The sequence below is a fragment of the Coprococcus sp. AF16-22 genome (assembly GCF_003461545.1).
GTDB classification, from domain to species: domain Bacteria; phylum Bacillota; class Clostridia; order Lachnospirales; family Lachnospiraceae; genus Coprococcus; species Coprococcus aceti.
Genome location: NZ_QTXH01000002.1, coordinates 115,344 through 230,686 on the forward strand (window position 1 = coordinate 115,344; position 115,343 = coordinate 230,686).

Genomic DNA, 115,343 nt, shown 5'->3' on the forward strand with positions numbered 1-115,343 from the left:
GGTTGCCAGGATAACGGCAAAGGATCTGAGCGATGCGCTTGAGATCAGGATGGCGCTTGAGGATCTTGCGGCAGGGCTTGCCTGCAAAAGGATAGACGACGAGGGAAAAGAGCGGTTGAAGCAGTCCTATGCCGACTTTAAGAAAGCGGTAAGCTCCAAGATAATCCCGGAGATAGTAGATGCGGATGTTGCATTTCACAATACTATAATGGACATGACGAACAATCCGAGACTGATCAGCATGTCCCAGAGTCTTCGTGAGCAGGTGTACAGATACCGCGTGGAGTATGTAAAGGATTTCAGCTATCACGACAAGCTTATAGCGGAGCATGAGGCTCTCATGAATGCGATAATAGCCAGGGATGAAGAGAAAGCCAAGGAGATAACCCGTATACATATATACGATCAGGAACAGATTGTGATCGCAAATGTTGTCATAGCACAGAAATAACAATATGCATAATAATAAATACCTGTATAAGAGGCGGAATGCGTGAAAACGTGTTCCGCCTTTTTACGTGTATGTCTGAATAAAAACTCATCCGTTGGACAAGATAGATTACAGAAGATAAACGGTATGTTGGAGGTGTTTACGGCGGACGATGGCTTCAATCAGTAAAAAAATAGACGAAAACATCACACAAATTGAGACAATGTTCGGTAACTGGAGCGATATCGTGGAGCGAAGGTTTGATCTGGACCGCTGTGCCTGGGGAGATGATCCGGCAATATACGTGGTGTATATAGATGGACTGTGTGATCATGAGTTGATTGAGAACACATTAATAAAACCAATAACCTGGGAATGGCGGAATAAAGACACGGCAGATCTGTGGGAGCATATAATCTCCTGCGAGGGTCAGACGGCGGATTATACCCAGGAAAGTGACATGGACAACGTTGTCAGGGCGGTTCTCAGGGGGGATACGGCCATATTTGTATCCGGGAGCGATCAGGCAATAGTAGTGTCATCGAAACATTTCCCTGTGAGAGGTATAGAGGAAAGCTCCACCGAGGGAGGAATGAGAGGGCCGAGGGACAGCTTCAATGAGAACTTTAGGACATCCACAGCTCTGATAAGGAGAAGGATCAAGGATGTACATCTGAAGCTGGAACAGGGGACAATGGGCGTCAGATCCAGAACAGAGTACGGGATATTCTATATGGAAGATATAGCGGAGCCTGAGCTGGTACAGCAGATAAGGGACACCATCGATAAGTATGAGATAGATGCGGTGTTTGACAGCGGTATGGCTGAACATCTGATGGAGAAGAAATGGCAGGAGATATTTCCGATATACCAGGCGACCACAAGACCTGACAAGGCGGCCGCGGCTCTGGTGGAGGGCAGGGTTGTCGTTGTGTTTGACAATTCACCTGAGGTCATAATTGCTCCAGCCACCATCAACACTCTGTTTCAGACGGCGGACGATTATTATAACAGATGGCCGGTGGCGACATTTGCCAGAATGATAAGGTATGTGGCAGCGTTCATTGCGGTGGGACTGCCGGGACTTTATATTGCGATCACCTGTTATCACAGGGAGCTGATACCCGACAAGCTTCTGTATGCGATAGCCGATGCGAGAAGCCAGCTATCGTTCCCCGTTGTAGTTGAAGTGCTGATAATGGAGCTTTTGTTTGAATTGCTCCGGGAGGCCGGGATACGACTGCCGAGCCAGCTTGGAAATACGATAGGAGTGGTTGGCGGTCTGATAGTTGGTCAGTCAGCCGTGGAGGCTGGGATAGTCAGCACCATGGTTGTGATAGTTGTGGCACTCACGGCTATAGCTTCATTTGCCATTCCGAATGAGGCGTTTGCGTCTGTTTTCAGATTGCTTAAGTTCGTAATTATAATCACCAGCGCACTTTATGGAATACTTGGATTTATCCTTGCGATGCTGGTTCTCGTGTTTCATCTTGCATCCCTGGACAGCTTTGGCGTGCCGTATATGTCCCCTGTCGTGACCTGTGCATACACTGGCGAGGGATATAAGGACTTTGTTGTCCGCGCGCCTATAAAGAAAATGATCAACAGACCTAAATGGAGCAATCCTGACGAGCGGCGCAGGTTGGTCAGAAAGAGAAAATAGATATGAATGATAAATATAATGTGACGTTTTCTGCCTTTTTTAAGATGGCTTTGCTTGTTTTGCCGGGGATGATAACTTTTGTGGTTACATTAATACCCTCATATTTTGGAAGAAATTGCCTGATTTTGTCACTTTTTTTGACGCTATGCATGGCTTTTGCTTACGTGATAGCACTATATATTGTATACATGAAGATTGATGAGAGAGGGAACAGCGAAAGTGGTAAAGTCAAAAATAGGACTATTGCATTGATTTATGGGGCGAGAACTGCCGTTAGGATGGGCTTGCTGCTGTTTGTCCTTGCCGAGTGTTCCAGGCAGTTGATGTTGAAAAGATACACGGTAATTGCTATTTCAATCCCTTTGTTGCTTGCATGTCTGTATATGGGTAGCCGTGGCACAAGGGGGATGGTCAGGTTTGCGGAGTCCGTGTTCTGGTTCGCTGTCGCGGCGGGGGCTGTGGTCATTCTGTCTTCTGTGAGTAACCTTGATCTGTCAGTGCTTAAGACTGTGACTGAGATAGGAGACGAGGGCGGGGCTAATCTCACCATAAGCCGTGTCATGGCTAGGGGAGGACTGCTTTTTCTTGGATTCTCGGCTATGGAGACGGTGATGCTGGTGTATATACACGTCATTCGGAGGCGAAGAGGAATGTTGAGTGCAGCCGTAGGCACAAGTACCATAATAGGCATTATGTGTTCGATAATTGTGATATGTACACTGGGCACGGGTGCGCTCATGGCTAAGGAGAAAAATATACTATATATAGTGGGAGCCATGGAACTGCCTGGCGGAGTGAAGCTCAGGCCGCTCATGCTGGTGTGTTACCTTGTCATCGTGTTCGGTGTGATGGCACTGGTTCCAAACGTCATAGGTGGATGGGGCGCTGTGGACAGACTGGGTGTTCGGCACAGATGGCTGTGGAAGACATTGTGGGCAGTCCTTGCATTTGCCGTATGCCTGTGGGCCGGGATGCTGCCCGGACAGCAGGACCGTATAAAGATCATCTCCGGATATCTTATTCTGGTGGATGTACCCCTGTCGATAATATTGCCGGCGGCATCACTTGCCGGGAAATGGCCTGTAAAAAAATCTGCCGGACTGGCGGCGGTGTTATTGACGGCGTGTATATTGAGTGGGTGTGAATACAAGCCGGTGGAGGATGTGGACTATGTGAATGCGGTCATCATAGAGCGCAGCACGGAGGAGCCTGCCGGCGGCGGGCTGAGATACAGTCTGGTCATAACAGGACTGGACGACGATGAGGATTCCCTGACCGAGGAGGGGGTGTACCAGGTGGACGCCGGTTCATTTGCCGATGCTTGCAGAAGTTATAATGAGAGTCATGCGAAGTCCCTCGATACGAGTCATGTGGAGTATATAGTAGCGGAGGATACCCAGGTAATGAACGAGGCTGCAGCCGAACTTGAGAAGGAATTTGCTACAAGCTATGTGACTGTGGTGATAGAACAGAATATACTGGAGAAATCCGGGGATAACAATACAAATGAATATCTTAAGACACACTATGAAGGCCAGTGTCTGGCGACATACGCGAGAGATGGGATAGGTGAATAGAGACTTAGATGATCAGGAGGTATTGTTTATGTGGAGAATGTTCAGGGCGGCCATACTGGGTGTCCTCATAGGAATTGTCGGCGGTGTGATATTTGGACAGGTTTCTTATGTGAAGAAATATAAGGATAAGGTGTCGAGGGAGATAATGGCGGATGCGGTCATGTACAACAATTCACTGGATGACAGTGGAAGGGTCATAAGGCTTAAGGTCGATTATGATGGCGATATGAAGTCTGAGGATGAGAGAGATGAGCTTGAGAGCTATGTGGGCAACACAGTCATGAAGCAGATCGGCATGTGGCTTGGGGACGACTACAATGAGAATCTGAGTTATATACAGATGCGCCACAATCTTGTCATGGCGATGGAGGATATAAATGACATTGCCCAGAGCGCGGCAAATGCGTGGGGCGTGGATGCCGATGCAAACTCCGGATTTTCTTATGAGTATTTTGGTGATTCCGGGGAGGACTGTCCGCCCGGAATGTATGAGACATTATGTATAGATCTGGGGGATAAGTGACGTTGAAAAGTTGATTCCCAGGTGTTATACTTTGACCTGTGGTGTGCCCCGGGTGCACCGCGGATTAAAGTATAAGGAGCACATGTCATGGCTAAGGAAAATTTGGTTGTAATATTTGGAGGAAGATCATCAGAGCATGAGGTTTCATGTATATCGGTACAGACAGTTGCCAAGGGGGTTGATCTTGAAAAGTATAATATGACATTGGTTGGCATTACCAAGGATGGAAGATGGTTAAAGGCAGATAATATAGAGAGTATAGCGGATGGAAGCTGGTATGACAGCAAAGTCACAGCAGTGATCTCACCGGACACCAGAAGAGAGCTTATAGTTTTCTCCGATGCAGGTGTGGAGCGCCAGAAGGTGGACGTCATATTCCCTGTACTTCACGGTATGTATGGCGAGGATGGAACTATACAGGGATTGTTCGAGATGGCAGATATTCCATATGTTGGATGTGGCGTTCTGGCATCGGCAGCATCCATGGATAAATTCTATACGAAGATAATCGTTGATCACATCGGTGTTTCACAGGCGAGATTTGTACCTGTGCTTGCAGAGGATTTCAGCGACATAGACAGTGCTATGGACAGAGTTGAGGCTGAGCTTGATTACCCTGTATTTGTAAAGCCTTCAAAGGCCGGATCATCAAAGGGTGTAAATAAGGCGACTGACAGAGCTAGCCTTCTGTATGCGCTGAATGAGGCCGTAAAGCACGACAACAAGATCCTCGTTGAGGAGACGATAGTTGGACGTGAGCTTGAGTGCGGAGTCCTCGGTTACAAGGACAATACCAAGGCTTCGGGAGTTGGCGAGATACTTGCCGCTGCTGAGTTCTACGATTTCGATGCAAAGTACAACAATGCTGAGTCGAGAACGGTTATCGGCGCCGACATCCCTAAGGAAGCAGAGAACGAGATAAGGGAAGACGCTGTGAAGATATTCAAAGCACTTGACGGCTTCGGACTCTCCAGAGTGGATTTCTTCCTTGAGAATGGAACAAACAGAGTTGTATTCAATGAGATCAACACACTTCCTGGATTTACAGGAATAAGCATGTATCCAATGCTGTGGAATGCTCAGGGATACGATATAAAGACTCTCGTCACAACGCTTATTGAGATGGCAAAAGAGAGATAAATTTATAAAATTACATAGATTGGAAGTTTATATGGTAAAGAATGTTACTGTGACAGTAGTTGGAGAGCAGAGGACGAGCAGGGAAGAGAACAATGTTGAACCCATAGAGCTTGTTACCAGGGGAAGCCTTCATGAGAAGGACGGGGTATTTTACCTGAAATACGATGAGTATTATGAGGATCTTGAGAAACCGGCGAGAAATCTGCTGAAGTTTGACAAATTAGGACTTGACCTGACAAAGAAGGGCGAAGTCAGTGCTGCCATGTCGTTCAGATCGGGAGAGACCAGAGAGGCATTTTATTCTACTCCGGTTGGTATGATGAATATAAGCATACTCACTGAAGGCTATCAGCTCGTGGAGACGGAAAAGGGGCTTGGTCTGGTCGTGGTGTATGTGATGGATTATGGCAATGAATGTGTATCGTTTAACGTACTCAGGATAACCGTGGAGTGAGGATAGCTATATGGATGACGAGAAGGCGTTTGATGATTTTTTGTCTATAGATACGACGCTGTGTATAGGTGCGGAGCAGCCCACCGAGGAGAATAATATATATCAGGCGACTTACTACAGGGATCTTGTGACCCTGTTCAATGCCGTGTCCATGGAGCCGGAGGATACACTTGTTGATTTTGGCTGCGGACTGGGGCGTGTGTTGTTCTATGGCAACTCAAGGCATTACTGCCGCGCCACGGGTATAGAGGCAGATGCTGACATATACGAGAAGCTTCTGGAAAATGCCGCGGGTTATCAGAGCAGATTTTATGATCAGGAAGACAGGATGAACTTCTATAACATTCCGGCGCAAGAGTATGAGGTTGCAGATGAAGATAATTATTTCTATTTCTTCAATCCATTTTCCCCGGAGGTGTTCAAGAAGGTCATAGACAATATAATAGATTCCGTGCGCAGGGCACCGAGAAATATATATCTAATGCTGTACTACCCGACATTTGAATATCAGAGAGTCATGAGGGACAGCAGGTATTTTGTGTTGAAGAATATCATCAAGTTGTCAGGATACGAAGAGGATCCCGATGAAAAAGTGTATGTGTATCACATGTCAAGATACTTTGTGTGATTTGCCACTTCGGCGCAACAGCAGATATAGGGCGATGAAGCCTGCGGCTGACGTGATACCAGTTGCAAGTATACAGCCTGTATGTGGCAGTGCAAATGGCAGCATCCCGGTGAAATAAGAAGATACGTTGATCGTTATGTGAAGAAGGATCGATGGCAGCAGGGAAGACGTCCATGTGGCGAGCAGCGCGAGAAGGATTCCCATGGGAAGGGCGTAGCAGAACTGGACTAAATTGCCGTGATAAAGGGCGAACAGCAGCGCTGACAGTAGGATGGCGATGGCATCTGAATGTCTGCATGTAAATGCACGTCTGGAAGAACTCAGAGAGATCCCTCTGAACACAAGCTCCTCACAGACCGGTGCAAGCAGCATGACTGTTGTAACTCTGAAGATACCGTTGTTTAGAGAGAATGATGAACGAACCATGTCTCTGTAACTGCCGAGAAGCTCTGGACGATGGAGCTCAATGGCGTTCAGTATTCCGGTCGAAAAGAACTGCAGACTGAGGCCTGTTATGACAATAAGTATAAAAATACAAAAACAGAACAGGAATGAGAGTGATCTCGTTCCTGTTCTGTTTTTATTGTTACGGTTATCTCCTGTGGTGAATATCCAAGGATATATATGGTGTATACATCCGCAGAGAATAATTATTATAACACATGATACCAGAGATGATGGAATAAGCCCATGGACAAAAGTTATGCATATCGGTGCGAGTAAAGCTATTCCAAGTTCGCGGAGGTTAATATGACATTTCTTCATATTGGGAATCTCCTTTCAAGCTGTTACATCTTCTGGATCTTTTTAGCTCTCTCTTTTTCTTCCTTGGCCTTAGCCTTGGCTGCGGCCTTCTGCTCCTTGCTGAGCTTTGACTCGGCTACATCCTTATCGTACATATCCTGATACTTTCTCTGCTTTGCACGAAGCTTCTCACCAAAGGTCTTCTTGCCCTTCTTCTCCTCGATCTTACCACGAACATTCTTGACGCTCATGATATAGATACCGCTGACCATAGCCTTTACCTCTCCGCGGACAGGCATCTGATCATATATACCGTCATCACAGATAAGATTCATGATCTGAGGTCCGATCTTGGCCTTTACTATAGGCATCTTGGCCTTCTGGTAACGCTTTGGTGTCTGTTCCATTACCATCTTAGGCAATCCGGCATCCTTCATAGGGAGCATCTTCTTGTCGATGACAAGCATCGTCACAGGCTGTGCCTGTTCCTTCATCATTTCCTTCTGTGCAGACTGCTTTTTCTGAAGCTTATTGCCCACTATGTATAATGCAATAAGACCTCCGATAAGTATAACTGCAACTATTATCAACCATACCCACCATGCCATGTTTAGTTCCTCCTGATTATATTTAGTTATTGGTGTTTTGTCTTGTCGTGATCAGATTATTATAGTCTGATCACTTTTTTGTTGCAAGGGGAAGATTCTTAACCCTTGCTTTCTGAATGAGTGCCGGAATGGTTTCAAGAACCTCCTTGCGCTCCTTTGGCTTCAAGCCATTTATGTCGATAGGGTCAAGAAATTCGATGACCACCTTGTGACTTCTGATAAAGTTGTGCTTGTTGGCCTCCATGATATTGTCTGTTCCGCATATGGATACAGGTACGATAGGACATCCGGCCTTCTGTGCGATCTTGTATGCTCCGTCCTTGAAAGGAAGAAGTTCTTCGCCGTCATTTCTGTGTCCTTCAGGAAATACCATCATGGAATGTCCGGATTTTACGATATCAGCCGACTGCATGATAGTCTCCAGTCCCTTCTTCAGGTCGGACCTGTCAAGGAATGTACATCCTATGTCCTTCATATACCATGGAAGGATAGGAACCTTCAGGATTCCGTCCTTGGACATAAATCCCAGAGGCCTGTCCAGTGCGTTGTGACAGCACAGTATATCGAAGAAGCTTCTGTGGTTGCCGACAAACAGAATAGGCTGATCTTTGGGCACCCGTTCCAGACCTATGACAGTGCACTTGGCACCGCATATGAACATGACTATTCCAAAGAAGCCTTTGACCAGCTTCTGGGCATGGCGGTACGCCTTTTCCTGATCCTTCTTAGCCAGAAGGTACAGATACAGGTGATACGGAGTACACAGGATGATGCCCAGAAAGGCAAATAAATATGCAAATATTGTTCTCAATATTATAATTCTCCTTATGCTATTTTAAATGTTCCAGCATTGATTTGACTCGTCGTATGATTACTTCTCCTCAGAATCCTTCTTCTCCGGTATTGGAGTATATCTTCCATAGAGCTTTGATGTCTCAAGAAGCCTGTCTGACAACTGCTTGCCCAGGTCTGAGGCTTTGAATCTCCATGCCCAGTTGCCCTCTCCAACGCCTGGCGTGTTCATACGTGCCCATGAGTCGAGCTTTAGCACGTCCTGCATAGGAACGATGGCCATGTTGGCAACAGAAGAGAAGCATGCTCTTATCATAACCCAGCAGATATCACTTGCATCAGTGCTGTAGTATCTTCTGAGCTTATCCTTTGAAGCCTCATAAGCCTGCGTATACCATCCAAGGGTGGTGTCGTTGTCGTGTGTTCCTGTATAGCATACACAATTAGGTGTATAGTTATGTGGAAGGAAGTCGTTCTCGTTTGGATTTTCAAATGCAAACTGAAGGATCTTCATTCCAGGAAGTCCGAATTTGTCTCTGAGTTCTATGACTGAATCATCTATCTCGCCGAGATCCTCGGCGATGATAGGAAGATGGTAGCCGAGATTAGCTTCGAGCTGTGTGAAGAAGTTCAGCCCTGGAGCTGGCTTCCACTCGCCGTTGATGGCGGTCTCCTCACCGTAAGGCACTGCCCAGTAACGGTCAAATCCTCTGAAGTGATCTATCCTGAGGAAATCTGTTACTGTGAGCTGATATTTGATTCTCTCTATCCACCATGCATAGCCTGTCTCGGTATGCTTTTTCCAGTTGTACAGAGGGTTGCCCCAGAGCTGACCGGTAGCTGAGAAATAATCTGGTGGAACACCTGCAACCTCGATAGGGTATCCCTTTGAATCCAGCAGAAACAGTTCCTGATTGGACCATACGTCTGCGCTGTCCCATGCGAGGAATATAGGTGTGTCACCTACTATACTGATTCCGAGATCATTTGCATATGTCTTGAGGGCCTGCCACTGCTCTGTAAAAAGGAACTGGAGGAAGTTGTAGTAGCCGATGCCGTCTGCAAGCTTCTTCTTCCATGCGGTCTTCTGCCTTGCGGTCGGCTTCTTCAGTGAATCATCCCACATGTACCAAGGCATTCCCTCGTGTGCGTCCTTGCCTGCCATGAACAGAGAGTAGTCAGCAAGCCATGATGTATTCTTGACAAATGCATCGAACTTTGCCATGAGATCCTCGTCTCCTGACAAATCATCTGCATAGTCAGCGTCGATAAATCTCTCGTACGCTTTCTTCAGAAGGCCAGTCTTGAATTCTATAAGTGTTCCATAGTCGATCTTCTCAGGATCCCAGTCAGGCATAGCTGAGAAGTCCTCGTCCAGAAGTAACTTCTTTTTTCTGAGGTAGTCGATATCGATGATAAGTGGTTGTCCTGCAAATGCTGAAAATGGTTGATAAGGTGAATCACCAAAGCCTGTGTGACCGAGTGGAAGCACCTGCCACAGATTTAATCCTGAAGCTGCAAGAAAGTCGATAAACTGATAGGCGCCCGGACCCAGATCTCCGATTCCATAAGGACTTGGGAATGATGTCGGGTGAGCCAGAATGCCGGCGTACTTCTTAGGCTTTTTTTCGTTGTTCTGCTCTAACATAATCTATCCTCTTTTCATAATGTATACACAGAGCCATGCCACCTCACAGTCTCTTCGAGCCTGTTCAAAGTGTACGACTCTGCCGTGTTCAGAGCCATGCCACCTCACAGTCTCTTACGAGCCTGTTCGGCTGGTGTGCCCTGCGGCATTCAGAGCCATGCCACCTCACAGTCTCTTCGAGCCTGTTCGGCTGGTGTGCCCTGCGGCATTCAGAGCCATGCCACCTCACAGTCTCTTACGAGCCTGTTCGGTGCGGCGTATCCGCCGTATAGCACAATATAAGAAATGCCTTGTTCATGCAAGCATGACAAGCCACTTCTTATATTGTGCTGCATGGCTCTGAACGGTAACATTATACAATACTATGTGTGATAGTTGCAAGGTAATAGTGCTTGACAGCGGGCTGTGTGCTAACTTATTATAAGTGGAAGTATTTGAACTTGCGTATACTTCCGTATTTCCGTGATATATGGCGGTTAAGTCGTATGTGTGGAGTGGATAAAAAGAGAAAGAAGAGTATAAAAATGGAAAGAATAATCACAAGCCTGCTTGAAACGGATATGTACAAGTTTAGTATGGGACAGGCGATTTACCATCAGTTCAGTGACTATAAGACAACATGGTCATTCAAGTGCAGGAATACTGACGTGTTCTTCACAAAGGAGATGGTTGATGAAATCAAGAGACAGATACAGCTCTACTGTGATCTGAGATTTACAGAGGAGGAGCTTGAGTATCTGCACAATATCAAGTGGATAAAGGGTTCTTATGTTGATTTTCTGAGACTCTGGAAGGCAAGATATGAGGACTTTGAGATATCAGATGACGCTGAGTGTGGACTGAAGATAGAGGCGAGAGGCACTTGGCTCAATACTTCCATGTATGAGATACCTACTCTGGCTATAGTGAATGAGGTCTACTTCAGAATGAACGATGACTATGATAAGCTGCTTGCATCATTCAGGGAGAAGCTTGATGAGAAGGTCCGAAAAGTCGAGACCGGAGAGTATAACCTTGGAGCTTTCAGTGAGTTTGGACTTAGAAGAAGACTTTCGGCTGAAGCTCAGGAGCTTGCAGTCAAGGAACTTAGCAAGCGCAAGTATCCGGGTTCAACATTTGTCGGAACAAGTAATGTATATCTGGCAAGGAAGTATAATCTGGTTCCGGTTGGAACTATGGCGCATGAGTGGATCATGTGTGTTGGACAGGGTAATCATAAGCACAATCCTGCATATTCCAACTGGTATGCATTGGATGCATGGGTTAAGGAGTATGGAGTGCTGAACGGAACAGCTCTCACTGATGCCATCACAACAGATTGCTTCCTGAAGGATTTCCAGCTCACATATGCGACACTTTTCAGTGGGGTGAGACACGACAGTGGCGATCCTTATGAGTGGGGCGACAAGATGGTTCATCATTATGAGAAGCTTGGACTTGATCCAAAGACCAAGACACTTCTGTTCAGCGACAGCCTTGATTTCGAGAAAGCAGACAAACTCAACAGCTATTTTAAGGACAAGATCAAGGTTGCATTTGGAATAGGAACATATATATCCAACGATACGTGCGATGAACCGCTCAACATAGTTATGAAGACTACAGCATGTAACGGCATGGATGTTGCCAAGATATCTGATGATAAGGGCAAGGGTATGTGCAAGAACCCTGATTATGTTCATTATCTCAACAGATGTATCAAGTGGCGTATGGAGAATGATAAGTAAATTTTCGTAAGGAGGTGGCGCACTGGGTGCGCCGTCACTAAGCTGGGCTTAGTGACATCTTGCGAAGCACGCAGACGCCGCGCGCAGCGCATTTCATGCGTCTGCTCATTAGCAAAAAATGGAGTTTTGTGAATTATGGGAAAAATTATTATAATGACAGATTCTGCCAGTGATATTTCGGAGAAGGAGGAGAAGGAGCTCGGCATCAAGATCCTTCCTTTCCCGGTCGTAATAGGTGGCAAGTCTTATCTGAGCAGAGTCGATTTTGACAATGAGGGCTTCTACAAGCTCATGGCAGAGAATGATGATCTTCCAAAGACATCACAGATCACAGCGTACCAGTTCGGCGAGGTGTATAAGGAGCTGGTGGAGCAGGGTTACACGGATATTATATATGTAAGCATCAACAAGGATGGTTCTGCCTCATATGCAAATGCGCAGATGGCCGCAGATCAGTTCGAGGAGGAATATCCTGAGTGCGCCGGAAAGTGCAATATATATATATTTGACGGAATAGGCTACAGTGGACAGTATGGCTATCCGGTGGTTGTGGCAGCTAGAATGGTTCAGGAGGGCAGGGATGCCAAGGATATCGTGTGGTATCTGAAGGAAGAGCTTCCAAAGAGAAGGATATACTTCGGAATATATGGCCTCAAGTATGCAGCCAAGTCAGGAAGAATTCCAAGTGCGGCAGCTCTGGTTGGTGACGCACTCGGCGTGAAGCCTATCATGAAGATCTGGGCAAATGAGATCGTGACAGCTATCAAGTGCCGCGGTGAGAAGAAACTCATGGCAAAGATGGTGGATGTCACAGTGGAAGAGATGGAGCCAGGTTCAGAGTACCAGGTAGTATACGGAAATGATGAGACCGTAAGAGACGAGCTGACAGCCCGTATGACGGAGAAGGTTGGCTATGGCCCTTCAGATTACTTCCAGATCGGGGCAGCAGTTGCATCAAATGCGGGCCCGAAGGTCGTTGGAACTATCTTCAATGTGAAGAAAGAGCTTATGTAAGGATTCGTGTAGGAATTATTTCTTATGGCACGATGGCGGATAAAAGTCTTCGTGCTGTTTATCGTGGAATTTAATAATATGTGCATAAAATTATCCCTTTTCAAGGAAATTTTGTTGAAAAGATACAAAATCTCAGATTTTGTGCCTTTTTCAAGATCTTTTCCTCAAAAAGGGATAATTTAGTGTCGTGAAATAAATATAATTGCCATTTAGAGAAAATATTTCCAAACCATTCAAGAAATCAAATCATCAAGCTCGTGATAGACTCTGGCAAGCGGCAATCCAACAACATTGTTGTAGTCGCCCTCAATTCCCTTGACGAACAGACCGCCCTTGCCCTGAATTCCATAGCTTCCGGCTTTGTCAAACGGCTCATTTGTGGCGAGGTACTGGATTATCTCGTCGTGGGATACAGGATAGAAGGTGACATCCGTCTTCTCATAGAATGAGCTGGATGACTTGGCTCTTCCGTTCACATATATCAGACACACGCCGGTGTACACCTGATGCGTCTGGTCGGACAGACTGTTCAAGGTGTTGTATGCATCGTCGTAGTCGTAAGGCTTACCAAGAATCCTTCCGTTCAGCGATACAACAGTGTCTGCGCCGAGGACAACGAAGCGTTCAGGAAGCTTTTTAACCCGTCTTACAACATCCTGGGCGATGATCCTGTTGCACACTTCATCTGCCTTCTTCTTAGCCAGAAGCATTACATATTCAGATGGAGCCATAGGTTCAAGATCTTCATCAGAAAGACTTGGACACACATCGAAGTCGTATCCCGCCTGGGCCAGAAGTTCCTTTCTTCTAGGCGATCCCGAGGCGAGAATTATCTTTATGTTAGTCATATGCTATATCTCTATACTTTCCTAAAATAATTTTGTACAAACAAGATCTGTTATTGTCGTACACACAGATCATTATTTACACATCTTAATAGCCTTCTCAAACAGTGGCAGAGAGCGCTCAACCATATCTGTTGTAGTACAGTAAGCCAGTCTCATATGTCCCGGACACATAAAGCTGTCGCCAGGAACAAGGATCAGATCAAGCTCATGGGCAGTCATGTTACAGAACTCATTTGCATCTGCGATAGGAGTCTTAGGGAACATATAGAAGGTTCCGCCTGGCTCAACACACTCATATCCCATAGCTGTGAGCTCCTTGTACAGGATGTTCTTGTTCTTCTCGTAGATAGACAGATCAGAGGTCTCGTCAAGAACCCTTGCAACTCCGAGCTGTATCAGAGATGAAGGACAGTTGTGTCCTGTGAAACGTGATACCTGTCCGCACATATTGATGATGAGTTCAGCGTCCTTGCACTTAGGATTTACAGCCACATATCCGATACGCTCTCCAGGCAGTGACAGTGACTTGCTGAATGAGTAGCAGCAGATGGTGTTGTCGTAGAACTTAGAGATGAACGGCGAATCAGTTCCCTCAAATACGATCTCTCTGTAAGGCTCGTCTGATATAAGGTAAATGTCATGTCCGTACTCCTCCTGTTTCTCTGTGAGGATCTGGGCAAGATGTGTTATAGTCTCGGTTGAGTAGACGATTCCGGATGGGTTGTTTGGCGAGTTGATGAGGATCGCCTGAACATTTGGGTTCATCATTTCGAGAAATGCGTCAAAGTTGATCTGGAATGAAGTTATGTCCGCGGGAACGACCTTGAGAACAGCACCGGTTCCGTCAACGTATGGTACATACTCAGGGAAGTAAGGGGCAAATGTGATAACCTCGTCGCCCGGCTCTGTGACACATCTGATGGCGTGGGCCAGGGCTCCGGCAGCACCTGATGTCATGAAAATGTCCTCAGGAACATACTCCATGCCGAAACGGCGGTTCAGTGATTCTGCGACAGCCTTTCTTACAGAGTAGATGGTAAGTGTAGGGCTGTAGCCGTGAAGTGCCAGTGAATCCTCATTCTGGATAAGGTCGATAAGTCCCTTGTTGAAGTCATCCGTGGTAGGCACAGATGGATTGCCTATAGTATAGTTGAACACATTCTCAGCACCGATCTCAGCGGCACGCTTTGAAGCATACTGTGCAAATTCCCTGATGATGGAAGTGTTGTTTAACATTGATGAATATTTCTTTGAAATCATGAAAGTCCTCCTGTTATGTAAAATGTTATGATAAATATACATATAAAATCAATGCAATATGACACATGTAATGTGGACACATATTATACGTTGATGTAATCTATGTGTACATCTATACATCACAATAAATATACAGTTTTGGACACAAAAAAACAAGAGGTAACAGAACGGGGAAGATCTGCTGCCTCTTGCAAAAAAATGAGGGGAGAGAGGATTCAAATAAATGAAAAACTCTTTACGATTGTTAGTATATTCAGGATTTGTGAAAAAAATGTGTTTAAAGATTAATCTATTTATAAAGATTAATAACTAATCATAAACAAATAATTAAACGTTCACAAAGTGCGGGTATTTCTGTATAATACAGCGTGACGGATACGATATTGCGGTACTATAAACAATGCATTAGTACCATAAGAGAGGTTTGAGATATGATATTTGAGACACATGGTCATTATGACGATACTCAGTTTGATGAGGACAGAGAACAGTTAATTGCAGAATTCCTTGAGAAGGATATAGACAAGGTCATGAACGTCGGAGCGGATATGCAGTCGTCGAGGAATTCGGTGGAGCTTGCCGCAAAATATCCGCATTTTTATGCGGCAGTCGGCGTACATCCGAGTGAGGTAGGAGAGCTGACGGAGGCGGATATACAGGAACTTAAGAGCATGGTGCAGGATAATCCAAAGGTTAGAGCCATAGGTGAGATAGGCCTTGATTATCATTTTGATGATGATCCCCCGAGGGATGTGCAGAAGAAATGGTTCGTCAGACAGCTTGAGCTTGCACAGGAGCTTGCCATGCCGATCATCATACACAGCAGGGACGCCGCGTCAGACACCATGGAGATATTGAAAAGAATGGATGGCGGCAGAAATGGCGGTGTGATACACTGTTATTCATACAGCGTAGAACAGGCAAGAGAATATATTAAGATGGGATTTAACATAGGGGTTGGCGGAGTAGTCACCTTCAAGAACAGCCGGAAGCTTCAGGAGGTCGTGGAGGACATCCCTCTGGAAAAGATAGTTCTCGAAACAGACTCCCCATACATGGCTCCGGTTCCATTCCGGGGAACAAGGAACTCTGCCCTCAACATACCTTATATAGCTGAGAAGATAACCGAGATCAAGGGCGTTCCGGTTCAGAAAGTGTATGACCAGACATACGCGAATGCCCTGAAAATGTACAAGATGTAATAAAAACGTAGATTACAGGCAATGGAAAGGACAAAGCATGGAGAAGTTAAGTAATCCACAGGTCACGATAGAGACGATAAAGAAATACGAATTTGCATTTCAGAAGAAGTTCGGTCAGAATTTCCTCATAGATGCCCATGTCATAAACAAGATAATCAGCGCGGCGGACATCACGAAGGACGACTGCGTTCTGGAGATAGGCCCGGGAATAGGAACCATGACCCAGTATCTTGCGGAGAGTGCCGGACAGGTTGTGGCGGTGGAGATAGACAAGAATCTTCTCCCTATTCTGGACGAGACCCTTGCGGAGTACGACAATGTGACCATCATCAACGATGACATACTGAAGGTGGATATCAACAAGATCGTGGAGGAGAGAAATGGCGGCAGGCCTATCAAGGTGGTTGCGAATCTTCCATACTATATAACCACACCGATCATCATGGGACTTTTCGAGAAGCATGTGCCGCTTCTCTCGGTGACGGTCATGGTGCAGAAGGAGGTTGCGGACCGCATGCAGGTGGGCCCGGGAACCAAGGATTACGGAGCACTGTCCCTGGCAGTTCAGTATTATGCCGAGCCGTATATAGTGGCAAATGTTCCGCCAAACTGCTTTATACCGAGACCGGGTGTGGGCTCAGCGGTCATCAGACTGAACAGATACCAGGAACCGCCGGTCAAGGTGAAGGACGAGCAGCTCATGTTCAGGCTGATAAGAGCATCATTTAACCAGAGAAGAAAGACTCTCCAGAATGGTATAGCCAACAGCGGAGAGCTGTCATTTGCCAAGGAGCAGATCGCAAAGGCTTTGGAATCCCTTGGAATATCAGCAAATATCCGTGGAGAAAGTTTGAGTCTGGCGGAATTTGCAGCTTTGAGCGACATTCTCACGGACAAATAATGTCATAGGTGGTGAGACAGAATCATAGATAATTGATAAAGCCCCCGGAAAAGGACGCAGAATTCCGGAAGGGAGAGGAGGATTATCTATGGTGTACTGGAACCGATTTATATCGTATATTTACAGGTATCACGACGGACACAAATGTGAAAATTCAGGATTTGCCAAGGTGGCAAAGGTGGGGAGAACGGGAAGACTCACGGTTGGACTGAGAAACGGAATGAACAGCAGAGAGGAAATCTATGGCGTGTTCATTTACAGGGAGACGCTGGCCGACGAAGGCGCAGTGGGCGGTGAACAGACAAATGAACCCGTGATGATCCCTCTGCCGGTGCTCGTCGGTAAGATGAGACTCAGAAATGGACACGGTGAGGAGTGCTTCTCATTCTGTTGGGATGATGTCATGGAGAGTGGACGGCCTGTGACTGCATTTGCCGGTATCGTCATAAGGCGTATACAGCCGGATGGAAATATGGGGCAGGAGTATTACGACAGCGATATATTCTGTTCGTCCTGGACGGACAGTGTGATAGATTATTCCAGAATGTGGGATGCGAAACGTGCGGGCCGCGATGCTGAGGAACTGAGCGAGGCGGTGAGAGAGGCCTCCATAACAGATACGGTCACGGCAGAGTTGGAGCTTGAGAGCTGTGCTGCACCGGCGGAGCCTGTATGTTCTGATGAGGTCGAGACCTCCGAGACCGGAACGGCGATAGACAAAATGTTTGAGAACTATGAACGTCTGCCACTTCTTCCGGGAAGCTCCCTGGATGACGGGCTGGACAGCGTCATAGAGAGCGTGAAGATATCCCCGAATGACATAGGTCTGCTGGACATGTGCAACTGGAAGCTCGGGGTGAACAGCTTCCTGACACACGGGTATTACAGCTACAAATACCTGATGTTTGGCAAAGTCATATTTTCCCCAGATGATGACCGCGTCAGTTACATACTTGGAGTTCCGGGGGTGTATTCCTCGAGGGAGAAATACCTTGCCGGGATATTTGGATTTGACAGATTCGTGCCGGAGAAGGAGACACATATCAAGACCGGCAGCTTCGGCTACTGGATAGTGGATATAAGATAGGAAGAAGAGGATAAAGAGAATGGAAGATACCAATATAGATGAGCTGACGCCGGAGGAGCGGCGTATCCATGAGAAGTATATGGATAAAGCCATAGCCCAGGCAAAGAGGGCTTATGCAAATGGCGATGTTCCGATAGGCTGTGTCATAGTCCACGATGACAGGATAATCGCAAGGGGCTTCAACAAGAGAAATCTGAAAAAGACCACACTTGCACATGCGGAGATACTGGCCATAGAACAGGCGTCAAAGAAGCTCGGCGACTGGCGGCTGGAGGAGTGCACAATGTATGTGACCCTTGAACCGTGCCAGATGTGTGCCGGGGCCATAGTGCAGGCCCGTATCCCAAATGTGGTGATAGGATGCATGAATCCCAAGGCCGGATGTGCGGGCTCCATAATAAACCTGCTGGACATGAAACAGTTCAATCATCAGGTTGAGGTTATACGTGGTGTGCGGCAGGATGAATGCAGTGAGATGATGAAGAGCTTTTTTCGCGACCTGAGACAGGGAAAAGCGAAGAATGCTTGACGGCGGGCGGCATGTCAGATATAATGTAGCCTGCGGTGCATCTTGTGCACAGCCAATTAAATATGTTTTAAAGTTTCCATGCAACCGGGGAGGTAGCGGCGCCCTGTACCTGCAATCCGCTATAGCAGGGGTGATGGTCTTCCGGAGGGGTGGCCGCTGTAGGGCTGCCCTCAGTAAGTGATGTTGATGTCTGGGTCTCGCGCAACAGGAATCTTCGAACCGTGTCAGGTCGGAGACGAAGCAGCACTAAGGGGAATCTCCTGTGTGCCGTGAGGGTGCCTGGGCTGAGTTAACTGCTGAGGTAACGTCTATGGTGACGCTTCGAAGGAAGATCGCATGGATTTTTTTATTTTTAACATTATTTATTAAAAATTTAAAAAAATATAGCAAAATCCCACAAAAGATGTTATCATCAAGTATGATACTTTTGCAGTGTTATTATGCGCTGCAGAATAGTGATTTCCAAGGGGCGAAACGGATATGAATTACGCTGAAGTAATTGATTTTGTAAAGGAACAGACAGCCGTTAACGGCAGGCCGCCTAATTATCCATTCAGGAGCAGATTTGAACATACTATGCGGGTGTATAGATGGGCGATAAAGCTTCAGTCGAAGTTAGGTGGAGATCTGGATATAATAGTTCTCGCGGCACTTCTTCATGATGTGGGCTGGGATGACGAGAGACCACATGGGGAGGTAGGAGCAGAGATAGCTGTCAATTATCTTGACAGTCTGGGAGTCGATCCACAGAAGATAGCCAAGATAGGCGAGATAATCATGATCCATGAGGAGAAGGATACTGATGCAGATTTGTCACTTGAGTGCAGGATAGTTATGGATGCAGACCTGCTGGATGAAGTTGGAGCGATCAGTGTTCTGTGGGATTCCATGGCTACGGCTATAGAGGACGAGGCAAGCTATAAGCGCGCATATTACAGAATCAAGAATTTTTATAAGATCAATAAACCAAAGATCAAGAGATGTAAGACGGAGGCTGGACGACTTGAGTACAGCAAACGCATGCAGCTCCTTGAGGATTTCATATTCCAGCTTGAGAAAGAACTGTTCTAGTATCGATTGATGAATTTGATTGTGGATAGGAGAGATAATTATGAAGACATTTGTTAAGATCCTTGTAGCCATTATTGTGGTAGCAGCTATCTGTGGCGGTGTGTATCTGGTTCTTCCTGAGACAGCTCAGATATTTGTAAAGGGTAATATTCAGTATCGTACTAACGATGAAGCAAAGGACAAGATAGACAGCCTTAAGAAGAATGAGATCGTCTATACAGATGTACAGAGCAACGGAACAGAGAAGAAGGTTCCTACAGGTGTTACATATGGAGACGCTCTTGATAAGAAGGCCAAGACAACAGTATGGTATTATGAGGACACAACAAACGGTGGATTCAGAATCACATATTATGGAACAAAGGTCAGCATGGATCTTGCAAAGTATGGTTCAGATGGAACATATATAGACAAGACACTGAAGGCAGTATTTGATTTCCCTGCAGGCGGAAAGAGTACAGTTACATTGTACATAGGAGATGAGCAGTGTGACGATGCGATGAAGGCTGCTGTACTTCAGGCTCTGGCTAACTAATAATAGTTAATATACAATAAAACTCCACACCGACTATGATTTAGACGGTGTGGAGTTTTATTTTGCCTTTTTATAATTGCTTTTGCAGATCTTATGCAGATCAGTCGTGGCCGTTTACGAGATCCTCTATCATGTTGATGATGATTCCCGTTGAGTCGGTCAGGTTGCTGGACTCCATAGCCTGGATATATTTCTCTTTGTTGTTGTACACTTCATTTATTCCGGCGAACAGGGAATCTGTGTTCAGCTCTTCCTCCTGGATCACATAGCTGTATCCGCTCTTCTCAAATGACTGGGCGTTGAGAATCTGATCACCTCTTGATGCAGCCTTTGACAGAGGAATGAGGATGTTCGGTTTTCTGAGTGCGAGAAGCTCACAGATGGCATTGGCTCCTGCACGTGAGATGATGATATCGCACAGTGCAAGCATGCTTGCAAGTTCCTTCTTTACATATTCGTACTGGACATAGCCCTTCTTATCCTTGAGGGATTCATCCAGATTGTCCTTGCCGCACAGGTGGATGACGTTGAAGGTCTCCAGAAGACGGTCGATATTGTCTCTTATTGCGTTGTTGATTATGACGCTTCCTGAACTTCCGCCCACGATAAGGAGAACAGGCTTGTTGTCAGTGAAACCGCAGTAGTTATATGCAAATGCGGAATCGCCGCGGAAAAGTTCCTCTCTGATAGGGGTTCCGGTTACGACTGCCTTGCCCTCAGGGAAGAGATCCTTTGTCTCAGGAAAGTTACAGCATACCTTTGTCGCCTTTGGAAGGGCGAGCTTATTTGCAAGGCCGGGAGTCATATCTGATTCGTGTATCACCACAGGGATACCTGCTGAGTGTGCGGCAAATACCACAGGGACTGTGACAAATCCTCCCTTTGAGAATACTACATCAGGCTTGAGCTCTTTCATGAGCTTCTTTGCTTCAGATATTCCTTTAAGTACCTTGAACGGATCTGAGAAGTTCTTCATTGAGAAGTATCTTCTGAGTTTTCCTGAAGCTATGCCGTGATAAGGGATGCCCATATCTTCTATAAGTTTTTTCTCCATGCCGTCATATGAACCGATGTACTGGATGTCATATCCGTGCTTCTTCAGCTCCGGCATAAGTGCCATGTTTGGTGTGACATGACCTGCTGTACCGCCGCCTGTCAATATAATTCTCTTCATAATGATTGTTAATCCTCCTGTTACTGTGCTGAAGCCAGATACTGCTTGAGTGCCTGAGCCAGTTGATCCGGGCATGAAGTCGGCTTGAAACCGCAGGTTGTGCCCTCGAGTCTGGCGATGACGTCCTCTGGCTTCATGCCTTCTACGAGAGCTCCGATACCCTTGAGGTTACCATTGCATCCTCCGGTGAACTTTACATCATGCAGCCTGCCATCGATGACGTCAAAGTTGATCTCGACAGAGCAGGTTCCTTTAGTCTTATAAACCATAACAATACCTCTTTTCTATTGTACTTAACCAATCATTTTAATATTCGCTGATACATTCTAAGATGTATGTATCCTGCTTTTTTCATCTTGAAGTATATCAAAAGAGCATGCAAAAGACAAACATTTGTCGAGCGAAAATAATTGTATACCCCGGAATGTCGCTCATATAATACTACCATCCGGACCGGCCAAACGGATGTGGGGTTAAGCCCTGACAGGATATGATCGAATAATTGAAAAGAGAGGGAAAACTATGTTTGAAATTTTGTTGAATCAGAATGTGTGTATGTATGTGATGATAGTGTGTGGGTGTATAGGGCTGACAGGACGGGCTGTGATGAGCAGTTATCTTGCAAGACTGGCAAAGGCGGCTGAGCGCATGGGAACGACGCGGAAAAAACCATTGATGGAGATGCGCAGGCGGTATGAGGATATAACATCGCTGGATGTGAACATACATGACACTGCCGCATTTGTGGACAAGTACATAGACAGGCTGAAGATAGGTTTTATACCGATAAATGTGTGGAATGGATTTGTGAAAAATATGGGAGTGGCCGCAGCTGGGACAGGCATATTTGCAGCGGCGTATCAATATTATGTAGTAGGCGATGGCGTGGAGACATTGAAGATGCTGGGGTGTGGACTGGCAGCCTGCATAGTGCTGGTGGCTGCTCATAACCAGTGGAATTGTGAATGGCATATGAGGACTCTGCGTGACAGCGCCAGAAATTATCTGGGCAACAGCCTGGCAAACAGATTGAAAAAGGAAGAAGAGAAACAGACGACGAAGCAGGATACTGTTGAGGCCATGGCAGCATGCAGTGAGACAGATGAAAATGACAGGATAAAAAGAAAGGCGAAGCCTGCGCGGAAAGCACAGCGGAGTGATAAGTCAGATTATGATGCTCTGCTTGACGGAATAATGAAGAAAATGCTTGCGGACGGATAGCAGGGGTGTTGATGAGCAGGTGCGTGGCAGATGAAATGTAGGTGAAAGCCGCCTGCAGAAGCCAATAAATTCAGGATGGTAGATGGTGAGAAAGCTGTACTTGATAGCAGGACTGTATGCGGTCTGCGTGATCGGGGCTGTGCTGAGTGGATGTTCCATATATGACAAGGAAGATATGTCCAAAATGATAGCAACTCCGGGTGATGCAGAGTGTCAGGCGGACGGTGCGAAGAATGGGGAAGGTGATGCGGAAGGAAAAGAAAAATCGGGAGACAAGACGGAAGATGCGGAGAGTAACACGGACACAGACGGGGAGAGTCAGGGTGAGGATATGACCAGACTAAGGGATTACAGCCAGATATCGACAAAGAAATATTCATGGTACATAGTGCGGGACAAAAATCATGGAATGAGTGGCTGTGACAACAGCTTTCCGCTGGAGCAGTACGATGCGTTCTACGTGGACAGAGTGTGTGCTGAGAAGAATGAAAAGGTGATGTATCTGACATTTGACTGTGGGTACGAGAACGGATATACAGAGCAGATGCTGGATGTGCTCAAAAAGCACAATGCAAAGGGCTGCTTCTTCGTGACGATGACTTACATAAGGGACAATCCGGATATAGTAAAGAGGATGAAGGAGGAGGGACATCAGGTGGGAAACCACACGGTGCATCATCCGTGCATGCCGGAGAAGAGTGTGGAGGAGCAGAAAAGTGAGTTAAAGGAGTGCTCAGACTTTATGAGGAATGAAACTGGGTATGAAATGGATATGTATTTCAGACCGCCGTGCGGTGAGTACAGTGAACAGGTTCTGCAGCTGGCTAAGGATATGGGGTATAAGACCATATTCTGGAGTATGGCTTACCTTGATTATGATGTGAACAATCAGCCGGGGACGGACTATGTCATTGATCATTTTGCGAAATATCATCATCCGGGAGCCATTCCTCTCATACACAATGTGTCGTCGTCCAATGCGCAGGCACTTGATACGGTTCTCACAAACCTGGAGAAGGAGGGATATGAGTTCAGGTCTTTGAATGAGAAGAAAATTGAATAGTGGTATCAGAAACAGAAGCTCTCTGTGCGGATCATGCCGATCCGAACGGAGAGCTTTTGTGTATTGGCAGTGCGATCTGTGTGATATAAGCATCTTTATTTGCTCCGTGGGTTGGAGGACCCTCCATAAATGAATTGCGAAAATAACCACAAGTAGCAAGATTGTTTTCTTTTGCATAGTCCAATAGTTTCTTCTGGACAGTGTCGAAATTTTCATATGGACCACGGTGGTATATACAGATAGCTGCAGTCTGTGGAAGTTTTTTTATGTGTTCGTCATTGGTGTCAGGATCTGCTGCGACAGGTATGACATATCTTCCTTCGGATGTTGATTCGACAAAAACCTCTGTACACATTTTGCCTGTGGTGTCCAGTTGGTATTTTTTTGTTGCCTCGATAAAGGTCTTGCGCAGATCTTCAGTTTTTCTGGCCAGATCAGAGTCTTTGAACTCCTGACAAAATGCAGTGAATGAGGGAAGAGTGATAAAACGGATCTCCGGTTCTGATGTCTGGGACTGACGCAGCTGAAGCTGGGCTATGCACAGATCCAGCTGGGAACGGAGCGTAGTCATACGTTCAATGACATCCTCAAGCTTTTCGGTATTATTGAAGTACTTGTTAATCTCGGATAGCGATAATCCTAGTCCCTGAAGAACTTTTATAATTCGTATATGTACGATGTTATCGGCAGAGTAGTAGCGGAAACCGCTGCTCTCATTTTTGTATGCGGGTGTCAGAAGCCCCAGGTCTTCGTAGTTTAACAGCATTCTTCTTGTCACTCCAAGCATTTTGGTGACTTCGCCAATTTGATATAGATTTTTATTTGCGTGATTCATATGATTCCCCTTCCCTTAAAAATAGACAAAAAAAATTGTGAATATTGCATAAATACCGCAAAAATATTGTTGACTTGAACATTGATGTACGAATTATAATTATCATAAATTGTTAAAGGAAAAGAGTCAAGAATTAACAGGAGGTAATGGTTGCAGAGAGAAAACATTAACGGACACACGAAAAAGAGGTTTTATTGAGAAAGAGAGGGAAGTGTATGAAAGAAAGAATTCTATGCAGAAAAGTTATGGCATGGCTCATGACAGCTTTCATGGTCATAACGTGTTTGATTTCGATAGGTGGTAAGAATACTGCCTACGCAGCGGCTATGGAGAATATCAAGGTAACAGACGTGGATATAAGCACAGATGGACATATGAGAGGTCTCAAGTGGGGGTGGACAACCAGCGGTTATGCCAGCGCGAGCTGCAAGCTTGGCATTCAGTCTGAGAAGTTCACGACAGGAGATCTCACAAACTTTGGTGATTATCTGAGCAGCCATAGGTACAGTGGATGGGCGAGTGCCGAGTCACCTGAAGGCTGCGGATTTAAAGGCTGGATAACAGAGAACTCGTTCTCAAGGAGTTCAGGTACATATGACAGAACGGATACCATTTCCGGAGAGGGAATAGATATGGGTACCACGGGTGTGTATTATCTGTATACGTGGACATATTATAATGGTTATGTATTCCCTGATATTTACATAGGAAGTATTGATCTGAATGCTGGCAAGATCGTGGACGCCAGCGGCAATGAAATAACATTTCAGATCGGTGGCTTTTCAGGCGGAGGCAATACAGATCCTTCGGAGGAAGAAGTTGTATTCATGAACAATGGATATCCATATGGCAAGAATATGACGAATAGTTCAATCACTCTCGTTATGGACGTGACAGGGGAAGCTGCAACATATCAGTGGCAGAGCGCAACCAGTAAGCGTGGACCATTTACAGATATTGAAGGTGCAAATGGAAGTACATATACGTTCACCCCGACTCATGGATACTGGTACAGGTGCGTGGTGGATGGTACAGCCAGCAGAGCGGTAAAGGCAGTTATCCCTACCAGTGACAATGGAAATACGTGGACAAAGCCAAATACTTGCTGGTATATAAGCAATGGAGTTATGGCTTACATGGCCAATGACAAAGGGGTTGATATTGTTGGCTTGTATACCAAGGACGGAAAGAACTATATGCTTGGAACAAGCTACGACAAAGTATGGAGATTGTACAGCAGAAGCGATTCAGAGCCTTCAGCTGAAACGGCTACATCACAAGTATCTGTGGCTTCGCTTGCAGCTCTAAGATTGTCGTTTGATCCTATGAATACTCACGATCTGATTTTTGATGCTGAACTTGGTGAGGGACAGCACTCATTTGCAATAGGAGCGGATGCGAACATTGGAAATAGTATTACAAGCTCTGACAGTGCAGATGAAGCGGTGCTTGCTGCCACTGTCAAGAATGGTGAATTACAGCAGATAGCGATGATGGGAGTTGCTAAAGCGGCGGATGCGGCAGATGATACTCCATCATTTGTTCTTGCCCCTATAACACAGGCAAGTTATTACTGGATCGGGGACTATGATTCCAGAAGAATATTTGAGTACAATACAGGTTCATCAAGTTACATAAAGGAAACTGCTGAAATAAATGGTCAGAATGCTGCATCCCTGGTTGAAGGAATAGATTCGGGATTGACAATGTCATGGACAAATGTTGAAGATGGCGGACATATAGGTTTCAAATTTAGCGTTGGAGCGGTGGCTGATGTAGGAGCAGTTACAGGACAGGTTGATTATATAACAGAAAATCTGACAGATCTTGATGGCGATACTTCATATATCATCACTGTCGATGGCGAGTCATATGAAATTGTGAGTGATATGTATGGTGATATAGCTCTTGAGGGAACAGATGATAACGACGTATCATATAGTTTGTTTGGTAAAAATATAAGTATCAGCAAGAAGAACAGTCAGGATACACCTGCTGATATAACTGTTGCAGCAAGACCGGAGGCGCCATCTGCACCGAAGACTCTTGCAGACATACAGAATCCAACACCAGCTGATATGGAAAGTGCTGCAGACGGCGAAGGCATTGAGATAGTAAGCGTGACTGGCGATTCTGTGACAGTAAGCCCGCTTGGCGGACAGCAGTATCAGTATTCGATGGATGGAGCGACATGGACAGTTCTCGATGATCTGAATGTGTCAGATAATTATGTTATCTCAGGACTTGAAGAGAATCAGAGGGTATATGTTCGCACAAGATACGTGGCTAATACGACAAAACCAGCTTCATTGTGGTCAGATGCCAAGGCAGTCTCACGTGATCTGATCGCCGGAGTAACTGCGGAAGATACAACCTGCACTTACGATGGATTGATACATAGCCCATCTGTTACAATTGCAGATGGCCTGGATGGAGCTTCTATCCGTTATTCATTGGCAGCAGATGAGCCGTACACACAGACGGTTCCAGAACTTAAAAATGCCGGAACATATAAGGTGTATTACCTTGTTACAGCAGATGAGTGTTCACCGGTATTTGGCGATGTGACTGTGACTATCGAAAAGAAAACGATCACAGCGGATAAGGTAATCGTTGATGAAAATGCATATATACAGGGAATCCAGTTCTCAGGATTGCTGGATGGAGAAGAACTGGTATATGACGAGGATTATACTGTGGTACTGTGGGACGTTACACCAGGAATAGAGAAGGTTGTAACTACATACAGATTTGGGCTTGCAACTACGGGAAATGCAGCCAATTACATACTTCAGAACAAGTCATGGGATATGGTTCATTATCATGACTGGACGTATGAGATAAAAGAAGGCCACAGTAACAAGATAATTGCATATTGCAATGAAACTGAGAATCCGGCACACTGCGCATATCAGGGCAGAAACGAGGCGGTCAGCTGTACTGTGACAGCAGAAAGCAGAGCGTATGACGGCACAGAATATGCAGGTGCAGTTGTTAATAACTGGATAACAGAGAAGACCGGAGAGGCAGCTGTTACATATTATGAGGGAACAGGTGATACCGATTATCCGGAAAATGAGAATGCGCCGGTAAATGCAGGTACTTATAAGTTTGTTGTGAAGATAGCTGATGTTACGGCATATGCAGAATTTGAAATACAGAGACTTGATCAGAATGTTGAATTTGATGTAAGCGATTACACATTTGGCGACAGTGTAGAGGCTCCAGAGGTTACAGGAGCACAAGAGGATCCTGTTATAGAGTATTACTACACAACAGAGAACAGCAACACAGATGGTACATTGTGGGAGAACTCCAGATCAGCAGATCCGGGCACATATTATATGTATGCCAAGGTTTGTGCTACAACCAATTACAATGAGTATGTAACACAACCGGTTCAGTTCACAGTTGCAAAGAGAGAGATAATTCCAGCAGCAACAACTCTCAAAGTAGGCAAGGTGGCAGCAAAGACATATGGAGGTGCAAAGTTTGCCCTCAATGTGAAGTGCAGTAGAAATGACAAGAAAACATTTACAAGCAGCAATACAAAGGTTGTCAAGGTGGATGGCACAGGCAAGGTAACTATAGTTGGTGCAGGCAAGGCGGTTGTGACAGTATCCGTTGCGGCAAATCAGAACTATAAGGCAGCAGCTGCAAAGGTTGCGATCACGGTAAATCCAAAAGCCATCAGAGTAACTGCAAATGACGCATCTAAGTATGAAGGCAAGGCGGATCCGAAGTTTACATTTACAGCGGAGGGACTTGTTGGCAAGGATAAGCTTACAGGAATTGTTCTCAAGAGAGCTGCTGGTGAGAAGTCCGGAACATACACGATCACAGCAAGCCAGAAGAAGGGTGCAAATCCAAACTACAATATAACATTTGCCATTGGCCGTCTTGTTATAAAGAAATCTCCAAATGTTGAACCTAGTGGAACAGAACTCTATAAGAAGACACTTCCGTTCTTCCTTATGAAAGGAAAGGGAACAGGAACAAGAATAGATCTGACATGGGATAAGGTCAAAGGTGCAACAGGATATGATGTATACTGGTCATATTGTAATGGAAAGAACAACTTCAATAAGCTTGCTAATGTACCGAAGTCCCAGAAATATGCCGATAAGAACCTCAATAATAAGAGAGAATACAAGTATTTTACAGTCGCATACAAGATGTCGGGTGGCAAGAAGGTATATCTCGGCAGGACAAATACAGTCCATGTTGCAATGCCTCAAGCATCAAAGACAAATGTCCTGAAAGTTACTGTGAACAAGACCAAGGTTAACCTTGCAAAAGGTAAAACATTTAAGATCATCAAGAAGGTTAAGCTTGAGAATCCAAAGAAGAAGGCGTTAAACCATCTTACGAAGAAGGAAAGGTTCATAACATCCAATGCAAAGGTGGCAACTGTTTCATCTGCAGGAGTTATAAAGGCAGTGCGTAAGGGCACATGTACGGTTTATGTAATGTCTGAAAATGGTGTTTGTGCAAAGATCAAAGTGACGGTTAAGTAGTGCTTTAGACATGGTTATAATTGAAAACTCCTCCAAACCGGTTGTGGCTTTGGGGGAGTTTTTTGAGATTAATAGTTGATTATGGTATACCTATTTGCTAAAATTGATTCAATGTGAAAAATTTAATACAAGTAAGGAGAGAAAACAAATGGCACAGACAGTAAGTTTCGATTTTAAGAATGCAAAAGCCATGGCTACAGACGCTGATATCGCAGCAATCAAGGATCAGGTAGTAGCTGCAAAGGCAACACTTGTAAACAAGACCGGTGAGGGAAATGATTTCCTTGGATGGATCGACCTTCCAGTAGACTATGACAAGGAAGAGTTTGCGAGAATCAAGAAGGCAGCAGCTAAGATCCAGGCAGATTCAGACGTGCTTGTAGTAATCGGTATCGGTGGTTCTTACCTGGGTGCAAGAGCAGCCATCGAAGCTTTAAGACACAGCTTTTATAATTCAGTTGACAAGTCAATCCGTAAGACTCCTGAGATCTACTATGCAGGATCAAATATCAGCAGCACATACATGGCTCATCTGCTTCAGGTGATCGGTGACAGGGATTTCTCTATCAACATCATCTCCAAGTCGGGTACAACAACAGAGCCTGGTATCGCTTCAAGAATCTTCAAGAAGAAGCTTGTTGAGAAGTATGGCAAGGAGGGCGCAGCAAAGAGAATCTACGCCACAACGGACAAGGCAAAGGGCGCTCTCAAGACACTTGCAACAGAGGAAGGCTATGAGACATTTGTAGTTCCTGATGATGTAGGAGGACGTTTCTCAGTTCTCACAGCAGTTGGTCTTCTGCCAATAGCAGTAAGCGGTGCTGATATAGATAAGCTTATGGAAGGCGCAGCTTCAGCAAGAAAGGATTGTCTTGCACAGGACTTCGACGATTCAGATGCTATGAAGTACGCAGCAGTAAGAAATGTACTGTACAACAAGGGTAAGTCAATCGAGATCCTTGCTAACTTTGAGCCGGCACTCCACTATGTATCAGAGTGGTGGAAACAGCTCTACGGCGAGAGCGAGGGTAAGGATGGCAAGGGACTCTTCCCAACAGCCACAGACTTTACAACAGACCTTCATTCACTTGGACAGTTCATCCAGCAGGGTTCACAGAACCACTTTGAGACAGTGATCAATGTTGTTAATCCAACATGTGAGATCGTTATGGAGGCTGAGGACTCAGATCTTGACGGACTTAACTATCTTGCAGGCAAGACAGTTGATTTCGCCAACAAGAGTGCTATGAACGGAACTATCCTTGCACACGCAGATGGTGGAATTCCTATCATCCAGATCAACATCGACAAGATTGATGAGTTCACTCTCGGTGAGCTATTCTACACATTTGAGTTTGCATGTGGTGTGAGTGGATACACACTTGGTGTAAATCCATTCAATCAGCCAGGTGTTGAGAGCTACAAGAAGAACATGTTCGCTCTTCTCGGCAAGCCGGGCAACGAGGAGCTTGGCAAGGAGCTTCTTGCAAGAATCAACGGTTAATAGATCTTTACAGATTAATATATAAGAGATGCAGGTGTGTTTTGCCACACCTGCATTTTTTTGCAATTCTATATTTCTTGTAATCAGAATCGCACAATGTTATACTTATGAAGTGTATAGGCTCAGAATTGAGCCTGATCATTTGCATTGTGAATGGAAGGATAAGAAGGGCAGTGACATATGAATGAAAAGAGAGATGTAGAGGGGCTGTACAACCGATATAGACAGGTTCCATTGTATCTGATAGGAATGTTCTGTCTGATGACAGTGTTCATGTATTTTGTCGGAATAGGAGCCGGCGTTATAGCCACCATTTTTACGGCAGTATACGGAGCGGTGAGCATTGTTGTTTTCCTGAGGATGAATGCTTTGTCCCGCGACAGATATGTGGAATTTGCCATGGAGCACGGCAAGATGCAGAAGGAGCTCATAAAGGAGTTTCCGGTTCCGTACGCATTGCTTGACGAGGATGGAAAAGTTGTGTGGGTGAACGACGAGTTCTCAGGTATAACGGAGACCAGTAAGAGAAAGCTCATGAAGCTGAATATAGTTCAGGTATTTGAGGAGGTTACCGAGGAGAGTCTTCCTTATCAGGAGGAGGTTACCGAGGGAGAGATAGCATTTAACGGAAGAGAATACCGTTATGAGATCAGACGTGTACAGGTGAACAAGGTTGAGCCTGTTATGGAAGAGACTGATGCCCAGCCGGATGAGGCCGGCACAGACGGAGACGGGTCTGCTGAGCAGAAGAAAGAGACGAAGGCTTCGCACGGTGGTTCAAGACACCACGGCAAGACGGACACCTTCCTTGCGTTCTACATGTTTGATGTGACAGTGGTAAATCAGCTCACTCAGGAGAACCACGATCAGAAGCTGGTTGCGGGTCTCATATATATTGATAACTACGATGAGATATTTGAGTCGCTTGAGGAAGTACGACACTCTCTTCTTGTTGCCCTGGTCGACAGAAAGATCAACAAATACATGGCAAATGTCGACGCCATAGTCAAGAGCCTTGAGAAGGACAAGTACATGTTCGTGATGCCACAGAAGTATCTGGATCAGCTCAAGGAGAACAAATTTGCCCTGCTCGATGAGGTCAAGGCTATAAATATCGGAAATGATCTTCCGCTTACACTCAGTATAAGTCTTGGTACTGATTACAAGAGCTTTATAGAAAACTTTGAGGCAGCGCGTTCCGCCATGGAGCTTGCTCTGGGCCGAGGCGGCGATCAGGCGGTTATCAAGTCCGCCGACAGGATCACCTACTTTGGCGGTAAGAGTCAGGGAACGGAGAAGTCCACGAGAGTTAAGGCGAGGGTTAAGACTCTTGCGTTCAAGGAGCTTCTTGAGACCAAGGAGAAGGTTATAATCATGGCCCACAAGAATCCGGACATGGATGCTTTTGGTTCAGGTATAGGAATATACAAGATGGTGACTGCGCTGGGCAAGACGGCGCATATAGTTGTAAATGAGGTGTCATCGGCCATAAGTCCGATATACGGCAATTTCACTTCGAGCAATTCCTACCCGGCAGATATGATAATCAACAACGATCAGGCGCTCAGTCTGGTCGATGACGACACGGTCGTAGTTGTGACGGATGTGAATAATCCTACGCTCACGGAGTGTGAGGAACTGCTGGCATATGCGAAGAGCATAGTGGTGTTCGATCACCACAGGCAGACAAAGGATGTCATTGCAAATGCGACACTGTCGTATATAGAGCCATTTGCGTCATCTGCATGTGAGATGATCGCAGAGATGCTCCAGTACATGGATGAGAAGATAAAGCTCAGGCCTACAGAGGCGGACGCCATGTATGCCGGAATACTCATTGACACCGACAACTTCCTGAGCAAGACCGGTGTCAGAACCTTTGAGGCAGCCGCGTTCCTGAAGAGAAGCGGTGCGGATGTCATGCGAGTAAGGAAGATGTTCAGAACTGACATAGAGACCTACAGACAGAAGGCGGAGGGTGTCAGCCACGCAGAGATGGTGCTTGATGCATTTGCTATATCAATCATTACACCTGGGGATGGCCCTGAGTCGCCGGTGGTACTCACCGCCAAGATTGCAAATGAGATGCTGAACATCGCAGGTGTCAGAGCTTCGTTTGTAATAGCGCAGATGGGTGCGGATGTCAAGATAAGTGCAAGAGCCATTGACGATGTCAATGTCCAGATAATCATGGAGAGAATGGGTGGCGGCGGTCATGCAAATATCGCGGCAGCTCAGTTTGAAAATGCGAAAGCAGAGGATATAAAGAAGGAGCTTGTTGGGCTCCTGAATGAGATGTATAAGGAAGGAGATATTTAGGATATGAAGGTCATATTATTACAGGATGTTAAAAGCCTTGGAAAGAAAGGCGCAATGGTAGAGGTAAATGAGGGCTACGCAAGAAATTTCATAATTCCTAAGAAGCTCGGCATGGAGGCAACTCCAAAGAATATGAATGATTTCAAGCTCCGCAAGGCTCATGAGGAGAAGGTGGCAGCAGAGAATCTTGCTGATGCCAAGGCACTTGCGGCAGAGCTTGAGAAGGCTTCAGTAACTGTTAAGATCAAGGTTGGAGAGGGCGGAAGAACATTTGGCTCAGTATCCACAAAGGAGATCTCAGATGCCATCAAGAGCCAGCTCGGCAAGGATATAGACAAGAAGAAGATCGTTATGAAGGACTCCATCAAGGCGTTAGGAAGCTTTTCAGTGAAGGTCAAGCTTCACCCTGAGGTTCAGGCAGAGCTTGCTGTAAAGGTCGAGGAAGCATAAGGAGTATAGATAAAACATGGAAGATGCATTTGCAAGAAAAAAGCTTCCCTACAATCTGGATGCCGAGAAGTCTGTTATAGGTTCCATGCTCATGGACAGAGACGCCATAGTGGAGGCGTCCGATATGCTGACCAAGGAGGATTTCTACTACGGTCAGTACGGAATATTGTTCGAGAATATGGTAGAGCTGTTCAAGGAGGGTAAGGCGGTCGATCTGGTAACCCTGAAGAACAAGCTTGAGGAGAACAATGTACCTGATGAGGTCATAAGCACCAAATCCATAGCGGAGATATTGGAGACGGTTCCGACATCGGTGAATGCCAAGCATTACGCAGAGATCGTGGCGGACAAATCCATACTCAGGAAGATGATAAAGCTGTGCGAGGAAGTGGAGAAGGACTGTTATCTTGATTCTGAGGGAGTTGAACAGCTTCTTGAACAGGCCGAGAGCGGTGTGTTCAATCTGATAAAGGAGAGGAACGGCTCCAGCAAATTTGTGGGGATCGACAGGATCGTCATGAACGTTATCGAGCAGATAGAGGAGGCTTCCAGAAAGAACACAAGAGTAACAGGTATCCCTACGGGATTCATAGATCTGGACAATATGCTCACCGGTCTCCATGGATCGGAGTTTATACTGGTGGCTGCTAGACCTGCCATGGGTAAGACGGCATTTGTTCTTAATATTGCCCACCATGTTGCCGTGCGCAAGGGAATTGCCACTGCGATATTCAACCTGGAGATGAGCAAGGAGCAGCTTGTAACGCGTATGATAGCCATGGATTCCCTGGTTGATTCCCAGAAGGTACAGACGGGACAATTGGCTGAGGACGACTGGGATCAGGTGCTTGCCAGTGCGGAGAGTATAGCTGCCGCACCGCTGTACATAGAGGATAGTTCAGCACTCACCATATCCGAGCTGAGATCAAAATGCAGACAGCTCAAGAGCAAGAACAATCTTGGACTCATCATCATCGACTACCTGCAGCTTATGAGCACGACGGGACGAGTTGAGTCGCGACAGCAGTTCGTATCTGATATGTCGAGATCGTTGAAGATGCTTGCCAGGGAGCTGGATGTGCCTATCATAGCGCTGTCACAGCTTAACCGAGAGGTTGATAAGAGACCGGATCACAAGCCTGTGCTTGCGGATCTCCGAGAGTCGGGATCTATCGAGCAGGATGCCGATGTGGTTATGTTCATATACAGAGATGATTATTACAATCCTGATACCGACAAGAAGGGTATCTCGGAGATAATCATAGCTAAACAGAGAAAAGGTGCCACCGGATCTGTGGATCTGGTATGGCTGCAGGAATACACGAAGTTTGCCAACAAAGAGCACTAAATATATTATGTTTTATAAGGAGAATTGAAAATGGTAGTTGAACCAAGAGTTAAAGATTTTATTTGTACAACAGCTCACCCGGTGGGATGCGCACAGAATGTAAAGAATCAGATCGAGTATGTCAAGTCAAAGGGAGCAGTTAAGAGCGATAACGCACCTAAGAAGGTTCTGGTGATCGGAGCGTCAACAGGATACGGACTTGCATCACGTATCGCAGTTGCATTTGGCTATGGCGCAGATACCCTCGGCGTTATGTTTGAGAAGGAGTCAAATGGACGCCGTACAGCAACCGCTGGCTTCTACAACAACAGAGCATTTGAGGAGGAGGCTCACAAGGCCGGACTCTATGCAAAGTCCATCAATGGCGACGCGTTCTCAGTCGAGATCAAGGAGCAGGTCATCGAGACCATCAAGGCAGACATGGGCAAGATAGACATGATCGTATACAGCCTGGCTGCCCCTAGAAGAACAACTCCAGATGGAACAAAGTACACATCAGTACTCAAGACGGTTGGTGAGGAGTACACCAACAAGACACTTGTACTCAAGGACAACACCATCACAGATGCACATATAACAGCGGCAAATGATGACGAGATCAATGCCACCATCAAGGTAATGGGCGGTGAGGACTGGATCGACTGGATGCAGGCACTCTCAGATGCCGGAGTTCTGGCAGATAACGTGATCACAGTTGCATACTCATACATAGGACCAAAGATCACATTCCCTATCTACGCTGAGGGATCGATCGGACAGGCAAAGAAGGATCTGTACAAGTCAGCAGACATTATAAATGAAAAGTTCCCTAACATAAAGGCGAAGATAGCCATCAACAAGGCTCTTGTCACACAGTCAAGTGCAGCTATCCCTATCGTACCTCTGTATATCACACTTCTCTACAAAGTTATGAAAGAGAAGGGACTCCACGAGGGATGCATAGAGCAGATGCAGAGACTGTTCATGGATAAGATCCTGGATGACAGCCAGGTGGACGACAACGGATTCATCCGTATGGACGACTGGGAGATGAGAGATGATGTTCAGGAAGTTGTTGCTGAGCACTGGGATACAGTCAACAATGACAATGTCAAGGATATAGCAGACATCGATGGATACTGGGAGGATTTCTACAACATGTTCGGTTTCAAGATCGACGGTGTGGATTACTCAGCAGATGTTGATATCATGTAATATTCATGGGTAGTTTCAATATATAAATACTACAAATGCCCCACAGATTCATAGAATTTGCGGGGCATTTCGGTAAGCGCTTTTTTGGCGTGCCTGACCCATTATTTTCGCAAGGAGGAAGACGGTATATGTACAAATATTTATTATTTGATCTTGATGGAACCATCACCAAGTCTGAGAAAGGAATATTCAACTGTATAAAATACGCTCTTGACTGGGCTGGAATTCCATATCCTGAATACAGTGTATTCAGAAGCTTTATAGGACCATCACTTTATGATTCTTTCGTGAGGGAATTCGGCATGGACGACGCAAAAGCGAAAGAGATGGTTGCGAAGTACAGAGAGAGATACAACGTGGTAGGTCTCTTCGAGGCTGAGGTGTACGACGGAGTGGCAGACACCCTGCGTGCCCTTAAGGAGAAGGGCTGCATACTCTCAGTTGCAACCAGCAAGCCGACAGAGCCGACACTCCGTATCCTTGAGAAGTTCGGTGTGGGAAAATATTTTGACGTTGTAGTTGGAAGTAATCCCGACGGAACAGGATCAGACAAGAAGCACATCATATCCCAGGTCCTTGAAAGCCTCAAGAAAGATCACGGACTGACAGAAGATATGATAAAATCAAACCAGGTTGTGATGATAGGCGACAGACGCTACGACATAGAAGGTGGCAAAGCCTGTGGCCTCCAGACCATAGGAGTCCTCTACGGCTACGGCAGCAGAGAAGAATTCGAAGCAGTCGGCGCAGACAACATAGTAGAAAGCCCAGAGGAAATCCTGAATCTGTAGATAGAAAGGTAGCTTATAGTTTATAGATGTCTGTGTTGATATATATTTTTTATTAAATATCTATGATTATTTTTGTGGGATGACACTCTGGGGAACTGAATAAAAGAAAAACAGGTAAGAGTCGATATCTATAATATAGTGTGGTGTATAAAATATATTTTTCAGCGAAATATGTCAGGAGAATGATCTGAAAAGTATATATCCAATAAGATCAGGATGACATACTCTCCAGGGATATAAAAATTGGGTCTCTATATATGTAATCGATAGCGAAGACGCCTGAACTTTGCTGCTTATTGCTAAGGCGGAGCTCGCAACGCCCTTATAGCGAGCGGGAGCCGCGTGCAGATATAAGCAAAGCAAAGTGAGGTAAGTCGAGCGTGATTACATATATAGAGACCCAATTTCTGTCCCTGGAGAGTATGTCATCCGTCCGTTCGTCAGATCATCTCCTGACATTTGAGATATACCCGAAGAACGCTCCGATGATCCCCCCGATAATGTGGGTGAGATTAGACACATTGTCCTTCACAAACACTCCGTCAGCCACCTGTCCGCCGATATAAAGCACTGCAACAAGTATGAAGGTGAGCGGTATGGAGCCGTCCTTTATACATGCAAAAGAAGACAGAAGAATGTATGCGAATACCACTCCGCTGGCGCCGAGCAATGCTGTACCAGGGAAGAATATAAAATGCACGATTCCTGTCACCAGTGCGGTGGTGATGGTTACGATGAGCAGATCCTTTGAGCCGTATTTTTCCTCAAGTAGTGGGCCGATCACAAGCAGCAGCGTCATGTTGTTGATAAGGTGACTCCAGCTTGCGTGACCAAACACATGGGCAAACATGCGGATGTAGGTTAAAGGATCGGTGAGAGGGGCTCTGTATACTTCAAATAGAAGAAAGTTACTTTTGCCGCCTGTGAGGATATTCAGGAGGTAAGCTCCCAGACAAATGAGTGCAAATGTAAGTACCACAGGTGAGTTAAAGGATATTCTTAATATGGTTTTGGATTTTGTCTTTGACATGGATCGGTTCCCCTCTTATTCATATAGTATAGAAAAATATTACCAGCGGTCATCCGCTGGTAATATTTTTTAAGCGTCATAATCTGGCATATCGTTAAAGTACATCTTGTAGAAGTTGGTACTCTGTTCGAGAACCCTCATGGTTGATGGAAGCGGTACGGCGATGAGGTCGTTGAACTCATACTCTCCGGCTGCTGAATCAATCACATGTCCCATCTGAGTCTCATTATGTGTGTAATCGGCGTTGAAACCGCCGTATTTATTGCCACGGGCATCAAGACGTATCCACTTCTTGAGATCCGGGTGATATACCGCATTAAGTGCATGCATAGCCATAAGTCCGCCCTTGTGCTTGATACGGATATAGCAGAATCCTGTATATAAGTTGTTGGCACGAAGCAGTGCTGCCAGCAAATTGGCCTTTGAATAGCTGATGCCCGTGCTGGCTTCCAGTACATCGGAAGCGCTGATAGTTATTACTGAAAAGTTGCTGTCATATGTGTGAGAAATCCTATCCCGGACAAAATAGTAACATGCCTGTATGATCTCATCACTGCTCTTGCAATCTGCAGCAAGTTCCTTTGCCTTTGCAGCAACGATAGGATTGTCATAATTTACATACTTGTCGTATTGCAAATATGCTGAATCCTTATTTCTCTGAATTAGTTGCATTGTGTCATCTCTCCTTTATTACTTGGAATATGTAGAACTTCAGATAATAAGATTCATCTGCAGCCCATAATATTGGGTGATCAGGAGCCTGTGTGCGGAACTCTACCTGGCGAAGTCTTACATGTGAATTCATGGCGGCCTGTTTTATGGTCTTGGTAAATAACTCGAAATCCATAAAATGTGAACATGAACAAGTCGCAAGGAATCCACCATCCCTTACGAGTTTCATAGCACGCAGATTAATCTCGCGATAGCCTTTGACTGCGTTCTTTATTGAATTTCTTGATTTTGTGAATGCCGGCGGGTCAAGTATGACAACGTCAAACTGTTCGCCTTTTGATTCCAGTTCAGGAAGAAGATCAAATACATCTCTGCACTCAAAAGAGACAGTGCTCTCCAATCCGTTGAGCGCTGCATTCTCTCTGGCCTGGGCAATAGCAAGTTCTGAAGCGTCTACTCCCAAAACGCTGGAAGCACCGGCTATGCCTGCGTTGAGAGCAAAGGAGCCTGTGTGTGTAAAGCAATCAAGAACCTTTGCATCTTTACATATTCTCTGAATAGCAAGACGATTATACTTCTGATCCAGAAAGAATCCGGTCTTCTGACCGTCTTTCACATCAACAATATATCGAACGCCATTTTCATTTATATGAACCTTTGTGTTAAATTCGTCACCAATAAACCCTTTATAGGTATCCATCCCCTCGTGTTTTCTGACTTTTGCATCGCTTCGTTCATAAACACCCTCGATTATTATACCATCATTTTTAAGTATATTTTTTAAAATATTTATTAACAAATTTTTAACTTTGTCGATGCCGAGTGCCAGTGATTCGACAACAAGCACGTTTTCAAACTTGTCAATGACGATTCCCGGCAGAAAATCAGCCTCGCCAAATACGACATGGCAGCTACTGGTGTCGACGGTTTTCTTGCGGTAATCCCATGCATCCTGAAGTCTCTTTGTGAAGAATGCCTCGTCGATCTCGGTGTCCACATGTCTTGTGAGCATGCGGATGAAGATCTTGGAGTTGGTATTTATGAATCCTTTGCCGAGTGGATAACCGTCGAAGTCCTTTACTATGACGATGTCGCCGTTCTCAAAGCTGCCGACTATGGTGTCGACCTCATTGTCAAATATCCATGCTCCGCCGGACTTCAGAAGTCGTCCCTCTCCCTTTTTTAATGTAACAATAGCTCCCATAATATATGTATCCTTTCTCTGTACTGCCGTTGGCAGACATTTTTCGTTGTCTGTTTTTGAATTTTGCGGATTTATTTTACCATATGTAGACAAATAATCCAAGATGGGGCAACTTAACACATTTGTAACAAAAAACTTGTAAAAAAGTTATACTTGTAAAAAATATGTAACACGTGTATACTACGAACGTAGCAGAATGCACACAAACGTCAGATTCCCTGCGGAAACTGATGTTTAATAAAAAGGAGGACAGTAAAGATGTCTACAATGAAGACTAATATTGCAAAGAGAGAAAAGAGCCTGATGGCGGCAAAAGCTATAGGCAGTCTTATGGCGATTGCTGTATTGGCTATTGTGATTTTTTCTACAAATGTGGTGACACAGGCAGATGAGATGGGAGCTGACGGCACGGCAGTTCTGGCCACAGCATCAGATGCAGTTCAGAGTGGAGTGATACAGGATGAGGATGGTTACTTCAGATATTATGTTAATGGTGAAGTGCAGAAAACTGCAGGCTGGATAGATGCCGATGATGGCACCAGATATCTTATAGATGAAAATGGCGTGGCAGCTATGAAGTTTACACGTTCTGGCGATACCATCAAGATATACAGATTCAGCGCTGATTCAAAGGACTGGACGATCTGCAAGAACGAGTGGCAGACAGTGGATAACGTTCTCTATTATCTGAACAATTCCGGACTGTGTGAAAAGATATACGATAATAGCAGCAAGAAGGCAAAGTCACTGAGCAGCGGCAAGCTTGTCCAGGTGAAGAACCAGATGCTTATTCTCAACGATGGCAGAACATATTATTTCAATTCAAATGGTGACAAGGTCACAAAGGGCGGTTGGTATCATATAAATTATGACAATATGGTATTTGTAACAGGCGGTGGATCCCACTATGTAAAGGAGAGGATCTACAAGGCATCAGGCATTTTCAGAAAGTATTCATTTAACGATTCAAAGAAGAGCTGGGATATGAACAAGAACCTGTGGAAGAATACAGGCAGAAAGCTGATGTATTTTGATGGATCAGGCACATGTACCATTCTGTATGATCAGGCATCGAATATATTGTACAGATACATATCAAGCAGCAAGTCATACAAGAGAGTCTCAAATGTGATCGACAAGCTCAACGGAAACAGATACTATTTCTATGATGCAAATGGAAATAGACGTACATCATCAGGATGGAAGAAGGTAAATGGAAGTACCGCTTACTACGTATGTGACGGCGGATATGTTACCTCAAGATATACAGATCAGAAGGGTACAAAGAAGGTATACGACTTTGATTACTCGAAGAACACATGGGTGCAGAAGAAAAATATGTGGAAGACTGTCTACCGCAGCAGATATTATTTCGGCTCTAAAGGCGTAGCCACAATCAGCTATAACAACAGCACCAAGAAGGCATACAAGTTTACAGGCAGAAAGTGGAAGCCTGCAAAGAAGCTCATAATGAAGATCGGAAATGCCAATTACTATTTCAACAGCGCTGCAAAGCGAGTTGTAAAGGCTGGAAAGTATAAGACAGCCGATGGCTACATAGCATATGTCAACAGAAGAGGCGTTGTATATAAGAGAGAGTACGATCTCTCGGTCAAGAGATATTACACTATCGATCTTGGTAAGGGCAGAAAGACAAGAGTATATGGATATTATGATATAGGCGCGGCAAACAGACTGAGTAAGATGGTCAACCAGCATCGTGCAGAAAATGGACTTTCAAGCCTTAAGGTGTCAACATCTCTGACAGAGACCGCTACCACAAGAGCAAAGGAGATAAGCAACAAGTACAGCCATTACAGACCAAATGGAACACTGTGTCTCAACTCCATGTACGAGTTGTACGGAGAGAATCTTGCATGTGGTTTCAGTGGTGGAGATCTCGTGTTCAGAGCATGGTCCAAGTCGACCGCACATGACAGCAATATGCTGAATACTACATACAAGACCATGGGCGTTGCAGTATTTGTGGCTCTCAAAAATGACAAACAGGGATATAAGAGATATTATGTCCTTACATTTGGCAAGTAATTTTAATTAGGAAATTAGTGGAAAATAAGACTGTTAAATCCCTCAAATTAAATTGAATTATATGGAGAAATAGAGTACCATACATAGTATAAGGCAAATAGTCGGATATAGAATTTTGGCTAGTTTGGGAATGGAGATTGTGTGTGGGTTTCATATATTCGTCTTTAAATAGAGGTGCCGGCGAGAGTGTGGCACTATTTGACAATAGAATAGCCAGGATGCTTCCTTTTGTCACGGGAAAGGCATATTTTGACCTCAGGAATTATGATGCCCAGACTGGAGAATTCGGAGTATATATTGAATGGGATGGTGAGCTTGATGCAGTGCTTGGATATTCACTGCCGGCGGGAGGATATTTCGTCAAAGCAACCACACCGCAGGCGTACAGATTCCACAGGCTCGACAAGGGACTCCCGGTATATATGAAGTTGATAGCGCAGAATGGCAGACTGTATCCTTATAGGACATATGTCATGATGGACGGCAGGCCTTTCAGTGTGGAATTCGGCGGTGGAGTTATGATCCCTTTTGAGGACAGATACGAAGAGCTTGGATGCGAAGCTGCGAAACAGACTGTGGATACTGGAAGCCAGAAGCTTTTGATGGGAAGTCAGAGTGGAATGACAGGAAGTCAGAGGTTCCGGTGGAATGGCAGTCAGATGAGACTGCTGTTTGGAAGTCAGGGAGGCTTCAGATACCTGGCGGGAAGCCAGTATAGAATGATAGGAAGTCAGCGGTTCCGGTGGAATGGCAGTCAGATGAGACAGTTATTCGGTAGTCAGGGAGGCTTCAGATACCTGGCGGGAAGCCAGTACAGAGTGTTTGGAAGTCAGCGGATAAAAAATATGCCGATGGTGCTTGAAAGTGACACACAGTGGCCACAGGACAGTATGGATTCAATCAGAACAAGCCAGGAGCTGATGGTTGAGTTCCCTAAGGAGTGGCAGCTTATCAACAGAAGCAGAAGACCGGCCAGCCGGATTGGTGGCAATGCTAAGTTTGGATATGGACTGGATCTGATCTAGTACATGACCGGATCTTGGAGGATATATGAAGGATATAGAGGGATTCCACACATTGTGGACTGCTCCTTATTTTGAGAAAAGTAAAGATGACACTTACAGCATGCAGGATTATGAGCTTTTGACCATGATCCTGTCTGCTCTTATGTGGAGAAAAATGAATGGCCCTATCACACTTTACGGTGATGCAAGGGCCATTGATTATGTTGAGGGACAGGGATTGTCGCATATATGGAATGGCGGCATAAAAGAGATACAGGTTCCTGACAGCATATCCCCGGGAGTGTTCTGGGCTGCGGGCAAGCTGTATGCGCTTAAGGCGGCGCATATGCCGGCGGTCATGGTGGATCTGGACCTTATAGTGTGGAAGAATATAGGGGAATACATAGCGGGGACGGATATTTGTGCAATACACAGAGAAGGAATATATCCGGATGTATATCCCGGCAGGGACTTCTTCAATATGGACAGTTCGTACAGCTTTGATCCCCTGTGGAGCTGGGATGTTCCGCCGGTAAATACCTGTATGCTATATATGGCTAAGGAGCAATTTAAGAACTATTATGTGGACAGTTCCATACAGTTTATGGAGAATTGTAGGGAGACTGAGGAAAATCTGTGCCACATGGTATTTGCGGAGCAGAGACTGCTTGCGATGTGTGCTGCGAGAAAGGGAAAGATCATTGCTTCATTTTTTCCTGAGGCGGCGGATATAGAGAGACAGGATGTGTTCACACATTTGTGGGGATATAAGAATATTCTGAAGTTTAACTATGGGAAAAGGGTTGAGTTTAACGGGCGTCTCTGCGAGCGGATAGAGCGGGAGTTTCCGGAAGAGGCGGATGTTATAAGGGAGTTACATGTTTGTAGATAAAGTGCTGAAGAAGATACCCAGGGAGATATACATATATATACTGTGGGGAATTGTCGTGGGAGCGGTAAATCTTGGCTCCGCCTGGATATTTATGTACAAATGCGGGATAGAACCTGTCAGGGCCAACTTCCTAGCATGGATACTGTACAATTTTGTGTCATTCATAACAAATAGAAAATCGGTGTTCCACACTGCCGCAGAGACTGCATGGGAGTTCATAAAAGAACTGGTGTCATTCTACGTGAGCAGGGTGTTCACACTGGTGGTGGAGGAGGGCCTGATCTATATACTGGTTGACAGGCTTCACCTGTGGGCGATGGGCATAAAGACGTTCACATCAGTGCTGGTGATATTCCTCAATTATTATATAAGCAAGAAGTTTATATTCAGAAAGATAAAGGAAAAACTGTAAGAGATATGTATAAATGCGAATGTTTATCGAAATTTTATAGAAAAACATGGACACAATTACTTCCAAACATTTGACAGTTGGAGTATAATTGAGTAGTTAAATATGTAAAAAAAGCAGAATAAGTAATGCAAGGAGATAAGTATGAAGAAGAGAGTAGTAATAACAGGTATAGGAGCCATAACTCCAGTCGGCAATACAGTTGACGAGTATTGGGATTCACTTAAGGAAGGAAAGCATGGCTTCGGACCTATTACACAGTTTGACGCTTCAGCATACAAGTGCAAGCTTGTCGGCGAGGTTAAGAACTTTGTAGCAAAGGACTACATTGATCCAAAGTCTGCAAGACGTATGGCTAGATTCACACAGTTTGCTGTGAAGGCAACCCAGGAGGCTATGGCAGATTCAGGACTTGATATGACAAAGGAAGATGCTTACAGAGTTGGTACATGTATTGGTTCAGGTGTTGGTTCACTTCAGGAGCTTGAGAACGCATATGGAACCATACTTACAAAGGGACCACTTCGTGTAAGTCCATTCGTAGTTCCTATGATGATCAGCAACATCGCAGCAGGTAACGTTGCGATCCAGTTTGGTCTCAAGGGCAAGAGTATAGATGTTGTAACAGCATGTGCTTCAGGAACAAACAGTATCGGTGAGGCATTCAGAACGATCCAGTACGGAGACGCTGATGTCATGGTAGCCGGCGGATGTGAGGCAGCAGTTACACCTATCGGTATATCAACATTTGATTCACTTACAGCACTTACATCATCAACAGATCCAGACAGATGTTCTATTCCATTTGATAAGGACAGAAGCGGATTCGTTCTCGGTGAGGGTGCAGGTATTGTTATTCTTGAGGAGCTTGAGCACGCAAAGGCAAGAGGTGCAAAGATCTACGCAGAGCTTTCAGGTTACGGATGTTCAAGTGATGCACACCACATCACAGCACCTGAGGAGTCAGGTGAGGGACCAGCAGTTGCCATGACCAATGCGGTTAAGGATGCAGGACTTCCACTTGATGCGGTTCAGTACATCAATGCTCATGGTACAAGCACACATCTGAACGATCTTGTTGAGACACGTGCTATCAAGAAGGCATTTGGCGATCACGCAAAGGACATCAAGATCAATTCAACAAAGTCTATGACAGGACATCTTCTCGGTGCAGCAGGAGCCATCGAGTGTATTGCCTGTGTCAAGAGTATAGAGGAAGGTTATATCCACAGAACAAGAGGCCTTGTGGAGAGCGAGGAGGAGCTTGATCTGGATTATTGTAAGGAGCCATGCGAGATGGACGTTGATGTTGCGATCAGCAACTCACTTGGATTTGGCGGACACAATGCATGTATCGTCTTACAGAAGTATAAGGAGCAGTAAATATCATGTTATTTATCAAAAAAAAGGCAAAGGATGCCGAGATAATTGCAGCAAAGGCTGCAGAGGAGGCAAAGGCTGCTGAGGGAATTCAGGAAGCACCAAAGGTGGAGCTTGTAAAGTGCCCTAAGTGCGGAAGAGAAGTTGAGAAGGAAAGAGTGAAGAACGCAAAGTACATTTGTTATGAGTGCGGTTCTTACTTCAGAGTTAAGACCAAGAACAGAATAAGAATGGTCACAGATCCAAAGTCATTTGAGCCATGGTTTGAGGATATGCCAAGCTCAAATCCTCTTGGAACAGAGGGCTATGAGGATAAGGTTGCGGCTGCACAGGCCAAGACAAACCTCAAGGAGGCTGTTACTATAGGAAAGGCAACCATCAATGGTGAGCCTGCTGTAGTTGGTGTATGTGATGCAAGATTCCTCATGAGCAGCATGGGATATGTTGTGGGTGAGAAGATTGCCAGAGCTGTCGAGAAGGCTACAGAGGAGAAGCTTCCGGTATTCATGTTCTGCTGTTCAGGCGGTGCACGTATGCAGGAGGGAATCATTTCTCTGATGCAGATGGCCAAGACATCCGCTGCATTCAAGAAACATTCTGATGCAGGACTTCTGTATGTATCTATTCTTACAGATCCTACAACAGGTGGTGTTACAGCCAGCTTTGCAATGCTTGGAGATATTATCCTTGGAGAGCCAGGTGCGCTCGTAGGATTTGCAGGACCACGAGTTATCAAGCAGACTATTGGTCAGGAGCTTCCAGAGGGCTTCCAGAGATCAGAGTTCCTTGTTGAGCATGGTATCATAGATGGCATAATCACAAGAGACAAGATGAAGGACACAATGTATGATCTCATCGTCACACATAAGCAGAGACAGGGCTATGCTAACTTTGACAGTGCTGTTGAAGATGAGAAATTTGACATAAGCGAGATCCTCAAGGAGAGACTCAAGGATGACGAGCCTAAGACTCCGTGGGAGAAGCTCAGAGGTGCTCGTCAGATGAGCAGACCTTCAGGTTTCGACTATGTGAAGTATATATGCGATGATTTCCGTGAGATCCACGGAGATAGAACCATGAATGATGACAGAGCCATTGTGGGTGGTATCGGTCATATAGATGGACAGCCTGTAACAGTTATATCACAGGTCAAGGGAGCTTCCATGGCAGAGTGCATGGAGAGAAACTTTGGTATGCCTCTTCCTGATGGCTACAGAAAGGCTCTTCGTCTGATGAAGCAGGCTGAGAAGTTCGGCAGACCTATCATTACATTTGTAAATACACCGGGTGCGTTCTGTGGACTTGAGGCTGAGGAGCGAGGAATGGGTGAAGCCATAGCGAGAAATCTCTATGAGATGTCATCACTCAAGGTTCCTGTACTCTGTATCCTTATCGGAGAAGGCGGAAGCGGTGGAGCACTTGCCCTTGCAGTCGGCAATGAGGTATGGATGCTTGAGAATGCGACATACTCAATCCTTTCACCTGAGGGATATGCGTCTATCCTCTGGAAGGACAGCAACAGAGCTGAGGAGGCTGCAGAAGTTATGCAGATTACAGCGCAGGATCTCAAGAGACTGAACGTTATCGAGCAGGTCGTACCTGAGTACGGCGGAGCAGATGAGCAGTCAGTTCCATATATAGGCAAGTACCTTAAGATGAACATTAAGGAATTCCTCAAGAAGTATTCAGACAAGACTCCTGAGGAGATCGCACAGGACAGATACGACAGATTCAGAAATCTGTAGATCACAGATATACTATAGATGAAAGGCATTTCTCAAGTGAGAAATTTATCTCACGGGGAATGCCTTTTATTCATGCATATGTTGAAGTGATGGTGTTTTTTTGGTAAACTTTATGTATATGGCTGAAGATACAGCTTGAATTGGAGGAGCGTTTATGAAGAAACAGATAAAGGTTACTTTGATAGTTATCGTGGCCGCCATCATTGCGGCAGCAATCATATGGTACGTGATGTACCTGCGGGGCAAGGAGCAGGATCTGCTGACACCTGTGGGAACACGTGCAGAATTTATCGGTGATACAGACAAATATCCTACCATGCTTACAGCGAAGGGGACTCAGATCCTGAATGCAGACGGAGAACAGGTTGTTCTCAAGGGTGTGATGGTTCCAGAGTCGCGCAGTCTGTATGAGGAGAAGAAGTTTAATGAGGATTTCTACAAGGATGTATTTGCCAAGGGTGGTAATGCCATAAGGGTGCCAATAAGCCCTGTGGAGTACAAGAATGACGATTACTATATGTGGAGATATCTTGACCGCATAGTTACCTGGGCCGGAGAGAACGATAACTATGTTATTCTCGACTGGGATTATACAGGTAACCCGATAGATGGTTCCGGGGATGAGATGCCGGATCTCGACGAGAATCCGCTGGATTATTCTGCTGAATTCTGGAAGAACATTGCGGATTATTTCAAGAACACTCCAAATGTTATATTTGAGATATACAATGAGCCGGTTGGCATGAGTGATTCAGAGTGGAAGAGATGCGCGGAGAGCCTTATAGGAGTTATAAGGGATGCCGGCGCAAAGCAGCTTATAATCGTTGGAAGTCCGGATTACTGTTATGATCTCGGATGGCTTGACGAGCTTGGCGTGAAGAATGACAATACTGCGTTCTCTGTTCATGTTTACCCAGACAAGGTGTTCTGGCAGAAGTTCCTGTCGGGCTATGTGACAAGTTATCCTCTTATAGTGACAGAGTGGGGATATGCAGACGATGATGTCGAGGTCAAGAATGAGAAGCTGAAGGGCACCAGAAATGTATTTGGAATAAAATTTACCAGATATCTGGAAAAGCATAATATAGGATGGATCGCAGTTGGATATGACGATACGGTGGAGCCATCCATGTTTACTAAGGGATATAAGAAACTCACAAAATGGGGTGAGTATGTGACTGAGCTGCTTGGAGACAAGGAAGAATAAAGAGAATAACGGATAAAAGGGAGAAAATATATAATGGCAATCAGAATATTAGGAACAGGAAGCTGCCTTGCGGAGAAAGAGGTATCAAATGATGAGCTTGCAAAGTATGTTGATACATCTGATGAGTGGATATCTTCAAGAACAGGTATAAAGAACAGAAGAATAGCTGTTAAGGAGACGACGACGAGCATGGCTGTTGAGGCTGCTGAGAGGGCACTTGAGATGGCAGGGAAGTCCGCAGAGAATGTGGAGCTTATAGTGCTTGCCACAGTCACTCCGGATTATTACACACCAAGCGGGGCGTGTCAGGTTCAGGCGGCTATAGGTGCGGATAAGGCGATTGCGTTTGATGTGAATGCGGCATGCTCGGGCTTTGTATTTGCCCTCAATGTTGCAAAGATGTATATAGAGACAGGGTTTGTGAAGAATGCTCTTGTAATAGGTTCGGAGACGCTGTCAAAGATACTTGACTGGAATGACAGAGGTACATGCGTATTGTTTGGAGATGGCGCAGGTGCCGCTTATATAGAGGAGTCTGACAAGGGAATCATAAGCATTGTCCAGGGTTCAATCGGCAAGAAGGGTATGGTGCTCAACTGCGAGAGCAGAAAGACCAACAATATATTTGTAAAAGATGAGATCAATCATGACTATCTGTATATGGATGGACAGGAGGTGTACAAGTTTGCGGTGAGACAGTGTCCTAAGTGCCTCCAGGAGGCTCTTGACAAGGCTGGAATGACCGTTGACGATGTGGATTACTTCGTACTCCACCAGGCAAATGTAAGAATTATTGAATCTGTTGCCAAGAGACTTAAGGCACCGCTTGAGAAGTTCCCTACGACTCTCGACTACACAGGAAATATGTCTGCGGCGAGTGTACCTGTACTTCTCGACCAGCTCGTGAGGGAGCACGGCCTGAAGCGCGGCGACAAGATCGCCATGTCGGCATTCGGCGCAGGGCTCACATACGGCGCTGTGGTTATGGAGTGGTAGAGGCTTTAACACCTGTAATTTTTGAGGGCGGAACGGAGCTCCTTGTAGTTTGGGAGTACTTTTTCTACCTCGGCCCAGAAAAGTGCGGAGTGGTTCATCTGCTTTCTGTGACACAGCTCGTGGACTACCACGTAGTCTATGATTTCGGGAGTGGTGTTCATCAGTGCACAGTTGAAATTCAGGTTACCGGAGGAGCTGCAGCTTCCCCAGCGGGTCTTCTGATGCCTGATGGTGATCCTTCCGTAAGTCACGTCTATTATCTGAGCAAAATGTTCTACACGTGAAGGAATATATATCCGAGCCTGTTCTGACAGTGCCTTTATATCGGCATCTGTCAGGGCAGTGCTTGGATTTTTTTCGTCTGACATATTGGAAATTCTTTTCTGCATGATTTCCAGATGGCTACGGATCCAGTTTTGTCTGGAATCCACAAAGCTTTGGATCTGACTGTCGGTCATTCTGAGGGGCGCACGAACCTTTATGTTGAGGTCTCTGTCTATCTCGATACAGATAGATTTGCGCCTGCTCCTGACGACAGAATATTCGAATTTATCAGAATTGTTCATGGCATATTACCTGTCTTTGATAGGTACATAGTCCTTAGGCTCTACAAGACTTGGATAAGCCGGACGCATTATCTTGTAGCTGTTGATCAGCTCCTCCATACGATGCGCACTCCATCCAACCACTCGGCCAATGGCAAATAGTGGTGTGTAGAGGGCGTAAGGGATCTTGAGCATCTTGTATAACAATCCGCAATAGTAATCTATGTTGATGCACACACCCTTGTAGATCTTGCGCTCCTCGGCAATGACCTCAGGTGCGATGCGCTCTATGAGCTCGTATAATTTGAATTCGTCCTTCTCGTGCTTCTCCTCGGCGAGCTTTTCTACATACTCCTTGATAATGACAGCTCTTGGATCTGACAGAGAGTATACAGGCTGGCCCATTCCGTATACCACGCCCGATTTGTCAAATGCTTCGCCGCGCACGATCTTCCTGATGTACTCACGGATCTGCTCCTCGTCCGTAACATCCTCGACATTGCAGTGTATGTTCTTCATCATCTCCATGACCTTGAGGTCTCCACCGCCGTTGAGCGGTCCCTTGAGTGAGCAGAGTGCTGCTGCGACTGTGGCGTATGTATCTGAGCCGGATGATGTGACAACACGTGTTGTAAACGTAGAGTTGCTTCCGCCTCCGTGTTCCATGTGGAGAACAAGGGCAAGATCGAGAACCTTTGCCTCAAGCTGTGTGTACTTTCTGTCTGAACGGAGCATGCTCAGGATATTCTCTGCAAATGAAAGCTCAGGATCCGGCTTGTGTATATAACAGCTCTTGCCAAGCTCATAATGTCTGTATCCCTGGAAAGAATATACAGCGAGTCTTGGGAATACACTTATTATCATAAGACACTGCTGAAGAACGTTGTCCAGAGATATATCCGTCTCAGACTTATCGTATGATCCGAGGGCAAGGATACTCTTGGTCATATTTGAAATGATATCCTTGGTAGGGTTCTTCATTATGACATCTTGTATAAAGTTGTGTGGAAGGTCGTATGCAAGGTTGAGGACCTGTTTGAACTTGGCAAGCTCATTCTCGTCCGGAAGCTTTCCAAACAGTAACAGATATGTACACTCCTCGAAACCGAATCGTCCTTCCTTTGTAAATCCGTCTATCAACTGGCGGATCTCGTAACCTCTATAATATAATTCACCGTCAGTAGGAGTATGCTTTCCGTCCTCCATTGTATACGCCCGGCTTAGTGAAATGTTGGTGATGCCGGCATTTATTCCTATTCCATTCAGATCGCGAAGTCCACGCTTTACGCCGTATTCCTCGTAGAGGTTGTTATCTATGGTATCGTTCTCAATACAGAGACCAAGACGCTCCTTCGTAAATGAACTAAGATTATTGATTGACATATATAATACTCCTTTCAGGTAAGTCTTCATTGAATTATCTCACTTATTTACAACTATTGCAATCCGAAATGATTGTATGGGTGTAAAATATTATGTATAATGTACTGAGAATAAAGTTAAGACAAATGTTTTAGGAGGTAATATAAATTGGCAGACAGACAGGATATGGGGCAGAATAAAGGGAGCGCAGGAGCTCATAAGGGAACTGTGAGCCGTGCAACAACGAGCAGTGTGAAAAAGACACAGCCGGGCAAGGGAGTAGCGTCAGGCAGTCGGTCAGCATCAGGCAGCCGTCCTGTGTCGGGAAATCGTCCGGCATCGGGCAGCCACTTATCATCGGCGAGTCGTCCGAAAAGTGCAACTGCGCAGGACAAAAGGCGCACAAGTACGGGACGTCCACTTGAAAAGTCGGTGAAGTCCGTGTCTTCAGGAAGCAAGACCAGGAGACCGGCGAATAGCAGATCGTCAACAGGTTCCGGTAAAAAATCCGCGCAGAGCAGAAATAAAAAGAAGCGATATGAGCTGAATACGAAAATGATGGTCGTGGCGGCTCTGGTGGTTGGAATAGTGCTTGCACTTGTGATCACGATGATCATGAGATCCAGCATGCTCAGGGTCAAGCAGATCCAGACGGATTATAATATGGGTGATATATTTGATATAACAAACTATATTGAGCCGGACAGCAATGATGCCAGGCTGGAATATGACAACTCAGAATTTGCACCGGATAAGCTTGGTAAGTACACCATCAAATATAAGATCAGACGTGGAAAGTTAAGCAAGACAAAAAAGGCTGTGATAAATGTTGTTGACGAGGTAAATCCATACATAGACGGCCCAGACGAGATAGACGTTTCTATGGGAACGGATATAAACTGGAGTGATTATTACAATGTCACAGATGAGGATCCAGATGTGCAGGATTCGCTTAAAGCGTCTCAGGATGTGGACACAAGCAAGGAGAGAACCGTAACAGTGACTCTCACATCGGAGGACTGGGCAGGCAACAAGGCGTCCAGACAGATCACCGTAAATGTACTCAAGAGTAACTTTGATGAGTAGGGTGTGAACGAAATAAAATATCTTGAAAAATGACAGAAAAAAGCTCAATGCTGACGGGGATGAAATCCGAAAGCATTGAGCTTTTTGATTTTAGTATTTTATGAGATAGGCGGCTTTCTCAGCTCTGCATCCAGCTCTGAGTTGTCAACCACTGTTGTTTTGGTCTTTTTAACCTTTTCCTTTTTCTTCTTCGATCTGCTCTTGTGTATGTTCTTGATGAACATTACCACCAGAAGCAGGATAAGACCTATGCTTATGAGGACTACGGATAAACCGTATTTGTCCAGTATCTTGTCGATTATGTTGTAGCTTGACTTCTCCCACAGTCCATCCGCTTCAAGATCTGCCTGAACCTTTGAGAGGCAGTACTTTGTTCCGGTACACTTTGGTATACCCGGAAGTCTTGATGTGATGGCTGTAAGGTTGCTTGCCTGTTCGTCGGTTACATTGAAGTATGTATATGACAACGCCTCCTTACCTGTTGTGGTTATAGGATCGTCCAGACCGAGATTGATGAGATACCACTCTCCGCCGAGATAAACGGCATTCCATGCACAGTTGTTGATGTAACTCTCTTCTTTGAGCTGCTTCTGTGTGTCCATCGAGTCGTCCAGAAGATCTGAATTCTGTCCCTCAATGTACAGACATGGCACACCGACGTAATCCATAATGGCCTTGAAAGCCTTTGCGTATCCGTAGGTGACTGCCGACTGATACTTGGAGTTGAACACGCCGTCTGCGGTGTATGCGTATATGTTGTCCTTGCTCTTAGATGTTGCATCTGAGGCATAATAAACTTTGTTGATGATCGAATTATGTATAAGATATACCTTCTCGTAATCCTTTGCGCTCTCATCCAGAGAAGCTGCATAATTCTTGACGGTCAGGTCAAAGTTGTTCTTGTATATGGAACGTGTATCTCCGTTGGCATACAGTGAATAGCACTCGATGGTGAGAGCTGTATATCTGAGTTCTCCCGAGGATTCCTGCTTGCACTGATAGCTGTCGGACATCCAGAAATACTCAGGATGATCGGCGAGTACAGCGTTGACGATCTGATCCATTCCATCGTTTCCGATAACTTCCCAGTCTTTGTTGCTGACCGACAATGTAAATGCTGTGTAATATCCGCCGTCCTGATAAGAAGCATTGGATGTCGACTCGTTGAATTTCTGAGCTGCATCGTTGATCTGTTTGTAGACGGTTCTGTACGCACTGTTGTCAAACTGGTCATAGAAATAAGTTCTGCCATCTATGGTATCGGTTTTGTTACTGCTGTCCGTATCATCTGTATCCGCCGCCTTTGCGACATATGGAGAAAATGATAATATCATGGTAAGCGTAAGCAGCAGTACAAGAAATTTTTTCTTCATAACTGGAACACACTCCTTCTTTTGCTTATGCAAAGCCCCTTTATATACTTCCTTCAATAATAACACATTATGGTTATTATTGCCAGAGAAAATGGGTTAAAGCGGTTGGATTTTGCTTCGCATATGTGTATAATAGTAAAAACCTGATGGTTAACGGATGGAAGGAGGAAACACATGGCTTCCAGTTGCGATATGTGTGCACACTATGTGTACGATGACGAAGATGATTTTTATGAGTGCCTGGTGAATATGGATGAGGATGACTTTGCCAGATTTGTGGCAAGAGGCTACGACAATTGTCCGTATTTTCAGTTGGATGATGAATACAGGATAGTGAGACATCAGATGTGACGATTGAAGAAAAACGGGAGATGTGCAGCAGCGCGTCTCCCGTTTTTCTGGCAAATGATCAATGTGATCAGTTCTTTTCAAATGACTCCGCCAGCTCCGTGAGATACACATACCTCTCCAGAAGCTGATCCAGCTCTGATTCAAGCTGTTCCTTTTTCTGCGTGAGTTCGTTAAGCTTCACGAAATCTGACACAGAGTTGTTGATATCGGTCTCCGTCTGCTCTATCTCAGCTTCTTTCTGGGCGATGGTGTCCTCTATGGTGTCATATTCCCTCTGCTCATTGAAGGAGAACTTTTTCTTCACGGATGGATTCTGCGTTTTCTTTTTCTGGGCAGGTTCCTTGTCCGCTGTGCTGACACGCTCCGGCTTTGTCTGGGTATTTGCCCCTGCCGATGTGCTGTTGGCAAATGAACCGTGGGTCAGATAATAATCGGTATAACCGCCCTCAAACTGTGAGATTCCGCCGCAGCCGTCAAACACCAGAAGCTTTCTTATGACTCTGTCCAGAAAATATCTGTCGTGTGATACGACTATCAATATGCCCTGGAAGGAATCGAGATAGTCCTCAAGTATACACAGTGTGGAAATGTCCAGATCGTTGGTCGGCTCGTCAAGGATCAGTACATTTGGAGATGATACGAGAACCTTCAACAAATACAGTCTTCGCTTCTCGCCTCCTGAGAGCTTCTCTATGCGCTGGTGCTGCAGAGTGCCGTCAAATAAAAATCTCTCACACATTGTGGATGCTGACATGAGACCTTCGGTGGTCTGGATATACTCTGCGGTTTCTTTGACGTAGTCGAGTACCTTCATGTTGGGATCCAAGGCTTCATTTTCCTGAGAGAAATATCCTATCCTTACGGTGTCTCCGATCTCTATGGTTCCGCTGTCCGGCTTGGTGACACCGGTTATGAGCTTCATGAGCGTTGTCTTGCCACAGCCGTTTGGGCCAACAACACCTATCCTGTCAGTCCTCAGGAAGTTGTATGAGAAGTCCGTTATGACCGGACTTGGTCTGCCCGGCCAGGTCTTGGCTATATGGGAGAGCTCTATTGTTTTGTTTCCCAGCCGGCTCGCGATTGAGCTCATGGTAACAGACTGAGTTTCCTTTATAAGCTCCTCACTTGCAAGCTTCTCATATCTCTGGATATGGGCTTTCTGCTTTGTGCTTCTGGCTCTAGCACCTCTCTGCATCCATGCGATCTCCTTGCGCAGGATATTCTGATGTTTGTTCTGAGTGGCAAGTGCGATGTTCTCACGCTCTGCCTTCAGCATGAGATAGCCTTCGTAGTTGGTATTGTAGCTGTAGGTTTTGCCTTTGTCGATCTCTACTATGCGGTTGCACACCTTGTCAAGAAAGTATCTGTCGTGGGTGACCATGACCAGAGCGCCCTTGTAGTTGTTAAGGTAATCCTCCAGATATTCTGTCATATCGTTGTCGAGGTGGTTGGTGGGCTCGTCCAGAACAAGAATGTCACATCTTGACAGCAGTGCCGCAGCCAGAGCGACCTTTTTTCGCTGACCTCCTGAAAGTGTGCTCACCATGAGGCTGGTGTCGTCAAATCCGAGACGGTGAAGAAATGCCTTGGCATCACCCTCTATGCTCCATTTGTTCTCCTCGTCGACATTTGCAGTGATGACATAGTCGTATATGCTGACCTTCTCTGCGAAGTCGGGGGTCTGTGGAAGATATTTTATGACCACGTTGTTTCCCTTTGACAACTGTCCTGAATCACATTCGTCTATGCCGGCTATGATCTTGAGGAGTGTTGATTTACCCGTGCCGTTTACGCCTATGACACCGATCTTTTCTCCTGAATTTACTGAAAAGTCTGCGTCATCGAACAGAATCTTGTCAGTGTATGCTTTTGAAAATCCTTTTATTGTAAGTAGGTTCATATATGTTCTTATGGGGCTTTGTGCCCGCCCTTTCGTCAAAATGAGCCGTGAAAACGGCTTTGCATGTAAGTATTATTGTAATTGGGGAGAATTGACGAGTCAAGAAGCATATCATAATAGAAATACCATTTGAGAATAATTAAAAATAGACGAAAATATATAAGACAATGATCTCCACCCGACAGTATATTTGTAAAAAAACATTCCTGAATTTATACAACATGACTAAAAAATAACCTGAAAAGGCGCTTTAGGTTAATAAAAACAAGCCATTTGCACAAATTGGTTTACAAAATTACAATTTTGTAATTTGCAAATTATTCCAAAAAGTAGTATAAATTGAACATTGATTACGGACAGGAATGGAGGTAATTATCATGGAATCAACAAATATCAGGGTTAAGCTCAATTCAGTAGAGCAGGTAAGACAGTTTGTAGAGACAATGAGAAAATATGATGGAGACGTTGATGTATATTCATCCAACAGGAATTATCTTGTAGATGGCAAATCAATACTGGGAGTTTTTAGTCTTGGACTTGATCAGGAACTCACAGTAAAGTTCTATAACGGAGCGACAGAGTCGTTTATAAATACATTACAGCCATTTATGCTGGCTGCATAAGGAGTATTTATTACAATAATTTTCATAGCTAATTCGTGGTCTGTATGCATTGACACATTCGTTGATGGAGTGTTAGAATGTCCTTATAAATATTAAGAGATATTAGGGGGCGCAGCCAATGCAGATTACAGAGATGAAAGCTAAAGTTAACACTATGGATGACATCAAGAAGTTTGTTGCATACCTGAATCAGTTTCCAAATGATGTTGACGTTTCATCAGCTCAGTACGTCGTAGATGGAAAGTCAATCTTAGGTGTGTTCAGTTTAAATCTTGAGAAGCCACTTACAGTGAAATTTCATGGAGAAGTTGCACCAGAGCTTCAGGCAAAGCTTGATGAGTTTAAGTGCTAATTCTATAGGATACATAAGAAAGCTTAGAAAAGCAGGCTGCAGATTTTCTGCAAGCCTGCTTTTCCTATGCTGTGAGACAAGTGTCAGGAGGGATGATTATGATATACGAAGCGGATCAGGGGTTGGAATACCATATAAAGGTAAATGAGGATATGATAGGCCAGTATGTTATCATGCCGGGGGATCCTAAGAGATGTAAGGCGATAGCAGCGTATCTCGAAGATGCGGAGCTGGTGGCGGACAGCAGGGAATTTGTCACGTATACAGGCTATCTGGATGGAGAGAAGGTCAGTGTCACGTCCACAGGTATAGGCGGCCCGTCGGCGGCCATAGCCATGCAGGAGCTGGTGCACGCCGGTGCCCACACTTTTATCAGGGTTGGAACCTGTGGCGGTATGCAGACTGAGATCGTCGGCGGAGACGTGGTGATCGCCACGGGAGCTGTCAGGATGGAGGGCACGTCAAGAGAGTATGCGCCTATAGAGTACCCTGCGGTTGCGGATATAGATGTGGTGAATGCGCTCAGAGAGTCAGCAGGAGCACTTGGAGTGACGGCACACACAGGTGTGGTTCAGAGCAAGGACTCATTTTATGGACAGCATTCGCCGGGAATCATGCCGGTTGGATATGAGCTTATGAACAAATGGGAAGCGTGGAAGAAGATGGGCTGCAAGGCCTCTGAGATGGAATCTGCTGCATTGTTCATAGTTGGAGCGTTCCTGCGGGTCAGGGTCGGTGCGTGCTTCCTTGTGGTGGCGAATCAGGAGAGGGCTGCAGCCGGTCTCCCGAATCCTGAGGTACACGACACCGATAAAGCCATACGTGTGGCTATTGAAGCTGTGAAGAAGCTTATCAGAACTTGAATACACGACCTATGTCTGTCTTGTAGCTTTCAAGATAGTCAAGGATCTCATCTGAATTATCCATGACGGTATATATCTCGTTGGTCGCAGGCGTCATAAAGCCTTTGTCCGACGTCTCTTTGAGCATGGACAGAAGATGATCGTAGAATCCGTTCTGATTGAAAATTACGATTGCTTTGCCGTGGCGTCCGAGCTGCTTGAGCGTGAGGATCTCAAAGAATTCCTCGAGAGTGCCAATTCCGCCGGGCGTTACGATGAAAGCGTCTGCCTTATCTTCCATGATCTGTTTGCGCTCTCTCATGGTCTCAGTGGTTATCAGCTCGGAGACATTCTCAAACAGTATTCCGTCAACATTAAAGAATGAAGGAGTGACGCCTATTATGGTGCCATTTTCCTCGTATACACCCCTTGCCACTGCGCCCATGAGCCCATTTGCTCCAGCGCCGTACACAAGAGTGTGGCCTCTTTTGGCGATTTCCCTTCCTAAATATTCTGTTTCTTCTATATAAGATCTGTCAATGTCGTTGCTTGACGCGCCGTATACACATATATTCATAAAAACCTCCAATGTGACAATGCCAGGTATTCCTGAACTGCCGAAAAACCATTTATTAAACAGTATATAGAAGTAAATGATAATTTGGAAGAAATTATTTATAAAATAATGTAAAATCGCAAAAAAATGCGGAGCAGCCATAGGACTGCCCCGCAAAGGGAAAACATGAAAAGAATGATATGAGATTACAGAAGCTCAACAACTTTGCCCAGAACTGCGATCTCTTTTTCTTTTGCACCCATAAGGTACTTCTCAAATCTGTCCATACAGTCAACCTTGCCTGTGATGGAAGTCTTGATGAGAAGGTTTCTGGCGGTGAGCATGGTGTTCTCAACCTCCATATAATCATTCAGGATATCACCGTTGAATTCGATATATCCGTGATCCATCATGTACTTGAGTCTCTCCATCATGAGAACCTTGTGGTCATACAGGATGTGAAGAGCACGTATATCAAAGTCTGGATCCTCTGCTGAAAGCTGCTTGCCGATCTGCTTCAGAACCGCATCGTAGACATCAACCCCAAATACTGTGTCCTTAAAACGATTCCTCATCATACGGAAGTGATTCTTGGTATCCTTTGACTCAAGGTACTCGATGATGGTATCCTTGATATACTGTGTGTCGAGTTCGTAGTATGTATCAGCCAGATTCTTCTGGATCACGTATATTCCACGGCGTCCCTTGTAGTCGTCCTTGAAAATATGATCCTCCTGGGCTGTGATTGTGTCGTAGCCGTTTCTCACATCTGAGTATGATACTTTTGAGTAGGAATAATGCTCGCCAAATGTGAAATCTCCAACATAGAACTGCTGCTCCTCGTCGTCATATCCGTAGATGAAGAGCTCGTGTGGGAATTTGTAGTCGGCACCGGAATCGCAGAGGATCTTAGCCTCGTCAAATACTCCGTATACATATCCGCCCAGATTGATGGTCTTCTTGATGAAAGTGAGAATATCTCCGCAGTAGCTCTCCACCTGCTCCTTTGTCATGAGAGAGAAGAGAAGATAAGGACATTCCTTAAGTGAACTGCTTCCCGGCATCATATCTGCAAGAAGCATCTCATCTCCTGTGAAGATCTCTTCGATGTTGTAACATCTTAACTGTATATAATTGCTGAATATCCAATTCTTGGCTTTCTCGTCGTCCCCTATGATCGAGAAAAGTGTGGCATGCCACTGCCAGGATGTTATCATTGGATAGCTTATTGGCAAAATCTTTTTGCTCATGTGCTTATTACCTCCATTTCATATTAAGATTACGTGATGTTAGCTGACCTTGGCTGCTACAGCCTTGACTACATCGTTCATGTCATAGTAGAGGCCAAGTGCAAGCTCAGAATCATCAAATTCAATGTTAAAAGCCTGCTCAAGTCCGACGATGAACTGAATGATGGAAACGGAATTCACGCCATATTCGGTGGTGAGTTCTGCAGTCATGTCCAGCTTGCCCGCATCTATGTCTGGAAGAATATCAGAAAAAACCTCCAATACTTTTTTTGTTAATGTGTCTTTGTCCATTTCAAACCTCCCATTCGTTTTGATATGTTACCAATGCACGTTACTTATATTTTAATGTGTTTGACAGTATTTTTCAATAAAATTATTCAATCCGTACAGAAATATTTGTGCATTTTTGTGTTAAATGTTAAAATTACCGTGAAGTATATGGTGTAAAATATGGTATAGTTGAATAAAATATTATAATTTTTTTAAAAAAATCAGACAGTTGATGTAAAATATAGAACAACAATATACGATAAGGCAGGGTGATGGACATGAAGATAGTTGTTCTGGATGGATGTGCGGCGAATTCCGGCGATATTAGCTGGGACAGCATTGGCAAGTATGGCGAGCTGACGGTGTATGACAGAACCGACAGGTCAGAGGTGGTCTCAAGGATAGGCGATGCGGAGATCATAACAACGAACAAGACGGTGATAGACAGGGTTGTGATCGAGGCCTGTCCGAACCTCAGATATATAGGTGTGCTTGCCACCGGCTACAATGTGGTCGATGTGGAGGCGGCACATGAGCATGGCATAGTGGTTACAAATGTTCCGGCATACAGTACGGATGCTGTGGCGCAGTTTACATTTGCACTGCTTCTGGAACTGGCAAACAGGGTCGGGGCGCATGATGCGTCAGTGAAGGACGGTGGCTGGGTTAGAAGTAAGGATTTCTCCTACAGTGTGATGCCGACCATGGAGCTTGCGGGCAAGACTATGGGTATCATAGGCTATGGCAGTATAGGTATGAAGGTGGCAGAGATCGCACATGCATTTGGCATGAGGGTGCTGGTGAACAGCCGGACGAGGAAAGCCCTGCCGGATGGCGATTGGATAAGCTGGGCTGAGAGGGATGAACTGTTCGCACAGTCGGATGTGATAAGCATACACTGTCCTCTGTTCCCTGAGACGGAGGGAATGATAGACAGGAGTGCGATAGGCCGGATGAAGAAGACTACATTCATCATAAACACTGCCAGAGGCGGCTGCATAGTGGAGAAGGATCTGGCAGATGCCCTGAACGAGGAACGTATAGCTGGAGCCGCGGTGGATGTCATAGCACAGGAGCCTATGGCGGCGGACAATCCGCTTCTCACGGCAAAGAATGTGATCATAACACCACATATCGCCTGGGCACCGAAGGAGGTCAGGGAGAGACTTCTCAATATAGCGGGTGGCAATATAGAGGCGTTTCTCAATGGAAAGCCTGTAAATACAGTATAAAAAGAATAAGATTAGCCATTGAGCAGAAATTTAGCTGTAAGAAGAAAGGATAGATCAGGAAGATGGAGAGCAGTTCTTTTGAGGATGTGAACAGACTGGTTAGGTCTGAACTGTATGAGCACATGGATCCGGAATTTGGCAAATATCTGGCCATGAACCTTCCGGGCTGTGGCAATATAATAGGTGTGAGGCTGGATGATCTGAAGGAGATAGCCAGACAGATAGCCGACATAAACTGGAAGGAGTATCTGAAGCATGCGCCGGATGATACGCTGGAGGATGTGGTCATTCAGGGGCTTGTCCTTGGATTCGCACAGGGCAAGCTGGAGGAGATACTTGCATATGCCGATGAATTTGTTCCCAAGATAGACAACTGGTGGGTGTGTGACTCGTTCTGCAGTACATTTGTGGCGGCATCCATGTACCCGGAGATAGTGTGGGAATTCATCATGAAGTATATGGGAGATTCCGAGCTGAATCCTGCGTGGAGAAAGAAGGAGGAGGCAGAGATTCCAGAGGGACAGGGAGGCATCGCAGTAGGAACCTGGCAGGATATGTCCGATGACTTCAGACTCAGGTTCGTGGCTATCATGCTGAAGTGCTACTTTGTGAATGACAAGTATATCGACAAATGCCTTTATGCATTTGAACATATGCAGGATGGCGGCTACTATGCAAAGGACGGTGTAGCCTTTGGCCTGGCGGAGAGCTATTTCGTGTTCCCGGACAAGACGATTGAGTACATAAAAGGTGCACAGTTTGACAGGCAGATTCTGGAGATGACTAAGAACAAGATAGAGAAGATATACAGGCTGCCGGAAGCGGATGTGAACAGGTTTGCGGAAGTTATAAATGAATATTAAAATTAAGAGAAGGACATTATATTTGCAGGAGGAATTCTTATGAGAAATTTGAATGCGGATATGGATGTCCTTTTTGCTTTGACTGGGATCAATAATATTGAAAATGAGTTTATGGTGGCAATGGTGCTGGTGATTGTCTGTTTGGCGGCTGCGGTATGTCTGACCGTATGGATAAGAAAATACGTCAGGGGAAATGCCTCAGGCAGTCTGGAAGATAGTCAGGATGAGCGGGAGGACAGGGAGTATTCATCGGAGGATAACTACATCGATGGTGATGCTGTAGCCATTGCCATTGCTGGAGCTTTGGGAGGAACAGCAAATATTTACAGTCTGAGGAGCAGTGATACAAGACTTAGAGTTACGGTGAACAACGGGGCGCTGGTGGACAGGAGAAAACTGAAAGCCACAGGAGCTCTGGGAATACTGGCAAAGGGCAGGCAGGTGCAGGTATTCTATGAGGATCAGGTGGAAAGGATATGCCGAGAGCTTGGAAGATATATAGATGGACACAGGAAAGATAATATTGAACAGGAGGCTGAGATCGATTATGAAAGAGTGCTTAAGAAGGTGTATGTGCCTGTTGAAGGTGATGTTGTGCGCGTATCTGATATACATTGCCTACAGAACCTGGGAGACGGGAGTGTCGGCTTGTGTGCGATTCGAGCCACACGGGGAGAAATCAGAGCGCCGTTTGACTGCAAGGCTGGATATAGTAAAGCCGGAGAAGGTCAGATAGAGTGTACATCTGAGGAAGGATACGTGGTCAGGATATATCTGATATCAGAGATCGACACCGGATGGCAGAGGACACAGAGCTATGTAGATATAAGACTTACATGTGGTGATGGTGAGAAGGTGCGGAAAGGAAGGCTGCTTGCAGAGTATCCATATGAGACGCTTGCTGGCAGAGGCGAAACTGTATATGCTGTGCTGGAGGTACATTCCGATGAAAATGCTGATACAGGTCATTCTGGTGGCATAGATAAAGGATATCAGCTTAAGATAAACCGGAGAGAGAAAGTGAATTATGAATATGTGGCATGCGAGCTTGTCGTCTGAAAAGCTCACATGCCATTTATTTACGCTCTGGTTGCCCTGTCTATGATCCCAGCAAGGGTATCTATGACCATAGCGGCATCCTGATCTTTGTATTTCAGAAAAGTATAAGCACAGCCTTGTACGAACATTGACACCTCAACATTCTTGGCAAGGTCATCCCTGAATTCTGGACGGACGTCATATATCTTCTCCTTGATGAGGGCGTCGAGCTTGTTGGTCAGGACTCCGTAGCTTCTATTGTCATCAGGAAAGAGTATGGAGAACAAATGTCCCTGATTGATAAATGCATTGCACAACTGTCTGCTTGCTTCTGCCGGATTAGTAAGCATATATTCGGGATTTGGAATGTCACCGATGAGGGACAGAAGAGCATCATTTTCGAGGTATTCCGACAGATCATATATATCCTGAAAATGCAGATAGAAGGTCTGCTTGCTGATATTGGCCTTTTCTGTGAGTTCCTTCACTGTGATCTTCTCCACAGGTTTGGTGGCACGCAGTTCGATAAATGCGCTGAATAAGCTGTTGCGTGTACGCTGAATCCTTCTGTCCATAAAAGCTCCTTTCTGATCATACAAAAGCTGTACGCGGGTAATGATTATAAATGGCTGTAAGCGCCCTGATGACGCTCTATGCATTATAATATAGAATACAACAAAAGAAAGATATAGTCAAAAAAACGTATATACATATTAAATCTAATTGTCAATAATTGTCTGGAGTAAATTATTTTACTTTTATCAAAAAACGAATATTCATATAGCGGATATGCAACGGTATACTGAAGGTAATTTACTACAGTCAAGAAATGACTGAGAGGGCTTGGATGATGGAACTTGAATACTAACTTTGTATGGAGGAAAAGTTATGGATTTGTATGAGTTTTATTCGGGAAGGTGCTTTGATGCCTACAATGAGCTCGGCGCACACGTTGTGAAGGAGAACGTGGGCAAGAGCAGGAGGAAAGCAGTGACAGGAGTGGACTTTGTGACGTATGCACCGAATGCGGAGTCGGTGACGGTTACAGGTGAGTTCAATTCATGGGGAGAGACTGCCATGGAGAGGTGTTACGATGGCAGCTTTTTCAAGTGTTTTGTGCCAGGGGCAAAGGCCGGACAGATGTATAAATATAAGATATACCAGAGAGATGGATATTGTGTGGATCACTGTGATCCGTATGGATTCGGCATGGAGCTGAGACCGGCATTTGCATCTATAATAAGAGATATGGATGAGTATACATTTGGCGATGCAAGATGGATGAGGACACGGAATGAGTGCAAGGGTGGTCCGCTCAATGTGTATGAGATGCACATGGGCTCATGGCACTGCAAGCCGGTGTATGATGAGAATGGAAAACAGCTGACACCGGAAGAAGTCATTGAGACTGACCGAGTTGCTGAGGGCTGGTATACATACAGAGAGATAGCACCGATGCTTGTGGAATATCTGAAAGAGCAGGGCTACAATTATGTGGAGTTTATGCCGCTTTCGGAGCATCCATGTGATGAGTCATGGGGCTACCAGAATACCGGATTCTTCAGTCCGACGGCTAGATACGGAACGGCGGATGACCTGAAGTTCCTCATCGACACGCTTCACAAGAACGGCATAGGTGCCATCATGGACTATGTGCCTGTGCATTTTGCACTGGATGGATATGGACTTGCAAAGTATGACGGAACCAATCTGTATGAGCATCCGACCGATGATGTGGGCTACAGCGAGTGGGGTAGTAAGAATTTCATCCATTCCAAGGGAGAAGTTCAGACATTTCTCAAGAGTGCGGCGAATTACTGGCTCACAGAGTATCATTTTGATGGCCTAAGAATGGATGCCATCAGCAGGATAATCTACTGGATGGGCGACGAGTCTAGAGGTGTAAATGACAGGGCGGTCGAGTTTATAAAGGGGCTTAACCAGGGACTTAAGGACAGACACCCGTCATGTATTCTCTGCGCCGAGGATTCCACGGACTACAAGGGAACCACCAAGGAAGTCGGATACGGCGGACTGGGATTTGACTACAAATGGGATATGGGTTGGATGAATGACACATTGAATTTCTTCAGAACTCTGCCGTTTTGCAGAGGCGACCAGTATCACAAGCTGACATTCTCCATGATGTATTTTTATAATGAGAGATACATGCTGCCACTCTCGCATGACGAGGTTGTACATGGCAAGGCAACCATAGCCCAGAAGATGGCGGGATCATATGAAGAGAAATTCCCAAATGCAAAGGCGCTCTACGCCTACATGTATGCGCATCCGGGCAAGAAGCTTAACTTCATGGGTAACGAGATAGCCCAGCTAAGAGAGTGGGACGAGAAGCGTGAGCAGGACTGGGATATACTGAAATACCCGAACCACGATTCATTTAACAGATTTATAAAAGATTTGAATAAGCTCTATCTGAAAGAGCCTGCGCTGTCAGGGTGGGACGACGACCCACACGGCTTTGACTGGATACTCTGTGGCAAAGAGCAGGATGTTGTATATATATTCCAGAGAGTTATTGAGGAAAATAAGATAGTAGTAGTCATGAACCTATCAGGAAATACATACAGGGATTATCATTTCAGATACGGCGAGGGCAATTCCATGAAAGTTCTCATGAACACGGACTGGAATAAATACGGTGGAAACACTAAAGACACCGTGAAGAGTATCAAGGGCGTATGCGGTGACTTCGGCTTTGATCTTCCGGCTCTGTCTGTAATGTATTTAAAGCCGGTGGATTAGTAAAAAGGAGAGATTATGATATTAGATGTAAGCAACCTTAGCCATGGATTTGGTGACAGGGCAATATTTGAAAATGTGTCATTCAGACTTCTGGCAGGTGAGCATATAGGGCTTGTCGGCGCAAATGGTGAAGGTAAATCAACCTTCATGAATATAGTGACGGGCAGTCTCATGCCGGATGAGGGTACAGTGACCTGGGCGAAGAATGTGAAGGTCGGATATCTGGATCAGCACACGGTCCTTGAGCCGGGCATGACCATAGGCGGAGTGCTGAGGGATGCGTTCTCCAGACTTTTCGATATGGAGAAGAGGATAAATGAGATATGTGACAAGCTGGCGGAGGTCACTGACGAGGATGAGATGAACACTCTTCTTGAGGAGATGGGACTTCTTCAGGATCTTCTGGACAGCCATGACTTCTATATAATAGATTCGAAGGTTGAGGAGGTTGCCAGAGCATTTGACCTGTTGCAGCTTGGACTGGACAAGGATGTAACTGAGCTGTCGGGCGGACAGAGAACCAAGGTTCTGCTGGCGAAGCTTCTGCTTGAAAAGCCGGAGATACTTCTGCTCGACGAGCCTACAAATTATCTTGATGCACACCATATAGAGTGGCTCAAGAGATACCTTCAGGAATACGAGAATGCGTTTATTCTTATATCCCATGACATTCCGTTCCTGAATTCAGTTGTAAATATCATATACCATATGGAGAATTGTCAGCTCAACAGATATGTCGGCGATTATGACAAGTTCCAGGAGGTGTATGCGGTGAAGAAATCCCAGCTTGAGGCTGCGTACAGAAAGCAGCAGCAGGAGATATCTGAGCTGAAGGATTTTGTGGCGAGAAATAAAGCCCGGGTTGCCACAAGAAATATGGCTATGTCCAGACAGAAGAAACTTGACAAGATGGATGTCATTCAGCTTGAGCGTGAGAAACCGAAGCCTGAGTTCAACTTCAAGGAAGCGAGAACCTCTGGTAAGGTCATATTCGAGACTGATGATCTGGTGATAGGTTACAGCAAGGACAAGCCGCTTTCCAAACCGATGAATCTCCGCATGGAGCGCGGTGACAAGATAGCCATCACAGGAACGAATGGTATAGGAAAGACGACATTCCTGAAGAGTGTGCTTGGACTTATCCCGGCTATATCCGGCAAGGCGCAGCTTGGCGACTATCTGCACATTGGATACTTTGAGCAGGAGGTCAAGCCGAGTGAGAATACATGCCTGCAGGAAATCTGGGAGGAATTCCCGGGATATACCCAGTATGAGGTACGTGCGGCTCTTGCCAAATGCGGACTTACCACCAAGCATATCGAGAGCAAGGTGAAGGTCCTCTCGGGTGGCGAGCAGGCGAAGGTGAGACTTTGCAAGTTAATCAACACTGATACAAATGTGCTTCTGCTTGACGAGCCGACAAACCATCTTGACGTTGATGCCAAGGATGAATTGAAGCGTGCTCTTTCCGAGTATAAGGGGTCTATACTTCTGGTATGTCATGAGCCTGAATTTTATGATGGTCTTGTGACAGACGTGTGGAATCTGGAGCAGTACACGCTGCTCCAGTGATCAGATATTATAAAATTGTCAGGTTCAAATAGATTTTTTGAACCTGGCAATTTTTTAGCGTAAATTTGACTAATCGCAATTCCTATATTATTCTATATAGGACAGTTTAATATGGTAAAGTGCTAAAGATAAATGCGCACTCAGCGCAGAAATAGATACATCTGCTCAAAAAGTACTGTGTAATCGTACGGATATAGACGCAGGTGAAAAATAATATTAGGATGGAGTTGTTAGATGAATATACTTGAAAGCTTAAAGGATAAATTACTTGTCGCAGACGGGGCATTTGGAACCTGTTATGTGGGAATGTACGGAGAGCAGGGAACTGTCGCTCCTGAGCTTGCAAACATGCGCCACCCGGAGCGGGTACTTGAAATCCATAAAGAGTATGTGAAGGCGGGAGCCGGGCTTATAAGGACAAATACATTTGCGGCAAATACAGCGAGCCTTGATGCTGACACGGATTATGTCATTTCAAATGTGCGTGCGGCGGTAAAGCTTGCGAAGCAGGCTGCGGACGGCGAAGCTGGAACGGATCACAAAAAGGTATACATTGCCGGAGATATAGGCCCAATACCTGCGGATGCCGGTCTTACACTGAATGAAAGGGTGTCACAGTACAAGCTGCTGGGTGAGGCGATGCAGGACATGGGAGTGGATATCATCTGGTTTGAGACATTTCCTGAGTTCAATGTGCTCGAGCCTGTGGTGAAGCACCTGAAGGCAAGAAAGGACACGCCGGTCATGGTGTCGTTCTGCGTGAACCAGTTTGGGTACAGCAACTGTGGATTTTCGGCAAGGGCATTGCTCTCCCAGGTGGCAGGAAATCAGGACGTGGACTGTGTTGGATTCAACTGCGGAGTTGGTCCGTACCATATGCTTCAGCTTCTGAAAAAGCTGGATATAGACTGCGGAAAGCCTGTATCAGTCATGCCGAATGCGGGATACCCGAAGTTTACACAGAGCAGACTGGTGTTCAATGACAACAAAGAGGGATTCATAGATAAGATCCAGGACATAGCGGCGCTTGGTGCAGATATCATAGGAGGATGCTGCGGAACAAATCCTGAATACATACATCAGATCATGGAGCGGGTGAAAACCGGAGATATTGCAAAGGCTGCCAAGGTTCATGTTGAAAAGGTACAGGCTGACAGTGCTGTAAAGGACAATTTCCTCAAAGGACGTCTGGAGCGTGGCGGGGCAGCCACAAAAAATGCCGACGGACACAAGCACAAGCTGATTGCTGTGGAGCTGGCACCTCCGGTGGATGTCAATGATCAGAAGCTGCTTGATGCAGCCCATATACTTAAGCAGTCACATGTGGATGTGGTGACATTCCCTGATTCGCCATCGGGAAGAACCAGAGCGGATTCCATACTCATGGCGGAGAAAGTGCATAAGGAGACAGGACTCAGGGTCATGCCGCATCTGTGCTGCCGTGATAAGAATGCCATAGCCATAAGGGGAAGCGTGCTCGGTGCACAGCTTAATGGCATAAAGGATTTCCTTGTCATAACAGGTGATCCGGTTCCGGTCATGTTCAGACAGACGACCAGGAGCGTGTTCAACTTTGATTCAGTCGGAATGATGAAGCTGCTGCAGTCTATGAACGAAGAGGTGTTCAGCGGGGATAAGATCACCTACGGCGGAGCGATCAACCAGAACAGACTTAACACAAAGTTTGAGATAGACAGAATAAAGAGAAAGATGGAAGCCGGGGCTGAATTCTTTCTGACACAGCCGGTGTTCTCCAGAGAGCAGGCACAGATCCTCAGAGACATGAAGGCTGAGACCGGCGCGACAATACTTGTGGGAATCATGCCGCTTGTCAGCAGGAGAAATGCCTTGTTCATGAAAAATGAGATGGCGGGCATAGAGATCCCGGACGAGATTATAGAGAGATACAGTGGAAATGCCACAAGGCAGGAAGGCGAGGAGTGCGGCATACAGATCGCCAGAGATATACTTGAGTACACTTCGGATTTTGCAGATGGATATTACTTCTCGTTCCCATTCAACAGAGTACATATGCTGGCACATATCGTTGACTAAAATGTGAGTCAAGGTTATTATGGAATAAGCGGTGTTGCCGGGGAAAACAGGGATTCTGGAGCAGCGCTATATAGGAGAGGCGCTGTTATATATACAGTAGATAAAATACAGGATGCGCGGGTGCGCAGAAAGGAACAGACATGGATTACAATAGTTTAAGTCTTAAGATGCATGAGGAGCACAAGGGTAAGGTAGAGGTAGTGTCCAAGGTGGCAGTGAAGAACAGAGACGATCTGAGCACAGCTTACACACCGGGCGTTGCAGAGCCTTGCAGAAAGATCCGTGACAATAAGGCTGACGTATACAAATATACATGCAAGGGCAACATGGTTGCCGTGGTATCAGACGGAACAGCGGTTCTCGGCCTGGGAGATATAGGACCTGAGGCAGCTATACCTGTAATGGAAGGAAAGTCCATACTCTTCAAGGAGTTCGGCGGAGTTGACGCATTCCCTATCTGCCTTGACACAAAGGATGTGGATGAGATTGTTGAGACAGTAAAGCGCATTGCACCTGTATTTGGCGGAATCAATCTGGAGGATATATCAGCTCCAAGATGCTTCGAGATAGAGAAAAGACTTAAGGAAGAACTTGACATTCCTGTATTCCATGACGATCAGCATGGTACAGCTATCGTTGTGTCAGCAGGACTCATCAATGCGTTAAAGCTTGTCGGCAAGCCGTTTGACGAGGCAAATGTGGTTATCAACGGAGCGGGTTCTGCAGGTATATCAATATGTAAGCTTCTGCTTCAGCTCGGTATAGGCAATGTGGTTCTTGTGGACAGGCAGGGTGCTCTGTGTCCTGGACAGGACTGGATGAATCCGGCACAGGCAGAGATGGCAGAGATTACAAACAAGGACAGACAGACAGGTTCTCTTGCTGAGATAATGAAGGGTAAGGATGTATTTGTCGGAGTTTCAGCTCCAAATATCGTGACAGCAGAGATGGTTGCATCTATGGCAGCAGATCCTATAGTATTTGCCATGGCAAACCCTACACCTGAGATCATGCCTGAGGAAGCGGCAAAGGGCGGAGTAAGAGTAATGGCGACGGGCCGTTCGGATTATCCAAACCAGATTAATAACGTTCTAGTATTCCCGGGAATATTCAGAGGTGCCTTGGACGCCAAGGCAACAGGCATAACTGAAGAGATGAAGATGGCAGCAGCCAAGGCTATCGCATCCATTGTAACAGATGATGAGCTCAAGGAGGATTACATCATTCCTGGAGCATTTGACGAGAGAGTTGCTAAGGTGGTTGCCAAGGCTGTAGCTGACGAGGCAATAAAGCTTGGAATTACAAAATAAGAATAAAAATAAAGTTTTTCAAAATATTTAGTAAATAAGTGTACTAAAAATCGCATCTTATGTGGAAAGTCCGCATGGGATGCGGTTTTTTATTTTGCGATTTTATTGTAAAGTAATATTGTTGTCCGCGGGGACGGATAGGGAGGAGAAAAAATTGAACAGTGTTATTATTGGGCAGAGAATAAAGGATGCCCGCAAGTCTATGAACCTCACACAGAAGGAGCTGGGGTATCTTATCTATGCAGATGGCAAATATATAAGCCGTCTTGAAAATGGCGGAAGTCTGCCGAGCCTGAAGCGGCTGGTGCTGTTGTCGAGGGTGCTTAACCGCACATGTGATTATTTCATATGGGATATCGATGTGATGGAGGAGGATGTGACTCCGAGGGAGGAAATCGTTATCCGGGATGAACAGGAGCGGAAGCTTCTGCAGCTTTGGAGGGAGATATGCTGAAGATTGCTGTGTACAGTGAGGAGAAAGTAATGAGCCCGTTGTTGCAGGAGTACATGGGTATATGGCAGAGAGATGCGGGATGTGTGTGCGCTGTGAGATATTATGACAATGTGCATGCGATCATGGTCGACATGGATCTTGAAGGAATTTACGATGTAGTGGTGGTGTATCGTTCCTGGGATGTGGCCGATGTCTTGAAAAAAGACCGCAGGGTAGGTAGTCTCGTGATGATAGCAGCAGGAATAAACCGGAGATTGTATGATATCCAACCGTGTTATATTCTGTATGAACCTGTTAATGCGGCAAATTTCAAAAAGGTGATGACGATGGCGGTTGAGGGGAGCCGGGATGAGAGAAGATTCACATTTGTATCCGGAAGGGTGAGATACAGTGTAGATACCCGGAGCATAATGTATTTTGAAAGCGAACTGCGTCGCATAAATCTGGTCACAACGGAACAAAAATATGTTTTTTATGGAAGTATTGGCGAGATGGAAAAACGCATGAAGGTGGGCTACGGGGGATTTATCAGACCACATGAATCCTATCTTGTAAATCCGGATCATGTGAGCAGATGCACGGCTCATGAAATGATACTGACAAATGGTAAAAGTATACACATCAGCGCAACAAGACGCGCTGATGTGAAAAGATACTACAGTGAACTGATCAATTGCTAGTTGTTAGAAGATCAAATATATCTGAGTAATTCTATGTTCAGTCTGCCCTTCCGGGTTGCGCTGCCTGTCTCGACAAATTCATATTTGCCATATCCACGTATTGAAAATACGTCGCCCGGTTTTAACTGGTAGCTGCTGTTTTCGTACAACCTGTTGTTTAGTGAAAATTTCTTTTCCCTGAACAACAGGGATGTGCTGCTTCTTGAAAGGCCTGTTATTGTGGCGGTCACTGCGTCCGCTCTTGCAGATGCTGCGATTATGTGCAGAGGTTCCTTTTTTATCTGTATCTCATAAGTATCCTGGGTGCTGCAAAAAGTACATTTTACATTTGTGTGCCTTATCTTTGTCAGATTTTCTGCGATATAATCGGCAACAGTGTCCACACAGAATATATAGGCATTGTTGTGCTTGCCAGAATGAGTGGATTCGGTGACCAGTATATCGCCCACCATCTCCCTCTCAATGCCAAGATTCATAAGTGCCCCAAGGAAATCCCTGTGGTTCAGATCGTCTGAGAATTTGTCCGAAACAGCGGAAACCTTCATGGTGCAGATGGGAAAAGCCGGTGCGTAGCCGCAGTCGGCTTCATTTCCAAAGGCGATCATAACGCGGTCGCAGGATTCCCTGCCTCCAAAGATGGTATATCCTGCAAATGACAACTGTTCAAGATTACTGTAAAATACTTCCATGTCTGCAGCACTCAGAAAATTAGTATATGTATATCTGTTCTGGCGGAAGGCGGCATTTGCCAGATCCTTTAACCGCCCCTTTAGAATATCGTTTTCATTCATAGCATGTCCTCCGAGATGATTGACTTCTTACTATTATATTACAACACTCCGATCTTCGCCAACAGTCAAACGAATTTGACAGCTTTGCACGATAATCTGAAATTTATTGTTGCGAAAAGTGATCATAATGAACAATAAACCGTTCAAACGTGAAAAAAACAATCATTTTGCATTCAAAAATCTTCTAAAAACTATTGAAATGCGCAACTGTTGATAAATTACCACAAAAAAAAGCCTTCGTTTTATAAATTTTTGCGTATTTACAATTTCAAAGTGTTTTGATAGTATATGGGCATAACAAGGAGATGAGTTGTGATCAACAAGCCTTCTGGTTATAAAAAAGACAATCACTTATATTTTGATAGACGGAGGGTTCCCTTAGCACGAAATTCGTAGAAATCCCTTTATACGATGTAATGTAACCCCATAACCCCAAACCCCAAAACATAGGAATCCTCCACTCCCCCCTTCTTAACAGCCTGTCGCATAAGCGACGGGCTGTTTTTATGTTCTGAAAAACAGGGGGGATTTAGAGTTTCATATTGGATGCGCTTATGGCGTTACCGAGTTCTGTGAGACTTTCCACGAAGGCTGCGTATTTGCATATGTCAGTCATCTTAGATTTTCTTTTGCTATTTCCGAGAATGCTATAGATATAATCTCTTGACTGTTCGATTATATATGTTGGCGTTGTGTCGTGCTCGTTGTTGAATAACATGGATTTGAAGTTCTGAAAAAAAGAATAAATTTCATAATCTATAGAATTGTCATTCCGCTGCATGTATTCGAGAAGCATATCGATATAGCGCAAAGCTGAGTGTACGTACAGGATAGAGTTTTCGTTTATGTACAGTACGGTTTCCGGCACAAAGAAAGATGGATGTGCGAAACCTTTTATGCTGTGCAGGGCTTCCATTTTCTGGGTGGCTGACTGGTTGAACGAGTAACGGTTTTTGTATTGTTCAATGATAGAGAGCGTGTCCGCTGAATTATTTTTTGCTATTACGCGCCGTCTCTCGTTGATGTACAGTTTTAACTCCAATAGAAGAAAATATATATCCGGGGATGAAAAACGCTGCGAGTTTTTGATATACGGAAATGAACCTGTCATTCTTCTGAAAAATGAGTCTGCTGTGGCATAATTGTTTATTATGCTGATGGCTGCATCTACATTGAAATTCTTGACAAATTCCCTGGTTGCGGGCTGATACACTGTCTCGTTGTCAATGCGGGATACATAGGAACTAAGAAAGATTATCTTCTCTTCTGCGGTGAGTTCGTATCCGTTGAGGTTACAATAATTGATGGCGGAACAGGGGGCATCGGTTTGTGTTTCGGCATTGTTTAAGTCTGTCATAATGATCTCCTTTGTTTTTGTATGGATAAAAATGTAGCACTTTAACGCGATAAGTGGTAGGATATTTATGGATACAAAATTGTACAATATGTATAAATGTATACAATGGAGGAGAGAGATGAATAGAAGGAGAACAAAAAAGGGGGCGTCGGATTCTACAGAAATGGTAGATACGATAGGCTTCAATATGCGGGATATCCGCAAAAACAGCAGATCTTCGAAGTATACGGTAAAGTATATGGTTGCGGAGATAAATGAGCTCCTGCCGGAGAATCATAAGATAACAGAAGGGATATATTACAAGTGGGAGAATGAGGAGAGGCTTCCGACAGCGCGGCACATTCCGGCTATAGCTAGTGTTCTCGGTGTGTCTGAGACTGCACTTTTTCACTGGCAGGGTATGAAGAATGGAACTGTCAACAGTAAATATAGTCAACTGGTTGAGAGCGTTAAAGCACTTGGAGATGACAAGACGGCTGATATAGCCTGGCTTGCATCGGGTTGGTCAGGTGACCTTAAAGCTCTGGTTGAATTTGACATGCTGTATGCAAGTCTGCCTGCGGAGGACAGACGGGATGTGGCATCTCTTGGAATAAGATTATATGATGTGTGCAGGAAAGAGGGCAGACTGAATCCGGATGTGCCATCTGTGGATTTCTCTTATTTGCAGCAGGCTCTCAGGGATCTGTGGGCATCAAAGTAAGATATAATTGCACAAATAAAAAAAATATCTTTGTCCTTTTTGACAAAATATCCAACTTGACATGGTAAAAATCAAAAAAATCTTGACTTGTGCACAAAAAAAGCTATGATAATATCAAGGGCAACCGATTGCGCATGGAGTGTTGCGCAAATGCGGTGATATGTGCTGAACAAAAGGAGACTTGAACATGGAGACAAAAGAGTCAGGCCAGAAGATGACCATTTCTGATGTGGCTGAGGCGTTAAATATATCTAAGACTACAGTATCGAGAGCGATTTCCGGAAAGGGAAGGATCGGTGCCGAGACAAGGCGGAGAGTTCTCGAGTATATAGAGGAGCATAATTATAAGCCAAGCGTTATAGCGAAGGGGCTGGCACAGTCAAAATCCTATAATATAGGATGGGTCATGCCGAGCGACTACAGCGTGGTGGATCTGCCGTTCTTTCAGAAGTGCCTGATGGGATTGCTGGAGATGGCTGCGCCAGTGGATTATGATGTGCTTGTGTGTACAGTGTCACCGGATGATATGAGCCAGCTGGAGAGAATTGTTGAGAATCATAAGGTGGATGGGGTTGTACTTGGAAGAACTCTTGTGAATGATGCCCCGGCAGAATATCTCAAGGAAAAAAAGATACCATTTGTTGTGGTTGGAAGTATGGATGATGACAATGTTGTCCAGGTTGATCATGATCACAGAAGTGCATGCCGTGAGCTTACATCTATACTGCTTGCCAAAGGAATGACTAAGGTAGCCCTCATGGGTGGCAATAAGAATCATGTGGTAACCCTCAACAGGTATAGAGGATATCTTGATGCGATGGAGGATATGGAGGTACCGGTAGATAACAGCCTGGTATACTTTGATATAGATAATTCCGTATTATGTGAACATGCCATTGAAGAGATAATGAAGCAGAAAGCAGAATGCATACTGTGTATGGATGATGGAATATGCCAGAATGTACTTAATATACTGGATAAGAAGGGCATAAAGGTGCCAACTGATGTGAGAGTTGCGTCATTCTACAACAGCTCACTTCTGAACAATTACCAGCCTGCGATCACATCGCTCCAGTTTGATCCGCGTGAGCTTGGAATGGTGGCATGTAAACTGCTGGTGGATTTTATAGAGGGCAACGAAGTTAAGAAGAAGACACATCTGGGTTATGAACTCAGATTAAAAGAGTCAACGAAGTAATTCATAGTTATATATCCTTCCTAGAGGGGCGTCAGTGTTTGGCTGACGCCCTGTTTTTATGTGAAAAGGGCCAGAATATGCGCAATATGCGCAAAAAATGATGCGCGACGGGCATGAAAATACACCATAGAATATTGCTGTTATAGCAATATTCTATGGTGTAACAAAGAGGAAAGTAATGAAAAAACGGCCTAAATGAGTGTAATAATGGCTAGAAAAGGAAATGAAACATGAAAATCTCACATATGGGATTGCGGATGATTAACAAATATTACCATATATAGTGTGCAACGCAAACGGGTGCGCAAAATATAACGAACATGGAAACGTTTCCGAATGAAGCGGCTTGTGCAAAATGTATATTTTTTTATTTTAAAAGTTATATGAATTAGTAGTTGACAACAATAAACAGAACTGATAATATATAACCATAAAGAACAACCGATTGCGCACGGGAAACAATAAGGGCAACTAATTTTCTTATTATTTATTTAAAGAGGAGGACATAAGAATGAGAAAGAAAGTTTTATCATTAACACTTGTTGCTGCGATGATGGCAGGATGCCTTGCGGGATGTGGCAACGCAGATTCAAAGGACGAAGGAACAACAGCAGCTGCTGGCGACAGCACAACACAGGCTGCAGCATCAGATGATGCGATTCAGAACTTAATTGATGCAACAACAGGAACTGTAGATCTTTCGGTATGGGCTTCTGAGGAAGATCAGGATCTCACAACACAGGTTATTGAAGAATTCAAGAAAAAGTATTCAGATGTTGACTTCAACATCACACTCGGAGCCGAGTCAGAGTCAAAGACAAAGGATGATATCCTGGTAGACGTTGAGGCTGCTCCTGATGTATTCGCATTTGCTGATGATCAGATCAATGAGCTGGTTAAGGCTGGAGCACTTCAGCCGGTACAGGCTACATATACTTTTGATGTTGCAAACGAGAATGTGGCAGCTTCTGTTGAGGCAGCTTCTGTTGATGGAACATTATATGCATATCCAATGACAGCAGATAACGGATACTTCATGTTCTATGATTCATCAGTATTCACAGAGGATGATGTTCAGTCACTGGATGCTATGATCGAGGCAGCAAAGAAGGCAAACAAGAAGATCGCTATGAACGTATCAGATGCCTGGTATGTATACTCATTCTTCCAGGGAGCAGGTCTTGACCTTACTCTTAACGATGACGGACTTACAAATACATGTACTTGGAATCAGGCAGGCGGTACAGACGTAGCTCAGGCAATCCTTGATCTCTTCAAGACTGGCGTATTTGTAGATATGGATGATCCTACACAGGCAACAGCAATCGCTGAGGGTACGATCTGTGCAGCAGTTAACGGAACATGGAGAGCAGCAGACGCTCAGGCAGCATGGGGCGAGAACTATGCAGCAGCTAAGCTCCCTACATACACAGTTGCAGGCAAGCAGGTTCAGATGGCTTCATTCTCAGGATGCAAGCTTGTAGGTGTAAACCCACATTCAAAGAACGTAGGCTGGTCAATGCTTCTTGCTGAGTATCTTACATCAGAGGATACACAGGTTACAAGATTTAAGCAGAGAGGCCTTGGTCCTTCAAACATCAACGCTTCAGAGTCAGAAGAAGTTAAGGCTGATCCAGCTATATCAGCTCTTGCAGCTCAGGCAGCATATGCAACACCACAGCGTGTAGGCGGCAACTACTGGACACCAGCTGAGACACTTGGTTCAATCCTTGCCCAGGGCAATCCAGACGGAACAGATCTTCAGAAGCTTCTCGACAACGCTGTAGAAGGAATTGAGGCACCTGTATCACAGGAGTAATTTTAAATAAGAAGTACTTTGAATAATATTTATAAGTTATAATGAGAATGCCTCATATGTCATTCGTGGCATATGGGGCATTTAAAAAAGAGAGGAGCTTTTTCATGAAGAAAATATCAGGATTCTTTAAAGCCATAGGAAGATATTTCAAGAATTTTGGTGTTGCTTTTGCAAAAGGTGATATATGGGTTAAGCTCTCAGCGGTTATCATGGGTGCAGGTTACTTCGCAAGAAAGCAGATCGTCAATGGTTTGATCATGCTCATCGTTGAGGCTGCGTTTGTGTTGATGTGCGTAGGCTATGCGGCACCAAACCTTGCCAAATTTGGAACTCTTGGAACTGTAAAGTTTGAGCAGGTATTTGATCCACTCACCATGCAGACAACCACTAATAATTACGACAATTCTTTCCAGATCCTTCTCAATTCGGTGGTTGCGTTGTTCATCATTCTTATATTCGTGCTTTTCTACATTCACAATATCAAGACAGTGTACAAGCTTCAGCAGATGAAGGAAAAAGGAAAACATATAAATACATTCAAGGAAGATATGAAGGCACTCTTCAACGAGAAGTTCCACATAACACTTCTCACACTTCCGACGATTGGTGTAGTCATAATGAATATTCTGCCGATACTTATTCTTATAGCGGTGGCATTTACCAATTATGACCAGCAGCACCTTCCACCAAACTCACTGTTTACATGGGTGGGCTTCAAGAACTTCGCAAGCCTGTTCTCAAACAGCATGACAGTCACATTTGGATATTCATTCAGAAAGGTTCTTGGCTGGACACTTGTATGGGCGGTCATGGCAACATTTACCACATTCATAGGCGGTATCCTTCTTGCCAAGGCGATCAATTCCAAGACAACCAAGCTGCCAAAGATGTGGAGAACACTTTTCATCATATCAATAGCAGTTCCGCAGTTCGTAACACTGCTTTTGGTTAGAAACTTCTTCGCTGATTCCGGTATTGTGAACACTATCTGCTCAAATATTGGTATCACAGACATGCTTAAGCATGTAGGACTTGTCGGTGAACATCTTACATATATACCGTTCCTGACTGATCCTCACTGGGCAAAGGTAATGATCATTCTCATCAATATCTGGGTCGGTGTTCCATACCAGATGCTGATCGCAACAGGTGTTCTGATGAATATACCTACAGATCAGATCGAGAGTGCAAAGATTGATGGAGCAACAAATTTCCAGGTGTTCTGGAAGATCACAATGCCATATATCCTGTTCATTCAGGGCCCGGCACTTATAACAGACTTTGTAAAGAATATCAACAACTTCAACGTAATCTACCTGCTCACACAGGATGTATTCGTCACACAGAATCAGGCGCTTGCCAATTCGCATGCAAAGGAAGTTGACCTTCTTGTTACATGGTTGTTCAGACTTACAAATGAATACTACGACTACAAGATGGCATCTGTTATCGGTATCATAGTATTTATCATATGTGCAGCATTTACACTTATATCATTCTCAAGAATGATCTCAGGAGATAAAGAGGAGGAGTACCAGTAATGAAGAAAACAATAGGTTCAATCGTTAAACATATCGTATTACTTGTCCTCGCAGTTATCTGGCTGGTTCCGATCATCTGGCTGGTTGTCACCTCATTCAGCGGATATAAGGGAATCAACACAGCGCATTTCTTCCCAACTAGCTGGTCTATGGACAACTTTGTTCAGCTGCTCACAAGACCTGACTCGGTTGTGCAGTATGTGTCATGGTTCAAGAATACACTTATCATTGCAGTATTTACATGTATCATCTCTACTATATTTGTAATTATGGTCAGCTATGCGATGAGTTGTATGAGATTCAACGGCAGAAAACAGATCATGAGTGCGTCGCTGATACTCAACATGTTCCCTGGCCCACTTCTCATGATAGCAATTTACTTTATCCTGAAGATGCTGGGACTTACAAACAGCCATTTCGGTATGATCATAGTTTACTCAGCGGGATCGGGACTTGGATTCCTCATCATGAAGGGATTCATGGACACAATACCAATGTCACTTAAGGAGGCTGCCAGACTTGAGGGCGCTTCGGAGGCAAAGATATTTACGAAGGTAATTCTTCCTCTGTGTAAGCCAATAGTAGTGTATCAGGTAATCAGTTCTTTCCTTATACCTTGGGGCGATTTTGTATTCGCAAAGCTTATGCTCAACTCAGGAGTTTCGAAGGACTGGACAGTAGCTATAGGTCTTTACAATATGCTTGAAAAATCACTGGTCAACAAATACTTCTCAGTATTCTGCGCCGGCGGTATCGTGGTAGCTATCCCTATCTCAATACTGTTCGTCATCATGCAGAAGTACTATGTAGAGGGTGTAACTGGCGGTTCTGTAAAGGGTTAAGGCGGACGGTCTGAGAGAAATGAGAAAATTTATTTTGGGCAGGTGTCTGCGTACCGGATGGACCACATATGGATGGTGGTGTGGATGCCTGCTATAATTAGCCCTAAAATAGGGCAGACAGGATGAAAAATGAGGATATTGTCGCTTATTTGGGGACAATTATCTTTAGATCAAAAGGTTACAACATATACGAAATAGGAGATTTAAGATATGGAGAATACATTTATTGTAAACATTATCCATCGTCCTGAGATGGTTCCTGAGTATGCCGAGAAGGTTACAGGCCATGGTCAGGCAGAGGATATCGGAAGAAAAGCTCTCCTCACAGAGTCACTGGACATATTCAAGTTCCAGCAGGAGACAGCTCACAAGAACGGACTCAAGACTACTATTCAGATGACATATGCCAGTCTTTTCAATGAGGAGGCTGTATCACTCGCCAAGGAGCATCATGAGAAGTATGGAGATGAGATAGCGCTCTCACTTCTCGGACTTCCTTGCACAGAGTTCAGAGAGAAGTACAAGACCAAGGACTTCTGTATCTGGATGTTCTCAATGGAGGACAAGAAGAATATCGTCGATGACGTATTTGGAAAGTTCCATGATATATTTGGCTTTTATCCAGTGTCTACAGGTTCATACTACATGGACGCAGAGCTCACAAACTACATTAAGGAGAAGTACCCATCAGTTAAGTGTGCAGTTGCAACATGCTGGGAGGAGGGCCCTAAGGCTTACCACACATGTAACAACTCATGGTACACACTGTTTGATGGCGGCCCATGGAATCCATGGATACCTTCAAAGCAGAACACACATGCACCTGCAGCAAATGAGGCTGAGGACAGCGGAATCGTCGCTATCCCTCATCTTTCAAGAGATCTGCTGGCATGTTACGATGGAAATGGTTCTAACTTTGGTACACATCCACAGAACGTTCTCCGTGGAATGATCTATGACAGCAAGACATGGGAGTACCCATATCTGTACAACCTTATCGACCAGTATCGTCATCTGGCTAAGTTCAACAATGGATATTCATACAACATGATGTTCGTTGGACCGGGCTGGCTGAATAAGATGGGACGCTGGGAGGCTCCATACGAGCTGCTCAAGAAGAGCTACGAGGATGGAATGAAGTATTATGGCGACCTGAAGAAGGAAGGCAAATGTATCGACATGACAATGGCTGAATTTGCTGACTTCTACAGAGAGAACAAGACATACGAGGAGCCTGAGTGTGCTCTTTGGAAGGATATACTGTACGGATCAGACAAGCAGATATTCTGGTACTGCGATCCATACATGAGAGCCCAGATCAACATGGATCAGGGCGGTGCGATCGTTGACCTCAGACCATACGCTGCAAAGCTCAACTGGCCTGTAGGTATCGGAACTCCACATGTTCAGGATGCTTCATATCCATTCCTGATCCAGGAGAAGTACAGAGCAGGATATTTCACACACTATGCTGGAGAGGGTACTGTAAGAAGTGCCAAGATCAGCTACAAGGGTGAGGAGGTCGACCTCTGTCTGTGCAGAACAAAGGCAACATTCTCGCAGGAGGGAAGCACAAGAATCCTTACACTTGACCCGGTTGACATCGAGTTCTACGATCTGACAGTTAAACTTCAGACAAAGATATATTTTGAGGAGGGTTCATCCAAGATAAGACATGAGAGAACTATCCTCGAGATGAGCAACCCTGATGCAGAGGTTGAGATCAATGAGTACATGGTGGCATGCTACGGTACAACAGAGTACCCAGAGGACATGACAGGAATCACTCTCACAGCAAAGAATGCTTCAGAGAGCAAGTCACTCACATATGAGTACAAGTGCAGAGAAGAGGATCTCGCAAGCGCCGATGAGGTGTCAGCAGTTATACCTGCGATCGAGACAAAGGCTGCCATGGGAGCATCTGGCAGCGATGCAACAGGATATTTCAAAGAGGGATATGCGTTCTCGCCAATGTTCACTCTTGGTTATACAAAGACACTTAAGGATAAGGAGGTATTTTCAACATGGCTCAGTCTGGAAAAGGCAAATTAAATTACAGATGTCCAATGTGTTTTATGAGAGATCTGGATATAGATATGTTCTATGATAAGGACAAGAAGGAATACTACTGTATCCGTTGTCAGTATGTTGGACCAGAGGAGGACGTTCTGGCAAAGAACGAGCTCATCAGAATAAAATATGGAAGAATGTATGACAGGATTACATTTGACGACTAGGTGACAGATGTCATCTTGATAGAAGGCCGCCGACAGATGAAGATGAACTGGTACATCAGGGGTATGCAGAACATTTTTCTTCGGCGGCTGTTCTTGGTTATAACAGGCAGTAAAATAAATGCAGGTGAAGGAGACAAAAATATGGCAGATTATATAAAGGGCGTGGATCTCTCCGTTGTTGCCGAGGTTGAAGAGCTGGGTGCGAAATATTATGACAATGGTGTGCAGGGAGATATATTTGACATACTTAAGAACTATGGTGTGAATTCTGTGAGACTTCGTCTGTGGAATGATCCGTACACGGAGGACGGCGTACCTTATGGTGCGGGCACAAATGACCTTGAGGTATACAAGAAACTCTCGAAGCGCGCTATGGATCATGGAATGAGCATTCTGCTTGATTATCACTATAGTGATTTCTGGGCTGACCCGGGCAAGCAGAGGGTGCCAAAGGCGTGGAGAGGCATGGATGCGGATCAGCTTGAGCAGGCTGTGTACGACTACACAAGGGAGACTCTTTTAGAGATGAAAGATGCGGGCGTTTTACCTCAGCTTGTTCAGGTTGGAAACGAGCTTACAAACGGACTGATGTGGCCGCTGGGACAGAAGCCGGAGTATGACAATATCGCGAAGTTTGTGAGCGCAGGAATAAGGGCGGTCAGATCGGTTGACTCTGATATTCCGGTCATGATACATCTCGACAATGGCGGCAACAATCCTATGTATGTGGACTGGTTTGATAACTACATGGAAAGAGGAGAAAATTTTGATATAATTGGAATGTCGTATTATCCGTTCTGGCATGGAACCATGAAGGAGCTGGAGGCAAATATGCGGGATATGGCGGATAGATATGGCAAAAAGATAGTTATTGCTGAGGTTTCCATGGGATTTACCATGGAAGACTATGCTGACTATGAGAAACTGGGGCCTGACGATAGAAAGGGCTATGCCACAAAACCTTCACTGGTGGAGAATCTTGACTACCCTATGACACCTGAGGGACAGGCGGAATTTATGAACGACATAATGAAACTGATAGATGATGTTCCCGGTGGTGATGGCTTTTATTATTGGGAGGCAGGCTGGATACCAGTACCGGGAAGCGGCTGGGCTACGGAAGGTGCTCTGTCATATATAGAGGAGTCTGGACCATGCGGAAATGAATGGGCAAATCAGGCACTTTTTGATTATGACGGACATGCTCTGCCGGCACTTAAGACTATACGTGATTACAAGCCGCTGCACAGCGACTATCCACTTAAGTGAATTATGGGGACGGAGGTGTCTGTCCCCTCCGTCCCCGTGGTTTCTGATAGTAAAGTACATATTTTTGATACATTTGGATATGTTTTGGTTGGGCGGGTCTGTGTATAATATATACAGATGCGCCCTTTTAATATATTTGGCAAATTTACAGATGGGGGACAGGACGGGTTGTTCTGATTGATCAGGAGGTAAGGTATGAAAAAAGTAGCATTGTTCATGGATGGCTGGAAGAGGTATTTCACCTACGCCTGGCCGCTGGGATTTATGCAGAAGATAAAGGAAGCCAGGGCTGATGTGAATTTGTACATATTCAACAGCAATGGCAATTGGAACAGGGACGACGGTTACAGCTATGGAGAATACAATATATACAATCTTCCGGAGCTGACAGACTTTGATGGGATCATAATATCTGTCAACAATATTAAATATCCGGAAGTCACGGCGGAACTGCTGGACAGGATAAGGAAGAGCGGAGTTCCGGCTATAAGCCTCGAGACTGCTTTTGATGGTCTGCATTTTGTGGGTATAGACAATTATGATGCCATGTATGACATGACTCGGCATATGATAGAGAAACACGGTGCGAAGAAGGTGTGGTATCTTGCCGGACCGAAGGACAACTATGAGGCTCAGGAGAGATGCCGGGCATTCAGGGACTGTATGGATGAATATGGCCTGACTGTGGATGATGAGGATGTCCTGTTTGGAGATTTTGGTTTCAATGACGGTGTGACGGGATTCGAGGAGCTACTCAGAGCACATGGACATACGTGTATAAAACACGAGAAGGACGGACCGGATTACGGCGGCCCTGCGGAGGTGTACGGTGAGATAACCAGTGGCAGTTTTGCGGATTCTGCTCCGAATGCCGAGGCTTCGAATAATGAGGAGATGGACGATAGAAGGCTGGAAGAACGGGAGATAGTGAAGAAGATCCTTCCGGATGCAATAATCTGTGCAAATGACAACCTGGCTGTGGGTGTATGCAACAGAGCTGAAGCACTTGGACTTTCAGTGCCAAAGGATTTTAAGGTTACAGGATTCGACAACTTTGATAAAGCAGCGTACTATACGCCGCGCATAACAACGGTGAGCAGGATCCGTGAGAAGATCGGAGCTGCGGCTGCAGAGATCATGCTGAATATCTGGGCGGGAAACAATCCGGATACCAGCTCTTATATAGATTATAATTGTATATTTACGGAGAGTTGTGGCTGTGGCACGGATGCTATGCTGAACGGCAGACAGTACCTGAAGAATTATATAATGGGAGTTGTGGAACGCGAGGAGATAGATGAGAGCACACTTGACTTCACGCATTTGCTCAGCAAATGTGGTGATTACAGTGGCCTTTATCCATGTGTACAGACGGCATATTCACAGGCAGAGTGTAAGAAATGCGTTATGGTTGTCGACAGATCCCTTGTGGAGATGGGGGAAGCTGGTCCGACTCTCTCAGCAGCATACGATGAGGATGTATTTGCTGTGAAAGGCTATCCTCAGAGAATGCAGATCGTGTACAGGCAGGGCATAGCTGATGACGGTGACGATACATACCATAGTATGTTTCCTCTTCTGGATGATGAGGCAGGCGGCAATATATTTTTATTTGCGCCATTTCATTTTGGAGAAAAGGCAGTTGGGTTCTGCTGTGTCGAAAATGGATATTACCTCATGGATAAGCAGCTTTGGTCAACTGTAATGAGCGAAGTGAATGTAGCCATGATAAACCTGTTCAACAAATGGAGGCTAGAGCAGATCAATCAGGAGCTTACGGCGATATCCATAAAGGATCCACTTACCCAGATATACAACAGGGAAGGTATGAGACAGATCGCCGCAAGGGCATTTGACAAGGCTGCGGGTCAGGGCAGGGCACTTCTCATAATGTTTGCCGATATGGACAAGCTCAAATATATAAATGACACTTATGGTCACGAGTACGGAGACAAAGCCATAAGGAGTGCCGCAAGAGCCGTAGCAGGCGGAGGCGGAATAAGCAGTATTCCGGTTAGATATGGCGGAGATGAATTTGTATCCATATCTATATACGATGAGGCGGAACCTCCTGAGGAAAGAAAGACGGCAATCCTTGAGAAAGCCAGGGAGATAGCGTCGCAGGAGAAACTTCCATTTGCCCTGGAGTTTAGTATAGGTTATGTTATAACAGACCCGGATGGTGATAAAACCCTTGAGGAGTATGTGAGGGAAGCGGATCACAGCATGTATCAGGAGAAGATACAGAGAAGGGTAAGCAGATAATAATAAAAAATTATCAAAAAATGGAGAATCAGGTTTTATGTGCTGATTCTCTATTTTCATTTAGTATGTTATAATTAACTGTCATTATGATAGTTTGCGCAAGCACAGCTGTTGCAATGCTCATTTTATCATGTGGACACAACGTGGATTATTTATATTAGATAATTAGGATCAAAAGGAGGATATACAATGCTTAAGAATGTAACAGACACAGTATTTTATGTGGGTGTGGATGACAAGGACATAGACCTGTTCGAGAATCAGTACATCGTGCCAAACGGAATAGCGTACAACTCATATGTCATCATGGACGAGAAGATCGCTATCATGGACATGGTGGATGCAAAGTGTGCAGACCAGTGGTTTGCAAATGTGGCAGAGGTGCTTGGCGACAGAAAGCCGGATTATCTCATCATATCCCATCTTGAGCCGGATCATTCCGCCAATCTTGGTGATGTGCTTGCGAAGTATCCGGATATCAAGATCGTATCAAATGCCAAGCTTTTCGGAATGCTTCCAAATTTCTTCGAGGTTCCTGTGGCTGACAGAAGCGTGACAGTTGCGGAGGGACAGACACTCTCACTTGGAAGCCATATGCTCCAGTTCTTCATGGCTCCTATGGTCCACTGGCCTGAGGTTATGGTCACATATGAACAGAGTGAGAAGATACTCTTCTCAGCGGATGCATTTGGCAAGTTCGGCACTCTGGATACCGACGAGGACTGGGCATGCGAGGCGAGAAGATATTACTTCAATATAGTAGGAAAGTATGGAATGCCTGCACAGGCACTTCTGAAGAAGGCAGCAGGACTGGATATCCAGAAGATATGTGCACTCCACGGACCAATCCTCACAGAGAATCTTGAATATTACATAGGCAAATATCAGCTGTGGTCAACATACACACCTGAGGATGAGGGAATCTTCATCGCATACTGCAGTCTCCATGGCAACACAGAGAAGGCTGCAAAAAAACTGGCGGAGATACTTGAGGCAAAGGGTGCGCCAAAGGTTGCGATATCAGACCTCTCAAGGGATGATATGGCAGAGTGTATAGAGGATGCATTCAGATACGACAGACTGGTTCTGGCAGCCCCAACATATGATGGCGGTGTGATGCCTGTCATGGCGGATTTCATCAACCACCTGAAGATGAAGGCGTATCAGAAGAGAAAAGTGGCATTCATTGAGAATGGTTCGTGGGCTCCAATGGCAGCCAAGCTCATGAAGGAACAGATGTCAGCGATGAAGGATATAGAGATCGTGGACGAGCACGTGACCATAAGGTCTGCGTTCAAGCAGTCGGATGTGGCAGCGCTCGAGGCGCTGGCTGGAAAACTGTTATAAGAGATAAGGATAATAAACATAAAGTAAGTCTGAAACCGACTTACATACGTAGTTATTATTCATCTAACAGGTGAGTTGCTACAATAAAGTTGTTACACAGAGTTGCTATACATATCGTGAGCAGGGAATTTGAGCCCGCCGGTCCTTAGGTGGCGCTGTGAGGCGGCACCTTAGTACCGCTGCAGGGCGAAATAAGCGGAAGCGACCCAGCGAATGATATGTATAGCAGTTCTGTGATCAAAGATAGAATTGGCAACTCACCGTCCTATCAATAATGTAAGGAAGGTGTAAGACATGGCTAAGTCCATGGTTTCCGGTAAGCCCCTCAGTCTGATGCTGCAGTTTGCCACCCCGCTCTTGCTCGGCAATCTGCTCCAGCAGACGTACAACATAATAGATGCGGCTATTGTGGGGCAGATACTGGGAGATAAGGCTCTGGCGGGAGTTGGAGCAAGCAGCAGTATACAGTTTCTGGTTCTGGGATTCTGTATGGGCTGTTGCACAGGATTTGGTGTTCCTGTTGCAAAGTATTTTGGTGCAAATAATCTGCACAAGATGAGAAAGTATATATTTAACGGCGCGGTGCTGACGGGCATCATAGCGTTGATAGTCACGATTGTATGTTCGGTGTGCTGTAATCAGATACTTCATCTGCTTTCGGTTCCGCAGGATATATATGACAAGGCATATGCTTATCTTATAGTTATATTCCTGGGAATTCCGTTCACACTCATGTACAACTATCTGTCAAGTGTGCTCAGGTCTCTGGGAGACAGCAGAACGCCGTTCATGTTTCTGGCGTTCTCGGCAATACTCAACATATTCCTTGACCTGTTCTGTATAGTTGTCCTCAAATGGGACTGCGCCGGTGCGGCTATAGCAACCATCATGGCACAGGCGGTGAGTGGAATATTGTGTCTTGTATATATCTTCAAGAAGGTTCAGATCATGCATCTTGAGGCGAAGGACAGGGAGATAGAGGGCTCTGCAGTGAAGGAACTTCTTGTCATGGGAATTCCGACAGGCCTGCAGTTTTCCATAACCGCCATAGGAAGTATGGTCATGCAGTCTGCAAATAACAAGCTGGGAAGCGTGTACGTGTCAGGCTTCACAGCCGGTATGAGGATAAAGCAGTTCACTATGTGTCCATTTGACGCATTTGCAACGGCGGCATCTGTGTTCTGCAGCCAGAACCTTGGCGCCGGACAGGCAAAGCGTATAAAGCAGGGCTTGTGGCAGGCGATTGCTGTTGCAGTTGGATACGGTATAGTCGCAGGACTTGTGATGATAATATTTGGAAGACCGCTCTCCATGATATTTGTCAAGAAGAGCGCAGTGGATGTGCTTGACGCATCTGCCAAGTATCTCAGATGTATGGGCTGCTTCTACTGGAGCCTTGGAATACTGAATGTTGCACGAATGGTGACACAGGGCCTGGGATATTCCGGCCGTGCCATATTCTCCGGCGTCACGGAGATGCTGGCAAGGATCATAGTCAGCCTTGGATTTGCCGGAACGTTTGGATTCACGGCCATCTGTTTTGCTGACCAGACGGCGTGGGTCACAGCAACCGTTTACATATTGCCTACATGTCTCTACTGCGTGAAGAAGTCCACGGCGAAGATTGCTGCGGGAACGGTGTGATATGGAAAAGATAAAAATGCGTATGAATAACCGAGACTGTTGTCTGAGGATTCATACGCATTTTATAGTTGTGACATATTCGGGTTATATATTACTTTTCCTTGCTGTCATCAAGCAGCTTGGGAGTGTTGGAGTTTAATGGGGATAGTATGCTGCGCCCTATCTGCTTTTCAAGGGATTCACGTGCATTTCTGGCAATATTGCCACCTTGGATGGTAGCATCTGTGGCCTCGGTTATACCTTGAGGATTAGTTGCCTTTGATATCTCTGTTGTCGATATCTCTGCAAGAGCATTCAGGACAAGCTCTGTGTTAGTCATATTGTCTCTGAGATTTTCTTTTTTCAGCCTTTTAAACTTTTTATATTCTTTCACTGTTTTTCCTGACCATGCGGCAGTAAGTATGTTTGTAAGAGAAGCATACTGTCTGGAATCGGTAATTCCGGCACGCCTCCACTCATTGGTCATATCTTTACGAATCTCTATCCCACGCATACGCTGGGCTATCCAATCTTCAGAATATCCTTTGTTGCGGTATGATTCTATAGCACGATCTATAGCAATCTGAGGATCAACTTCCTCGTCCAGACGTTGTTTGCCCACCATTGCCAGCCATTGCTTGAATGGCTCAGCCTTTTTTGACGGAATGGACTGGATAATTCTCAATAACCCATGTGTGTTTGTTGCTTGGATTTTACGCATTTTACCATCAGCGGCTATCATTTGAATAGGGGTACAAATTGTACCCCAGTTAGCTGATAATTCTGGGTCGCGGGATCGTAACTTTTTTACATATTGTTTTGGATCGGAACTATCGGTCAAAACGTCAATTACATCAATTATGGAAAAATACCATTCCTCCTCCTGTGAGTGCCATACTTTTCTGATTTTATCATCATATATAAATTCAAGTTCCTGTTCGCTTAACTCGGGTATATCTGATACCTCAATAGGAGCAGTCGAGGAAGTATTCTCATCATATACATAAAAAAGCATAATAATCACTCCAATCCATTAAAATTTTGCCCTTAACTCCACTACCTTACCAATGATCTTGACAGGTTTATTTTTTATGGTTTCATCGTCAAAATAGAGCGGTGCATAGCTGGGGTTGGTGGAAATCAGTTCCAGTCCTTCTTTATATTTTCTCAGGCGTTTGCACACGGCGTCTTCACCAGCTATTGTAGCAATAACAGTGTCCCCTGTGTCTGCATCATCCTGTTGTCGGACAATTACAACGTCGCCGCTGCTGATCTTGGGTTCCATGCTATCCCCCTTTATTCTAAGAGCGTAGAATTTGCCAGTTTTAGCAAGACTTTCGGGTATTTCTTCTGTATCAATAATCTTTTCGGTTGAACAAAATGTTTTGTCACATGATATATAATCAAATACAGGAATTGCATATGCCTCTGATTTCTTTTGGCTTCTTATGATATCTTTTTCTTCCAGAAGATCAGACCTAGAGCAATTGAAAATAGCGCACATGTGGTCAATTTTGTCCATTCGGGGAGACTTTAGTCCGTTACACCAATTTGACACAGTTGCAGTGCTGACATTCATCTGCTTAGCAAAGGCAGCTTGAGTATATTGATATTTATTAAGAAAAAAGAAAAGATTCTTTGCAAATTGGTCATTCATTCTTCTTTCAAATTCTATATCGGACATAGTAATCAACCTCCTTTTGAACAAATTATACACTTAAAGCTAATTTAATACAATATAAAATAAATATAAGTTAACTTATAGTAAAAAATAGCAGCGAGATAAAAAGGGGAACAAACTTTGACATATCCTTCTATTCATTATAAAATTAACCTGATTTTAATCTTTCTCATATTTTAGATTAATCATCGGTTGGTATAGTAATAACATCAGTTGATGATATCAGCAGCAAACGATAAGAAAGATGACAGATCATCGGAAGACGATGAAACTAAGATAATGAGAAAGGGTGCAAAGATCATGGATAAACTGGAAAAGGTAGAAAAGTTAAGAGAAAAAACAGGCGTAAGTTACGAGGATGCAAAGAATGCGCTTGAGGCATGCGATTACGATCTGCTGGATGCGATCATTTATCTTGAGAAGCTTGATAAGGTGAAAGCCCCTGAGGTGGAGAGCTTTACCACAGGCGAGGAACAGAAGACATCAACAGAGTTCGAGCAGGCACAGCAGACATATACAAATGACTGCAATAAAGTGACGTTTGGACAGATGATGGACAAATTTTTCAAATGGTGCGGCAAGGTGTTAAAGAAGAGTGTGGATAGCACATTCATAGTAGAACGCAGAGGCCAGACCATGATAAACGTTCCGGTGCTGGTGCTTGTGATCGCACTTATACTTGCATTCTGGGTAGTGCTTCCACTTCTTGTGGTAGGTCTCTTCTGTGAGTGCAGGTACCATTTTGAAGGAATCGGCGACATCAACGTAAACCTTAATAGCGCATGTGACAAAATGGCAGACTCAGTTGACAACCTTAAGTCCGACGTCAACAACAAGTAATCAGAAAGATATATAAAAACAATATCAACACAGAATAAAAAGCTATATGTAATAAAAACAACATATATATCAAGTTGGTATAAACTGAAAAAGAAAAATATTAAAAGTAAAAACAGACATAAAAAAGATGAAAACAGGAATATCTTTTGCCGATATTCTGTTAATTACCAGCTGATATAGTTTGGCTTTGAGAATGTAATGTCTGTGAAATATACCTCTGCAATGGGTAGCCGTGGCGACTGAGCTTTGGTGCTTCTTGCCGAGGCATATTTCACAGGCTTACTTCAAAACCAAACTATATCAGCGTCCGTCATAAAAGAAAGGAAAAAGATATGGCACAGAAGATTCTCATTGTGGAGGATGAAGAGAAAATTGCAAGATTTGTGGAGCTGGAGCTGCTGCATGAGGGATACGAGGCGGAGAAGGTATTTGATGGAAGAACAGGGTTGGACAAAGCTCTGTCCGGTGGCTTCGACCTCGTGGTGCTGGATGTGATGCTTCCGGGACTCAACGGTCTGGAGGTGCTTCGAAGAATCCGCAAGGAGAGTGATGTGCCGGTCATCATGCTGACCGCGAGAGATGCGGTCATGGACAAGGTATCTGGTCTTGATGCCGGTGCAGACGATTATCTCACCAAGCCATTTGCCATAGAGGAGCTGCTTGCCAGGATAAGGGTTGCGTTGAAGAGACGCGGAGTTGCGGAGGTTCACACACACAGGATAGAGATCCGTGGAGTGTGCATGGACACCGACAGACATGAGGTCACAGTGTGCGGCGAGATAGTTGAGCTGACAAACAGGGAATTTGAGCTGCTCAGGACGCTCATGGAAAACAAGGACATCGTGATGGACAGGGAGAAATTGCTCAGTGCAGTGTGCGGATACGATTACCTTGGAGAGACAAACATCATAGATGTGTATGTGAGGTATCTGAGAACAAAGATAGATGACAGATTTGGAGTTAAGCTGATCACCACCGTCAGAGGTGTCGGATATGTTATCAGAGAATGACCATTTTGGATGCCAGGATAGAGCAGATAGATATGTGACAAGCCAGCAACGCATGGCACGGATACGCACAGATAGAGAGAAAATACATGGGAAAGAAAACTAACGAAAACAAAAGAATGTCATCGATAGCCAGAAGGATAAATATGAGCTTCTGGCTAAAAGAACTGGGCAATGTGATACTTATAGATATCGTCATTGCCTTTCTTATTGTAAGCGCATTTGCCGTGTGGGGAAGAAAGCAGCTTCCACAGGGCGTGGGCGGAATGAGATATTACGTTGAGAAAAATGAAGATGGCGGAGCGTATGAATATATAATAGAAGGGTCAGATGAGAAGAAGTACAGATATGACGTTAAGATCCTTTGGGATATCATAGAGCTTCCGGGCATTATATTGCTGGGGATGGAGACTATAGTGTTGTTTGCTGCGTTGTTCAGGACAGCGGATGTCAGAAGGAGATTAAAGCCGTTGAACGATCTGGCAGTTACGGCGGAAAAGCTCAGCAAAGAGCCGATGGATCACAATAAGATAGACGATCTGGAGAAAGCCATATCACACCTGTCTGCGGATGATGACGAGCAGGTTATACACACCGGAGACAAGGATCTCCAGAGCATAGAGATCGCGCTCAACAATCTGCTCAGAAATATGAAGGAAAATGAGAAACGTCAGATGAGATTCGTGTCGGATGCTTCCCACGAGCTCAGGACGCCTATTGCGGTGATCCAGGGATATGTGAATATGCTCGACCGATGGGGTAAGGAGGACGAACAGGTTCTGGAAGAGTCCATAGAGGCGCTGAAAAATGAATCCCAGCACATGAAGGAGCTTGTGGAACAGTTGTTATTCCTTGTAAGGGGCGACAGTGGAAGGCAGCACCTGAACATGGAGAAAACCGATCTCAACCGCATGGTAAGTGAAGTGTGGGAGGAGTCCATGATGATAGACGAGAGCCACAGATATGAGTTCCGTGGTACTGAGAATGAGGCGTGTGTGCTCGGCGATGTGGCGATGATCAAGCAGTCCGTCAGGATATTTGTCCAGAACGCGGCGAAGTATTCTGAACCCGGCACGGCCATAATACTCGGTGTAAAAGAGGAGCCCGGTTATGTCAGTTATATGATAGAGGACGAGGGAACCGGAATGAATCCGGGCGATCTGGCTCATATATTTGACAGATTTTACCGCTCGGATGAGGCCCGGAATAATGAGACCGGAGGCTCAGGTCTTGGCTTGTCCATCGCTAAATGGATAGTTGATGCCCACGGAGGTACCATACAGGTAATATCCAGAGCGGATATAGGATCAAGATTTGTTGTGAGGTTTCCTAAAATTGCTTAAAAAGAGAGGTTGCATATATTTATTGGTAATCTGAGTATCTGTGGTTGCTGAACAATCCCAGAATACAGCCTGCACTTCCTAAAATTATGTATTCTTTCATAAAAGAGGCGAGAGTCTTAACTGAGTGAACATCAATATACCATGGTATGATAGCATTAAAGAGATTTCCTCCGCTAAGAGACAGGATGATCAGTGTAAATGATAAAATGATGGCTATGGTGATGTTCTTCGCTGTATATACTGTGCCGTAATATAAACCGCAGAAGCAATATATTATAATAAGATTTTTGGCTATAAATCTTTCTGGGTAGAGAATTGTCCTGAAGAACAACAACGATGTTATGGCACACATTAATAAAGACAGGTATAAAAATGGAATAATTGTTTCTACCCATTTTATTCTGTGGGCTATGTAAAAAAGTTCCCGGCTTGGGCTATATACAAACGGCATAAAGGTTATTGTATATAGCAGCATAACGCACACAGGATATGCTATGCAGTAACACTGCTGCAGTGCGTTTTCTTTATCCTGCAGATCAAGGGGTTTCATCATCATAAAGCCCGTAATAGCAGCTAAAACAGCTATAATTACACAGAGTATCATTCCCTTACGCAATATAAATAGTGAGTTATGTATTCTTTGCACCATAGTTACACTCCGTTCCTGTAAGACTTAAGAATATACATGTATCCATCTTCCAAAGTGGGATCAGCTGATGCAGGCTCTGAGGTATCAATAGAAGGGGAAGCCAAAAGCCTGGTCATGGCTGTTTTGATTCCGTCTGTAGTGTCTTTTGCAATTATATAGCCTTGATCGATAATTTCTATATAATCACACAAAAACTCCGCATCGTCTACGATGTGTGTGGATATAATAATTATCTTGTCATCACAATTGGTTTGTTTTATAAGATCCCTGAATCTGAGTCTTTCCTCAGGATCAAGACCTGCTGTCGGTTCATCGCATATTATTATAGGGGGATTGCCAAGAAAAGCCTGGGCGATTCCAACACGTCTCACCATTCCGCCAGACAGAGTATGAGCCTTTTTGTCAATATAACTTGATAAATTGACACTTTCTATAACTGATTCGATGTCTTCATCAAGACTACATGATGAAATACCCTTGGAAAATGCAATATAACGCATACATTCTCTTACGGTCATTCCGGGAAAAAGACCAAATTTCTGAGGCAGATACCCGATATCAACAGAATGTATATTTGCTCCGTTCAGGAGAATGCTTCCGGTAGCTGATGGATATAACCCAATAAGGGATCTCATGAATGTGGTTTTGCCGGCACCATTAGGACCGAGTAGTCCGTGTACTCCTGATTCAAAATTACAGTTTAAATTGTGAAGAATTGTGTTCCCTCCCAAAGTAGTTGTCATATTTTTTATTTCCAGCATAATAATCCCCCTTTATCTGAACGGATACAAGTTACTTTATTCTGTTGTTTCAGTGATGCCAAGTTCGTCGTATACATCTTCCTGAATCTTTTGAAGTTCCTCATCGGTGAGAATTGAATCAATATTGTACCAATTACCTGTCTGTATATAATTGGTGTAGTAAATATCCAAATTACCTGCAGCATCAAACATCACCATGTCAGAACCGTACATATATGCATTTCTGTGTATTGGTTGTATCAGGATTGTTTTCCCGATAAGGGAATAATCAGTTGCCTTTTCTTCAGGTGTATAGTTTATATATTTTTTTATCTGGCTTGTTATGTAGTGGTTTCGACTCGGATCGGTGTCCGCGCCAATATATGGGAAAATGTATCGCACATTATCAATAATCTGTTCTCTCCAAAATATGCCGGAAACAATGCTTAGCTGATCACTGAAACCACTGAACGTGTCACCGGACAAGCTGAGATTGCTATACGTAGTAAAATCAGAGTATATGGATACTGTGAACCTGCTCAGATCCTTAGGAAGCTGGCAATATCCGTTTTGAAATAAGTCTCCATTTCCAGCAATTGGGTAATACGGGAAGTTCCCAGGAAGATATGCACCATTTTCCCCTGTGTAGCAAATATTGTAGGATTTTCCTGTATACTTTATGTATATGGATGAGAGATTGCCGGCTTCGTTGTATATGCATAGCTTATTCCCATTTCTGCTATAGCGGATAGCATTATCCTTATCATCTGCTATATAGTCGATATTGTAATCTTTACAGAGTATAAAATGGTATTCAGGGAGACTGGTGTCTGATAGCTGCATATACATATCTGCGATCAAATTCTTCCTTATGTCAAAATGTATGTTATACTCTGTAACATAAAAATCTATTTCCTTTGTTGGAGTAAGTAATTCCTGTTCATTTGCAAATAAATCCGAGGAATCGTCTGCGTATCCAGGGTTACTACCATTATATGGGATGTTGCAGATATAAATAAAGGAAAACGAGCATAACACTGAAAATATGGTGGCAAAAATCAAAGATAACTTCTTGTATCTGAAGAAATTTGTGATCAAATATACGGAGATCACGCCAAATACTATATACAAAGGTTTGGACAGAAAATGTATATTTACAGGAATTAAAGCTGCTTCATCTGGAATATAAGTAAGAGAAGCACAGAATATATTGGATATTTCCTGTATACTGCCGATTTTATCTTCCGCAGGAAAGGTGAACTTACCCGATTGCAATATGGCAACTATAGTGAACCCAAATAATGCAAGATAGGCAAGGATAGTATTGTTGATATACGATATGATGAGCCCTGTCATAACCGCACAAGTGTTAACCATAAATACATGTGTGAAAATAGCCTTAATTGTATATATATAAAAGTCTGTAGAGGAAGAACCTGACAGTATACAAAGGCATATACATAGAACTAACATGCACATACATAATAAGACATTTATGATAGAGAGAATAAGCAGTTGCTGTGATTCTCTTTTAATTGATGACATAGTGTATGTGCTTATGCTCTCTACCACATTGGTTTTTTTTACGATAGATGTGTATTCAAAGGACAAGTACAAAAACAGAATATAATAATATATGGAATTTCCAAGCATCATATCTGTATGTTCAACTATATCAATGTAGTTGAATTCTCTAAGCAGACTGTCTTCAATGAATTTGTATACTGAGTATAAAATACAAAATATGATAGCAGCGATGGAAGGCCAAAAGCATTGTGGAGTTTTCCTGAATAGTATGTAATTCTGTTTAAGCATTGCTTTACCTCCTATCAATAATAAATTATAATTAGAAAAACTTAGTTGTACTAAGATTTACTCAAGATGTATTAATTGGTAAATGAAAGGCGGAAGATGTTAAAAGTTGCTATATGTGATGATGAGCAGAAGGATATAGACATTGCAGAAAAATGCATATTGGAGTATTCGTTTAAACACAATCTGGATATTGAATGCGCCAACTACAGGACGGGGCAGGAATTGCTGGACAAGCTGGAATCTGGTGAACATTATGATTTTTTTGTCTTTGATGTGGAAATGGAGAAGGAGGATGGAATATATATCGCCTCAATTATCCGAAAAAGATACGACAAAAATGCAATTATCATTTTTGTAAGCAATTACCCGGGACATATGGGACGGAGCTTTTCTGTGCATGCATATAATTATATTCAGAAACCTCTTAAATATATAGAGTTGGAACAAGTATTATCTCAGGTTTTGCGTGAGATAAGGGACATGGAGTTTAACAAGTTGATTGTGCCAGCGGCAGATGGAGAAAGAGTTGTTAATATATCTGATATTATGTATATAGAAACTTCGAGAAAATTTCAAAAGAGTGTAGATATTCATTCTGCAAAAGAGATTATACAGGTTACAGGAAATTTAAAAAAATGGTTTAACTTGTTAAAGGACAAAAGGTTTGTATACAGCTTTAAGGGGTATATTGTAAATATAGATCACATAGTTACCTTGAGAGGCGGGGAGCTTGTTTTGGATAATAACGAGATTATTCCGTTGTCAAGGAAATATGAGGAAGAGGTAAGGAAGAGTCTTATTAATACGGTTATATCAGATGTGGTGAGCATCAGAGGTTAAAGGGTGAGTTATTTAGTATTAATTTTTATATCAGCAATTATGGATGCTGTGACTGTAAAAGTTTATGTAGAGAAATGGCTTGGAAAGCCTCCGCTTAGAATATCGACAATGGCATATTGGGGTATATTTATTTTAACAGAGCTGGCTTCAAGAGGCGGACAGCTTTTCATGATAGATGTGTCACAGGAGAAAGCAATGGTCAGCCAGGTGTCCGCGCATATAGTTATCATGCTCGTATTTATTTGCCTATATGATTCCCGTATAGCTGAATGTATATCTGCGTTTATTATATGGGTATTGGGTTATCTGGTGAGCATCGGTTTATCTGATGTAGTGGTAATTACAACGGATCAGATGCTGTATGACGGTGGAATAACTCATCTGATCTCGGTGATGGATATGTATGCACAGTTTATTATGCTGCCTGTCCTGATCATAATACTGGTAGTGAGAAATTATGTATCAGGTAGATATTCATTTAAACAGTTGGTCATAGTGCTTATAACTCCAATGATAAGTTGTTATCTATACTTGATAATACCAGAACAGATCGTGCTTTTGTCAGGGTATGGATTTATATTTGTGCTGATAATTGTGCTGGTCTTAAATGTTTTGAATTATTATCTGTTTGATAACATGGTGGATAATTATAAATTGAAAAATCAGGTAACAATGCTTGGTTATCAGTTGGAGCATCAGTCGGATAAATATGACCAATTGGTTCTTTCTTATAAGAAAATTGGCAGTATGGTTCATGATACCCAAAAGCATATAAGCTATATAAGGTCATGCATAGAAGAGAAAGAATATGACAGGATAAGAACAGTATGTGATAGATATGAGGAAGAATTAAAAAATAAATATGTTGTTTCAAAAACAGGAAATCTTGTTATTGATACATTTGTGAACAGTGCGTATACATTTGCCCAAAACAATGGCGTGAAATTTCATACGGATTTTAAGTTCGATAAAAATTCAATAATGGTCTCTGACTATGATATGTGTATAATAATAGGAAATCTGCTGGATAACAGTATCAATGCATGTAAGAAACAGAAGGAAAAAGAGGGGGTATATATAAAGCTGGCAATAGTGCAGACAGATCGGCATTTGGTAATAGATGTGAAAAATAGCAGTACACAGTCTGACGTGGGCGGCAGTAAGGATATGACTCATGGATATGGTATACAAAATGTGAAAAATACCATGGACAAGTACAATGGAATAATGGAGATAAAGAATACATATGGGGAATATGAAACACTTGTGCTGATCCCCATAAATCAGGATTAAATGTACATAAACCGCATGTCCCCGCATAGACTGTAAAAACAGAATATGCGGGGGCTTTTTCTTTGAAGGATTACATAGAAGAGCGGGCAATCGAAGCGGCAAATTATATCATAGACACAAGGGCGACTGTGAGACAGACAGCGGACAAGATGGGTATAAGCAAATCAACGGTGCACAAGGATATAACGGAACGGCTGGTCCGTATAAGACCCATGCTGGCGGCCCAGGCCAGGGTGGTGTTGGATGCCAACAAGGCGGAGAGACATATAAGAGGAGGGCTTGCCACGAGGGAGAAGTATCTGCATGTCACAAAGTTTTAACATAGCTTATGTTGTATTTTTCTATGATTTGGGTTAAACTTTTGATGATTGTATAATAGTGGACTAAGTGTGCGCTGTTAGAAAATGGCAGTTTAACTATAGATTAGAGGTTAGGATATGAGATTTATTCATGTTTCGGATGTGCATTTGGGGATGATTCCTGACAAGGGAAAGCCTTGGAGCGATGTCCGTGCGAAAGAGATAGAAGAGACATTTGACAGGATCCTGGATATTGCGGAGGAGAGAAAGGTAGATCTGCTCCTCATTGCCGGCAATCTGTATCACAGTGCGCCGAAGGCTGCGGATCTTGCAAAGCTTGATGCCAGACTTGCAAAACTTACAAATACAAGAACGGTGATCATTGCGGGCAGTAGTGATTACATTGAAAGTGGATCTCCATCGGAGAATTATGAGTTCACATCGAACACAGTGCTTCTTCCGGCCGGGGAGTTCAGCAATGCGTATTTTGAAGATATAAATACCTGTGTGACCGGTTTCAGCTATGGGCAGGCGGAATACACAGAGGATTTCTCAGAGGGGATAGATGCCCAGACAGAAGGCGCTGTCAATATACTTCTCATGCATGGAGGAGATGCCAGCCACAGTCCATTTAATTTCCGAAAGCTGGCTGACACAGGATTTGACTATGTGGCACTCGGACACCTGAGAAAGCCGAAGCACATGGTGAAGAACCGTATGGCATATCCGGGATCGCCGGAGCCTTTGTCACCTTCTGACACAGGAAAGCATGGCTTTATTTATGGACAGATAATAAACGGAGAGACAAGGATAAAGTGGGAGCCTGTTGCCTGCAGGAATTACATCAACCTTGGACTTGAGATAAAGCCGGAATATACTGACAGACAGATCGAGCATGCTGTTCTGAAACAGATCGATAAGATGGGAACGCAGAACATATATCGGGTTATCCTGAAGGGCCAGAAGGGGCGCGGAGTGAGACCTCAGTTTGATGATGTGGCTCAGGATTACAAGATATATGAGGTTGTGGATAATACGATGTTCGAGTACAATGCTGATGGTCTCAAGAGGGACAATGAGCACAATGTACTTGGAAGATTTATCGCTGAGTTGTCCGGTGAGGATGACGAGGTCAGCAAAAAAGCACTTGAATATGGTCTTGAGGCGATCATAGCAACTGGAGAAAAGTAATGTATATAAATAAACTTTTTTTGAAAGAATTTGGAAAATTCAATAACAAAGAAATAAAGCTGGACAAAGGCTTGAATGTGCTTTATGGAGAGCCCGGAGCCGGCAAGAGTACGATCAGGGATTTTGTGTCCGGTATACTGTATGGTATGAATAAAACCAAGGGTCTTGGAGCCCGGGGAGACAATTTTGCATTAAGAAAGCCATCCGGTGGAAATGGATATGCCGGAAAGGCACAGGTGACAAATGCTGGAAAGAGTCATCTTATGGAGAGAAATTTCAACATGTCCACGGACGGTGCAACGCTCACTGATATAGAGAGCGGGAAGGATGAGAGACTTGTGTCTAAGAATTCTTATAGAGGTGTCCTGTTTGATATGGACAAGAGCACATTTGTGGATGCAATGTGTGTTGATCCGCCGGAGGAGATGGGCGGAGATGACAAAGCTTTGTGTGACAGACTCGAGAAGTATCTTCAGAATATGAAGGAGACGGGCTGCAGCGGAATAAACAGAGCAGACGCAGTGGCGTATCTTGAGAACGAAAAGAAGAAATATGACAATCAGAAGTATCTGGTTCAGATAGAAGAGCTGGAAGCCCAGATGGATGAGCTGGGTGAAGTTGATAAGGAGCTTGAAGACATCCGAACTGCCAGACGTGAGGAGCTTGATGCTTATAATATGGAGATCGCACGTTTGAAGAGAGAGGCAAGGCAGCTTGTGAATGAAAAGGATGCTGAGATCCCTGACGAGGATGAGGACAGGGAGCGAAGCAGAATATTCCTCGAGGTTGAAGCTATAGATGATGAGGATGAGCTGAAGGAGAAAAAGAAGCAGGAGAAGAAGGACAAGAAGCTGACGGACAATATATTTGTCATAATGGCAACAGGAATACTGGTTGTTGCGGTGGTCATGCTAGTGGTTCACCTTGTTGGTTTTCAGAAGTCCATACAGCAGCTATTCACGATATGTACGATTGCGTTTGTTGCTATAACCATCATAGATGGATTGTTCAGGAAAGGCGCATTTGACAGTGATAAGCTTCCGTCTGAGGAGGAGTTCAGGAGAACCATATATGAGATGGGAAGAGCAACTGAGTCGAGGACGGTTCGCGTTGAGATAGACAGAGCTTTTCAGGAGGAGCATGACAGGAAGCTTGATATGTTCAAGTTCCAGGAGCATGATGCCATAGAGAAGAGGGATGCCTACTATGAACTCAAGGAGAAGAGAGACGCCATATTTGTCGATTATGATGTGCTTGAGACTGAGAAGAAGGCCATAGATAAGGCTATTAATACCATAATGGACATATCGGAGGAGTTCTCAGGTCTGTTTGCCGGTATAGACGGCAGAGTATCGGATATTCTTAGCGCACTCTCCGGTGGACAGTATCAGGAGGCAAAGCTCGATGATGAGATGCATGTTGCAGTGAAAAAGGATGACCATTTCTTCAGGGCGGAATTCCTGGGACATGAGGTCGTTCGGCAGGTGTATCTGGCTGTGCGGCTGGCTGTTGCAGAGATACTTAACAACGAGAAAATGCCACTTGTGCTGGACGATGTGATAGATGTGACCGATGAGAGTCAGCTCACGGGAGTGCTCAAGGCGATGAGTATGGTGAACACGGAGCAGACGATATTGCTTACATCCGATAAGGATCTGGTTAACAGACTTGAGGATATGCATATAGCATGCAATGTGGTGACATTGTAGAAAGTTTCTAATAATAAATAATTAAAAGACCTGCGGAAGCTTGCGATACATGGTATGTATCAGGTGAGCTTACGTAGGTCTTTTTTGTAAGTCTATAATTGTATATTAGTAATTCTCGTAGTTATCTGAGATAGTGTGCTTCTCCTTGTACTCAGCAATTCTCGCACTGATTCTCTCTGATGGATCAAGAAGATCGCTGAGAGATGCATCGTGGTTGAGGTGATCGATAATGAGTGCAATGTACTTGCTCATGTCGGCTGATACATACCAGTCGCGGTCTGCAAGCTCAGGAAGCTGATAAGTGAGGTTGGTTGTGATGACCTTCTCAATGAGACCTTCCTCGTGACACTTGTCAAATACCTCAAGACCCTTGGTGAAGAGACCAAATGTAGCAAGTGCAAATACTCTCTTAGCCTTTCTTGCCTTGAGCTGCTTGGCAACATCTATCATACTCTCGCCTGATGCGATCATGTCGTCGATGATGATAACATCCTTGCCTTCAACTGAATCACCGAGGAACTCATGGGCAACGATAGGATTACGTCCGTCCACAACTCTTGAGTAATCTCTTCTCTTGTAGAACATACCTACATCTACACCGAGAAGGTTAGCGAAGTAGATAGCTCTGTGCATAGCACCCTCGTCAGGTGATATAACCATCATGTGGTCGTTATCTATCTCAAGATCAGGAGTTGATCTAAGAAGTGCCTTTACAAACTGGTAAGTAGGCTTTACGTTCTCGAAACCGCTCTTTGGAATAGCATTTACAACACGTGGGTCGTGAGCGTCAAATGTAACGATGTTGTCTACACCATACTGCTGAAGCTCCTGGAGCATAACTGCACAGTCGAGGGACTCGCGTCCTGATCTCTTGTGCTGACGGCTCTCATACAGGAAAGGCATGATGACAGTGATCTTTCTAGGCTTGTCTGTCATGGCAGAGATGATTCTCTTCAGATCAGCATAGTGATCGTCAGGAGACATTCTCTGAGTCTGGCCACCCATGGTGTATGTGCAGCTATAGTTTCCTACATCAAGCATGATATATATGTCTTTACCGCGGACTGACTCGTTGACAATACCCTTTGCCTCACCTGAACCAAATCTAGGGCAGTCTGCCTTGATAAGGTAAGAGTCCTTCTCGTAACCGTGGAATACGATGCTTGACTTGTTCTCGTTCTGACGGTTCTTTCTCCATTTTACGATATAAGAATCGACCTTCTCTCCGAGAGGTACAATGCTCTTATGAGCAATGATTCCTAAGCTTCCTACAGGTATTGTTTCCAACTTGCTATCGTCTGGCATAATAAAAATCCTCCTAATCTGCTTTCGTTGTCTACCTTTTGTTCCTGGCTATGCTTTTCATTCTTTTTACATAGCGGATGTTATCTCCGTAGAGATTGAAGATGAGATAGCTATCAACTATTCGTGACATGATACGCTCTGTATACCTGTTCTTGAATTCCTGCAGATCAAGATTGGTAGAAATGAGAGTAGACTGTCTCTTGATAGTTCTCGTATTTATAATCTCAAATAACTGAGACAGGACAAATGAGTTGGTGTACTCTGTGCCAAGATCGTCAATTATAAGAAAATCGCAGTTATATATGTAGTCATACAGCATCTTCTGATGCGGTTCATGACCACCCTTTATTATAATGTCCTGTAAGATATTATCAAATAAATTTATCGCCGACAAGTATAAAACTGTATAACCTTTGTCTAAAAGTTCCTTAGCGATACAATTTGTCAGGAAGGTTTTGCCTGTTCCGGTCTCTCCATATATAAGAATGCCCGGTCTGCTGTCCTGAAAATTCTCTGTGAACTGTCTTGATGCAGACAATATGCTCTGTGCATTCTGGTAAGGAGTGTAATTGTAGCCAGCAATGTGTTCATCTCTGTAGAAATCAGGATTGAAGCTGGCAAAATTCTCCGTCTCCAGCACCTTCTCTATGGTGGACTGCTGGTACAACTGGCTGATGACCATGTGTTTCAGACATGAACATGGCTTACCATCTACATATCCGCTGTCTCTGCATGCGGGGCAGTTGTATATCGGTGCCAGATAATCGTCAGGGTATCCGGTCTGTGCCATGAGCTGATGCTTCTCATCGCGGAGAGCGTGGTTCTTCGTGGAGAGTGCTTCTTCATCCACTTCCTGATGCAGTATCCTTGCCCTTGATGCCTGGACGGCACTGTGGGCGATGGCATCGTCGATCTCCTTTATACGAGGGATCCTGGCATATACCTCAGCTTTTCTGTTGTCCTGTCTGCGAAGATTGTCCTGCCTGATCCTGCTCAGTCGGGACAAAATATCATCATAATTTATATTGCCCATAATATGTATATATTACCTCTTGTCAAGATTGAGTTCATCTGCAAGCATCTGTTCCAGCTTGTCCAACTGGTTGGACATGTCTGTCTGCTTGAAGTTCGCAAATCCATTCGGATTCCTGGTGGCTGCAGGCTGCGCTGTGGCCGCTGATTTCTTCTTGAGGAACTCCTGATCGAGCAGTTCGACATCCCTAATGGATTGTACACCATTCTTATGCCAGTTTTCAAGAATTCCATTGACATATGCGAAGTTGGCGGATTGTGGCTTGGAGATTATGGCCTTCTCACATGCCAGAAGGATAAGATCCTCTGAGAAATTCATCTCACCTGTCCACGCGTCAATGTATGCGGTCTCTATGCTGGTAGGATTGCTTCTGCGTATTCCGAGTGCAGAGAAGACCTTTCTGTAAAATGGGTTGTAGGCGGAGCTGTCTGCCTTGGCCTTGTCAACCGTGTCGATTCCTTTTTCATACCATGCTATGGCTACGGTCTCCGCATATCTGAAGCTTGCCTTGCCCATGGTCAGACAGTATTCGATCAGATATTCGATGAGCTCCTGGGAGAAGCCAAGCTGGTCGTATATGTATATGAGACTTTCTGATTCAGGCATGGAAAGCGGTCTGCCAAAATATGCCTCTGTCTCAAACATAATATCAGAGAGAACCTCGTCCTCCTGTTTCTTCCTAAGAAATTCTGGTGTAACTGTTATCTTGTCAGGCAGAGTGCGCTCCGGCACCTCGGCCTTGTCTTCGTCTGCGATCGTCGCCGTGATCTCGCTGTTGTTATCGTCATCTCCGGTGGAATAATCCACGCCGAGAATAGAGAGGTCGTCAACTCCGCTGTCGGAGGAGCTGCCCTTGTCGTGAAGAGGGAGAAGAGTTATTCCTGTAAGCTCCTTCTTCTTGTTGTAGTTGAGCTTCATAACATCCTGGCTTATCCAGTATTTTATGGCTCTGCAAATATCCTTCTCTGTGAGATTAAAATGATCTGCTATGTTGGCGACAGACACGGGTTTACTGGAAGACATAAGTCTGACCAGATACAGATATACCTTAACAAACTCTCCGCTGGCGGAGGTCATGTAATAGTCTATAAAAAAGTTTGATATAGAGGAATATGTTTCGTTTTTTTCTGTTGTAATAGTAATGTAGCTCATGTCAAAAAACTCCTTGATCATACTCCTGAAATAGCGCATTTCCCTTAGCGCAAATGCATTATAACATGAACTTTTTGGAATGCAAACAGAACATACAGTCGGTTGGGAAAAATGGTGGGGATGTGGATAATGTGGATAATGTGGACGAAAAAGAGACATAAAAATACAAAAGTCATAGTTTAACAGGGCTTTGTAATATTTCTGTAAAAATTATGTCAACAAAAAAATATAAGCTCTGTGGGGAAAACTTTCCCACAGAGCTGTGTGGATAATGTGGATAACTAATTTTTTATCAGGTCATTTCCGATAGAATAGACGTTTCCGGCGCCCATAGTTATCAACAAATCATTTTTTTTGCAATTTTTTAAGAGATAATTTTCTATATCGTCGAAAGATGGAAGATAGAACGCATCAGTACCCGTCTCGGCGATCTTCTCGGCGAGTTGCTTTGCTGAGACAAGTCCGGTATCCTTCTCTCGGGCTGCATAAATATCTGCCACGATGACGTGGTCACATACCTTGAGTGCGTCTACAAACTCATCGAACAGAGCGTAGGTTCTTGAGTAAGTGTGTGGCTGGAATACGCACCACAGTTCGTTGTAGCTTGTGTTCTTTGCTGCCTTCAGTGTGGCTGCTATCTCAGTTGGATGGTGAGCGTAGTCATCCATGACTTTCACGTTGTCGAGGATGGTTCCTTTGTACTCAAAACGTCTCTCGGCACCGACACACTCTGACAGTCCCTGTTTGATGACATCTATGGAGATTCCAAGTTCAAGGGATGCCGCTATGGCTGACAGTGAGTTGTATACGTTGTGCTCACCGAATACCTTGAGTGTTATGTCAGTGATCTCTTTGCCGTCCACAACCAGTGTATAGGTTGGATGGCCGAAGTCATCGAATCGTATATTGTGTGCTGAATATTTGTTCTGTGCGCCCTTTCCAAATGTTACCACGCGGCACTCGAGGTCTCTGACAACGGTATCATAATACTTCATATCGCCGTTCACGATGACCAGGCCCTCCTTTGGAGTCTTGGTGGCAAATACATGGAATGACTCAGCGATCTCATCTATATCCTTGAAGAAATCAAGGTGGTCGGCATCCACGTTCAGTATGATACTGATAAAAGGCTTAAATGCGTGATAGCTGTTGGTGTACTCACATGCCTCTGTTACAAAGTATTCAGATTTGCCTACACGGATATTGCCGCCGATGCTGTCGAGGATTCCTCCCACTGATATGGTAGGATCAGTGTCCGCATCTATGAGGATGTAGGACAGCATGGAAGTCGTTGTTGTCTTGCCGTGGGTTCCACTGACGGCTATGGAATATTTGTAATTCTCCATGATCTGGCCGAGAAGCTGGGCTCTGGTGAGCATAGGAATGTTCTTCTCCACTGCGGCCTTGAACTCTTCATTGTCAGGATGTATGGCTGCTGTGTATACGACCAGATCTATGTTGTCTGTTATGTTAGATGCACACTGACCGATGTTGATAAGCGCTCCCATGTCGGCAAGCTGATCGGTGATTTCGGATGCTTTCATATCTGATCCGGTAACCTTGAATCCGGCCTTCAGAAGTATCTCTGCGAGACCGCTCATGCTTATTCCGCCTATTCCCATGAAATGGACGTTGATTGGCTTTGAAAAATTGATCTTGTACATTTGTATTTCGCCTTCCTTATATAAAAGATTGATTACTATATTTAAAAGTGTTTTTTATTATAGCATAACTGCCCTCAAATGAAAATAAATGGTTTTGGTCAATTGCATAGATTGTTATTGAACGAAAATTATGTTATAAATGGAGGTAGTGTGATGGAAGCTGAGGAGAAAACTGCAAAGCTCATGCGGATCGTAGAGGGCGCAGAAGAGGTAGAGAAGATGGATGCATTGCTCAGCCTGGCTATAACGGGCGGAGATTATAACTGGATCTAAGAGGTATACATATTAGGTATACAGGGGCAAAGATCAATATAATATGAGTAGAGGTTAACATATGATTACAAATGACGCTACATTATTAAAGGTAAAGCACGAGGTGCTTTATGAGGTGGCAAAGCTTGCGTATGAAGGCAGGCTGGATGATGAGAGGGACAATCTTCCATATAAGATGGTTCCCGGTCCACAGCCATTTTTCAGATGTTGTATATACAGAGAGAGGGAGGTTATCAGACAGAGGATCAGACTTGCCGAGGGTAAAGCCCCTGGAACAGAGGATGATGGGAATGTAGTCCAGATCATCAATTCTGCCTGTGAGGGTTGTCCGATTTCACGTTACGTAGTAACTGATAACTGCCAGAAGTGCATGGGAAGAGCGTGCCAGCAGGCGTGCCGTTTCGGTGCCATCAGTATGGGACGTGACAAGTCCTACATCGACCCATCAAAGTGTAAGGAGTGTGGACAGTGTGCCAAGGCATGTCCGTACAATGCCATTGCAGATCTGATGCGTCCATGTATCAAGAGCTGCCCGGTTGGTGCCATATCTGTGGCTGAGAATGGAACAGGTATTGCGGTCATAGATAAGGACAAATGTATAGACTGTGGTTCATGTATCCACAAGTGCCCATTTGGTGCGATCGGATCAAAGTCTTATATAGTAGATATAATAAATGACATGAGAGCCGGTAAGAAGGTATTTGCCATGTTCGCACCTGCCACATACGGACAGTTCGGTGCGGATATCACCATGGCGAGCTGGAGAACAGCCATGAAGAAGATAGGCTTCTACGATGCGGTGGATGTGGGACTTGGTGCCGACATGACAGCCATGGCAGAGGCAAAGGAATGGATGGAGGCCAAGGCAGAGGGCAGGAAGAAGACAACCTCATGCTGTCCTGCATTCAAGCTTCTGGTGGAGAAGCATTTCCCTGAGCTGGCAGACAGGGTATCTGAGACCGTATCACCTATGTGCGCAGTATCGAGATACATCAAGGAGAATTATGAGGATGCCGTGACAGTATTCATAGGCCCTTGTATCGGCAAGAAGGCGGAGAGCGCGGCCGGAGAGAAGGAATCCGCGGACTATGCGCTGACATACGGAGAGATCAGAGCCATGCTGAGAGCAAAGGATGTCAAGCTTGAGCCTGAGGCTGAAGATAACGACCAGTCCACACTGTTCGGCAAGAAATTTGCAAATGCAGGCGGAGTCACAGCGGCAGTCATAGAGAGCATGAAGGAGCTCGGCTGCGAGGACGAGGTTAAGGTGTGCAAATGCGATGGAATAGATGCATGTAAGAAGGCACTGACCCTCATGAAGTTCAACAGATTCCAGGATGACTTCATGGAAGGTATGGCGTGTGAAGGTGGCTGCGTGGGCGGCCCTTCAAGACACAGGGATCCGAACATGGCGATGCGTGACAGAAAGGCAGCCCTTGATAATTCTACAGATATCAACATCACAGAGAATCTTGAGAAGCAGGGAGCAGACAAGATTGATATGGTGAGAGATTAGTGCATGGAGGACAAAGACATGACAACAGTTTTGATATTTGTGATATGTGTGCTTATATTTGTGTGCGTATCGGTGGTTACGGCGATACTTGTATACAAGTCACAGATGCGAAAGAAGAGACTTCAGTGGAATAGTCAGGAGCAGACACAGGATTCCAATCGGGGACAAAATAAGTAGAGACTGTGATATATAATGAAATAATAAGAAAATTAAGGCGTGCAACGATGGAGATGAAACTGGACTTATCCGGGGGGATTCATTGCTGTACGCCTTAATTTTATGGATTGAGGGAAAAACCTGTGCAGTCAAAATGTAATACCAATATGTGAAAATAAATTAAAACTTTTATTTTTCTGTTGACATGACAAAGAGATATGATAATATATGGATGTAGTAATCGAAACTACATGTAAAGTTAATTGAAAACGCAAATTAAAGTAATGTTTATTTTGATTGCTAGATAGAAATACGAACTTAGAAGACTTTTTATACTAAGTTAATACATAATGTGATAAAAAACGGCATGTATCGCCGGCGTTAAAAGGCGGAAAAGTCGTTTTACCATATATATTATCAGAACTTATAGTTTATGGAGGAAATTAACATGTCAACAGAAATGAGACCAGAGCAGGGAATAGCAGGAAAGTTTGTGAGGTCAGCTCTTGATGAGAATGGAGTTCTCAGCAAGATTGAGTTCACCAACAGCGAGAATTTCAACTTCGCATACGACGTAATGGATGCTCTGGCAGAGAGGAAGCCTGATCAGACAGCGCTCATCTATGTATCAAAGGATAGAACGATCGAGAAGAAATTCACATTCCAGGATATCAAGGATTATTCCAACAGGGCAGCCAATTACTTCAAGAGCCTGGGCATCAGGAAGGGTGACAAGGTAATGCTCGTGTTAAAGAGACATTATCAGTATTGGTTCACCATGATGGCTCTCCACAAGATCGGTGCCATAGCTATACCGGCGACAAATATATTAAAGGCAACAGATTATCAGTATAGAATTGAGGCAGCAGGCGTATCAGCGGTTGTGTGTACATCAGATGACGGAATCACGGCGTCCATAGATACATTTGCTGATGACAAGCTGACAAAGATCGTTGTAAATCATCCAGTAGAAGGCTGGAACTTCTTCGATGAGGGAATCATGGAGTGCAGCACCGAGTTTCCAAGACCTACAGGCGAGGATGCTGTAGGAGGAAAGGATGATATACTGTTCGTCATGTTCACATCGGGAACAACAGAGCATCCAAAGATGGTTGCACACAATCATCTGTATCCACTTGGACATTACATCACAGCAAAATACTGGCACTGCAACAAACCTGGTGAGGTTCATCTCACAGTTTCAGATACAGGCTGGGGTAAGGCTCTCTGGGGCAAGCTCTACGGACAGTGGCTGTGCGAGGCATGCGTATTCGTATTTGACTTTGATACATTCAGTGCGGACACTATATTCAAGCTTATAGAGAAGTACAATATCTCAACATTCTGTGCACCTCCAACACTGTACAGAATCCTTATCCGTATGGATATGAGTAAGTACAACCTCTCATCCCTCAGATACTGTACAACAGCGGGTGAGGCACTTAACCCTGAGGTATTTGACGTATTCAAGGAGAAGACAGGATTCACTATATATGAAGGATTTGGTCAGACAGAGACGACTCTTACCATTGGTAACCTTGAGAATACTACTCCAAGACCGGGATCAATGGGTAAGGCAAGCCCAATGTATGACGTGAGGATCATGAAGGCAGACGGAACATTTGCTGCACCTGGTGAGACAGGTGAGATCGTCATCAACATCGCAGACGGTGCGCCGGACGGACTGTTCATGGAGTACTACAGGGATCCACAGAGAACAGCCGAGGTTATGCATGACGGCTTCTATCACACAGGTGATACGGCTTACCAGGATGAGGATGGATATTTCTGGTTCGTTGGACGTGTGGATGATATCATCAAGGTTGCAGGCTACAGAGTAGGACCTTTCGAGATAGAGAATGAGATCATGAGAATACCTTATGTCCTTGAGTGTGCAGTTACATCAGTACCTGACAGCACAAGAGGTCAGGCGATCAAGGCCACTATCGTTCTCACAGAGGGTACAGTTGGCGATGAGAACCTCAAGAAGGAGCTCAAGAGATACTTTAAAGAGAACATCGCAAGCTACAAGAGACCTAGAGTTATCGAGTTCGTTGATGAGATGCCAAAGACCATCAGCGGCAAGGTAAGACGTGTTGAGATCAAGGAAAAGGACTGGAAGTAAGTCAGAAATCAGGTGAAGAAAAATGATAGATATGAGTAAGATCAAGCCATATGATAGATCGGTTTATTATTATGAGACGGACAGGATGCAGATAGTACACCACTCCAATTACATCAGATGGATCGAGGAGGCAAGGCTGGACTGGATGAAGCAGATAGGCTGGGATTACAAGTCTATAGAGGATGACGGATATATAATTCCTGTGCTCGGTGTAACTGCTGAGTATAAGAGCATGTGCCACTTTGGCGATGACGTGCTGATACATGTCAGCCTTTCGGAGTATACAGGTGTCCGGGTAGGGTTTTCGTATGAGGTCGTGGACAAGAAGACAGGCGAGCTTAGAACACTTTGTACAAGCTCACATTGTCTGCTGGATGGCAACAACAAGCTTGTGTTCATCAGAAAGGCATATCCTGAGCATGATAAGCTGTTTAAGGAGCTGCTTGAGGATTACAAGAAACGCCAGAGTAAATAAACAGAGCTGTTGTCTGGTGTATAAATAATTTAATATTGTATTAATTGATGGTTATTAATAGCTGGTAAAATTGTTTGTGTAACTTTTTTATCAGCTATTTTTATCTATTTAGACATGTAATTAGTTAAAACATTCTTTTTATATTATGGCGTAAATGCTATAATGGAAACGGTTGCGTGGGAATATATGGCAGGCTGGATGCTGCTGCAAGGAGGGATCTTTTGAAAGAAGTATCACTTGATAAACAATACTACAAAGAACATATACAGAACATATTATATGATAATTATGTGAAACTGGCGCTGGTCAACATTGATACTGGGGAGTATGTGAGTGTTATCAGTGTGGACAAGAATGCAGATAATTATAAAAGTACCTCTGACGTATCTTCCTATTTTAAGGATAACAAGGGACTGGACTGCTGTCATCCTGATGAAGTCAGAGAATTTGCATATATGTGTGATATGAAGCATGTCAAAGCACTCATAGAAGCCGGAGCCAGATCCATCGTGCGTAATTTCAGGTTCAGATTGAGACTTGGCGAGGACTATGAGTGGGTATCCATGGATATAGAAGCTGAGAAAGAGCCGAGAGAGGACGGACAATGGGTTGTGTTCGGCATGAGGGCAGTCAGCCTTGACACCCTGGTGCTGGAGGATAGTCTCAGGACACTGACAAGGGTATACAGGCGTATATTCAGGATTGATGTGACGCACAATATTTGCGAGACATTGAGAGGCGGATATATAAGAAGCAGAGATGAGGTTAAGCATGACTGCCTTGGAGATTACATGAAAGACATGACTATGGGTGGTGAGATATTCCCTGACGATGTGGACAGGGTAAGAAAGTGCCTGTCTCCTGAGTTCCTCATAAAATATTTTGCAAATGGACATGACAGATTTACCATTAGATATAAGCGTAAAATGGATATGGTGTACAGATGGGTGATGACAGAGGTCATACCTACTGCTGATTATAGAGATGACAATAAGGTATTCTATCTTTATACGAGGGATATACATGAGGAGTATTCTGAGAGCATAGAGAAGCAGGAGCTGTTGGAATTTTACAGTTACAAGGATACACTCACTCGTCTCGGCAATAGAAATGCATTTAACATTCTGTGCGACGCGTATGCAGACCGAAATGATAAGCGGTCGGTCGGATTCGTATTCAACGATGTGAACAAATTGAAGTATGTGAATGATCATTATGGACATAAAGAAGGAGATCTATATCTTCAGAGGGTATCGCAGATGTTGGCACAGCATTTTGGCGAAAATGCATGTTACAGGATAAGTGGCGATGAATTTGTTGTCATCATTATGGATATTGCTGAGCAGTCGTTTAACTCAATGATCGCCAGATATAAAGAGGTAATTGATGAGCAGGAGGAGGCTCCGGTTGCGTTCGGCGCAGTCTGGAAGGCTGAGGCTGATTCCATAGACAAGATAATGAACGAAGCCGAAAGACTGATGTATGAGGATAAGAAGAGATTCTATTCGAAGCATCCTGAGGTCAAGAGGCGCGAGAGCGTGGAGAATGAGGCGAATATAGCTGTAGGAACTACAAAGGATGGAGTCCCGCATTACAGGAATCTTGGAAAGACAGACAGGATATTTGATGCCCTTGCAGCTACAACACTCAGAAATTATATATTTATGGATGATCTCGATACGAATGTTACAAAATGGTCTGCAAGTGCGGTGGATTACTTTGGGCTTCCGGGGCAATACATATATGATACACAGAAAGTGTGGGAGAAGCTTATACATCCAGATGACAGAGCAATATTTGAACAGGATATTACAGAGGTATTTGCGGGGCGCAAAAAGTATCATGATGTAGAATATAGAATGAGAAACAAAAATGGTGAATATGTGGTCTGCACCTGCAGAGGTTTCATCACCAAGAAAGAAAATGGTGATCCGGAGTTCTTTGTGGGCACTGTCATAAACCACGGTGTCATAGATGGGGTTGATCCGGTGACTAACCTGCACAATCAGCATGAGTATACCAAGTATATATCAATACATTTGAGAAACAGGCAGACGATGAGCATTCTGGCAATAGGAATATCCATGTTCAACAGTATCAATATGATGTATGGATATGCATATGGCAATGCTGTTCTTAAGGATTTTGCCACAAAGCTCAAAAATGTCGTCGGTGGAAAGGGACTCGTGTTCAGACTTGACGGTGCAAAATTTGCGATTTGTTCAAACGTGTATACCAAACAGGAACTCAAAGAGGTATACAGACATGTACAGAATCTTGCACTTGACAATGTAGGTCTGAATGGCACATCGATCCCGCTTAAATTGTATGGAGGTGGTCTGATATATGACCATGTAGGAGCAGCCGATGAGGATGTGATAAAGAGCAGTGTGGAATATGCCCTGGAGAGATCCAAGGAGGATCATCATGGTGAACTTGTATTCTTCAATGAGGAGATCAAGGACAATGATAGAATGAGACTGCAGCTGTACAGCACAATACACAAATGTGTGGCAAACAACATGGAAGGCTTTTTCATGTGCTATCAGCCTATAGCAAATTCCGAGACAGGACACATAGTAGGTATGGAGGCTCTTCTCAGATGGAAACACAAGGAATTTGGAGTGGTTCCACCGGGAATATTTATACCGTGGCTTGAGATGGAGCCGTGTTTCTTTGAACTTGGCAACTGGATAATAGAGCAGGCACTCACGGATGGTATGGAGATCCGCAAGATCAGACCTGATTTTGTGGTGAATGTCAATATATCAGCGACTCAGCTTGAGAATCATGGATTTAGGCAGGCTGTTGTGGATATATTAAAAAAGACGAAGTTCCCTCCTGAGTATTTGTGCATAGAGCTCACAGAGAGATGTAAGAATATGGATATAGCATTTCTGAAAAATGAGCTGGAATATTTCAGGAAACTTGGAATAAAGATCGCTATCGATGATTTTGGAACGGGAAATGCTACCCTAAATCTGCTCACGGAATTACCGATAGATGAGCTTAAGGTCGATATGTCATTTGTCAGGGGAATACAGGAGAGCAAGCCTAATCAGGTCCTTGTACAGGCGGTTGTGTCCTGTGCACATGAACTCGGATACAAGAGCTGCATTGAAGGTGTCGAGGACAAGGCACTGTTCGATTACCTTCATAGGTATGGTTCCACTTACTATCAGGGATATCATTTCTCCAGACCGGTTTGTCTGGAGGATTTTAAGAAGCTTTTGTGACAGACGACCCGCTTGGTAATATATACATCCGCAATCACGCTTGACTTACTGCACTTCGATTGGGTGCTATCTGCATGGTGCTCCGACCGCCAAAAGGGCGTCGGCGGATCTGCGCACCAGCAAGCACCATCGAAGCACAGACGT

Annotated in this window: 101 protein-coding genes and 1 other RNA gene (1 of these 102 only partly in view); 71 read left to right on the plus strand and 31 right to left on the minus strand. The window is 44.6% G+C overall.

Going from position 1 to position 115,343, the window contains the following annotated elements; translation table 11 throughout:
- From DWW60_RS03215 to DWW60_RS03245, 7 genes are all read left to right on the plus strand, one after another.
- On the plus strand, positions 1-451 hold the 3' portion of the coding sequence (locus DWW60_RS03215; RefSeq protein WP_015534484.1) for a GntR family transcriptional regulator. The gene continues 221 nt to the left of window position 1, outside the view; the window shows 451 of its 672 coding nt (coding positions 222-672); its start codon lies beyond the left edge, outside the window; it ends in the stop codon at positions 449-451.
- A 151-nt stretch (positions 452-602) separates the two neighbouring features.
- Positions 603-2,093 carry a spore germination protein gene (locus tag DWW60_RS03220; protein WP_022217338.1) on the plus strand — a complete coding sequence of 497 codons (1,491 nt, stop codon included), beginning with the start codon at positions 603-605 and terminating at the stop codon, positions 2,091-2,093.
- 383 nt (positions 2,094-2,476) lie between these two features.
- Complete coding sequence (locus DWW60_RS03225; RefSeq protein ID WP_147341845.1) at positions 2,477-3,670, plus strand: hypothetical protein; 1,194 nt, start codon at positions 2,477-2,479, stop codon at positions 3,668-3,670.
- A complete protein-coding gene (locus DWW60_RS03230) occupies positions 3,663-4,193 on the plus strand; it encodes a hypothetical protein (protein ID WP_238051636.1) in 531 nt (176 codons plus the stop codon). The genes DWW60_RS03225 and DWW60_RS03230 overlap by 8 nt, the downstream gene beginning before the upstream one ends.
- 87 nt (positions 4,194-4,280) lie before the next feature.
- On the plus strand, positions 4,281-5,333 hold the full coding sequence (locus tag DWW60_RS03235) for a D-alanine--D-alanine ligase family protein (RefSeq protein WP_022217335.1): 1,053 nt from the start codon (positions 4,281-4,283) through the stop codon (positions 5,331-5,333).
- Between the two features lie 31 nt (positions 5,334-5,364).
- Positions 5,365-5,787: a DUF1934 domain-containing protein gene (locus DWW60_RS03240; RefSeq protein ID WP_015534488.1), complete on the plus strand. Its 423-nt coding sequence runs from the start codon at positions 5,365-5,367 to the stop codon at positions 5,785-5,787.
- A 10-nt stretch (positions 5,788-5,797) separates the two neighbouring features.
- The gene (locus tag DWW60_RS03245; protein ID WP_015534489.1) at positions 5,798-6,415 is read left to right on the plus strand and encodes a histone methylation protein DOT1; all 618 of its coding nucleotides are present in this window, start codon (positions 5,798-5,800) and stop codon (positions 6,413-6,415) included.
- Here DWW60_RS03245 and DWW60_RS03250 read toward each other — a convergent pair.
- From DWW60_RS03250 to malQ, 4 genes are all read right to left on the minus strand, one after another.
- Positions 6,398-7,180, minus strand: coding sequence for a CPBP family glutamic-type intramembrane protease (locus tag DWW60_RS03250; RefSeq protein ID WP_022217334.1), 783 nt, complete (start codon positions 7,178-7,180; stop codon positions 6,398-6,400). The genes DWW60_RS03245 and DWW60_RS03250 overlap by 18 nt on opposite strands.
- A 23-nt stretch (positions 7,181-7,203) precedes the next feature.
- Positions 7,204-7,767 (minus strand): hypothetical protein, encoded by a 564-nt coding sequence (locus DWW60_RS03255; RefSeq protein WP_015534491.1) that lies wholly within the window; start codon positions 7,765-7,767, stop codon positions 7,204-7,206.
- A 70-nt stretch (positions 7,768-7,837) separates the two neighbouring features.
- A complete protein-coding gene (locus DWW60_RS03260; RefSeq protein WP_117874368.1) occupies positions 7,838-8,578 on the minus strand; it encodes a lysophospholipid acyltransferase family protein in 741 nt (246 codons plus the stop codon).
- 60 nt (positions 8,579-8,638) lie between these two features.
- Positions 8,639-10,207, minus strand: a complete 1,569-nt coding sequence (malQ, locus tag DWW60_RS03265) for a 4-alpha-glucanotransferase (protein ID WP_117874369.1) — start codon at positions 10,205-10,207, stop codon at positions 8,639-8,641.
- Positions 10,208-10,692: 485 nt separating this feature from the next.
- On the opposite strand from malQ, the gene pncB reads away from it, so the two are divergent.
- Positions 10,693-11,934, plus strand: coding sequence for a nicotinate phosphoribosyltransferase (gene pncB, locus DWW60_RS03270; RefSeq protein WP_117874370.1), 1,242 nt, complete (start codon positions 10,693-10,695; stop codon positions 11,932-11,934).
- Between the two features lie 135 nt (positions 11,935-12,069).
- On the plus strand, positions 12,070-12,948 hold the full coding sequence (locus DWW60_RS03275) for a DegV family protein (RefSeq protein WP_117874371.1): 879 nt from the start codon (positions 12,070-12,072) through the stop codon (positions 12,946-12,948).
- Positions 12,949-13,181: 233 nt separating this feature from the next.
- Here the strand turns inward: DWW60_RS03275 and DWW60_RS03280 are convergent, their stop codons facing one another.
- Together DWW60_RS03280 and DWW60_RS03285 are read right to left on the minus strand one after the other, a co-directional pair.
- Positions 13,182-13,796, minus strand: a complete 615-nt coding sequence (locus DWW60_RS03280) for a Maf family protein (RefSeq protein ID WP_015534495.1) — start codon at positions 13,794-13,796, stop codon at positions 13,182-13,184.
- 72 nt (positions 13,797-13,868) lie between these two features.
- Positions 13,869-15,056, minus strand: coding sequence for a pyridoxal phosphate-dependent aminotransferase (locus DWW60_RS03285; RefSeq protein ID WP_117550013.1), 1,188 nt, complete (start codon positions 15,054-15,056; stop codon positions 13,869-13,871).
- 431 nt (positions 15,057-15,487) lie between these two features.
- Between DWW60_RS03285 and DWW60_RS03290 the strand changes: the two genes are divergently transcribed.
- From DWW60_RS03290 to DWW60_RS03320, 7 genes are all read left to right on the plus strand, one after another.
- Positions 15,488-16,258 carry a TatD family hydrolase gene (locus DWW60_RS03290; protein ID WP_117874372.1) on the plus strand — a complete coding sequence of 257 codons (771 nt, stop codon included), beginning with the start codon at positions 15,488-15,490 and terminating at the stop codon, positions 16,256-16,258.
- Between the two features lie 37 nt (positions 16,259-16,295).
- The gene (gene rsmA, locus DWW60_RS03295; protein ID WP_055145795.1) at positions 16,296-17,159 is read left to right on the plus strand and encodes a 16S rRNA (adenine(1518)-N(6)/adenine(1519)-N(6))-dimethyltransferase RsmA; all 864 of its coding nucleotides are present in this window, start codon (positions 16,296-16,298) and stop codon (positions 17,157-17,159) included.
- Positions 17,160-17,247: 88 nt separating this feature from the next.
- Positions 17,248-18,246, plus strand: a complete 999-nt coding sequence (locus tag DWW60_RS03300) for a DUF6128 domain-containing protein (protein ID WP_117550018.1) — start codon at positions 17,248-17,250, stop codon at positions 18,244-18,246.
- 19 nt (positions 18,247-18,265) lie between these two features.
- Positions 18,266-18,775 (plus strand): tRNA adenosine(34) deaminase TadA, encoded by a 510-nt coding sequence (gene tadA, locus DWW60_RS03305; RefSeq protein WP_015534501.1) that lies wholly within the window; start codon positions 18,266-18,268, stop codon positions 18,773-18,775.
- 76 nt (positions 18,776-18,851) lie between these two features.
- Positions 18,852-19,115, plus strand: an RNA gene (ffs, locus tag DWW60_RS03310) — signal recognition particle sRNA large type.
- A 140-nt stretch (positions 19,116-19,255) separates the two neighbouring features.
- Positions 19,256-19,846 (plus strand): HD domain-containing protein, encoded by a 591-nt coding sequence (locus DWW60_RS03315; RefSeq protein ID WP_015534503.1) that lies wholly within the window; start codon positions 19,256-19,258, stop codon positions 19,844-19,846.
- 40 nt (positions 19,847-19,886) lie between these two features.
- Positions 19,887-20,381: a hypothetical protein gene (locus DWW60_RS03320; RefSeq protein ID WP_015534504.1), complete on the plus strand. Its 495-nt coding sequence runs from the start codon at positions 19,887-19,889 to the stop codon at positions 20,379-20,381.
- Between the two features lie 100 nt (positions 20,382-20,481).
- Here the strand turns inward: DWW60_RS03320 and DWW60_RS03325 are convergent, their stop codons facing one another.
- Both DWW60_RS03325 and DWW60_RS03330 read right to left on the minus strand, forming a co-directional pair.
- On the minus strand, positions 20,482-21,555 hold the full coding sequence (locus tag DWW60_RS03325; protein ID WP_022216000.1) for an undecaprenyldiphospho-muramoylpentapeptide beta-N-acetylglucosaminyltransferase: 1,074 nt from the start codon (positions 21,553-21,555) through the stop codon (positions 20,482-20,484).
- A 20-nt stretch (positions 21,556-21,575) separates the two neighbouring features.
- The gene (locus DWW60_RS03330; protein WP_015534506.1) at positions 21,576-21,824 is read right to left on the minus strand and encodes a TIGR03905 family TSCPD domain-containing protein; all 249 of its coding nucleotides are present in this window, start codon (positions 21,822-21,824) and stop codon (positions 21,576-21,578) included.
- Positions 21,825-22,077: 253 nt separating this feature from the next.
- On the opposite strand from DWW60_RS03330, the gene DWW60_RS03335 reads away from it, so the two are divergent.
- Complete coding sequence (locus DWW60_RS03335; RefSeq protein WP_117874373.1) at positions 22,078-22,776, plus strand: hypothetical protein; 699 nt, start codon at positions 22,078-22,080, stop codon at positions 22,774-22,776.
- 82 nt (positions 22,777-22,858) lie between these two features.
- Positions 22,859-23,839, plus strand: a complete 981-nt coding sequence (locus DWW60_RS03340; RefSeq protein ID WP_243002909.1) for a polysaccharide deacetylase family protein — start codon at positions 22,859-22,861, stop codon at positions 23,837-23,839.
- A gap of 31 nt (positions 23,840-23,870) precedes the next feature.
- Here the strand turns inward: DWW60_RS03340 and DWW60_RS03345 are convergent, their stop codons facing one another.
- A complete protein-coding gene (locus DWW60_RS03345) occupies positions 23,871-24,674 on the minus strand; it encodes a MerR family transcriptional regulator (protein ID WP_022215997.1) in 804 nt (267 codons plus the stop codon).
- A 215-nt stretch (positions 24,675-24,889) separates the two neighbouring features.
- Between DWW60_RS03345 and DWW60_RS03350 the strand changes: the two genes are divergently transcribed.
- The 7 genes from DWW60_RS03350 to DWW60_RS03380 all read left to right on the plus strand — a co-directional run bounded on the left by DWW60_RS03350 (position 24,890) and on the right by DWW60_RS03380 (position 36,797).
- On the plus strand, positions 24,890-29,191 hold the full coding sequence (locus tag DWW60_RS03350; protein WP_117874374.1) for an MBG domain-containing protein: 4,302 nt from the start codon (positions 24,890-24,892) through the stop codon (positions 29,189-29,191).
- Between the two features lie 148 nt (positions 29,192-29,339).
- The gene (locus DWW60_RS03355; protein ID WP_004852292.1) at positions 29,340-30,695 is read left to right on the plus strand and encodes a glucose-6-phosphate isomerase; all 1,356 of its coding nucleotides are present in this window, start codon (positions 29,340-29,342) and stop codon (positions 30,693-30,695) included.
- Between the two features lie 180 nt (positions 30,696-30,875).
- Complete coding sequence (locus tag DWW60_RS03360) at positions 30,876-33,014, plus strand: DHH family phosphoesterase (RefSeq protein ID WP_117874375.1); 2,139 nt, start codon at positions 30,876-30,878, stop codon at positions 33,012-33,014.
- A gap of 3 nt (positions 33,015-33,017) precedes the next feature.
- A complete protein-coding gene (rplI, locus tag DWW60_RS03365) occupies positions 33,018-33,464 on the plus strand; it encodes a 50S ribosomal protein L9 (RefSeq protein WP_015534512.1) in 447 nt (148 codons plus the stop codon).
- 16 nt (positions 33,465-33,480) lie between these two features.
- A complete protein-coding gene (dnaB, locus tag DWW60_RS03370) occupies positions 33,481-34,812 on the plus strand; it encodes a replicative DNA helicase (protein WP_015534513.1) in 1,332 nt (443 codons plus the stop codon).
- Positions 34,813-34,842: 30 nt separating this feature from the next.
- Positions 34,843-36,006 (plus strand): enoyl-ACP reductase FabV, encoded by a 1,164-nt coding sequence (fabV, locus tag DWW60_RS03375; RefSeq protein ID WP_117874376.1) that lies wholly within the window; start codon positions 34,843-34,845, stop codon positions 36,004-36,006.
- A 128-nt stretch (positions 36,007-36,134) separates the two neighbouring features.
- Positions 36,135-36,797, plus strand: a complete 663-nt coding sequence (locus tag DWW60_RS03380) for an HAD hydrolase-like protein (protein ID WP_117874377.1) — start codon at positions 36,135-36,137, stop codon at positions 36,795-36,797.
- A gap of 445 nt (positions 36,798-37,242) precedes the next feature.
- Here DWW60_RS03380 and DWW60_RS03385 read toward each other — a convergent pair whose 3' ends face one another.
- From DWW60_RS03385 to DWW60_RS03395, 3 genes are all read right to left on the minus strand, one after another.
- Complete coding sequence (locus DWW60_RS03385) at positions 37,243-37,827, minus strand: rhomboid family intramembrane serine protease (protein ID WP_015534516.1); 585 nt, start codon at positions 37,825-37,827, stop codon at positions 37,243-37,245.
- A 69-nt stretch (positions 37,828-37,896) separates the two neighbouring features.
- On the minus strand, positions 37,897-38,499 hold the full coding sequence (locus DWW60_RS03390) for a transglutaminase-like domain-containing protein (protein ID WP_015534517.1): 603 nt from the start codon (positions 38,497-38,499) through the stop codon (positions 37,897-37,899).
- 4 nt (positions 38,500-38,503) lie between these two features.
- Positions 38,504-39,703, minus strand: a complete 1,200-nt coding sequence (locus DWW60_RS03395) for a class I SAM-dependent rRNA methyltransferase (protein WP_117874378.1) — start codon at positions 39,701-39,703, stop codon at positions 38,504-38,506.
- Between the two features lie 258 nt (positions 39,704-39,961).
- Between DWW60_RS03395 and DWW60_RS03400 the strand changes: the two genes are divergently transcribed.
- The 8 genes from DWW60_RS03400 to DWW60_RS03435 all read left to right on the plus strand — a co-directional run bounded on the left by DWW60_RS03400 (position 39,962) and on the right by DWW60_RS03435 (position 49,385).
- A complete protein-coding gene (locus DWW60_RS03400) occupies positions 39,962-41,752 on the plus strand; it encodes a CAP domain-containing protein (RefSeq protein ID WP_117550038.1) in 1,791 nt (596 codons plus the stop codon).
- A 143-nt stretch (positions 41,753-41,895) separates the two neighbouring features.
- A complete protein-coding gene (locus DWW60_RS03405) occupies positions 41,896-42,777 on the plus strand; it encodes a hypothetical protein (protein ID WP_117874379.1) in 882 nt (293 codons plus the stop codon).
- Between the two features lie 25 nt (positions 42,778-42,802).
- Positions 42,803-43,648, plus strand: a complete 846-nt coding sequence (locus DWW60_RS03410; RefSeq protein ID WP_117874380.1) for a DUF6734 family protein — start codon at positions 42,803-42,805, stop codon at positions 43,646-43,648.
- Entirely contained in the window at positions 43,635-44,060 is a 426-nt protein-coding gene (locus DWW60_RS03415) for a GtrA family protein (protein WP_117550044.1), read from the plus strand. The genes DWW60_RS03410 and DWW60_RS03415 overlap by 14 nt, the downstream gene beginning before the upstream one ends.
- A 141-nt stretch (positions 44,061-44,201) precedes the next feature.
- Positions 44,202-45,440 (plus strand): beta-ketoacyl-ACP synthase II, encoded by a 1,239-nt coding sequence (gene fabF, locus DWW60_RS03420; protein WP_015534522.1) that lies wholly within the window; start codon positions 44,202-44,204, stop codon positions 45,438-45,440.
- A gap of 5 nt (positions 45,441-45,445) precedes the next feature.
- A complete protein-coding gene (locus DWW60_RS03425) occupies positions 45,446-47,182 on the plus strand; it encodes an acetyl-CoA carboxylase carboxyl transferase subunit (RefSeq protein ID WP_015534523.1) in 1,737 nt (578 codons plus the stop codon).
- A gap of 154 nt (positions 47,183-47,336) precedes the next feature.
- A complete protein-coding gene (locus DWW60_RS03430; protein WP_015534524.1) occupies positions 47,337-48,389 on the plus strand; it encodes a glycoside hydrolase family 5 protein in 1,053 nt (350 codons plus the stop codon).
- A gap of 33 nt (positions 48,390-48,422) precedes the next feature.
- On the plus strand, positions 48,423-49,385 hold the full coding sequence (locus DWW60_RS03435; RefSeq protein WP_022215985.1) for a beta-ketoacyl-ACP synthase III: 963 nt from the start codon (positions 48,423-48,425) through the stop codon (positions 49,383-49,385).
- A 5-nt stretch (positions 49,386-49,390) separates the two neighbouring features.
- Here DWW60_RS03435 and DWW60_RS03440 read toward each other — a convergent pair whose 3' ends face one another.
- Both DWW60_RS03440 and DWW60_RS03445 read right to left on the minus strand, forming a co-directional pair.
- Positions 49,391-49,951 (minus strand): M48 family metallopeptidase, encoded by a 561-nt coding sequence (locus DWW60_RS03440; RefSeq protein ID WP_055147349.1) that lies wholly within the window; start codon positions 49,949-49,951, stop codon positions 49,391-49,393.
- 6 nt (positions 49,952-49,957) lie between these two features.
- Positions 49,958-51,313, minus strand: a complete 1,356-nt coding sequence (locus tag DWW60_RS03445) for a citrate synthase (protein WP_055147352.1) — start codon at positions 51,311-51,313, stop codon at positions 49,958-49,960.
- A 147-nt stretch (positions 51,314-51,460) separates the two neighbouring features.
- On the opposite strand from DWW60_RS03445, the gene DWW60_RS03450 reads away from it, so the two are divergent.
- On the plus strand, positions 51,461-52,378 hold the full coding sequence (locus tag DWW60_RS03450) for a hypothetical protein (protein ID WP_055147354.1): 918 nt from the start codon (positions 51,461-51,463) through the stop codon (positions 52,376-52,378).
- Positions 52,379-52,476: 98 nt separating this feature from the next.
- On the opposite strand, the gene DWW60_RS03455 is transcribed toward DWW60_RS03450, so the two are convergent.
- The gene (locus DWW60_RS03455) at positions 52,477-53,751 is read right to left on the minus strand and encodes a transglutaminase domain-containing protein (RefSeq protein ID WP_055147356.1); all 1,275 of its coding nucleotides are present in this window, start codon (positions 53,749-53,751) and stop codon (positions 52,477-52,479) included.
- A 174-nt stretch (positions 53,752-53,925) separates the two neighbouring features.
- On the opposite strand from DWW60_RS03455, the gene DWW60_RS13465 reads away from it, so the two are divergent.
- Positions 53,926-54,102, plus strand: a complete 177-nt coding sequence (locus tag DWW60_RS13465) for a DUF6472 family protein (RefSeq protein ID WP_165852774.1) — start codon at positions 53,926-53,928, stop codon at positions 54,100-54,102.
- A gap of 67 nt (positions 54,103-54,169) precedes the next feature.
- Here the strand turns inward: DWW60_RS13465 and DWW60_RS03460 are convergent, their stop codons facing one another.
- The gene (locus tag DWW60_RS03460) at positions 54,170-56,002 is read right to left on the minus strand and encodes an ABC-F family ATP-binding cassette domain-containing protein (RefSeq protein ID WP_117874381.1); all 1,833 of its coding nucleotides are present in this window, start codon (positions 56,000-56,002) and stop codon (positions 54,170-54,172) included.
- Positions 56,003-56,379: 377 nt separating this feature from the next.
- Here DWW60_RS03460 and DWW60_RS03465 point away from each other — a divergent pair, with 377 nt between their 5' ends.
- The 3 genes from DWW60_RS03465 (at position 56,380) to udp (ending at position 57,840) form a co-directional block, all read left to right on the plus strand.
- Positions 56,380-56,625 (plus strand): HPr family phosphocarrier protein, encoded by a 246-nt coding sequence (locus DWW60_RS03465; RefSeq protein ID WP_015534531.1) that lies wholly within the window; start codon positions 56,380-56,382, stop codon positions 56,623-56,625.
- A gap of 118 nt (positions 56,626-56,743) precedes the next feature.
- Entirely contained in the window at positions 56,744-56,977 is a 234-nt protein-coding gene (locus DWW60_RS03470) for an HPr family phosphocarrier protein (protein WP_015534532.1), read from the plus strand.
- 95 nt (positions 56,978-57,072) lie between these two features.
- Entirely contained in the window at positions 57,073-57,840 is a 768-nt protein-coding gene (udp, locus tag DWW60_RS03475) for a uridine phosphorylase (protein ID WP_420314941.1), read from the plus strand.
- On the opposite strand, the gene DWW60_RS03480 is transcribed toward udp, so the two are convergent.
- From DWW60_RS03480 to DWW60_RS03490, 3 genes are all read right to left on the minus strand, one after another.
- Entirely contained in the window at positions 57,830-58,396 is a 567-nt protein-coding gene (locus tag DWW60_RS03480; RefSeq protein WP_015534534.1) for a TIGR00730 family Rossman fold protein, read from the minus strand. The two genes, udp and DWW60_RS03480, sit on opposite strands and share 11 nt — an antisense overlap.
- 185 nt (positions 58,397-58,581) lie before the next feature.
- Entirely contained in the window at positions 58,582-59,625 is a 1,044-nt protein-coding gene (locus DWW60_RS03485) for a hypothetical protein (RefSeq protein WP_015534535.1), read from the minus strand.
- A gap of 39 nt (positions 59,626-59,664) precedes the next feature.
- Entirely contained in the window at positions 59,665-59,916 is a 252-nt protein-coding gene (locus DWW60_RS03490; RefSeq protein ID WP_015534536.1) for an acyl carrier protein, read from the minus strand.
- Positions 59,917-60,173: 257 nt separating this feature from the next.
- On the opposite strand from DWW60_RS03490, the gene DWW60_RS03495 reads away from it, so the two are divergent.
- The 3 genes from DWW60_RS03495 to DWW60_RS03505 all read left to right on the plus strand — a co-directional run bounded on the left by DWW60_RS03495 (position 60,174) and on the right by DWW60_RS03505 (position 63,049).
- Positions 60,174-61,127, plus strand: a complete 954-nt coding sequence (locus tag DWW60_RS03495; protein WP_117874382.1) for a D-2-hydroxyacid dehydrogenase — start codon at positions 60,174-60,176, stop codon at positions 61,125-61,127.
- A gap of 62 nt (positions 61,128-61,189) precedes the next feature.
- Positions 61,190-61,990 carry a DNA alkylation repair protein gene (locus DWW60_RS03500; protein WP_015534538.1) on the plus strand — a complete coding sequence of 267 codons (801 nt, stop codon included), beginning with the start codon at positions 61,190-61,192 and terminating at the stop codon, positions 61,988-61,990.
- Positions 61,991-62,029: 39 nt separating this feature from the next.
- On the plus strand, positions 62,030-63,049 hold the full coding sequence (locus DWW60_RS03505) for a PTS transporter subunit EIIB (RefSeq protein WP_015534539.1): 1,020 nt from the start codon (positions 62,030-62,032) through the stop codon (positions 63,047-63,049).
- 20 nt (positions 63,050-63,069) lie between these two features.
- On the opposite strand, the gene DWW60_RS03510 is transcribed toward DWW60_RS03505, so the two are convergent.
- Positions 63,070-63,603, minus strand: a complete 534-nt coding sequence (locus DWW60_RS03510) for a TetR/AcrR family transcriptional regulator (protein ID WP_022215975.1) — start codon at positions 63,601-63,603, stop codon at positions 63,070-63,072.
- A gap of 313 nt (positions 63,604-63,916) precedes the next feature.
- Here DWW60_RS03510 and glgB point away from each other — a divergent pair, with 313 nt between their 5' ends.
- From glgB to DWW60_RS03540, 6 genes are all read left to right on the plus strand, one after another.
- The gene (gene glgB, locus DWW60_RS03515) at positions 63,917-65,794 is read left to right on the plus strand and encodes a 1,4-alpha-glucan branching protein GlgB (protein WP_015534541.1); all 1,878 of its coding nucleotides are present in this window, start codon (positions 63,917-63,919) and stop codon (positions 65,792-65,794) included.
- A gap of 12 nt (positions 65,795-65,806) precedes the next feature.
- Positions 65,807-67,366: an ABC-F family ATP-binding cassette domain-containing protein gene (locus tag DWW60_RS03520; RefSeq protein WP_055272064.1), complete on the plus strand. Its 1,560-nt coding sequence runs from the start codon at positions 65,807-65,809 to the stop codon at positions 67,364-67,366.
- A gap of 234 nt (positions 67,367-67,600) precedes the next feature.
- A complete protein-coding gene (locus DWW60_RS03525; protein WP_117874383.1) occupies positions 67,601-69,421 on the plus strand; it encodes a bifunctional homocysteine S-methyltransferase/methylenetetrahydrofolate reductase in 1,821 nt (606 codons plus the stop codon).
- 140 nt (positions 69,422-69,561) lie between these two features.
- Complete coding sequence (locus DWW60_RS03530; protein WP_022215972.1) at positions 69,562-70,731, plus strand: NAD(P)-dependent malic enzyme; 1,170 nt, start codon at positions 69,562-69,564, stop codon at positions 70,729-70,731.
- A 154-nt stretch (positions 70,732-70,885) separates the two neighbouring features.
- Positions 70,886-71,185, plus strand: coding sequence for a helix-turn-helix domain-containing protein (locus tag DWW60_RS03535; protein ID WP_022215971.1), 300 nt, complete (start codon positions 70,886-70,888; stop codon positions 71,183-71,185).
- Entirely contained in the window at positions 71,179-71,865 is a 687-nt protein-coding gene (locus tag DWW60_RS03540) for a LytTR family transcriptional regulator DNA-binding domain-containing protein (protein ID WP_055272066.1), read from the plus strand. Before DWW60_RS03535 ends, DWW60_RS03540 begins: the two co-directional genes overlap by 7 nt.
- Before the next feature lie 11 nt (positions 71,866-71,876).
- Here the strand turns inward: DWW60_RS03540 and DWW60_RS03545 are convergent, their stop codons facing one another.
- The gene (locus tag DWW60_RS03545; RefSeq protein ID WP_117874384.1) at positions 71,877-72,656 is read right to left on the minus strand and encodes a YlmH/Sll1252 family protein; all 780 of its coding nucleotides are present in this window, start codon (positions 72,654-72,656) and stop codon (positions 71,877-71,879) included.
- A 529-nt stretch (positions 72,657-73,185) separates the two neighbouring features.
- Entirely contained in the window at positions 73,186-74,013 is an 828-nt protein-coding gene (locus DWW60_RS03550; protein ID WP_117874385.1) for a hypothetical protein, read from the minus strand.
- 118 nt (positions 74,014-74,131) lie between these two features.
- Between DWW60_RS03550 and DWW60_RS03555 the strand changes: the two genes are divergently transcribed.
- From DWW60_RS03555 to DWW60_RS03605, 11 genes are all read left to right on the plus strand, one after another.
- Positions 74,132-74,716, plus strand: a complete 585-nt coding sequence (locus tag DWW60_RS03555; RefSeq protein WP_022217056.1) for a transcriptional regulator — start codon at positions 74,132-74,134, stop codon at positions 74,714-74,716.
- Positions 74,717-74,903: 187 nt separating this feature from the next.
- Complete coding sequence (locus tag DWW60_RS03560; protein WP_022217055.1) at positions 74,904-75,914, plus strand: LacI family DNA-binding transcriptional regulator; 1,011 nt, start codon at positions 74,904-74,906, stop codon at positions 75,912-75,914.
- A gap of 511 nt (positions 75,915-76,425) precedes the next feature.
- Positions 76,426-77,733 (plus strand): extracellular solute-binding protein, encoded by a 1,308-nt coding sequence (locus tag DWW60_RS03565; RefSeq protein WP_022217054.1) that lies wholly within the window; start codon positions 76,426-76,428, stop codon positions 77,731-77,733.
- A 104-nt stretch (positions 77,734-77,837) separates the two neighbouring features.
- A complete protein-coding gene (locus DWW60_RS03570; RefSeq protein ID WP_117874454.1) occupies positions 77,838-79,274 on the plus strand; it encodes a carbohydrate ABC transporter permease in 1,437 nt (478 codons plus the stop codon).
- The gene (locus tag DWW60_RS03575) at positions 79,274-80,116 is read left to right on the plus strand and encodes a sugar ABC transporter permease (protein WP_022217052.1); all 843 of its coding nucleotides are present in this window, start codon (positions 79,274-79,276) and stop codon (positions 80,114-80,116) included. The genes DWW60_RS03570 and DWW60_RS03575 overlap by 1 nt, the downstream gene beginning before the upstream one ends.
- A gap of 210 nt (positions 80,117-80,326) precedes the next feature.
- Complete coding sequence (locus DWW60_RS03580) at positions 80,327-82,168, plus strand: hypothetical protein (protein ID WP_055222261.1); 1,842 nt, start codon at positions 80,327-80,329, stop codon at positions 82,166-82,168.
- Entirely contained in the window at positions 82,141-82,353 is a 213-nt protein-coding gene (locus DWW60_RS03585) for a hypothetical protein (RefSeq protein WP_015534553.1), read from the plus strand. The genes DWW60_RS03580 and DWW60_RS03585 overlap by 28 nt, the downstream gene beginning before the upstream one ends.
- Positions 82,354-82,494: 141 nt before the next feature.
- The gene (locus DWW60_RS03590) at positions 82,495-83,622 is read left to right on the plus strand and encodes a glycoside hydrolase family 53 protein (protein ID WP_117874455.1); all 1,128 of its coding nucleotides are present in this window, start codon (positions 82,495-82,497) and stop codon (positions 83,620-83,622) included.
- 195 nt (positions 83,623-83,817) lie between these two features.
- Positions 83,818-85,887 (plus strand): diguanylate cyclase, encoded by a 2,070-nt coding sequence (locus DWW60_RS03595; protein WP_117874386.1) that lies wholly within the window; start codon positions 83,818-83,820, stop codon positions 85,885-85,887.
- A 189-nt stretch (positions 85,888-86,076) separates the two neighbouring features.
- Entirely contained in the window at positions 86,077-87,234 is a 1,158-nt protein-coding gene (locus DWW60_RS03600; protein WP_117874387.1) for an FprA family A-type flavoprotein, read from the plus strand.
- A 294-nt stretch (positions 87,235-87,528) separates the two neighbouring features.
- Positions 87,529-88,878, plus strand: coding sequence for an MATE family efflux transporter (locus tag DWW60_RS03605; RefSeq protein WP_117874388.1), 1,350 nt, complete (start codon positions 87,529-87,531; stop codon positions 88,876-88,878).
- Between the two features lie 91 nt (positions 88,879-88,969).
- Here DWW60_RS03605 and DWW60_RS03610 read toward each other — a convergent pair whose 3' ends face one another.
- Positions 88,970-89,872, minus strand: a complete 903-nt coding sequence (locus DWW60_RS03610) for a BRO family protein (RefSeq protein ID WP_117874389.1) — start codon at positions 89,870-89,872, stop codon at positions 88,970-88,972.
- Positions 89,873-89,890: 18 nt separating this feature from the next.
- Positions 89,891-90,541, minus strand: a complete 651-nt coding sequence (locus tag DWW60_RS03615) for a LexA family protein (protein ID WP_082419706.1) — start codon at positions 90,539-90,541, stop codon at positions 89,891-89,893.
- A 297-nt stretch (positions 90,542-90,838) separates the two neighbouring features.
- Between DWW60_RS03615 and DWW60_RS03620 the strand changes: the two genes are divergently transcribed.
- From DWW60_RS03620 to DWW60_RS03630, 3 genes are all read left to right on the plus strand, one after another.
- A complete protein-coding gene (locus tag DWW60_RS03620; RefSeq protein WP_070097467.1) occupies positions 90,839-91,378 on the plus strand; it encodes a DUF4342 domain-containing protein in 540 nt (179 codons plus the stop codon).
- A 332-nt stretch (positions 91,379-91,710) separates the two neighbouring features.
- Complete coding sequence (locus DWW60_RS03625) at positions 91,711-92,388, plus strand: response regulator transcription factor (RefSeq protein ID WP_055272124.1); 678 nt, start codon at positions 91,711-91,713, stop codon at positions 92,386-92,388.
- An 86-nt stretch (positions 92,389-92,474) separates the two neighbouring features.
- Entirely contained in the window at positions 92,475-93,728 is a 1,254-nt protein-coding gene (locus DWW60_RS03630; protein ID WP_117874390.1) for a sensor histidine kinase, read from the plus strand.
- 19 nt (positions 93,729-93,747) lie between these two features.
- Here the strand turns inward: DWW60_RS03630 and DWW60_RS03635 are convergent, their stop codons facing one another.
- From DWW60_RS03635 to DWW60_RS03645, 3 genes are read right to left on the minus strand one after another with little or no spacing between them, the layout of a single operon-like run.
- Entirely contained in the window at positions 93,748-94,377 is a 630-nt protein-coding gene (locus tag DWW60_RS03635; RefSeq protein WP_015534560.1) for a hypothetical protein, read from the minus strand.
- 2 nt (positions 94,378-94,379) lie between these two features.
- A complete protein-coding gene (locus DWW60_RS03640; protein WP_022217041.1) occupies positions 94,380-95,138 on the minus strand; it encodes an ATP-binding cassette domain-containing protein in 759 nt (252 codons plus the stop codon).
- 36 nt (positions 95,139-95,174) lie between these two features.
- Positions 95,175-96,932, minus strand: coding sequence for a hypothetical protein (locus tag DWW60_RS03645; RefSeq protein ID WP_117874391.1), 1,758 nt, complete (start codon positions 96,930-96,932; stop codon positions 95,175-95,177).
- A 96-nt stretch (positions 96,933-97,028) separates the two neighbouring features.
- On the opposite strand from DWW60_RS03645, the gene DWW60_RS03650 reads away from it, so the two are divergent.
- The 5 genes from DWW60_RS03650 (at position 97,029) to DWW60_RS03670 (ending at position 102,264) form a co-directional block, all read left to right on the plus strand.
- Positions 97,029-97,772: a LytR/AlgR family response regulator transcription factor gene (locus tag DWW60_RS03650; protein WP_055222252.1), complete on the plus strand. Its 744-nt coding sequence runs from the start codon at positions 97,029-97,031 to the stop codon at positions 97,770-97,772.
- Positions 97,773-97,775: 3 nt separating this feature from the next.
- Positions 97,776-99,065 (plus strand): sensor histidine kinase, encoded by a 1,290-nt coding sequence (locus tag DWW60_RS03655; RefSeq protein WP_147341846.1) that lies wholly within the window; start codon positions 97,776-97,778, stop codon positions 99,063-99,065.
- 62 nt (positions 99,066-99,127) lie between these two features.
- Complete coding sequence (gene spoIIID, locus DWW60_RS03660) at positions 99,128-99,385, plus strand: sporulation transcriptional regulator SpoIIID (RefSeq protein ID WP_055222251.1); 258 nt, start codon at positions 99,128-99,130, stop codon at positions 99,383-99,385.
- 117 nt (positions 99,386-99,502) lie between these two features.
- On the plus strand, positions 99,503-100,555 hold the full coding sequence (locus tag DWW60_RS03665; RefSeq protein ID WP_117874392.1) for a metallophosphoesterase family protein: 1,053 nt from the start codon (positions 99,503-99,505) through the stop codon (positions 100,553-100,555).
- On the plus strand, positions 100,555-102,264 hold the full coding sequence (locus tag DWW60_RS03670) for an ATP-binding protein (protein WP_117874393.1): 1,710 nt from the start codon (positions 100,555-100,557) through the stop codon (positions 102,262-102,264). The genes DWW60_RS03665 and DWW60_RS03670 overlap by 1 nt, the downstream gene beginning before the upstream one ends.
- Before the next feature lie 105 nt (positions 102,265-102,369).
- Here DWW60_RS03670 and DWW60_RS03675 read toward each other — a convergent pair whose 3' ends face one another.
- The 4 genes from DWW60_RS03675 to murC form a co-directional block, all read right to left on the minus strand.
- Positions 102,370-103,569 (minus strand): ribose-phosphate pyrophosphokinase, encoded by a 1,200-nt coding sequence (locus tag DWW60_RS03675; RefSeq protein ID WP_015534565.1) that lies wholly within the window; start codon positions 103,567-103,569, stop codon positions 102,370-102,372.
- Between the two features lie 31 nt (positions 103,570-103,600).
- Positions 103,601-104,602: an ATP-binding protein gene (locus DWW60_RS03680; RefSeq protein ID WP_055222249.1), complete on the minus strand. Its 1,002-nt coding sequence runs from the start codon at positions 104,600-104,602 to the stop codon at positions 103,601-103,603.
- Between the two features lie 12 nt (positions 104,603-104,614).
- Positions 104,615-105,754 carry a DnaD domain protein gene (locus DWW60_RS03685; protein ID WP_055222474.1) on the minus strand — a complete coding sequence of 380 codons (1,140 nt, stop codon included), beginning with the start codon at positions 105,752-105,754 and terminating at the stop codon, positions 104,615-104,617.
- 281 nt (positions 105,755-106,035) lie between these two features.
- Positions 106,036-107,418 (minus strand): UDP-N-acetylmuramate--L-alanine ligase, encoded by a 1,383-nt coding sequence (murC, locus tag DWW60_RS03690; protein WP_055222248.1) that lies wholly within the window; start codon positions 107,416-107,418, stop codon positions 106,036-106,038.
- Positions 107,419-107,752: 334 nt separating this feature from the next.
- Here murC and DWW60_RS03695 point away from each other — a divergent pair, with 334 nt between their 5' ends.
- The 5 genes from DWW60_RS03695 to DWW60_RS03710 all read left to right on the plus strand — a co-directional run bounded on the left by DWW60_RS03695 (position 107,753) and on the right by DWW60_RS03710 (position 115,199).
- Entirely contained in the window at positions 107,753-109,207 is a 1,455-nt protein-coding gene (locus DWW60_RS03695; protein ID WP_015534570.1) for a 4Fe-4S dicluster domain-containing protein, read from the plus strand.
- Between the two features lie 18 nt (positions 109,208-109,225).
- Complete coding sequence (locus DWW60_RS13470) at positions 109,226-109,384, plus strand: hypothetical protein (protein WP_199414442.1); 159 nt, start codon at positions 109,226-109,228, stop codon at positions 109,382-109,384.
- Positions 109,385-109,811: 427 nt separating this feature from the next.
- Positions 109,812-111,488 carry an AMP-binding protein gene (locus tag DWW60_RS03700; RefSeq protein ID WP_015534572.1) on the plus strand — a complete coding sequence of 559 codons (1,677 nt, stop codon included), beginning with the start codon at positions 109,812-109,814 and terminating at the stop codon, positions 111,486-111,488.
- 22 nt (positions 111,489-111,510) lie between these two features.
- Positions 111,511-111,963 carry an acyl-CoA thioesterase gene (locus DWW60_RS03705; protein ID WP_117874395.1) on the plus strand — a complete coding sequence of 151 codons (453 nt, stop codon included), beginning with the start codon at positions 111,511-111,513 and terminating at the stop codon, positions 111,961-111,963.
- Between the two features lie 221 nt (positions 111,964-112,184).
- On the plus strand, positions 112,185-115,199 hold the full coding sequence (locus DWW60_RS03710; protein WP_147341847.1) for a bifunctional diguanylate cyclase/phosphodiesterase: 3,015 nt from the start codon (positions 112,185-112,187) through the stop codon (positions 115,197-115,199).
- Positions 115,200-115,343: the final 144 nt, after the last annotated feature.

Excerpts from the sequence above, each read along its gene's own strand:
- DWW60_RS03220 (WP_022217338.1), top strand. The coding sequence starts at position 603 with ATGGCTTCAATCAGTAAAAAAATAGACGAAAACATCACACAAATTGAG.
- DWW60_RS03225 (WP_147341845.1), top strand. The coding sequence starts at position 2,477 with ATGGGTAGCCGTGGCACAAGGGGGATGGTCAGGTTTGCGGAGTCCGTG.
- DWW60_RS03235 (WP_022217335.1), top strand. The coding sequence starts at position 4,281 with ATGGCTAAGGAAAATTTGGTTGTAATATTTGGAGGAAGATCATCAGAG.
- DWW60_RS03240 (WP_015534488.1), top strand. The coding sequence starts at position 5,365 with ATGGTAAAGAATGTTACTGTGACAGTAGTTGGAGAGCAGAGGACGAGC.
- DWW60_RS03245 (WP_015534489.1), top strand. The coding sequence starts at position 5,798 with ATGGATGACGAGAAGGCGTTTGATGATTTTTTGTCTATAGATACGACG.
- DWW60_RS03250 (WP_022217334.1), bottom strand. The coding sequence starts at position 7,180 with ATGAAGAAATGTCATATTAACCTCCGCGAACTTGGAATAGCTTTACTC.
- DWW60_RS03255 (WP_015534491.1), bottom strand. The coding sequence starts at position 7,767 with ATGGCATGGTGGGTATGGTTGATAATAGTTGCAGTTATACTTATCGGA.
- malQ (WP_117874369.1), bottom strand. The coding sequence starts at position 10,207 with ATGTTAGAGCAGAACAACGAAAAAAAGCCTAAGAAGTACGCCGGCATT.
- pncB (WP_117874370.1), top strand. The coding sequence starts at position 10,693 with ATGTGTGGAGTGGATAAAAAGAGAAAGAAGAGTATAAAAATGGAAAGA.
- DWW60_RS03275 (WP_117874371.1), top strand. The coding sequence starts at position 12,070 with ATGGGAAAAATTATTATAATGACAGATTCTGCCAGTGATATTTCGGAG.
- DWW60_RS03280 (WP_015534495.1), bottom strand. The coding sequence starts at position 13,796 with ATGACTAACATAAAGATAATTCTCGCCTCGGGATCGCCTAGAAGAAAG.
- DWW60_RS03285 (WP_117550013.1), bottom strand. The coding sequence starts at position 15,056 with ATGATTTCAAAGAAATATTCATCAATGTTAAACAACACTTCCATCATC.
- DWW60_RS03290 (WP_117874372.1), top strand. The coding sequence starts at position 15,488 with ATGATATTTGAGACACATGGTCATTATGACGATACTCAGTTTGATGAG.
- rsmA (WP_055145795.1), top strand. The coding sequence starts at position 16,296 with ATGGAGAAGTTAAGTAATCCACAGGTCACGATAGAGACGATAAAGAAA.
- DWW60_RS03300 (WP_117550018.1), top strand. The coding sequence starts at position 17,248 with ATGGTGTACTGGAACCGATTTATATCGTATATTTACAGGTATCACGAC.
- tadA (WP_015534501.1), top strand. The coding sequence starts at position 18,266 with ATGGAAGATACCAATATAGATGAGCTGACGCCGGAGGAGCGGCGTATC.
- DWW60_RS03315 (WP_015534503.1), top strand. The coding sequence starts at position 19,256 with ATGAATTACGCTGAAGTAATTGATTTTGTAAAGGAACAGACAGCCGTT.
- DWW60_RS03320 (WP_015534504.1), top strand. The coding sequence starts at position 19,887 with ATGAAGACATTTGTTAAGATCCTTGTAGCCATTATTGTGGTAGCAGCT.
- DWW60_RS03325 (WP_022216000.1), bottom strand. The coding sequence starts at position 21,555 with ATGAAGAGAATTATATTGACAGGCGGCGGTACAGCAGGTCATGTCACA.
- DWW60_RS03330 (WP_015534506.1), bottom strand. The coding sequence starts at position 21,824 with ATGGTTTATAAGACTAAAGGAACCTGCTCTGTCGAGATCAACTTTGAC.
- DWW60_RS03335 (WP_117874373.1), top strand. The coding sequence starts at position 22,078 with ATGTTTGAAATTTTGTTGAATCAGAATGTGTGTATGTATGTGATGATA.
- DWW60_RS03340 (WP_243002909.1), top strand. The coding sequence starts at position 22,859 with ATGGTGAGAAAGCTGTACTTGATAGCAGGACTGTATGCGGTCTGCGTG.
- DWW60_RS03345 (WP_022215997.1), bottom strand. The coding sequence starts at position 24,674 with ATGAATCACGCAAATAAAAATCTATATCAAATTGGCGAAGTCACCAAA.
- DWW60_RS03350 (WP_117874374.1), top strand. The coding sequence starts at position 24,890 with ATGAAAGAAAGAATTCTATGCAGAAAAGTTATGGCATGGCTCATGACA.
- DWW60_RS03355 (WP_004852292.1), top strand. The coding sequence starts at position 29,340 with ATGGCACAGACAGTAAGTTTCGATTTTAAGAATGCAAAAGCCATGGCT.
- DWW60_RS03360 (WP_117874375.1), top strand. The coding sequence starts at position 30,876 with ATGAATGAAAAGAGAGATGTAGAGGGGCTGTACAACCGATATAGACAG.
- rplI (WP_015534512.1), top strand. The coding sequence starts at position 33,018 with ATGAAGGTCATATTATTACAGGATGTTAAAAGCCTTGGAAAGAAAGGC.
- dnaB (WP_015534513.1), top strand. The coding sequence starts at position 33,481 with ATGGAAGATGCATTTGCAAGAAAAAAGCTTCCCTACAATCTGGATGCC.
- fabV (WP_117874376.1), top strand. The coding sequence starts at position 34,843 with ATGGTAGTTGAACCAAGAGTTAAAGATTTTATTTGTACAACAGCTCAC.
- DWW60_RS03380 (WP_117874377.1), top strand. The coding sequence starts at position 36,135 with ATGTACAAATATTTATTATTTGATCTTGATGGAACCATCACCAAGTCT.
- DWW60_RS03385 (WP_015534516.1), bottom strand. The coding sequence starts at position 37,827 with ATGTCAAAGACAAAATCCAAAACCATATTAAGAATATCCTTTAACTCA.
- DWW60_RS03390 (WP_015534517.1), bottom strand. The coding sequence starts at position 38,499 with ATGCAACTAATTCAGAGAAATAAGGATTCAGCATATTTGCAATACGAC.
- DWW60_RS03395 (WP_117874378.1), bottom strand. The coding sequence starts at position 39,703 with ATGGGAGCTATTGTTACATTAAAAAAGGGAGAGGGACGACTTCTGAAG.
- DWW60_RS03400 (WP_117550038.1), top strand. The coding sequence starts at position 39,962 with ATGTCTACAATGAAGACTAATATTGCAAAGAGAGAAAAGAGCCTGATG.
- DWW60_RS03410 (WP_117874380.1), top strand. The coding sequence starts at position 42,803 with ATGAAGGATATAGAGGGATTCCACACATTGTGGACTGCTCCTTATTTT.
- DWW60_RS03415 (WP_117550044.1), top strand. The coding sequence starts at position 43,635 with ATGTTTGTAGATAAAGTGCTGAAGAAGATACCCAGGGAGATATACATA.
- fabF (WP_015534522.1), top strand. The coding sequence starts at position 44,202 with ATGAAGAAGAGAGTAGTAATAACAGGTATAGGAGCCATAACTCCAGTC.
- DWW60_RS03425 (WP_015534523.1), top strand. The coding sequence starts at position 45,446 with ATGTTATTTATCAAAAAAAAGGCAAAGGATGCCGAGATAATTGCAGCA.
- DWW60_RS03430 (WP_015534524.1), top strand. The coding sequence starts at position 47,337 with ATGAAGAAACAGATAAAGGTTACTTTGATAGTTATCGTGGCCGCCATC.
- DWW60_RS03435 (WP_022215985.1), top strand. The coding sequence starts at position 48,423 with ATGGCAATCAGAATATTAGGAACAGGAAGCTGCCTTGCGGAGAAAGAG.
- DWW60_RS03440 (WP_055147349.1), bottom strand. The coding sequence starts at position 49,951 with ATGAACAATTCTGATAAATTCGAATATTCTGTCGTCAGGAGCAGGCGC.
- DWW60_RS03445 (WP_055147352.1), bottom strand. The coding sequence starts at position 51,313 with ATGTCAATCAATAATCTTAGTTCATTTACGAAGGAGCGTCTTGGTCTC.
- DWW60_RS03455 (WP_055147356.1), bottom strand. The coding sequence starts at position 53,751 with ATGAAGAAAAAATTTCTTGTACTGCTGCTTACGCTTACCATGATATTA.
- DWW60_RS13465 (WP_165852774.1), top strand. The coding sequence starts at position 53,926 with ATGGCTTCCAGTTGCGATATGTGTGCACACTATGTGTACGATGACGAA.
- DWW60_RS03460 (WP_117874381.1), bottom strand. The coding sequence starts at position 56,002 with ATGAACCTACTTACAATAAAAGGATTTTCAAAAGCATACACTGACAAG.
- DWW60_RS03465 (WP_015534531.1), top strand. The coding sequence starts at position 56,380 with ATGGAATCAACAAATATCAGGGTTAAGCTCAATTCAGTAGAGCAGGTA.
- DWW60_RS03470 (WP_015534532.1), top strand. The coding sequence starts at position 56,744 with ATGCAGATTACAGAGATGAAAGCTAAAGTTAACACTATGGATGACATC.
- DWW60_RS03480 (WP_015534534.1), bottom strand. The coding sequence starts at position 58,396 with ATGAATATATGTGTATACGGCGCGTCAAGCAACGACATTGACAGATCT.
- DWW60_RS03485 (WP_015534535.1), bottom strand. The coding sequence starts at position 59,625 with ATGAGCAAAAAGATTTTGCCAATAAGCTATCCAATGATAACATCCTGG.
- DWW60_RS03490 (WP_015534536.1), bottom strand. The coding sequence starts at position 59,916 with ATGGACAAAGACACATTAACAAAAAAAGTATTGGAGGTTTTTTCTGAT.
- DWW60_RS03495 (WP_117874382.1), top strand. The coding sequence starts at position 60,174 with ATGAAGATAGTTGTTCTGGATGGATGTGCGGCGAATTCCGGCGATATT.
- DWW60_RS03500 (WP_015534538.1), top strand. The coding sequence starts at position 61,190 with ATGGAGAGCAGTTCTTTTGAGGATGTGAACAGACTGGTTAGGTCTGAA.
- DWW60_RS03505 (WP_015534539.1), top strand. The coding sequence starts at position 62,030 with ATGAGAAATTTGAATGCGGATATGGATGTCCTTTTTGCTTTGACTGGG.
- DWW60_RS03510 (WP_022215975.1), bottom strand. The coding sequence starts at position 63,603 with ATGGACAGAAGGATTCAGCGTACACGCAACAGCTTATTCAGCGCATTT.
- glgB (WP_015534541.1), top strand. The coding sequence starts at position 63,917 with ATGGATTTGTATGAGTTTTATTCGGGAAGGTGCTTTGATGCCTACAAT.
- DWW60_RS03525 (WP_117874383.1), top strand. The coding sequence starts at position 67,601 with ATGAATATACTTGAAAGCTTAAAGGATAAATTACTTGTCGCAGACGGG.
- DWW60_RS03530 (WP_022215972.1), top strand. The coding sequence starts at position 69,562 with ATGGATTACAATAGTTTAAGTCTTAAGATGCATGAGGAGCACAAGGGT.
- DWW60_RS03540 (WP_055272066.1), top strand. The coding sequence starts at position 71,179 with ATGCTGAAGATTGCTGTGTACAGTGAGGAGAAAGTAATGAGCCCGTTG.
- DWW60_RS03545 (WP_117874384.1), bottom strand. The coding sequence starts at position 72,656 with ATGAATGAAAACGATATTCTAAAGGGGCGGTTAAAGGATCTGGCAAAT.
- DWW60_RS03550 (WP_117874385.1), bottom strand. The coding sequence starts at position 74,013 with ATGACAGACTTAAACAATGCCGAAACACAAACCGATGCCCCCTGTTCC.
- DWW60_RS03555 (WP_022217056.1), top strand. The coding sequence starts at position 74,132 with ATGAATAGAAGGAGAACAAAAAAGGGGGCGTCGGATTCTACAGAAATG.
- DWW60_RS03560 (WP_022217055.1), top strand. The coding sequence starts at position 74,904 with ATGGAGACAAAAGAGTCAGGCCAGAAGATGACCATTTCTGATGTGGCT.
- DWW60_RS03565 (WP_022217054.1), top strand. The coding sequence starts at position 76,426 with ATGAGAAAGAAAGTTTTATCATTAACACTTGTTGCTGCGATGATGGCA.
- DWW60_RS03570 (WP_117874454.1), top strand. The coding sequence starts at position 77,838 with ATGAAGAAAATATCAGGATTCTTTAAAGCCATAGGAAGATATTTCAAG.
- DWW60_RS03575 (WP_022217052.1), top strand. The coding sequence starts at position 79,274 with ATGAAGAAAACAATAGGTTCAATCGTTAAACATATCGTATTACTTGTC.
- DWW60_RS03580 (WP_055222261.1), top strand. The coding sequence starts at position 80,327 with ATGGAGAATACATTTATTGTAAACATTATCCATCGTCCTGAGATGGTT.
- DWW60_RS03585 (WP_015534553.1), top strand. The coding sequence starts at position 82,141 with ATGGCTCAGTCTGGAAAAGGCAAATTAAATTACAGATGTCCAATGTGT.
- DWW60_RS03590 (WP_117874455.1), top strand. The coding sequence starts at position 82,495 with ATGGCAGATTATATAAAGGGCGTGGATCTCTCCGTTGTTGCCGAGGTT.
- DWW60_RS03595 (WP_117874386.1), top strand. The coding sequence starts at position 83,818 with ATGAAAAAAGTAGCATTGTTCATGGATGGCTGGAAGAGGTATTTCACC.
- DWW60_RS03600 (WP_117874387.1), top strand. The coding sequence starts at position 86,077 with ATGCTTAAGAATGTAACAGACACAGTATTTTATGTGGGTGTGGATGAC.
- DWW60_RS03605 (WP_117874388.1), top strand. The coding sequence starts at position 87,529 with ATGGCTAAGTCCATGGTTTCCGGTAAGCCCCTCAGTCTGATGCTGCAG.
- DWW60_RS03610 (WP_117874389.1), bottom strand. The coding sequence starts at position 89,872 with ATGCTTTTTTATGTATATGATGAGAATACTTCCTCGACTGCTCCTATT.
- DWW60_RS03615 (WP_082419706.1), bottom strand. The coding sequence starts at position 90,541 with ATGTCCGATATAGAATTTGAAAGAAGAATGAATGACCAATTTGCAAAG.
- DWW60_RS03620 (WP_070097467.1), top strand. The coding sequence starts at position 90,839 with ATGGATAAACTGGAAAAGGTAGAAAAGTTAAGAGAAAAAACAGGCGTA.
- DWW60_RS03625 (WP_055272124.1), top strand. The coding sequence starts at position 91,711 with ATGGCACAGAAGATTCTCATTGTGGAGGATGAAGAGAAAATTGCAAGA.
- DWW60_RS03630 (WP_117874390.1), top strand. The coding sequence starts at position 92,475 with ATGGGAAAGAAAACTAACGAAAACAAAAGAATGTCATCGATAGCCAGA.
- DWW60_RS03635 (WP_015534560.1), bottom strand. The coding sequence starts at position 94,377 with ATGGTGCAAAGAATACATAACTCACTATTTATATTGCGTAAGGGAATG.
- DWW60_RS03640 (WP_022217041.1), bottom strand. The coding sequence starts at position 95,138 with ATGCTGGAAATAAAAAATATGACAACTACTTTGGGAGGGAACACAATT.
- DWW60_RS03645 (WP_117874391.1), bottom strand. The coding sequence starts at position 96,932 with ATGCTTAAACAGAATTACATACTATTCAGGAAAACTCCACAATGCTTT.
- DWW60_RS03650 (WP_055222252.1), top strand. The coding sequence starts at position 97,029 with ATGTTAAAAGTTGCTATATGTGATGATGAGCAGAAGGATATAGACATT.
- DWW60_RS03665 (WP_117874392.1), top strand. The coding sequence starts at position 99,503 with ATGAGATTTATTCATGTTTCGGATGTGCATTTGGGGATGATTCCTGAC.
- DWW60_RS03670 (WP_117874393.1), top strand. The coding sequence starts at position 100,555 with ATGTATATAAATAAACTTTTTTTGAAAGAATTTGGAAAATTCAATAAC.
- DWW60_RS03675 (WP_015534565.1), bottom strand. The coding sequence starts at position 103,569 with ATGCCAGACGATAGCAAGTTGGAAACAATACCTGTAGGAAGCTTAGGA.
- DWW60_RS03680 (WP_055222249.1), bottom strand. The coding sequence starts at position 104,602 with ATGGGCAATATAAATTATGATGATATTTTGTCCCGACTGAGCAGGATC.
- DWW60_RS03685 (WP_055222474.1), bottom strand. The coding sequence starts at position 105,754 with ATGAGCTACATTACTATTACAACAGAAAAAAACGAAACATATTCCTCT.
- murC (WP_055222248.1), bottom strand. The coding sequence starts at position 107,418 with ATGTACAAGATCAATTTTTCAAAGCCAATCAACGTCCATTTCATGGGA.
- DWW60_RS03695 (WP_015534570.1), top strand. The coding sequence starts at position 107,753 with ATGATTACAAATGACGCTACATTATTAAAGGTAAAGCACGAGGTGCTT.
- DWW60_RS13470 (WP_199414442.1), top strand. The coding sequence starts at position 109,226 with ATGACAACAGTTTTGATATTTGTGATATGTGTGCTTATATTTGTGTGC.
- DWW60_RS03700 (WP_015534572.1), top strand. The coding sequence starts at position 109,812 with ATGTCAACAGAAATGAGACCAGAGCAGGGAATAGCAGGAAAGTTTGTG.
- DWW60_RS03705 (WP_117874395.1), top strand. The coding sequence starts at position 111,511 with ATGATAGATATGAGTAAGATCAAGCCATATGATAGATCGGTTTATTAT.